The organism is Rhodanobacter sp. UC4443_H10 (assembly GCF_052978325.1).
On sequence record NZ_CM129668.1, the window covers coordinates 2,209,697 to 2,325,039 of the forward strand.

At 69.1% G+C, this 115,343-nt stretch carries 90 protein-coding genes (2 of these 90 running past the window's edge); 44 read left to right on the plus strand and 46 right to left on the minus strand.

Annotation, left to right across the window (positions count from 1 at the left end; all coding sequences use genetic code 11):
• On the minus strand, nucleotides 1–295 hold the 5' portion of the coding sequence (locus tag ACVCMB_RS10265; protein ID WP_447106851.1) for a hypothetical protein. The gene continues 278 nt to the left of window position 1, outside the view; the window shows 295 of its 573 coding nt (coding positions 1–295); the start codon lies at nucleotides 293–295; its stop codon lies beyond the left edge, outside the window.
• Between the two features lie 34 nt (nucleotides 296–329).
• Nucleotides 330–1,058: an SURF1 family protein gene (locus ACVCMB_RS10270; protein ID WP_447106852.1), complete on the minus strand. Its 729-nt coding sequence runs from the start codon at nucleotides 1,056–1,058 to the stop codon at nucleotides 330–332.
• 59 nt (nucleotides 1,059–1,117) lie between these two features.
• Here ACVCMB_RS10270 and ACVCMB_RS10275 point away from each other — a divergent pair, with 59 nt between their 5' ends.
• The gene (locus ACVCMB_RS10275; RefSeq protein ID WP_395120350.1) at nucleotides 1,118–1,333 is read left to right on the plus strand and encodes a twin transmembrane helix small protein; all 216 of its coding nucleotides are present in this window, start codon (nucleotides 1,118–1,120) and stop codon (nucleotides 1,331–1,333) included.
• Nucleotides 1,334–1,382: 49 nt separating this feature from the next.
• On the opposite strand, the gene ACVCMB_RS10280 is transcribed toward ACVCMB_RS10275, so the two are convergent.
• A complete protein-coding gene (locus ACVCMB_RS10280; RefSeq protein ID WP_395120351.1) occupies nucleotides 1,383–2,405 on the minus strand; it encodes an NAD-dependent epimerase in 1,023 nt (340 codons plus the stop codon).
• A 64-nt stretch (nucleotides 2,406–2,469) separates the two neighbouring features.
• Nucleotides 2,470–3,747 carry a Vi polysaccharide biosynthesis UDP-N-acetylglucosamine C-6 dehydrogenase TviB gene (gene tviB / locus ACVCMB_RS10285; protein WP_395120352.1) on the minus strand — a complete coding sequence of 426 codons (1,278 nt, stop codon included), beginning with the start codon at nucleotides 3,745–3,747 and terminating at the stop codon, nucleotides 2,470–2,472.
• Nucleotides 3,748–3,900: 153 nt separating this feature from the next.
• On the opposite strand from tviB, the gene ACVCMB_RS10290 reads away from it, so the two are divergent.
• From ACVCMB_RS10290 to ACVCMB_RS10325, 8 genes are all read left to right on the plus strand, one after another.
• Entirely contained in the window at nucleotides 3,901–4,521 is a 621-nt protein-coding gene (locus ACVCMB_RS10290; RefSeq protein WP_395120353.1) for an XrtA/PEP-CTERM system exopolysaccharide export protein, read from the plus strand.
• A gap of 33 nt (nucleotides 4,522–4,554) precedes the next feature.
• Nucleotides 4,555–6,108: an XrtA system polysaccharide chain length determinant gene (locus tag ACVCMB_RS10295; RefSeq protein ID WP_395120354.1), complete on the plus strand. Its 1,554-nt coding sequence runs from the start codon at nucleotides 4,555–4,557 to the stop codon at nucleotides 6,106–6,108.
• Complete coding sequence (locus tag ACVCMB_RS10300) at nucleotides 6,105–6,896, plus strand: polysaccharide biosynthesis protein (protein WP_395120355.1); 792 nt, start codon at nucleotides 6,105–6,107, stop codon at nucleotides 6,894–6,896. The genes ACVCMB_RS10295 and ACVCMB_RS10300 overlap by 4 nt, the downstream gene beginning before the upstream one ends.
• 150 nt (nucleotides 6,897–7,046) lie before the next feature.
• Nucleotides 7,047–8,363 (plus strand): hypothetical protein, encoded by a 1,317-nt coding sequence (locus ACVCMB_RS10305; RefSeq protein WP_395120356.1) that lies wholly within the window; start codon nucleotides 7,047–7,049, stop codon nucleotides 8,361–8,363.
• 96 nt (nucleotides 8,364–8,459) lie between these two features.
• Entirely contained in the window at nucleotides 8,460–9,143 is a 684-nt protein-coding gene (locus ACVCMB_RS10310; protein WP_395120358.1) for a serine aminopeptidase domain-containing protein, read from the plus strand.
• Nucleotides 9,140–9,970, plus strand: a complete 831-nt coding sequence (locus ACVCMB_RS10315) for an alpha/beta fold hydrolase (RefSeq protein ID WP_447106853.1) — start codon at nucleotides 9,140–9,142, stop codon at nucleotides 9,968–9,970. The genes ACVCMB_RS10310 and ACVCMB_RS10315 overlap by 4 nt, the downstream gene beginning before the upstream one ends.
• Nucleotides 9,967–10,959 (plus strand): UDP-glucose 4-epimerase GalE, encoded by a 993-nt coding sequence (galE, locus tag ACVCMB_RS10320; RefSeq protein ID WP_395120360.1) that lies wholly within the window; start codon nucleotides 9,967–9,969, stop codon nucleotides 10,957–10,959. Before ACVCMB_RS10315 ends, galE begins: the two co-directional genes overlap by 4 nt.
• On the plus strand, nucleotides 10,956–12,656 hold the full coding sequence (locus ACVCMB_RS10325; protein ID WP_447106854.1) for a hypothetical protein: 1,701 nt from the start codon (nucleotides 10,956–10,958) through the stop codon (nucleotides 12,654–12,656). The genes galE and ACVCMB_RS10325 overlap by 4 nt, the downstream gene beginning before the upstream one ends.
• A gap of 10 nt (nucleotides 12,657–12,666) precedes the next feature.
• On the opposite strand, the gene ACVCMB_RS10330 is transcribed toward ACVCMB_RS10325, so the two are convergent.
• From ACVCMB_RS10330 to ACVCMB_RS10360, 7 genes are all read right to left on the minus strand, one after another.
• A complete protein-coding gene (locus ACVCMB_RS10330; protein WP_395120362.1) occupies nucleotides 12,667–13,476 on the minus strand; it encodes a glycosyltransferase family 2 protein in 810 nt (269 codons plus the stop codon).
• The gene (locus tag ACVCMB_RS10335; protein WP_447106855.1) at nucleotides 13,473–14,468 is read right to left on the minus strand and encodes a polysaccharide deacetylase family protein; all 996 of its coding nucleotides are present in this window, start codon (nucleotides 14,466–14,468) and stop codon (nucleotides 13,473–13,475) included. The genes ACVCMB_RS10330 and ACVCMB_RS10335 overlap by 4 nt, the downstream gene beginning before the upstream one ends.
• Nucleotides 14,469–14,483: 15 nt before the next feature.
• The gene (locus ACVCMB_RS10340; protein WP_447106856.1) at nucleotides 14,484–15,593 is read right to left on the minus strand and encodes a GNAT family N-acetyltransferase; all 1,110 of its coding nucleotides are present in this window, start codon (nucleotides 15,591–15,593) and stop codon (nucleotides 14,484–14,486) included.
• A 77-nt stretch (nucleotides 15,594–15,670) separates the two neighbouring features.
• Nucleotides 15,671–16,735 carry a glycosyltransferase family 2 protein gene (locus tag ACVCMB_RS10345; RefSeq protein WP_447106857.1) on the minus strand — a complete coding sequence of 355 codons (1,065 nt, stop codon included), beginning with the start codon at nucleotides 16,733–16,735 and terminating at the stop codon, nucleotides 15,671–15,673.
• Nucleotides 16,736–16,995: 260 nt separating this feature from the next.
• Nucleotides 16,996–17,928 (minus strand): class I SAM-dependent methyltransferase, encoded by a 933-nt coding sequence (locus ACVCMB_RS10350; RefSeq protein WP_447106858.1) that lies wholly within the window; start codon nucleotides 17,926–17,928, stop codon nucleotides 16,996–16,998.
• Between the two features lie 70 nt (nucleotides 17,929–17,998).
• Nucleotides 17,999–19,165, minus strand: coding sequence for a hypothetical protein (locus tag ACVCMB_RS10355; RefSeq protein WP_447106859.1), 1,167 nt, complete (start codon nucleotides 19,163–19,165; stop codon nucleotides 17,999–18,001).
• The gene (locus ACVCMB_RS10360) at nucleotides 19,162–19,836 is read right to left on the minus strand and encodes a polysaccharide deacetylase family protein (RefSeq protein WP_447106860.1); all 675 of its coding nucleotides are present in this window, start codon (nucleotides 19,834–19,836) and stop codon (nucleotides 19,162–19,164) included. The genes ACVCMB_RS10355 and ACVCMB_RS10360 overlap by 4 nt, the downstream gene beginning before the upstream one ends.
• 247 nt (nucleotides 19,837–20,083) lie before the next feature.
• Between ACVCMB_RS10360 and ACVCMB_RS10365 the strand changes: the two genes are divergently transcribed.
• Complete coding sequence (locus ACVCMB_RS10365; RefSeq protein WP_447101501.1) at nucleotides 20,084–21,247, plus strand: glycosyltransferase; 1,164 nt, start codon at nucleotides 20,084–20,086, stop codon at nucleotides 21,245–21,247.
• Between the two features lie 25 nt (nucleotides 21,248–21,272).
• The gene (locus tag ACVCMB_RS10370) at nucleotides 21,273–23,378 is read left to right on the plus strand and encodes an NAD-dependent epimerase/dehydratase family protein (protein ID WP_395120371.1); all 2,106 of its coding nucleotides are present in this window, start codon (nucleotides 21,273–21,275) and stop codon (nucleotides 23,376–23,378) included.
• Between the two features lie 17 nt (nucleotides 23,379–23,395).
• Here the strand turns inward: ACVCMB_RS10370 and ACVCMB_RS10375 are convergent, their stop codons facing one another.
• The 10 genes from ACVCMB_RS10375 to ACVCMB_RS10420 form a co-directional block, all read right to left on the minus strand.
• On the minus strand, nucleotides 23,396–24,544 hold the full coding sequence (locus ACVCMB_RS10375) for a glycosyltransferase (protein ID WP_395120372.1): 1,149 nt from the start codon (nucleotides 24,542–24,544) through the stop codon (nucleotides 23,396–23,398).
• Nucleotides 24,541–25,662, minus strand: coding sequence for a glycosyltransferase (locus ACVCMB_RS10380; RefSeq protein WP_447106861.1), 1,122 nt, complete (start codon nucleotides 25,660–25,662; stop codon nucleotides 24,541–24,543). The genes ACVCMB_RS10375 and ACVCMB_RS10380 overlap by 4 nt, the downstream gene beginning before the upstream one ends.
• Nucleotides 25,659–27,029, minus strand: coding sequence for a phenylacetate--CoA ligase family protein (locus ACVCMB_RS10385; RefSeq protein WP_447106862.1), 1,371 nt, complete (start codon nucleotides 27,027–27,029; stop codon nucleotides 25,659–25,661). Before ACVCMB_RS10385 ends, ACVCMB_RS10380 begins: the two co-directional genes overlap by 4 nt.
• A complete protein-coding gene (locus ACVCMB_RS10390) occupies nucleotides 27,026–28,576 on the minus strand; it encodes an oligosaccharide flippase family protein (RefSeq protein ID WP_447097929.1) in 1,551 nt (516 codons plus the stop codon). Before ACVCMB_RS10390 ends, ACVCMB_RS10385 begins: the two co-directional genes overlap by 4 nt.
• Entirely contained in the window at nucleotides 28,573–29,835 is a 1,263-nt protein-coding gene (locus ACVCMB_RS10395; protein WP_447106863.1) for an O-antigen ligase family protein, read from the minus strand. Before ACVCMB_RS10395 ends, ACVCMB_RS10390 begins: the two co-directional genes overlap by 4 nt.
• 216 nt (nucleotides 29,836–30,051) lie before the next feature.
• Nucleotides 30,052–36,537: an amino acid adenylation domain-containing protein gene (locus ACVCMB_RS10400; RefSeq protein ID WP_447106864.1), complete on the minus strand. Its 6,486-nt coding sequence runs from the start codon at nucleotides 36,535–36,537 to the stop codon at nucleotides 30,052–30,054.
• 5 nt (nucleotides 36,538–36,542) lie between these two features.
• A complete protein-coding gene (locus tag ACVCMB_RS10405) occupies nucleotides 36,543–43,784 on the minus strand; it encodes a hybrid non-ribosomal peptide synthetase/type I polyketide synthase (RefSeq protein WP_447106865.1) in 7,242 nt (2,413 codons plus the stop codon).
• Nucleotides 43,785–44,046: 262 nt separating this feature from the next.
• Entirely contained in the window at nucleotides 44,047–44,829 is a 783-nt protein-coding gene (locus ACVCMB_RS10410; protein ID WP_447097925.1) for a hypothetical protein, read from the minus strand.
• A gap of 44 nt (nucleotides 44,830–44,873) precedes the next feature.
• On the minus strand, nucleotides 44,874–45,797 hold the full coding sequence (locus ACVCMB_RS10415; RefSeq protein WP_395120380.1) for a cupin-like domain-containing protein: 924 nt from the start codon (nucleotides 45,795–45,797) through the stop codon (nucleotides 44,874–44,876).
• A gap of 83 nt (nucleotides 45,798–45,880) precedes the next feature.
• Nucleotides 45,881–46,720: a TIGR04325 family methyltransferase gene (locus tag ACVCMB_RS10420; protein WP_395120381.1), complete on the minus strand. Its 840-nt coding sequence runs from the start codon at nucleotides 46,718–46,720 to the stop codon at nucleotides 45,881–45,883.
• Nucleotides 46,721–46,841: 121 nt separating this feature from the next.
• Between ACVCMB_RS10420 and ACVCMB_RS10425 the strand changes: the two genes are divergently transcribed.
• Nucleotides 46,842–47,534, plus strand: coding sequence for a J domain-containing protein (locus ACVCMB_RS10425; protein ID WP_395120382.1), 693 nt, complete (start codon nucleotides 46,842–46,844; stop codon nucleotides 47,532–47,534).
• Nucleotides 47,535–47,627: 93 nt separating this feature from the next.
• Here ACVCMB_RS10425 and ACVCMB_RS10430 read toward each other — a convergent pair whose 3' ends face one another.
• The 7 genes from ACVCMB_RS10430 to ACVCMB_RS10460 all read right to left on the minus strand — a co-directional run bounded on the left by ACVCMB_RS10430 (nucleotide 47,628) and on the right by ACVCMB_RS10460 (nucleotide 56,739).
• Nucleotides 47,628–50,603, minus strand: a complete 2,976-nt coding sequence (locus tag ACVCMB_RS10430; RefSeq protein ID WP_447106867.1) for a hypothetical protein — start codon at nucleotides 50,601–50,603, stop codon at nucleotides 47,628–47,630.
• A gap of 221 nt (nucleotides 50,604–50,824) precedes the next feature.
• Nucleotides 50,825–52,225: a TIGR03013 family XrtA/PEP-CTERM system glycosyltransferase gene (locus tag ACVCMB_RS10435; protein ID WP_447097920.1), complete on the minus strand. Its 1,401-nt coding sequence runs from the start codon at nucleotides 52,223–52,225 to the stop codon at nucleotides 50,825–50,827.
• A 306-nt stretch (nucleotides 52,226–52,531) separates the two neighbouring features.
• The gene (locus ACVCMB_RS10440) at nucleotides 52,532–53,419 is read right to left on the minus strand and encodes a cytochrome c oxidase subunit 3 (protein WP_395120385.1); all 888 of its coding nucleotides are present in this window, start codon (nucleotides 53,417–53,419) and stop codon (nucleotides 52,532–52,534) included.
• A 110-nt stretch (nucleotides 53,420–53,529) separates the two neighbouring features.
• A complete protein-coding gene (locus ACVCMB_RS10445) occupies nucleotides 53,530–53,661 on the minus strand; it encodes a hypothetical protein (protein ID WP_395120386.1) in 132 nt (43 codons plus the stop codon).
• A 20-nt stretch (nucleotides 53,662–53,681) separates the two neighbouring features.
• On the minus strand, nucleotides 53,682–55,298 hold the full coding sequence (ctaD, locus tag ACVCMB_RS10450) for a cytochrome c oxidase subunit I (protein ID WP_395121266.1): 1,617 nt from the start codon (nucleotides 55,296–55,298) through the stop codon (nucleotides 53,682–53,684).
• Between the two features lie 62 nt (nucleotides 55,299–55,360).
• The gene (gene coxB, locus ACVCMB_RS10455; protein WP_395120387.1) at nucleotides 55,361–56,284 is read right to left on the minus strand and encodes a cytochrome c oxidase subunit II; all 924 of its coding nucleotides are present in this window, start codon (nucleotides 56,282–56,284) and stop codon (nucleotides 55,361–55,363) included.
• Nucleotides 56,285–56,298: 14 nt separating this feature from the next.
• Nucleotides 56,299–56,739, minus strand: coding sequence for a DUF2244 domain-containing protein (locus ACVCMB_RS10460; protein ID WP_395121268.1), 441 nt, complete (start codon nucleotides 56,737–56,739; stop codon nucleotides 56,299–56,301).
• 295 nt (nucleotides 56,740–57,034) lie between these two features.
• Between ACVCMB_RS10460 and putA the strand changes: the two genes are divergently transcribed.
• The 7 genes from putA (at nucleotide 57,035) to ACVCMB_RS10495 (ending at nucleotide 69,154) form a co-directional block, all read left to right on the plus strand.
• Entirely contained in the window at nucleotides 57,035–60,190 is a 3,156-nt protein-coding gene (gene putA, locus ACVCMB_RS10465; protein ID WP_447097918.1) for a bifunctional proline dehydrogenase/L-glutamate gamma-semialdehyde dehydrogenase PutA, read from the plus strand.
• 150 nt (nucleotides 60,191–60,340) lie between these two features.
• Nucleotides 60,341–61,219 carry a restriction endonuclease gene (locus ACVCMB_RS10470; protein WP_395120389.1) on the plus strand — a complete coding sequence of 293 codons (879 nt, stop codon included), beginning with the start codon at nucleotides 60,341–60,343 and terminating at the stop codon, nucleotides 61,217–61,219.
• Nucleotides 61,220–61,434: 215 nt separating this feature from the next.
• On the plus strand, nucleotides 61,435–62,526 hold the full coding sequence (locus ACVCMB_RS10475; protein WP_447106868.1) for an AraC family transcriptional regulator: 1,092 nt from the start codon (nucleotides 61,435–61,437) through the stop codon (nucleotides 62,524–62,526).
• A gap of 115 nt (nucleotides 62,527–62,641) precedes the next feature.
• Nucleotides 62,642–63,877 carry a parallel beta-helix domain-containing protein gene (locus ACVCMB_RS10480; protein ID WP_447106869.1) on the plus strand — a complete coding sequence of 412 codons (1,236 nt, stop codon included), beginning with the start codon at nucleotides 62,642–62,644 and terminating at the stop codon, nucleotides 63,875–63,877.
• A 42-nt stretch (nucleotides 63,878–63,919) separates the two neighbouring features.
• Nucleotides 63,920–65,122, plus strand: coding sequence for an SO2930 family diheme c-type cytochrome (locus ACVCMB_RS10485; protein WP_447106870.1), 1,203 nt, complete (start codon nucleotides 63,920–63,922; stop codon nucleotides 65,120–65,122).
• Between the two features lie 61 nt (nucleotides 65,123–65,183).
• Nucleotides 65,184–67,679, plus strand: a complete 2,496-nt coding sequence (locus tag ACVCMB_RS10490) for a TonB-dependent receptor (protein WP_447106871.1) — start codon at nucleotides 65,184–65,186, stop codon at nucleotides 67,677–67,679.
• 59 nt (nucleotides 67,680–67,738) lie between these two features.
• The gene (locus ACVCMB_RS10495; RefSeq protein WP_447106872.1) at nucleotides 67,739–69,154 is read left to right on the plus strand and encodes a coniferyl aldehyde dehydrogenase; all 1,416 of its coding nucleotides are present in this window, start codon (nucleotides 67,739–67,741) and stop codon (nucleotides 69,152–69,154) included.
• A 71-nt stretch (nucleotides 69,155–69,225) separates the two neighbouring features.
• Here the strand turns inward: ACVCMB_RS10495 and ACVCMB_RS10500 are convergent, their stop codons facing one another.
• Nucleotides 69,226–70,722, minus strand: a complete 1,497-nt coding sequence (locus ACVCMB_RS10500) for an OmpP1/FadL family transporter (RefSeq protein WP_395120395.1) — start codon at nucleotides 70,720–70,722, stop codon at nucleotides 69,226–69,228.
• Between the two features lie 243 nt (nucleotides 70,723–70,965).
• Here ACVCMB_RS10500 and ACVCMB_RS10505 point away from each other — a divergent pair, with 243 nt between their 5' ends.
• A complete protein-coding gene (locus tag ACVCMB_RS10505; protein ID WP_447097911.1) occupies nucleotides 70,966–71,259 on the plus strand; it encodes a YcgL domain-containing protein in 294 nt (97 codons plus the stop codon).
• 71 nt (nucleotides 71,260–71,330) lie between these two features.
• Nucleotides 71,331–74,765 carry an ankyrin repeat domain-containing protein gene (locus tag ACVCMB_RS10510; RefSeq protein ID WP_447106873.1) on the plus strand — a complete coding sequence of 1,145 codons (3,435 nt, stop codon included), beginning with the start codon at nucleotides 71,331–71,333 and terminating at the stop codon, nucleotides 74,763–74,765.
• A 13-nt stretch (nucleotides 74,766–74,778) separates the two neighbouring features.
• On the opposite strand, the gene ACVCMB_RS10515 is transcribed toward ACVCMB_RS10510, so the two are convergent.
• The 4 genes from ACVCMB_RS10515 to bioD all read right to left on the minus strand — a co-directional run bounded on the left by ACVCMB_RS10515 (nucleotide 74,779) and on the right by bioD (nucleotide 80,185).
• On the minus strand, nucleotides 74,779–76,605 hold the full coding sequence (locus ACVCMB_RS10515) for a monovalent cation:proton antiporter-2 (CPA2) family protein (protein WP_395120398.1): 1,827 nt from the start codon (nucleotides 76,603–76,605) through the stop codon (nucleotides 74,779–74,781).
• A gap of 139 nt (nucleotides 76,606–76,744) precedes the next feature.
• Nucleotides 76,745–78,955: a peptidyl-dipeptidase Dcp gene (gene dcp / locus ACVCMB_RS10520; protein WP_447106874.1), complete on the minus strand. Its 2,211-nt coding sequence runs from the start codon at nucleotides 78,953–78,955 to the stop codon at nucleotides 76,745–76,747.
• 126 nt (nucleotides 78,956–79,081) lie between these two features.
• The gene (locus tag ACVCMB_RS10525; protein WP_395120400.1) at nucleotides 79,082–79,429 is read right to left on the minus strand and encodes a hypothetical protein; all 348 of its coding nucleotides are present in this window, start codon (nucleotides 79,427–79,429) and stop codon (nucleotides 79,082–79,084) included.
• A 63-nt stretch (nucleotides 79,430–79,492) separates the two neighbouring features.
• Nucleotides 79,493–80,185: a dethiobiotin synthase gene (gene bioD, locus ACVCMB_RS10530; protein WP_447106875.1), complete on the minus strand. Its 693-nt coding sequence runs from the start codon at nucleotides 80,183–80,185 to the stop codon at nucleotides 79,493–79,495.
• A 56-nt stretch (nucleotides 80,186–80,241) separates the two neighbouring features.
• Between bioD and ACVCMB_RS10535 the strand changes: the two genes are divergently transcribed.
• The 3 genes from ACVCMB_RS10535 (at nucleotide 80,242) to ACVCMB_RS10545 (ending at nucleotide 84,102) form a co-directional block, all read left to right on the plus strand.
• Nucleotides 80,242–80,733, plus strand: coding sequence for a GAF domain-containing protein (locus ACVCMB_RS10535; protein WP_395120402.1), 492 nt, complete (start codon nucleotides 80,242–80,244; stop codon nucleotides 80,731–80,733).
• 181 nt (nucleotides 80,734–80,914) lie between these two features.
• Nucleotides 80,915–81,388 (plus strand): prepilin-type N-terminal cleavage/methylation domain-containing protein, encoded by a 474-nt coding sequence (locus ACVCMB_RS10540; protein WP_447106876.1) that lies wholly within the window; start codon nucleotides 80,915–80,917, stop codon nucleotides 81,386–81,388.
• An 8-nt stretch (nucleotides 81,389–81,396) separates the two neighbouring features.
• Nucleotides 81,397–84,102 (plus strand): putative bifunctional diguanylate cyclase/phosphodiesterase, encoded by a 2,706-nt coding sequence (locus ACVCMB_RS10545; RefSeq protein WP_447106877.1) that lies wholly within the window; start codon nucleotides 81,397–81,399, stop codon nucleotides 84,100–84,102.
• Nucleotides 84,103–84,137: 35 nt separating this feature from the next.
• Here ACVCMB_RS10545 and yihA read toward each other — a convergent pair whose 3' ends face one another.
• Entirely contained in the window at nucleotides 84,138–84,788 is a 651-nt protein-coding gene (yihA, locus tag ACVCMB_RS10550) for a ribosome biogenesis GTP-binding protein YihA/YsxC (RefSeq protein ID WP_447101480.1), read from the minus strand.
• A 112-nt stretch (nucleotides 84,789–84,900) separates the two neighbouring features.
• Between yihA and ACVCMB_RS10555 the strand changes: the two genes are divergently transcribed.
• From ACVCMB_RS10555 to ACVCMB_RS10575, 5 genes are all read left to right on the plus strand, one after another.
• Nucleotides 84,901–85,659 (plus strand): c-type cytochrome, encoded by a 759-nt coding sequence (locus ACVCMB_RS10555; protein WP_395120406.1) that lies wholly within the window; start codon nucleotides 84,901–84,903, stop codon nucleotides 85,657–85,659.
• Nucleotides 85,660–85,703: 44 nt separating this feature from the next.
• Entirely contained in the window at nucleotides 85,704–86,588 is an 885-nt protein-coding gene (locus ACVCMB_RS10560) for a thiol:disulfide interchange protein DsbA/DsbL (protein ID WP_447106878.1), read from the plus strand.
• Between the two features lie 33 nt (nucleotides 86,589–86,621).
• Entirely contained in the window at nucleotides 86,622–87,272 is a 651-nt protein-coding gene (locus ACVCMB_RS10565) for a thiol:disulfide interchange protein DsbA/DsbL (RefSeq protein ID WP_395120408.1), read from the plus strand.
• A gap of 139 nt (nucleotides 87,273–87,411) precedes the next feature.
• Nucleotides 87,412–88,224: an endonuclease/exonuclease/phosphatase family protein gene (locus tag ACVCMB_RS10570; RefSeq protein ID WP_447106879.1), complete on the plus strand. Its 813-nt coding sequence runs from the start codon at nucleotides 87,412–87,414 to the stop codon at nucleotides 88,222–88,224.
• Entirely contained in the window at nucleotides 88,221–88,637 is a 417-nt protein-coding gene (locus ACVCMB_RS10575) for a hypothetical protein (protein ID WP_395120410.1), read from the plus strand. The genes ACVCMB_RS10570 and ACVCMB_RS10575 overlap by 4 nt, the downstream gene beginning before the upstream one ends.
• Here the strand turns inward: ACVCMB_RS10575 and ACVCMB_RS10580 are convergent.
• Nucleotides 88,539–90,146, minus strand: coding sequence for a glycoside hydrolase family 17 protein (locus ACVCMB_RS10580; RefSeq protein WP_447106880.1), 1,608 nt, complete (start codon nucleotides 90,144–90,146; stop codon nucleotides 88,539–88,541). The genes ACVCMB_RS10575 and ACVCMB_RS10580 overlap by 99 nt on opposite strands.
• A 128-nt stretch (nucleotides 90,147–90,274) precedes the next feature.
• Between ACVCMB_RS10580 and ACVCMB_RS10585 the strand changes: the two genes are divergently transcribed.
• Nucleotides 90,275–92,311: a transglycosylase SLT domain-containing protein gene (locus ACVCMB_RS10585; RefSeq protein ID WP_447106881.1), complete on the plus strand. Its 2,037-nt coding sequence runs from the start codon at nucleotides 90,275–90,277 to the stop codon at nucleotides 92,309–92,311.
• Between the two features lie 16 nt (nucleotides 92,312–92,327).
• Here the strand turns inward: ACVCMB_RS10585 and ACVCMB_RS10590 are convergent, their stop codons facing one another.
• The 3 genes from ACVCMB_RS10590 to hemB form a co-directional block, all read right to left on the minus strand.
• Nucleotides 92,328–93,899: a sulfotransferase gene (locus tag ACVCMB_RS10590; protein ID WP_447106882.1), complete on the minus strand. Its 1,572-nt coding sequence runs from the start codon at nucleotides 93,897–93,899 to the stop codon at nucleotides 92,328–92,330.
• 202 nt (nucleotides 93,900–94,101) lie between these two features.
• Nucleotides 94,102–94,737: a hypothetical protein gene (locus ACVCMB_RS10595; protein WP_395120415.1), complete on the minus strand. Its 636-nt coding sequence runs from the start codon at nucleotides 94,735–94,737 to the stop codon at nucleotides 94,102–94,104.
• Between the two features lie 81 nt (nucleotides 94,738–94,818).
• Nucleotides 94,819–95,808, minus strand: coding sequence for a porphobilinogen synthase (gene hemB, locus ACVCMB_RS10600; protein WP_447106883.1), 990 nt, complete (start codon nucleotides 95,806–95,808; stop codon nucleotides 94,819–94,821).
• Nucleotides 95,809–95,966: 158 nt separating this feature from the next.
• Here hemB and glk point away from each other — a divergent pair, with 158 nt between their 5' ends.
• From glk to ACVCMB_RS10615, 3 genes are all read left to right on the plus strand, one after another.
• A complete protein-coding gene (gene glk / locus ACVCMB_RS10605; RefSeq protein WP_395120417.1) occupies nucleotides 95,967–97,004 on the plus strand; it encodes a glucokinase in 1,038 nt (345 codons plus the stop codon).
• Nucleotides 96,991–97,674, plus strand: a complete 684-nt coding sequence (locus ACVCMB_RS10610) for an HAD family hydrolase (RefSeq protein WP_395120418.1) — start codon at nucleotides 96,991–96,993, stop codon at nucleotides 97,672–97,674. Before glk ends, ACVCMB_RS10610 begins: the two co-directional genes overlap by 14 nt.
• 109 nt (nucleotides 97,675–97,783) lie before the next feature.
• On the plus strand, nucleotides 97,784–98,101 hold the full coding sequence (locus ACVCMB_RS10615; RefSeq protein WP_395120419.1) for a hypothetical protein: 318 nt from the start codon (nucleotides 97,784–97,786) through the stop codon (nucleotides 98,099–98,101).
• Between the two features lie 225 nt (nucleotides 98,102–98,326).
• Here ACVCMB_RS10615 and ACVCMB_RS10620 read toward each other — a convergent pair whose 3' ends face one another.
• From ACVCMB_RS10620 to secB, 4 genes are all read right to left on the minus strand, one after another.
• On the minus strand, nucleotides 98,327–98,893 hold the full coding sequence (locus ACVCMB_RS10620) for a hypothetical protein (protein WP_447097894.1): 567 nt from the start codon (nucleotides 98,891–98,893) through the stop codon (nucleotides 98,327–98,329).
• A 49-nt stretch (nucleotides 98,894–98,942) separates the two neighbouring features.
• On the minus strand, nucleotides 98,943–101,969 hold the full coding sequence (locus ACVCMB_RS10625) for a DEAD/DEAH box helicase (protein WP_447097893.1): 3,027 nt from the start codon (nucleotides 101,967–101,969) through the stop codon (nucleotides 98,943–98,945).
• Between the two features lie 94 nt (nucleotides 101,970–102,063).
• Nucleotides 102,064–103,089: an NAD(P)H-dependent glycerol-3-phosphate dehydrogenase gene (locus ACVCMB_RS10630; protein WP_395120424.1), complete on the minus strand. Its 1,026-nt coding sequence runs from the start codon at nucleotides 103,087–103,089 to the stop codon at nucleotides 102,064–102,066.
• Between the two features lie 9 nt (nucleotides 103,090–103,098).
• On the minus strand, nucleotides 103,099–103,602 hold the full coding sequence (gene secB / locus ACVCMB_RS10635; RefSeq protein ID WP_395120425.1) for a protein-export chaperone SecB: 504 nt from the start codon (nucleotides 103,600–103,602) through the stop codon (nucleotides 103,099–103,101).
• Between the two features lie 312 nt (nucleotides 103,603–103,914).
• Here secB and rpmB point away from each other — a divergent pair, with 312 nt between their 5' ends.
• The 4 genes from rpmB (at nucleotide 103,915) to ACVCMB_RS10655 (ending at nucleotide 105,458) form a co-directional block, all read left to right on the plus strand.
• Nucleotides 103,915–104,151, plus strand: a complete 237-nt coding sequence (gene rpmB, locus ACVCMB_RS10640) for a 50S ribosomal protein L28 (protein WP_136258932.1) — start codon at nucleotides 103,915–103,917, stop codon at nucleotides 104,149–104,151.
• 10 nt (nucleotides 104,152–104,161) lie between these two features.
• Nucleotides 104,162–104,329 (plus strand): 50S ribosomal protein L33, encoded by a 168-nt coding sequence (gene rpmG / locus ACVCMB_RS10645; RefSeq protein ID WP_136258933.1) that lies wholly within the window; start codon nucleotides 104,162–104,164, stop codon nucleotides 104,327–104,329.
• A 177-nt stretch (nucleotides 104,330–104,506) separates the two neighbouring features.
• On the plus strand, nucleotides 104,507–105,055 hold the full coding sequence (locus ACVCMB_RS10650) for a DUF4166 domain-containing protein (RefSeq protein ID WP_395120426.1): 549 nt from the start codon (nucleotides 104,507–104,509) through the stop codon (nucleotides 105,053–105,055).
• Complete coding sequence (locus tag ACVCMB_RS10655; protein WP_395120428.1) at nucleotides 105,045–105,458, plus strand: thiol-disulfide oxidoreductase DCC family protein; 414 nt, start codon at nucleotides 105,045–105,047, stop codon at nucleotides 105,456–105,458. Before ACVCMB_RS10650 ends, ACVCMB_RS10655 begins: the two co-directional genes overlap by 11 nt.
• Here the strand turns inward: ACVCMB_RS10655 and ACVCMB_RS10660 are convergent.
• Nucleotides 105,451–106,560 carry a saccharopine dehydrogenase family protein gene (locus ACVCMB_RS10660; RefSeq protein ID WP_447106884.1) on the minus strand — a complete coding sequence of 370 codons (1,110 nt, stop codon included), beginning with the start codon at nucleotides 106,558–106,560 and terminating at the stop codon, nucleotides 105,451–105,453. The two genes, ACVCMB_RS10655 and ACVCMB_RS10660, sit on opposite strands and share 8 nt — an antisense overlap.
• 82 nt (nucleotides 106,561–106,642) lie before the next feature.
• Complete coding sequence (locus ACVCMB_RS10665) at nucleotides 106,643–107,836, minus strand: DesA family fatty acid desaturase (protein WP_395120431.1); 1,194 nt, start codon at nucleotides 107,834–107,836, stop codon at nucleotides 106,643–106,645.
• Between the two features lie 186 nt (nucleotides 107,837–108,022).
• Here ACVCMB_RS10665 and ACVCMB_RS10670 point away from each other — a divergent pair, with 186 nt between their 5' ends.
• The 6 genes from ACVCMB_RS10670 (at nucleotide 108,023) to ACVCMB_RS10695 (ending at nucleotide 113,051) form a co-directional block, all read left to right on the plus strand.
• A complete protein-coding gene (locus ACVCMB_RS10670; protein ID WP_447106885.1) occupies nucleotides 108,023–108,781 on the plus strand; it encodes an ABC transporter ATP-binding protein in 759 nt (252 codons plus the stop codon).
• On the plus strand, nucleotides 108,778–109,533 hold the full coding sequence (locus ACVCMB_RS10675; RefSeq protein ID WP_447106886.1) for an ABC transporter permease: 756 nt from the start codon (nucleotides 108,778–108,780) through the stop codon (nucleotides 109,531–109,533). The genes ACVCMB_RS10670 and ACVCMB_RS10675 overlap by 4 nt, the downstream gene beginning before the upstream one ends.
• Nucleotides 109,533–110,888 carry a GldG family protein gene (locus ACVCMB_RS10680; protein ID WP_447106887.1) on the plus strand — a complete coding sequence of 452 codons (1,356 nt, stop codon included), beginning with the start codon at nucleotides 109,533–109,535 and terminating at the stop codon, nucleotides 110,886–110,888. The genes ACVCMB_RS10675 and ACVCMB_RS10680 overlap by 1 nt, the downstream gene beginning before the upstream one ends.
• Complete coding sequence (locus tag ACVCMB_RS10685; protein WP_447106888.1) at nucleotides 110,889–111,389, plus strand: hypothetical protein; 501 nt, start codon at nucleotides 110,889–110,891, stop codon at nucleotides 111,387–111,389.
• A 13-nt stretch (nucleotides 111,390–111,402) separates the two neighbouring features.
• Entirely contained in the window at nucleotides 111,403–112,230 is an 828-nt protein-coding gene (mutM, locus tag ACVCMB_RS10690) for a bifunctional DNA-formamidopyrimidine glycosylase/DNA-(apurinic or apyrimidinic site) lyase (protein ID WP_447106889.1), read from the plus strand.
• A 221-nt stretch (nucleotides 112,231–112,451) separates the two neighbouring features.
• Nucleotides 112,452–113,051 (plus strand): nitroreductase family protein, encoded by a 600-nt coding sequence (locus ACVCMB_RS10695; RefSeq protein WP_447097884.1) that lies wholly within the window; start codon nucleotides 112,452–112,454, stop codon nucleotides 113,049–113,051.
• Between the two features lie 130 nt (nucleotides 113,052–113,181).
• Here the strand turns inward: ACVCMB_RS10695 and ACVCMB_RS10700 are convergent, their stop codons facing one another.
• Nucleotides 113,182–113,946, minus strand: a complete 765-nt coding sequence (locus ACVCMB_RS10700; RefSeq protein WP_395120440.1) for a hypothetical protein — start codon at nucleotides 113,944–113,946, stop codon at nucleotides 113,182–113,184.
• Between the two features lie 23 nt (nucleotides 113,947–113,969).
• Nucleotides 113,970–114,602: a thymidine kinase gene (locus tag ACVCMB_RS10705; RefSeq protein WP_447097883.1), complete on the minus strand. Its 633-nt coding sequence runs from the start codon at nucleotides 114,600–114,602 to the stop codon at nucleotides 113,970–113,972.
• A gap of 311 nt (nucleotides 114,603–114,913) precedes the next feature.
• On the opposite strand from ACVCMB_RS10705, the gene ACVCMB_RS10710 reads away from it, so the two are divergent.
• On the plus strand, nucleotides 114,914–115,343 hold the 5' portion of the coding sequence (locus tag ACVCMB_RS10710) for a toll/interleukin-1 receptor domain-containing protein (protein ID WP_447106890.1). The gene runs 716 nt beyond the window's last position; only the first 430 of its 1,146 coding nucleotides appear in the window; the start codon lies at nucleotides 114,914–114,916; its stop codon lies off the right edge, out of view.

Below are 115,343 nucleotides of genomic sequence, written 5' to 3' on the forward strand. Positions count from 1 at the left end.
CGGTGAGCGCAGCCAGGCATTGCGTGGCGCAGCCCGGGCCGGCCAGCGCCACCAGGGTCATCCGCGGCTCGCTGTCGCGCCAGGCATAGTCACCGCCGTCGGCCAGCACCACGCGCAGGTGCTCGTCGAGGAAATTGCGCTGTGGCACGATCGGCTGGCCGTTGCCCTTGGTACCCGGCTGCCAGCCGGCAAAGGTGAGCACGCCGGCGGCGATCATCGGCGCCAGGAACACCAGCGCGATCAGCAGCAGGTGGATGCGGCTCTTGCGCGTGCGTTGGGGATCAGCAGTGTTCATCGTGGACAGTCATCACAAGGCATCGGTGGGGTCATCATCGCCCGCGCGGAGGGCGCTTGCGGTGCAGCACCAGCAGGATCACCACCGCGGCGACGGCGAAGGCGAACCACTGGAACGCGTAGGCGCGATGTCGCGCCGGCGGCATCGAGAGGTCGAGCGTGTGCTGGCGCACGTAGATCGAGGAGGCGTCCGCATCCAGCGCCAGCACGCGCGGATACAGCGGCCGGCCGAGATCGGCGGCGACCTGGCCCATCGCCAGGTAGATGCTCTGCTTCGGCCAATGGGTCTGTCGCGCCAGCGCGTTGCCGCCCATTTCGAAGCCGGTCGGGGGCGGCGGCACGTACAGGCCGTGCAACTCGGCCGGCGTGACCGGCAGCGGCGGCAGTTGCGGCGCCTTGCCGTTGCCGTTGCCGGGCAGGAAGCCCAGGTCGACCAGCAGCAGTGGTGCGTGCCCGGCCAGCTCGAACGGCGCGAACACTTCCACGCCGCCGCGCTCGTCATGCTTGGGGTTGTCCAGCAGATAGAGCCGGTCGGCAAGGTAACGGCCGTGCACCTGCACGCGCGGAAAGCTGCCCGCCGGCGGCGTGGCGGCCACCATGGCGAAGTCCTGCGATGGCGCGGTTTCCGCTGCGGCATAGCGCCGCAGCAGCGATTCCTTGAAGTCGGCGCGATGCAGTTGCCACACGCCCAGGCGCAGGAACAGCAAGGCGCCGGCCGCCGTCAGCAGCAACGCCCACCACGACGGACGGCGAAAGCCGTTCACGCGGTGCGGCTGCCGCGGGTGGCTATACTGCCGCTGTCGAAATCGCTCGGACCGATCACGTGGAAACCATCTACAAAGTCGCGCTGGTGGTGGTACTGCTGGTGGTGATCTTCAATCTCGGCCAGGCGCTGTTCTTCATGATGAAGGACAAGGACGACGACCGACGAACGGTTTGGGCGCTGACCCGCCGCATCGGCCTGTCGCTGGTGCTGATCGGCATGGTCGTGCTGGGCATCTGGATGGGCTGGCTGCACCCGCACGGCGTCAGCCCGTAATTGTAGCGGTTGTGCCGCCCCGGCGTTGCCGCGGCGCGCGCCACGTCGATCAGGCTTGCCCGCCGACCCGGTAATAGTCGCGATACCAGCGCACGAAATTCGCCACGCCCTCCTCCACGCCCACCCGCGGCCGGTAGCCGACCGAGGCGATCAGGTCGGAGATGTCGGCCTCGGTGTCCGGCACGTCGCCGGCCTGCAGCGGCAGCATCTCCATCTGCGCCTTGCGACCCAGGCACTGTTCGAGCACCTCGATGTAGCGCAGCAGCTCCACCGGCTGCTCGTTGCCGATGTTGTAGATGCGGTACGGCGCCACCCCGCTGCTGGCCGGGTCGGGTGCGTTGCCGTCCCAGCCGCGGTCCTTGCCGGGGATCTTGTCCAGCGTGCGCACGACGCCCTCGACGATGTCGTCGACGTAGGTGAAGCTGCGCTTGTGGTGGCCGTGGTTGAACACCTTGATCGGCTCGCCCGCCAGGATCGCGCGGGTGAACAGGAACAACGCCATGTCCGGCCGGCCCCACGGCCCGTAGACGGTGAAGAAGCGCAGCCCCGTGCACGGCAGGCCGTACAGGTGCGCGTAGCTGTGCGCCATCATCTCGTTGGCCTTCTTCGAGGCCGCGTACAGCGTCAGCGGATGCTCGGTCGACTGGTGCTCGGAGAACGGCATGCTGGTGTCGGCGCCATACACCGAACTGGTCGAGGCATAGACCAGGTGCTCGACGTCGTGATGGCGGCAGCCCTCGATGACGTGCAGGAAGCCGGTGACGTTGGTCGACACGTAGATGTGCGGGTTCTGCGCCGCGTAGCGCACGCCGGCCTGCGCGGCCAGGTTGATCACCCGCTGGGGCCGGTGCCGCGCGAACACCGCCTCGATCGCCGCGCGATCGGCAAGGTCGACGGGTTCGTGGCGGTAGCCCGGGCGATCGGCAAAGCGCGCCAGCCGCGCCTTCTTCAGCTCCACGTCGTAGTAGTCGCTGAGGTTGTCGATGCCGATCACCTCGTCGCCGCGCTCGAGCAGGTGCATGGCGACGTGGGAACCGATGAAGCCGGCGGTGCCGGTGACGAGGACTTTCATGCGGAAGCAGCCTGCGGCGGTGAAAACCCGCCCATGATACGCAGTCGCAAGGCGCAGCGCAGGTCTACAACCGGCCGTCGACCTCGGCGCGCGGCAGCACGTACTTGACGTCGTACAGCACGCTGGACGGCTTGCCGAACGCACGGATGCCGGCGCTGCCCAGCGCGGCGAACTGTCGATGGCCCACCGCCACGATGATCGCGTCGTAGGCGCCCGCGGCGGGAGCGTCGACCAGCTCCAGGCCGTATTCGTGCCTGGCCTCCGCCGCGTCGACCCATGGATCGAACACGTCCACCTCGGTGTTGTAGCCGCGCAGCGCGTGCACGATGTCCACCACGCGGGTGTTGCGCAGGTCCGGGCAGTTCTCCTTGAACGCCAGCCCCAGCACCAGGATGCGCGCGTGCACCGGATTGATGCTCTTGCGCACCATCAGCCGCACCACCTGGCCGGCGATGTACTCGCCCATGCTGTCGTTGGTGCGCCGGCCGGCCAGGATCACGTCCGGGTGATGGCCCACTTCCTGCGCCTTGTGGGTGAGGTAATACGGATCGACGCTGATGCAGTGGCCGCCGACCAGACCCGGCCGGAACGGCAGGAAGTTCCACTTGGTGCCGGCCGCCTCGAGCACTTCCAGTGTGTCGATGCCCAGCGTGTTGAACAGCTTGGCGAGGTCGTTGACCAGCGCGATGTTGAGGTCGCGCTGGGTGTTCTCGATCACCTTGGCGGCCTCGGCCACCTTGATGCAGCTGGCCTGGTGAGTGCCGGCGGTGATGATCGAGCCGTACAGCCGGTTGACGAAGTCGGCTACCTCGGGGGTGGAGCCGGAGGTGACCTTGAGGATGCTGGTGACCCGGTGCTGCTTGTCGCCCGGGTTGATCCGCTCCGGGCTGTAGCCGGCGAAGAAGTCGCGGTTGAAGACCAGCCCCGAGACGCGCTCCAGGATCGGGATGCAGACCTCCTCGGTGCAGCCGGGGTAGACGGTGGATTCGTACACCACGATGTCGCCACGCTCCAGCACCTGACCCAGGCTTTCGCTGGCCTTGACCAGCGGGGTCAGGTCGGGGCGCTTGGCCGCGTCGATCGGGGTGGGCACGGTGACGATGTAGACGTTGCACCCGCGGATGCCCTCCAGCTCGGCGCTGAAGCGCAGGCGGGTGGCCGCCGCCAGCTCGGCCGCATCGACCTCCAGCGTGTGGTCGTGGCCGGCGCGCAGCTCGTCCACCCGTGCGGCGCGGATGTCGAATCCGACCGTGTCGTAGCGCCGGCCGAACTCCACCGCCAACGGCAGGCCGACATAGCCCAGCCCGACGATGGCGACCCTGGTGTTTTCCAGCTGCTGCATAGGTAACTGTCCCGTGATTTCCTTGATGGGGCGCGGCGCGAAGCGGGCCGACGGCCGGTCCGGCGCAGTCCGCGCGCCGTGTCCGCATATCCGGTTGTCGACGTTCCTGCCGTGATATTCTGCACATTCTGAAAGACAATCAGGAGGATTGCCATGAAATCGTTGTGCCAACTGCTCATGCTCGGCCTGTTGCTCGTGCTTGCCGGCTGTGCCACCGGTCCCGGCTCGACGCAGGCACCTTCGGTGAACCCCGAAGCCCAGGCGGTCGCCGTCTACCATATCGGTGTGGACGATCAATTGCAGGTGTCGGTGTGGCACAACCCCGACCTGAGCGTCAGCGTACCCGTGCGCCCGGACGGCATGATCACGGTGCCGCTGATCGGCGACGTGCAGGCCGGCGGCCGCACGCCCGAACAGGTCGCCGCGGAGATCAAGGAAAAGCTCCAGGCCTACGTGCGCGACCCGCAGGTGGCGGTGATCCTCACCTCGCTGCGCAGCCATGAATACCTTTCGCGCGTGCGCGTGACCGGCGCGGTGCGCACGCCGGTGTCGATCCCCTACCGCCAGGGCATGACCGTGCTCGACGCGGTGCTCGCCGCCGGCGGCACCACCGAATTCGCCGCGCCCGACCGCACCGAGCTGTACCGCAAATCGGGCGACGCCACGCAGTCGTACGCGATCCGGCTGGACAGCATCCTGCAGAAGGGCAACCTGACGACCAACTACCCGGTGCAGCCGGGTGACGTCATCACCGTGCCGCAGCGGGCGTTCTGAGCTGCCGGCACAGGCACGCGAGTCGACCCGTCCATGAACGAAGAACCCAATCCCCTGCTGGCACTGCTCCCGGTGCTGTGGACCGAGGCCAAGCGACGACGCGTGTCGCTGGCGGTCATCTTTGCCTCGATCGCGATGCTGGCGCTGATCGCCGGCATCAACTGGCCACAGCGCTACGACGCCTCGGTCACCATCCTGGCGCAGAAGAGCAGCATCATCACGCCGCTGATGGAAGGCGCCGCCGCCGCCACCGGCAACACCAACCGCGCCGGCATCGCCAAGGCGGTGATCTTCAGTCGCAAGGTCATGGACCAGGTGCTGGTGGCCGGCGGCTGGATGGCGCACAAACCCTCCCCGGTCGACCAGGACAAGCTGATCCAGGAGATCAAGGCGCGCACCCTGGTCACGATCTCGCGCGACAACCTGATCACCATCAGCTACCACGACAGCGACGCGCGGCGCGCCTTCGACGTGACGCGCACGTTCGGCCAGCTGTTCATCAGCGAAAGCGTGGCCTCGAAGATGAAGGAGAGCCGCGACGCCTTCGACTTCATCGACAGCCAGGTCGAGGCCTACCGCAAGAAGCTGACCGACGCGGAGAACAAGCTCAAGGACTACCGCAACGCCAACGCCGACGCGCGCCCGGGCAGCGAGGCCGACACCAACGCCAGCATCAGCCAGTTGCGCAACCAGATCGAGACGGCGCAGATGGACCTGATGGAGAAGCGCTCGCAGGCCGGCTCGCTGGAGCGCCAGCTCTCCGGCGAGTCGGAGGTCAACGCGGTGCAGACCTCCAACGGCATCTACGAAAGCCAGCTCGCCGAACTGCAGTCGAAACTGGACAAGCTGCGCCTGACCTACACCGACGAATATCCCGACGTGGTGCGTACCCGCCACCAGATCGAGGACCTGCGCCGCCTGCTGGCCAGCGCCGACCAGCAATCGGCCAAGGCGCCGCGCGCGATCGGCGACACCGGCACCAACGGCAGCGCCGTGCAGTTCAACCCGCTCTACCAGCAGATGCGCAGCCAGCTCGCCACCTTGCGCTCGGACATCGCCGCCACCACCGCGCGGCTGGGCGCGGCGCAGGCGCGGCTCGACTCCGAGCTTGACCGCAGCAAGCGCATCGCCAACTCCGAGGCGGTCACCGCCGAGCTGACCCGCGACTACACGGTCAACCGCGACGTCTACCAGGACCTGCTCAAGCGCCGCGAAAGCGCGCGGGTGTCGATGAACCTCGACTCCGACCAGGATGGCGCCTCGTTCGTGGTGCAGAACCCCGCGGTGATGCCGCTGGTGCCCTCGGGACTGCGCTTCATGCACTTCGGCATCGCCGGCATCCTCGCCGGCCTGGCGGTCCCGTTCGGCGTGCTGTTCGGCTTCGCCCGCTTCGATCCGCGCGTGCGCTCGGCGGAGCAACTGGAACAGGCGACCGGCCTGCCGGTACTGGCGACCGTTCCATTTTACCCGACACCGGGCGACCATCAGCGCGAGCGGCGGCGCAACCTGGCGCTGGTGGCGATCGTGCTGTGCGTGGTGCTGGCCTATGCGCTGCTGTTCTGGTTGAAGCTGAAGGGACTGGCATGAACGCTCGGGACGATGACAAGTCGGTAATCAACCTGCTCTCGCGCGAGCCCGAGGCCCGCGAACGGGCCGCGGCCGCCGGCGACGAGGCCAAGGCTGCACCGGGCCATTCGATCGCGCTGATGTCGGAAACCGGTGCACTGGTGCCGCGGCAGCTGGAGGAGCGCCGGCTGATCCACCGCGACGAGTCGGTGCGAACGCAGTCCGATGCCTTCCGCGAGATCCGCACGCGCCTGCTGTGGCTCGGCGGCGAGCGCAACTTCGTGACCATGGTGGTGCCGGTCAGCCCCAAGTCGGGCGGCAGCTTCGTGGCGCGCAACCTGGCTCTCGCGTTCGCCTTCGACGAAGCCAAGACCAGCCTGCTGATCGACTGCAACCTGCGCTACCCGACCCAGCACGAGGCGCTGGGGGTGGCGCGCGGCAGCGAGGGCCTGATCAACTTCCTCGAACAGCCGTCGATCGGCATCAAGTCGATCATCTACGCGACCGGCATCCCGCGCCTGCGCCTGATCCCGGCCGGTTCCACGCGCGAGAACAGCGGCGAGTATTTCTCCTCGTTCCGCATGCGCGCGGTGGTCGATTCGCTGCGTTGCCGCTACCCGGACCGCTACCTGTTCCTGGACGGGCCGGCGATCAAGGGCTCGCCCGACGCGCGCATCCTCTCCGAGCTGGCCGACCAGGTGGTGGTGGTGGCCGGCTACGGCCGCGACACGCCGGCGGCGATCAGCCAGGCGGTGGCCAGTTTCGATGCGAACAAGGTGGCCGGAGTGGTGTTCAACCACGCACCGTGAGGCCGTCCGGCGGGGCGTTGCGACACTCCGCCCCACCGCACGGTTCCGCGCGGATCTGCCAGACTCGCAGCGCCAGGGGCAAGCCATCGGATGCGGTTTCCGCAGGTTCAGGGCTCGACGATCATGGACAAGACAAGGGGGCACGCACACATGTCGACATATCGCACCCGCAATTGCGTACTGGGGTCGATGCTGGTCATTGCCTCGACCGGCGCATCGGCGGCGCAGTTCGACTACGGCTGGCGCGTCGGCGTGGGCCACAGCGACAACATCGGCCTGACCGAAACCGACCCGATCAGCCAGAACATGCTGATCCCGGGCTTCGACTTCAGCTATCAGCAGGAAGGCTCCACCTTCCAGGCCGACGTGGTCGGCAACCTGGAGTACCGCGACTACCTGGCGCACGCCTTCGATAATCAGACGCTGGCCCAGCTCGCCGGCCAGGCGAACTGGACGGTGCTGCCCGAGCGACTGGATTTCACCGTGCGCGACGTGGCCAGCGTGCAGCCGCTGTCGACCTTCTCCAGCAATGCGCCAGACAACCAGCAGCAGACCAACGTGCTGACGCTGGGCCCGACCCTGCGTTTCCGGCTCAACCCGACCGTGCGCGGCCAGGCCGAACTGCGCTACATCGACAGCCGCGCGTCCAAGACCAACGAGTTCGATTCCTCGCGCGGCCTGCTGGCCTTGCGCCTGTTCAAGGATCTCAGCCCCACCGCATCGCTGTCGGCCAACGCGGAAACCGAGCGGGTGACCTTCGACCACGCCGACGCCGGTCCGGCCTACAACCGCACCCAGCTGTTCGTCAGCTCGGTCAGCCGCCTCAGCCAGCTCGACGTCAATGCCTCGCTGGGCTGGTCACGGCTCTCGTTCGACCAGGCGCAGTCGATCAACACGCCGCTGGCGCGGCTGAGCGTGGCCTGGCGCATGACCCCCAACAGCACCCTGCTGCTGCGCGGTGCGCGCCAGTACGGCGACGCGGCGGAAGACCTGATCAACCAGCTCGACCAGAACCCCGGCGAATCGGCGCTGGCCCCGCCGGCACCGTCGAACATCAACACCGGTGCCACCGTGATCAGCTCGCAGGTCTATACCGAACGGCGCTACGAGGTGGTCTACACCTATGTCGGCACGCGCTGGAACCTGCGCATCGCGCCGCTGTACCGCAACTTCGATTACGTCAACGACCCCACCGACAGCCAGCGCGGCCGCGGCGGCACCCTCGGCCTCGACTACCGGCTGCACCCGCGCACCACGCTGTCGCTGTTCGGCAACACCGAGTCGATGGAATACAACACGATGGCGCGCACCGACCGCACCACCAACTTCGGCCTGATCCTTGCCACCCAGCGCACCGAGCACTGGAGCTGGAACGCGTCGTTCACCCGTCGGCTGCGTCACAGCGACACCGTCGGCGCCAGCTACCATGCCAACGAGATCTATCTCGGCGTGGCCTACCGGAGGTGACGGATGCGGGTCGAACCGGCACAACCGTGCCAATTCGGTAGCGGGGAGAGTCTGTTCGGTCTCTATCATCCGGTCGCCGGGCCGGCGCGCACGGCCATGCTGCTGTGCCCGCCGCTGGGCCAGGACATGATTCGCAGCCATCGCGTGTACCGCCAGCTCGCCGATGCGCTGGCGCTGCAAGGCGTCGCCGCGCTGCGCTTCGACTATTTCGGCACCGGCGACTCGGCCGGCGCCAGCGACGCCTGCGACTGGACCCGCTGCGTGGCCGACACGGTTGCCGCGGCGGCTGAACTGCGTGCACGCTCCGGCTGCAGCCGGGTGATCGGCTTCGGCGCGCGACTGGGCGGCGCCATCGCGCTGGAAGCGGCCGCGGCCGGCCGCCTGGCGGAACTCCTGCTGTGGGACCCGCTGCTGGACGGCCACGAATCCGTGACCCGGCTGGACGCGGCGCAGGAGGCCCTGCGCGCGGACCCGATGCGCTTCCCCGCGCCGCGCAGCCGCGAGGACGCGGCCGATCAATGGCTGGGCTTTCCGGTCGGCGCCGACCTGCGCCGGCAGCTCGACGGCTGGCGCGCGACGCCGGCGACGATTCCCGTGCGCGTGTTCGCATCGCAGCCCGCCGCCACGCAAGCGGACTGGCCCGCGCAGCTCGGCGCCGGCAGCGCGGTCGTCGCGCTGTCGTCCACGGCCAGCTGGGACGTGCTGGATCGGCTGGAGCACGCCATCCTCGCCCCCGACCTGATCCGCGCCGTCGGCGACCACCTGCGAGCGGCGGCATGAGCACGGAACGCGCCTTCCGCTTCGGCCGCGCGCAGCACCTGGTCGGCGTGGCCGGGCTGCCCGATGCGGCGACACCTGCCGCGCCGGTCGGCGTGATCGTGCTGAATGCCGGCATGGTGCATCGGGTCGGGCCGTTCCGGCTGCACGTGGAACTCACCCGGCGGCTGAACGCCGACGGCTATCCCACCCTGCGCTTCGACCTTTCCTCGCTCGGCGACAGCAGCGCCGCCGACGAAGCGGGCTCGCAAGCGCAGCAGGTGAAGGCGGACGTCGCCGACGCGATGAGCCTGCTCGCCAGTCACGCCGGCTGCAGCCGCTTCGTGCTGCTCGGCCTGTGTTCCGGCGCGCAGAACGCGCACGGCGTGGCGCTCGACGAGCCGCGCGTGGCCGGCGCCGTCTTCCTCGATGGCTACGCCTACCGCACGCTGGGCTTTCGCCTGCGCCACTACCTGCCGCGGCTGTGGAGCGGCTCGCGCTGGCAACGCTTCATCAGCCGCAGCCTGCAGGCGCGCGCCAGCCAGGGCGACGACGTCTTCGCGGTACGCTTCCCGCCGCGCGAACAGGTGCAACGGGAACTGGCCACCATGCTCGACCGCGGTCTCAAACTGCACTTCATCTACAGCGGGGGGGTGACCCGCTACTTCAACCATCCGCGCCAGTTCCGCGAGTGCTTCGGGCGCCTGGCCGACCGCCCGCAGATCAGCGCGCGCCTGTTCGCCGGCAGCGACCACACCTACGCCCTGCAGGTGGATCGCCAGCGCCTTCTGGACGACATCGCGACGTGGTTGCGGGACAATTTTCCGATTTCCGGCGGGAGCAATCCATGAGCACGATCCTGGTCACCGGCGGCGCCGGCTACATCGGCAGCCACGTGGTGCAGCAGCTGAGCGAACGCGGCGAGCGGGTGGTGGTGCTGGACAACCTCGTCAGCGGCTTCGCCGACGCCGTGCGCGGCGCCGAGCTGGTGGTGGGCAACGTGGGCGATCAGCCGCTGGTGTCACGCGTGCTGGCCGAGCACAAGGTGGATGCGGTGATGCATTTCGCCGCGCACACGGTAGTGCCCGAATCGGTGCGCGACCCGCTGAAGTACTACGGCAACAACACCTGCAACACGCGCAACCTGCTCGCCTGCTGCGTCGAGGCCGGCGTGGACCGTTTCATCTTTTCCTCGACCGCGGCGGTGTACGGCACGCCGGCCAGCGGCGTGGCCGACGAGGACACGCCGCTGCAGCCGATCAATCCGTACGGCAGCTCCAAGCTGATGTCCGAGATGATGCTGCGCGACCTGGGCACCGCCGGCGCGATGCGCTACGTGATCCTGCGCTACTTCAACGTCGCCGGCTGCGACCCGCTCGGCCGCATCGGGCAATCCACGCCCAACGCCACCCTGCTGCTCAAGGTTGCCTGCGAGCATGCGGTGGGCAAGCGCCCGGGCCTGGCCATCTTCGGCACCGACTACGACACTCCCGACGGCACCGGCATCCGCGACTACATCCATGTCGAGGACCTGGCCGCGGCGCACCTGCGCGCGCTCGACCACCTGCGCACGGCCGGCGAGTCGCTGACGCTGAACTGCGGCTACGGCCACGGCTACAGCGTGCGCGAGGTGATCGAGACGGTGCGCCGGGTCAGCGGCGCGACGCTGCAGGTGACCGAGCAACCGCGCCGCGCGGGCGATCCGCCGATGCTGATCGCCCGCGCCGACCGCCTGCGCCAGCGCCTGGGCTGGGCGCCGCGCCACGACGACCTGGAGTTCATCGTGCGCACCGCGCTCGCGTGGGAACGCCAGCTGGCGGCACGGGACGCGGCCCGGTGACACGCGCAGCGCGCGGCTTCGTCCGGCGGCTGGGCGCACTGTTCGCCGGCCTCGGCCTGCTGCTCGCGACCGCGCACGCGCAAGGCGCCAGCGCGCCGCCACCGATCGCCCGGCTGGCGCCGACCGGCATCGGCGCGCAGTGGCAGACGATCACCCTGCATCGCCACGGCGCCGTCGGCGATCGGGTGGCGGTGACTGTCGGCATCCCGTTCCCGCCCGGCATGCTGGACGACGCGCGGCGGGTGCGCATCGAGGACGCGCGCGGCCAGCCCGTGCCGGCGCATGTCGAGGCCACGTTGCGCTGGCATTTCGACGGCGGCGGCATCCGCGCCGTGCGCGCGCAGTTCCACGCCACGCTGGCCGGCGACAGCGCGCAGCTGCGTTTCGCCCTCGCGCCGGTCGGCGCCACCGCGACCGTCGCGCCGGGCTGGGCCTACGCCGACGAGCTGGTGGACGGTGCCGACGGCGTGCGCGTGCCGGGCGTGCTGGCCACGCTCAGCCCGCAATGGATGACTGCTTCCCTGATCGCCGGCCCGCAAGTGCCGGCGGTACCCCCCGGCGCCTACGACCGCTACTTCGAAACCCAGTTCGCCTGGGCGCGCAAACTTCCGCGCAGCGACGGCTCGGCGTGGCTGTTCGATCGCCCCACCGCGCTGTTCCAGCAGTACGTGCGCACCGGCCGCGTCGATTACCTCGCCGCCGCGGTCCAGAGCTACCACTTCTACATGGCGCACATCCGCCGCTTCGGCGCACCGGGCTGGCCGCTGTGCGGCGGCGGTTTCAAGCTGGGCGAGGTGAACCCCTGCGACCCGAAGTACGTCTACATCCAGCCGACCCTGCTCGCGCTCGGCCTCACCGGCGACGACAGCCAGGACGACACGGCACTGATCGAACGCATGGTGGGAGCGTGGGATACCGGCGGCTGGACCATTCCCGCCGGCCCCTACACCGGGCTCACCCAGAAGTTCTTCACCGAACGGCAGGCCGGGTTGGGCCTGCTGCAGATCGTCAGCGCGTGGGAACTCACCGGCAAGCGCGAATACCTGCAAGACATCGGCGATCGCGTGGGCTGGCTGTACCAGCACCAGCAGCACAATCCCGACGGCCTGGGCAATGACGGCTCCTGGCGCAGCAGCTGGGACATGCACGAAGGCAACCCGTACGACGCGGCCACCGACGTGCCGGGCAGCTCGCCGTGGATGACGCAGAACATCATCGACGGCCTGTGGCATGCCTGGCTGGCCACCGGGGACGCGCGCATCCCGCCGATGATCACCGCGTTCGGCCGCTACCTCGAGCGCTACGGCTGGATCGACGCCAAAACCGTGGCCACGGTCGGCAAGGACTGGCGCGACCCGTGCAGCGGACCCGGTGGCCAGATCAGCTGGTACTGGTCGTCGGCCCACGTCGACCGGGCCAGGCTGGTCGCCATCGAGAACTCCGACGGCTGGTACAGCGATTCGCACAACGTGGAGCTGACCCTGCCGGTGGCCGCCGCCCGCTATTTCAGCACCGACCCGCAGCTGCAGCATGCGCTGGACCGGCGCATGCATGCGCTGGCGTCGTCGTACGCCGTTGCCTGCGCGCGCAACGCCAGCACCGCGCGACGCTTCAACTGGAACCACCGCGGCACCGGCGTGGTGCAGTGGCTGATGCGCCAAGACGCGGGCAGCGGCGCCGCCCCGGCGCGCCCCTGACGCGCGTCGGTCAGGGCGATCGGCGCGGTCGCCTGCGCTTGGCGAAGGCGTGCCACACGTAGCGCAGCATGCACAGCGAGGCGCGCAGCAAGCCGAGCTTCTCGACCTGGCGATAGATCGTCCACTGCCAGCGCGCCGCGCGCAGCTTGTTGGCCGACAGCGACGACTCGCGCACCAGATACCAGGCCAGCGGTTCGGCGCTGTCCGCGCGCACCGCCGCGCCGGCGCGGCGAACCTGCTCCAGCCAGAACGCATAGTCCTCGTGGCCGATCCGGCGGAACGGCACGTCGCCCAGCTCGCGCGCGTACAGGCCGGTGAGGTTGCCGATGAAATTGCTGGCCAGCATGTCGCGATGCTCCAGCCGCGCGGGCGGGTCCACCCGGCTGAGCACCCGGCCGTCTTCCGCCACCCGCCAGTACGCCGCGTAGCTGATGCGCTCGCCGCTGGCGCGCAGGCTGGCCAGTTGCCGCTCCAGCTTGGCCGGGTGCCACCAGTCGTCGGCGTCCAGGAAGGCGACATAGTTGCCGCGGGCGACAGCCAGCGCGGCGTTGCGTGCAGCGGCCACGCCGCCGTTCGCCGGCTGGCGCTGCACGCGCACGCGCGCGTCGGCCTGCGCAAAGCCCTGCAGGATCGCCAGCGAATCGTCGTGCGAACCATCGTCCACCGCGACCAGCTCCAGGTTGCGATGGCTCTGCGCCAGCACCGACTCCACCGCCCGCGGCAACCACGCCGCGGCGTTGTACACCGGCATCACCACGCTGACCAGATCGCCGCCCAGCGCGGGCGTCGGGACAGCGGTCGTCGTCGGCGCGGCCGTCACGCGAACAGCTGCGGCAAGGTCACGAGGGAGCGGAACCAGTCGGTGTCCAGCTCCGTCTCCACCGCCACGCGAGGGATGTCGTAGGCGTCCCAGCGATCGTAGCGGGCGTGCCCGCCGTAGTAGCTGAAGGCATGCTCCACGCCCGCTTCGCGCAGGCAGTCGCGGGTGATCTGGTCGAACGCGCCCCGGTTGCCGACGGGATAGCTGAAGCAGCGCATCGGCGCACCCAGTTCCTCGGCGAGCCGGCGCGCGCAACCCTGGATCTCGTCGCGCTGACCCTGCGCCGACATGCGCGACAACACCGGGTGATGCACCGTGTGCCCGCCGATGGTCATGCCCGCTGCCTGCATCTCGCGCAGCATGTCCCAGTCCATCCACAGCGCATCACCGGCGCGGGCATCGGCACGGCCGGTGCCCGCGGCCTCCGCCACCGCATCGAGGTACGCGGGCGTGTCCTGCGCCGGCATTTCCTTGTACCTGCGCAGCAGCCGACGCACGGCGGCTTCGCGCTGCGGCTCGTCGAAGCGGATTGGCGCGTCCAACCAAGCCGGCAACTGCAATGCTTCGCGCCGGCTGGTGCGCACCATCCAGGCAATCTCGTCCCACCACGGCAGGCTCGGCGCGTCGATGAAACCGGTGGCGACGAAGAAGGTGGCGCTCACGCCTTCGCCGCGCAGGATCGGCAACGCCGTCTGGTAATTGTCGCGATAGCCGTCGTCGAAGGTGATCATCGCGTAGCGGCCGCGCTTGGCCGCGAGTACCCGCGGCAGGTCGGCCGGATCGATGATCTCCAGTTCCGTCCTGCAGAAGCGGATCTGCTCGGCGAACGCCTCCGCGCTGGCGCTCCACAGGCCGCGATCGAACGGCGTACCCAGCGCATCGCCGATGCGGTGATAGTTGAGCACGAGCACGCCGGACCAGCGCACGGTCCGGTGCAGCAACCGGCGCAAACCGCTGCGGCAGAGCAGGTGTGACGCGATGGCCTTTTTCATTGAAGCACCCCGCGGTCAGCCCGGCGAAACCAGCTTGATGAACCGGCGGATTGCGCGCATGCACAGCTGACGCAGGCGGTCGAGCAGTGCCCGCGCCGTATGCCGGCGGCACGTCGCGCAAAACAGCTGGCGTTGTTCGGTGGCCAGCGATTTCTTGTACGTGCTGACGCCCCGCAGGAAATCGTAGTGGGCGATGCCGCGCTGTGCCAGCTGCCGCATCAGCAGCAGGTTCGCCGCAGTACCCGAACTGCGGACCACGCCGGGATCCAGCGGCGCCACGCCGAACTGGTACAGGTCGAACTTGCGCCCGGTCACGAAACCGTAGAGCACGGCAAAGGTCCCGCCCTGGTGCGAGAACCGCGCCAGCACCACGCGCCCGCTTGCCGTCCACCGCCTCACCAGGCCGCGATGGAACCCGGTGAAACGTGGCGCCGAGAAGCAACCCGGTTCACCGGCCGCCACCCAGCGCTCCTGGTGGATGCGCACAAGATCGTCGAAATGACTGTCGGCCGTGGCGGCATCGGCCAGCTCCGCCACGATGCCGGCACGTTCGGCGTCGCGCAGGTACTGGCGGGCGTGCTTGCGCGTCTTGGACGACAGGCTGCCCAGATAAGCCTCGAAGCCGTCGCCAAGCCATGCGATCGGGCAGGCCCCGCGCGACGACAATTGCAGGCGGGCATGGCGAGGGAAGGCGCTGCGCCAGCGCAACAGCGCCGCATGTTCGGAGAGATCGAGCAGCTCCAGGGTATCCCAGGCCATGGCGTCGATCGCCCGCCACGCGGCTTGCGCGCAGGCCTTGTCCTCGCCGGGCAGGTGCAACAGGTCCAGATAGTCGGCGCAGACCTCCTCGAACTCCTCTTCCCCGGTGGAGAGGAAGCGCAGGCAGCGCACGCCGAGTCGGCCGCCGCGACCCACGTCGAGGTACAGCGGCAGCGCGCCGACCAGGCGCGACTCCCGCCACAACGTGATGATGCGCAGACCGCCTTGGCCATACACGGGGCCGTAGACGTCCCACCAATGGCGCAACCAGGCAAAGTCCAGCGGGGTGGAGGCCGTGGGGCTGGCCCGGTGCAGTGCATCCCAGTCAGCGCGGATCGCGTCCCACGCGGCGACGTCCCCGATCACGCGCAAGCTCGGTGCTGACTCCGGCAAACCGTTTGTCCGCGAGGGCGCGCCCGTGCCTGGCGGCGCCTGGCTCACCGTCATGGCGACGCCACCGTGCGCTGGCGCAGATGCCGGCGGTGGGCCTGGAGCCAGTGGCGCAGCGCGGCCGGCAGGTAGCAGCCCATGAACAGCTCCCATGCCCGCTTCTGCAGCCACCGGTGGCGGATGCTGGCGAACAGGTGGGCGCGTGCCGCCGCCATGTCGTTGGCCTCGAAATGCAGCTCGCCGATCCATTCGTGGGCATCGGCCAGCGCGCCGTCGATCATCCGACGCGGCAGGTGGATCTCGTCGCGCGCGGTTTCGATCAGCGGAGCGATCGTGCGCAGGAAGTTGGTGGCGGTGTGGATGCGGTATTCCGCCCGGGTCAGCCGGTCGGGCATGCCACGCTGGTACTGGATGGTGGGCAGGTCGACGAAGCCCACCGGGCCATGGCGGCAGGTGCGCAGGTGGAAATCGAAGTCTTCGCCGGAATAGCGCAGGGTCTCGTCGAAGGCCACCACCTTTTCCAGCCGCTCGCGGCGGATCAGCACGGTGGAGGTATGCACCAGATTGCCCATGATCATCTGCGAGAAGATCATCCCGATGCGCAGCGGCGCGGCACCGACCACCGCCTCCATCGACGGCGCGAACGAGCGCAGCGGCACGCCGCGCTGGAACAGCCGATCATCGGGAAACAGCGCGTAGGTGCTGTACATGGTGCGGATGTACGCGCGGTTGAACACGCGCCCGTTCGGATCGATCGCCTCCATGTCGGTCCACACCATGCCCAGCTCGGGGAACTGCTGCATGCAGCGCAGCTGCAGCTCGATCTTCCAGGGTTGCCAGAAATCGTCCGAATCGAGCAGCGCCACGAACTCGCCGCGAGCCAGCCGCAGGCCATGGTTGCGCGCTGCCGCGACGCCGGCATTGGGCTGGGTGATGTAATGCAGGCGAGGCTCGTCGCCGTAGCGCTGCCGGACGAGTTCGGCCGTCTCGTCGGTGGAGCCGTCGTCGACGAGCAGGATCTCCAGCTCGGCGTGCGTCTGCGCAAGCACGCTGTCCAGCGTGCGCGCCAGGCAATAGGCACGATTGAACGTGGGGATGACTACGCTGACCAGTGCCATGGGTACCCGACCACTCCTGCATCCAGTGACAACACGAAGCCTCGACTCGCCTGCCACCATCCCTGCTGCGCCGGTCGCCCCCTGTCGCGCGTACCGTCGGCCGATCCCTCCCGGCCGCCGCGGGGCATCGAACCCCCGCAGGCGCTCGGGCAACGCCCGGAAACAGGGTCATTGTATGCGTTTTCCAGAGCACCGGGCATCGCTTTTCACGCTTCATCCGGGCTCGCGGCCGGCACCGGCCGGACACTCCCGGACCCGGTTCAGGCAACCGGTTTGCGTGCGATGAAGTCGATCGAGGTGACGCACAGGCGCTCGGCCGGGATCGACGCGAATTGCGGGGCGATCCTCAGCTCTGCCAGCTCGCGCAGGCGCCGGGCCGGCGGCGAGGTCACCCGGGCCACGATGGCGAAACCGGCCGCCTCGGCGAACTCGACGAAGACGTCGGCGCGCAGCCGGTTCTGGTACAAAAACGCGTTGTTCCAGCGCCGCCACTGCGCATCGGTGTATTGCAGGTAATTGAGTTGGGTGATGCGGGAGTCGACATAGGCGTAGTGATCGCCGCAGTTGACCGAGTGGAACATGATCCCGCCGGGGCGCAGGATGCGCATCGCCTCGCGGAAGATCCCGCCGATGGCCTCCGGCGTCACGTGCTCCAGCACGCTGTTGGAGAACACGCAATCGATATGGTCCCGGGGCAGATCGGTACGGGCGGCATCGGCCGGTGCGCGGTAATCGACCACGCCGGCGGTCGCCGCGGCCAGGTCGGCACATCGCTCCAGTGCGGCGGCCAACTGCTGCTGGCGCTGACGCACCTCGGCCTCGGGCAGGCCGGCGACCTCGGCGATCAGGGCGACATGCCGCTCCAGCCCGCACGCGCAGGCGCGCAGCAGATCGCGGCGCAGGTGCCGGGTGAGGTCGACGGTGACCACGCGCTGCGCGCCGGCCAGGAAGCAGCACAGCGGAAAGGTGGGATACCAGCCGCTGCCGATCTCGAACAGCCGCGCGCCCGCCATCGGCACGCCGACTTCGCGCAACTGGTTGGCCATCAGCCGCCAGTCGTCGATCTTGATGTCGAACTCGCGATCGAAGTCGCGCAGCCCGCCGAACCGCCGCTGCAGCTGGTAGTGGATCGCGTCGCCGCCCGGCATCACGCCGAGCACCTTCTGCAGCATTCCCTTCGTGCGCCAGTCCATCTGTTTCCTCCTTCGAGGACGGAGAAGATGCCGGGACCACGCCGCGGTGATCCGCGCGAGCGCGGCGCCGCTACGCCCCGGCAAGCCGGTGCGGTGGCGGCGGCAGCAGGAAATCGCGGAACGCATGCGGGTCGCCGCGATGCCCGGCCTCGGCAGCCTTGATGATGTTGTAGGTCTCGCGCGCCGTCACGTAGTGCAGCACGTAGCGCTTGCCGTCGTTGTAGGCGCGCTCCAGGTGCTGGTGCATGCGCTGCGCGGCTTCGCCGAGCAGGGTGTCCATGTCGCGCTCCTGGGTGCCGTGCGTGTGGACCTTGACGAACACCCACTCCGGCCGCCCCTCGACGTGGATGCCGGTTTTCACCCACGCGTCGACCCGCTCGGGCGTGGGCGGGCAGCCGCGGCGCACGTCCGCGTTCTCGATCCGCGGCAGCACGCCGAACTTGCGCTCGCGCCAGTTCAGCCCCAGCGGCCCCTGCACGATCATCAGGTCGCCGCTGGGCGTGCCGCCCACGCGCACCGGCACGCCGCTGTCGTGCGACTTGGGCCGCAGCGGGTCGTCGGTGGCGTAGTAGATCGCGTTGCTGGTTTTCGTCTGCGTGTCGCTGGGCGCCGACGGCAGGGTGAAGTCGGCGTAGCAGCCGAGTTCGCGCAGCAGGATCAGCTCGTTGTTGATGCCGCACCAGCGGCCGTCGGCGCGCGAATTGTCCAGGCTCCAGTTGCCGTGGATGAAGCCGAAGCGCAGCTGGCCGGTGGCCGGATCGCGCGGCAACGCGCCGTGGCGCTCGTGCAGCAGGTTGTTGAAGCGCTCGATGGTCTGGCGGAAGTTGGCCTCGTTGTCGTTGTCGTGGTGCAGGTGGATCTCGATCTCGCCGTAGCCCTCCGCGCAGAGCGCGGCGATCTTGTCCAGGTGTTCTTCCAGGTATTCCTCTTCCGGATAGAAGAACGTGTGCTGCGGCATCCGCCCGTCGGCGTCGCGGTGCATCGCGGCGAGGGCGCGGTAGTCACGGCACCAGCGGTCGACGCGCGCGCGCTGGGTGGCCAGGTCGACCTTGCCCCAGGCCGGCTCGAAATGGTCGACGAAGCAGAACATCACGTGGATCGGCCCGTCGACCGCCGGCGGACGCCGGCGGCGCAGGTAGCCGACCAGCCAGTACTGCATGTTGCGCGCGCGGATCGCCACGGTGACGGCGATGGCGCACAGCGCCAGCAAACCCGCGATCAGCCAGGCGACGATCATGCGTGTACTCCTTCAGCCGTTGCGCCCAGGTCGGCGCCGGTGGGCAGCGGGCGGAGCTCGAAACCCTCGGAACGCCACTGCGGCAGCAGCGTCTCCAGCATGCGGATGCAGCAGTCGCTGTCGTCGTGCATCAGCAGCACGTCGCCCGGCCGCGGCGGCTGCGCGCGCATCGCCGCCACCAGTTCTGCCGGCGGCCGGCGCTGGTAGTCGAGGCTGTCGTAGGACCAGTACAGCAGGCGTCGCCGCTCGCGCGCGAGGCGCAGCGTGAGCGCCAGCGAGAACGCGCCGCTGGGCGGGCGTACGCCGTGGTGGCGCACGCCATCGAACGCCTGCAGCACCCGGTCGGTGCGGTCGATCTCGTCCATCATCCCGGCCAGCGACAGCCGGTTGAAATCCGGATGGCTCCAGGAGTGGTTGCCCAGCCGGTGCCCCTCGTCCAGCATGCGCCGTACCAGCTGCGGGTGGCGCTCGGCCTTGCTGCCGATCAGGAAGAACGTGGCGCGCACCTGGTGCTGCCGCAGCAGGTCGAGCAGGGCCGGCGTGTATTGCGGGTCGGGGCCGTCATCGAAGCTGAGGTACAGCTCGCGGGCGCCGCCGGGAGGCATGGCGGTGAGTACCACCGCAGCGGGCAGGCAACGCAGCAACCGCATGCGCTTCAACCAGCCGATCATGGCGACCATCCGTCGCTGCCGCGCACGCTGTGCCGGCACCGGCAGAAATCCTTGCTTGCAGGCATAATCCACCCTTGTCGTCGATGGCGTGCGCAGGGGCTGCTGCCGCCATCCGAATCCGACGCACAGGATATCTTCATTCGGCACCAAGCCGGGCGATTTTCGCATGTCCGCCGTCCTTCGGGCGGCCGCGCGGGGATCACGGCGCCGGCCCACACACCCACGTTTGCGATCCGCGGAGAGACGCGTGCTGCAGGGATATGGCCTGATCTACTTCGGCAACGACTGGTACGCGGAAAACCGTACCAGCAGCCATCACGTGGCCGAACGCCTGGCCCATGCCGCACCGCTGCTGTACGTCGACTCGCCCGGCATGCGCGCGCCGCAGGCCAGCGGGCGCGACCTGCGCCGCGCCTGGCGCAAGCTGCGCGCGGCCCTGCGCGCGCCGGTGCCGGTGCGCCCCAACCTGTGGCATTGCACCGTGCCGCAATTGCCGTTTCGGCGGGTGCCGGGGGTCGACTGGCTGAACCGCGTCTTCGGCCGCTGGGCGGTGCGCCGCGCCATGCGCGTGCTGGGCGACGTCACGCCGATCTCCTGGTTCGCGGTGCCGCACCCGGGTTTCCTGGCGCAGCAGCTGGGCGAGCGCCTGTGCGTGTACTACTGCATCGACGACTACGCGGCGCACCCGGGCGTGGACAGCGAGCTGATCGCCGCACGCGACCTGGATCTGACCCGCCGTGCCGACCTCGTCTTCGTCGCCCCGCCGGCGCTGCTGGAGGCCAAGCGCGCCATCAACCCAGCCACCCGCTTCTCGCCCCATGGCGTCGACACGGCCCTGTTCGGCCAGGCGCGCGACCCCGCCACGGCGGTGCCGGCCGCGGCGCGGGAGCTCGTCCACCCGGTGGTGGGCTATTTCGGCTCCCTTCACGAATGGATCGACCTGGAACTGATCGAATGGCTGGCGCGCGAGCGCCCGCAGTGGAGCTTCCTGCTGGTCGGCCACGCCGCCGTGGACGTGTCGCGCCTGCGCGCGCTGGACAACGTGCGGCTGGTCGGCGCTCAGCCGTACCGCGAGCTGCCGCGCTGGGCCAAGGCATTCGACGTGGCGATCATCCCGTACCGGCACAACCGCCAGGTCGCGAACGCCAATCCGCTGAAGGTGCGCGAGTACCTGGCCACCGGCAAGCCGGTGGTCAGCGTGAGCCAGCCGGAGATCGACAAGTTCGCGCGCTGGGTCGAGATCGCGGCGGACCGGGACGGCTTCCTGCACGGTCTGGATCGGGCGCTGCGGGACGACACGCCGGCGGCAGCCGACGCGCGCGTGGCCGCGGTGGCCGGACAAACGTGGGACAACCGCGTGGACGAGGTGTTGCGCGAAGTATCATCGGCGCTTGCACGCAAGCAGGCATGAATCAGTGGAAACAACAGGGGACAGGATGAACGCGGGAATCGAAGGGAAGCTGCGCATCGCCATCGTGGGTGCCGGCTACGTGGCGCGCCACCACATCGCCGCGCTGCGCCGGCTCGAGTTCGTCGAGATCGTGGGCATCTGCGACATCGACACCAAGGCCGCGCAGGCGCTGGCCACCAGCTTCGGGATCGAGTTCGTCACCGGCGACTTCACCCGGCTCGCCGAACGCCACCCGCATGCGGTGTACGTGCTCACGCCGCCGTCCAGCCACGCGCCGCTGACCCTGCAGGCGCTGGACATGGGCTGCCACGTGTTCGTGGAGAAGCCGATGGCCGACTCCGTCGCCGAGTGCGATGCGATGATCGCCAAGGCGCGCGACAAGGGCCTGTTGCTGTCGGTCGACCATTCCGACCATTTCGATCCGGTGGTGATGCAGGCGCAGGCCTGGGTCAAGGCCGGGCGCATCGGCGAGGTGCTGAGCTTCGACGTGCTGCGCAGCTCGGACTATCCGCCGTACGCGGGCGGCCCGCTGCCGGGCATGGTCAAGCAGGGCTCGTATCCGTTCCGCGACCTCGGCGTGCACGGCCTGTACGTGCTCGAATCCTTCCTCGGCCCGATCGGCGAGCTGGACGTGCGCTATCGCTCCAGCGGCCGCAGCACCAACCTGAAGTTCGACGAATGGGATGCCCGCGCACAATGCGCGGACGGCGTCGGCCGGCTGCTGCTGTCGTGGAACATCCGCCCGATGCAGAACCGCATCATCGTGCAGGGCACGCGCGGCATCATCGAGGCCGACCGTTTCCTGCAGATCTGCCGGATCAAGCGCGTGCTGCCCGGCCCGAAGTTCATCGGCATCGTGCTCACCGCCTTCACCAACGCCCTGCGCGACGTGGTGCGCGTGCCGTGGAACGTGCTGCGCTTCGCCACCGGCCGGCTGCGCCCCTCGCCCGGCATCCAGCACGGCGCGCAGGCATTTGCGCAGGCGCTGCATGAGGGCACCACGCCGCCGATCAGCGCGGAGGAAGGCCGCCGCCATGTCGCGCTGATGGAAACGGTGTGCGCGCAGGCGGATCGCGAACGGCGCGACGAACTGGCCGCGCGCATCGTGCCGCTGGCGCCGGTCGACGCGCTGGTGACGGGCGCCGCCGGTTTCCTCGGCCGCGCGCTGGTCGCCGCGCTGCGTGCACGCGGGCAATCGGTGCGCGTGCTGGTGCGCCGGGCCGACCCGGCCGCCGAGAGCGCCGGCATCCAGGTGGTGGTGGGCGATCTGGGCGATCCGGCGATCGTCGACCATGCCGTGCAGGGCGCGCGCGTGGTCTACCACGTCGGCGCGGCGATGCGCGGCGGCCCCGGCGACTTCGAGGCGGGCACCGTGTGGGGCACCCGCAATGTGGTCGACGCCTGCGCCAGGCATGCGGCGGAGCGGCTGGTCTACGTCAGCTCGCTCAGCGTGCTCGACCACGCCGGCCGCGATCCGGCGGTGGCCGTCACCGAAAACTCGGCGTTCGAGCCCTGGCCCGACCGCCGCGGCGCCTATACCCAGACCAAGCTCACCGCCGAAGGAATCGTCAGCGACGCGATCCGCGAGCGCGCGCTGCCGGCGGTGATCGTGCGCCCGGGCCAGATCGTGGGGCCGGGGGCCGAGCGCGTGACCCCGAACGGCACGCTGGCGCTGGCCGGGCGCTGGATCGCGGTCGGCCCGGCGCAGCAGACTCTGCCGCTGGTCTACGTCGACGATGTCGTCGACGCGCTGCTGCTGGCCGCGCACGCACCCGCCGCGACGGGCCGGATCTTCAACGTGGTCGACCCGCAGATCGTCACCCAGGGCGATTACCTGGCCAGGGTGAAGGGCAAGCTGGGCGACGAGCTGAAGCTGCTGCGCGTGCCCACCGGCGTGTTCATGGCGTTGGCTGCCGGCGTGGAACTGCTCGGCAAGCTGCTTCACCGCAGCGTGCCGCTGACCCGCTACCGGGTCCGCTCGCTGCGCCCGCTGGCCAACTTCGACATCAGTGCGGCACGCAGCGGACTGGGCTGGGAACCGCGCATCGGCTTGCAGAAGGGTTTCGAGCGGATGTTCGCGACGAACGCGCAAACAGGCAACGCGCCAGCGACAAAAGCCGACGACGCCTGACCGGCCCGCCCCGCGGGTCACGGGTGACCGGCAGCGACCTCGCACAACACCCGCTCCAGCCGGTCGACGTTGTCGTCCCAGCGAAAGCCCCGCGCGTGTTCGACGATGCGCTCGCCCTGCCATGCCCGGCCGGTGGCTTCCAGCAAGGCGGCGGACAACGCTGCCGGATCACGCACCGGCACCAGCATGCCGGCAAACTCCGGCAGCACTTCGGGGATGCCGCCGACCCGGCTGGCCACCACCGGGATACCGCAGGACATCGCCTCCAGCACCACGTTCGGCACCCCTTCGTTGTGGCTGGGCAGGCACAACAGGTCGGCGGCGCGGAACCAGTCGCCCAGTTGCGCATGCGGCACGGCACCGACCAGGCTGACGCGTTCGGCGCAGCCCAGGGCGGCGGCCCGCGCGAGCAGTTCGTCGCGGCAGGCGCCGGCGCCGGCGTAGACCAGGGCCGCCTGCGGCCGCTGCGCCAGCACGGCGGGAAACGCCTCCAGCAAGTCCAGACAACCCTTCGTCGATTTCAGATTGCCGACGTAGAGCAGCAACGGCTGCTCGGCGCCCAGGCCCAGGCGTTGTCGCGCCGCCTCGCGCGAACCGGGCGAGAACCGCTGCGCATCGACGCCGTTGTAGATCGTGTGCACCCGCGTCGGGTCGGCGCCCAGCGCCACCGCCTTGTCGGCCAGTGCCTGGCTCACCGCCACCACTGCGCCCGCACGGCGCAACGCCGCGCCGATCTGCGGCCGGCGCAACGCACCCTCGGCCATCACGTTCAGGTCGCTGCCGTGCACCTTGACCACGTAGGGGATGTTCAGCCGGCGCGCCAGCCAGCCAGAGGCCACCGCATCGGGATAGGCCCAGCTGGCCAGGATCGCGTCGTATTTTTCCGCGCGCAGGCGCCGGCCGTGCTGCAGCCACAGCGAAGCGAACCAGCACCCGGCATGCAGCGAGCGCAGTCCCGGCGGAAACACGAAAGTGAAGTGGTCACGACGCAGGCCGGGCACGTCGACCGTGCCGCGCACGCCGCCCAGCCGCTCGCGAAAATCCACCGCGGTCAGCACGTGCACCTCGTGGCGCTGGCCCAGGCGCTCGAACTGCTGCCGGTTGAACGCGCCGCGCAGCGGGTCCCACGGCGTGGGAAACAGGTTGGTGGTGATCAGCAGTTTCATGCGCCGGCCGGCTCCCGCTCGCCGCGATAGAGCGATTCGTAGCGCGCGGCCATGCGCTCCAGCGAGCCTTCCGCCTCGACCCACGCGCGCCCGCGCGCGCCGAGTTCCTGCGCGGTCGCGGGCGCCTCCAGCAGCGCGATCATCGCCGCGGCCAGCGCATCCGCGTCGGCGGCCGGCACCAGCTTGCCATTCACGCCCTCGCGCACAATCTCGCCGTTGCCGCCCACCGCGGTGGCGACGATGGGCAGGGCGCTGGCGCAGGCTTCCAGCAATGCCATCGAATAACCCTCGCTGAGCGAGGACAGCGCGAACAGGTCGAGCCCGGGGAGCAGTTCGCGCACGTCGCTGCGATCGCCGAGAAAGCGCACGCTCCCGCCCGGCATCGTCGCAGCGGCAAGCTGCTCCAGCTCGGCGCGCAGTTCGCCGTCGCCGATCAGCAGCAGCACGACATCGGCCACGCGCTGGCGCACCACGGCGAAGGCGCGGATCAGGTTGGCCTGATCCTTGGTCCAGTTGAGCCGGCCCACGCTGCCGATCAGCCGCGCCTGCGGCGGCAGCGCCAGTCTCTCGCGCAGGCGCGCACGATGGTCGGGAGAAGCGGACAGAAACTGATCCACGCGGATGCCGTTCGGCACCACGCAGGCCTTGCCCGGCGGCACGATGCCGCGGCGCACGGCGTCGTCGCGCGCGGCCGCGCACACCAGCGCCACCGCATCGGTGCGCGCCAGCGCGCGTCGATACAGGCCCTCGCGCCGGCGCGAGTTGCGGTTGGCGCCCATGCCGTGGCGCGTGTTGACGACACGGCCGATGCCCAGCCCGGTGCTGGCCCAGACCGCGTGGTAGTGCGCCACCGCGTTGTGGGTGTGCAGCACTTCGGTGGCGGGTGTCGCCAGGGCGCGGCGCAGGCGCAGCAGGGCGCGCAGATCCGGCCCGCGGCGCTTGCCGCAGGCGTGCACGGGAATGCCCTGGGCGTCCAGCTCGTGCGCCAGCGCGCCGGCTTCGAACAGGCAGACCACGCGGCAGCGGTGACCCTGCCGCTGCTGCATGGTCACCAGGTCGATGACCATGCGTTCCAGGCCGCCGCGGTTGAGGTTCTCGACGACGTGGACGATGTTCATGCCGCGGGCGTGGCCGGCAGTTCGGAGATGCACACGCGCCACTTGCCGCTGGGCGTGAGCGGGATGTCGTCGACGAAATGGACGTTCAATTGCAGGCTGTCGCCGACCACCTTGGCCAGCTCGCGGCGGATGTAGGCGAGCGAGGCTTCGTCGAAGCCGGGACCACGCACCAGCGACAGTTCGAGCTGGTCGAGCCGGCGCTGCACCACCTGGAAGCGCACCAGCCCCGGCACGTCCTTGAGCATGTGCGGGAAGAACTCGCCGGGCAGCAGGTGGCCGGCCGGGGTGCGGATCGCGTCGAGCAGGCGGCCATCCACGCGCTGCAGCAGCGGCAAGCCGCGACCGCAACTGCAGACGTGGTCGCTCGCGGTGGCGACGTCTCCGTTGAGGTAGCGCACGAACGGCATGCCGTAGTTGAACAGGTCGGTGATCACCACCTCGCCCGGTTCGGTGACGGGCGCACCGGGGTGCCGCTGCAACTCCACCACCAGGTGATCGGCGTTGACGTGCAGGCCTTCGCGACGCTCGCATTCGGAGGCTATCAGCATGAACTCGCGGCAGCCGTAGGTGTTGTACGCCGGGCAGCCGAATGCACGCTCGATGATCTCGCGCTGGAACTCGTGCAGCGACTCCGCGGCGCCGATGATGCTCCGCGGCGCGGCCACGCGGCGACCGGTGTCGAGCAGCCATTGCGCCAGCCGCACCAGCGGGCCGACGTAGCCGACGATGACCTGCGGGCGGTAGTCGTCGATCGCGTCGGCGTAGCCGGCCATGTTGGCCTCGGTCATGCCGAAGCTGTTGAGCACGCGCCGGGCGAACGCCGCGTTGTACACGCGGTCCTTGAACTGCTGGAGCCGGTGCGGCGTGCCCACGGCCCCGCCCCACACGAACAAGGTGCGCCGGCCCATGCGCGAGCCGGCCCAGTCGTAGCCGCGCCACATCACTGCGGTGCGCCGCTCGTAGCTCTCGCGGGTGTAGCCGAAACGCAGCGGGTCACCAGTGGAGCCGCCGGTGGCCTTGGTCAGCACGCGGTCGTGCCAGCCCTCGGCCTGCAACGCATCGAAGTGCTGGCGGATGTCGGCCTTGGTCAGCACCGGCAGCTGCGCGTAGTCATCCAGGTTGCGGATGTCGGCGACGGCGATGCCGGCCTCGCGCCAGCGCTGCCGGTAATACGGAACCTTCTGCTCGCAGTGCTCCAGCAACCGCTTCAGGCGTTGCCACTGCAGCGCGGCGATCTGCTCCGGCGCCAGCCACTGGTCGCGCTGGTAGTCGGCCAGGTAGGCCAGCGTGTGCCGCCGTCGCAGGCCGCTCTCCCACAGCGGGTAGAGCACGCGGGAAAACGCCTTCTCGTACCACGATGTCTTCATGGATCCCCCCAGGCGCGCGCACCGGCCCACGCCAGCAGACGGCCGAGCGGACGCGGTCGACCGGCGGCGTAGCGCTGGTGCAGGCTCTGCAATTGGGCAATGTCGGCGCGACTCCAGCACTGCAACAACAGGGTCAGCAGCGCGTAGGACGCGGTCAGCACGAACGCGCCCAGCAGCAGGGTCGGGATCGGCCCCAGCTGCGCCGCGTGGACCAGCGAGGCGAGCCCGGCGGCCAGCGCCGCCGCCAGCACGATGCGCAGCAGCCGCAGCCACTCCAGCTGCACGCCGCTGATGCGGATGCCGATGGTCAGGTAGGAGGCGGCGATGACGAACAACAGGATCACGATGGCCGCCACCGAACCGTACAGACCGAACCGCGCGATCAGCACGTAATCAAGCAGCATCTTCAGCACGCCAAGAATGATGGTGAGGATCAGCACCACGTTCTGCCGATCCGCACTGACCAGCAGGCTGGTGGCGCCCTGGGTCACCGTGCCCATGGCGCAGGCGAACAGGCACCAGCCGAACACCGGCGCCGCGGCGGCATAGGTCGCGCCGTACAGCAGGCCGATCACCGCGCCGGCGAAGGTGCCGCCGAAGGCCACCACCGGCGCCGCCAGCAGGGCGAGATAGCTGGTCACGGCGACGAAGCGCCGGCCGCCGGCCTCGCGCCCCTGGCTCTGCGCCTTGGCCATCATCGGCAGCAGTACCGCCCCGAACACGCCCGGCACCAGCAGCATGATCCCGGTCGCCAGCTGGTAGGCGACCTTGAAATAGCCCGCCGAAGCGGCGCTGTCGAACAGGTTGAGGAACAGGATCTCCACGTCGCTGGCGATCAGGAAGCCCAGGATGATGGTGACCGAGACGATGCGCAGGTGCCGGCGCACCCGCTGCTGCAACACCTCGGGCACCGCCCCCGCGCCGGCATGCCGCGCCAGCAGGCGCCGCGCCTGGTGGCGCGAGGTGAGCAGGAACACCGCGCCGGAGATCAGGTAGACCACCAGGAACCAGAAGATCGACGCCCCCATCAGCATCGCCGCCGCCACCATCAGCAGGTTCAGCGGCGCGGAGATCAGGCTGACCTTGGCGGTGGCGTCGAACGCCTCGAAACCCTTGGCGACGGCGATGTTGAACATGTACGGCGCGCGCAACGCCACGGCGGCGGCAAGCATGACGAACTCGGTCACGCGCAGGTCGGCGGCGAAACGTGCGCCGAACAGCAGGTACAGCGCCAGCGCCAGCGCCATCACCGCGAGCAGGTGCCACATCTGCATGCGACGCAGGTAACGCACCACCGGCACGATCAGCTCGTGCTGGTCGGCGCCGCGCAGCTCGGCGACGAACTTGATCACGCCGGTGGTGATGCCCGAGTTGGTCGCCACCACGCCGATCGCGGCAAACCAGATGAACAGGCCGTAGATGCCGTAATGCTGCGGTCCCAGCTGGCGCGCGATCAGGATCGCCGCCAGCATCCCCAGCGAGTACTCGACGTAGATGCCGATCGAGGAAAACAGGGTGTTGCGCAAGGCGCCGCTGCGAATGCTCATGAGCCGATCAGCAAGATGGTGGTGATGACGTACAACGCCACGATGGTGGCCACCGACACGGCCAGCCAGCGCATCCAGTGATCGGTCAGGCGCAGCAGCGGCACGCCCGGCCAGCGCTGGCGCGCGCCCATGTAATGGCCCACCACCAGCGCGACCAGCAGGTACATCACCACGGTGTAGCTGCGGCTGAGGAAGAACGCCGCGGAGAACAGCCCGTACAGCGACAACAGCAGGGTGAACGCGATCGCCCGCTCGCCCTGCCACGTGCCGGCCTGCGCCGACTCGACGGCCGCTTCGGGCTGGTGGCGCATCACGGTCATCATCATCCAGAAGCCGTAGGTGGTGAATGCCAGCCACAGGGTGTAGCCCAGAAACCCGGTTTCGGCCAGCACCAGTACCCAGGAGTTGTGCGCGGTGAGCTGATTGTAGTCGGTGAAGTTGCCGGGGCCGACGCCGAGCAGCGGGTTGGAGAAGAACATGTGCATGCCCTCGTACCAGGCATCCACCCGGCCAAACGCCGATGACTCGTCCGGGTCCAGCTCCTGCATGCGCGAGGACAGCAGGCGCATCACCAGCAAACCCAGCACGCCGAGCACGCCGGCGGTGAACATGCCGCGGCGTCGCCACACGAAGATGCCGCCGACCACCAGCACCGCCAGCATGGCGCCGCGCGAATTGGTCAGGTAGATGCCGTACAGCAGCAGGCCCGCGGCGGCCAGCCACCAGATCCGGCGCAGGAACCCGCCCCCGCTGCTGAGGAAGAACGCCATCGGCAGCGTGGCGGCAAACAGCAGGCCCACGTCGTTGGGGTCGTTGAAGATGCCCACGTAGCGCACGCGCCCGTCCTCACCCAGCGGTACGCCGGTCCAGCCCATGCCGGTGTTCGCCTGCACGATGCTGTGCTGGGCCAGCACGCAGGCGCACAGCACGAACACCGTCATCGCGATGGTCACCCGGCGCTGCGTGGTGCAGGCGGAGGCGAAGACGAAGAACGCGATCACGATGGGGCCGAAACTCTCCAGCAGCGCAAGCGCGCCGCCGAACCAGTGGTTGGCGACCATCGACACCATGCCTACCAGCAGGAACACCGGCAACAACAGGAACTGCGGCGCGTCGAAATTCTTGCCGGCACGGATCATCCACGCCGCGAAAGCCAGCAGCAGCACCACCGGCAACAGCGGAATGCCCTCCAGCGCGGGCAGGAAATCCTGTGGCCGGACGATGGTGAGCGCGAGGTAGAGAAGGCTTAATGTGAACATGCGGCGTGATCAGGATCGAGCGCGTGACTCGGGGTGAAGAAACGACTGAGCCAGGCCATCACGATCGGTGCCGCGCCCCATGGACGGATGCACGCGTGCATTCGCTCGCCAACCCGCCCCGCACCGTCGGCGGGGCTGACACGATGGTAGCAGTCGCCGCGGGCGACAGGCTGGCACGGTGCACGTTCCGCGCACGCGCCTCGTCGAGCCCGCACCTCAGCCCCCTCCGAGGCGCTTGCGCAGACGCGACCACAGGGAACCTTCCGCCGGTCGCGGCGAACCCGCGCCGGCTTCGGGCAGCTCGACGGCCAGCGATGCCAGCGTGCCGGTGACCACGTTCAGCAGGCGCAGGCTCACGCCGGTCTCCTTGCGCACCCGGCTGGCGAACTCCACCGCCAGCATCGAGTGCCCGCCGAGGTCGAGGAAGTTGTCGTTGCGGCGAATCTCCTCGACGCCGATCAGCTCGCGCCAGAGGCCGGCGAGATACAGTTCGCGCGCATCGCTCATCGCGTCGGTCGCGGGCCCGGCCTGCCGGACGGGACGCTGCTGCGCCACGACCGCCGCGGCGACGGGCTCGGGCAGTTGCTTGCGATCGATCTTGCCGTTGGGCGTCTTCGGCAGCTGCGCCAGGATCTCGATGTGCTGCGGCAGCATGTAGCCGGGCAGGCGCTGGCGCAGGTGCTCGCGCAGCTCGCGGGCACCCGCCTCGACGTCGCCGTCCATCACCACGTACAGCACCATGCGCAGGTCGTTGTCGCCGAAGCGGCGCACCCCCGCCACGGATTCGTGCACCGCCGGGTGGCTGTCGGCGGCGGCCTCGATGTCGCCCAGCTCGATGCGGAAACCGCGAAGCTTGACCTGGTGGTCGACGCGCCCGTGGAAATGCAGCACGCCATGGCGCCAGGCACCCAGGTCGCCGCTGCGATACATGCGTGCGGTGCCGCCGACGAAGGGATCGTCGACGAAGCGCTCGGCGGTCAGCTCCGGCTGGAACAGATAGCCGGCGGCCACGCCATCGCCGCCGATCCAGATCTCGCCGATGACGCCCGGCGGCAATGGCCTACCCTGCGCGTCCAGCACGTAGATCCGCGTGTTGGCGATCGGCTTGCCCAGCGGGGCCGTATCGAGATCCGGGCGGATTCGCGCCAGGCTGGACCAGATCGTGGTCTCGGTGGGGCCGTACAGATTCCAGAGCTCGCGGCAGCGCCCCGCCATGTTGCGCGCCAGTGCCGACGGCAGCGCTTCGCCGCCGACGAACAGGCGCAGCTGATCCAGCGCGCGATCCCGCCCGGCATCCTGCAGCAGGCGCAGCACCGAGGGGGTCACCTGCAGCACGTTGCAGCCGCTGCGCTCGATCAGGTCCCACATCCGGTTCGGATCGTGCTGCTCCTCGTCGGTGGCGATCACCACGCGCCCGCCCACGGTCAGCGGCAGGTACAGCTCCAGCCCGGCAATGTCGAACGACAGCGTGGTGGCCGCGCACACGGTGTCGTCCCGGGTGAAACCCGGCTCGCGCGCCATGGCCAGCAGGAAGTTGACCAGGTTGCGGTGAAGCACGGCGACACCCTTGGGCTTGCCGGTGGAGCCGGAGGTGTACAGCACGTAGGCGGTGTCGTCGCCGTGCACCGGCGGCAAGTTGCCCTCGCCCGCCGGCTGCGCGGCCAGTGCGTCGACGTCGAGCAGTTCGCGACCTTCGGCGACCGCCGCCGGCAGCAGTGCCGCGTCGGTGACCAGCACATGGCGCAGCTGCGCATGCTCGGCCATGTAGTGCAGGCGATCCGGCGGGAAGGTGGGGTCCAGCGGCACGTAGGCGGCGCCACTGCGCAACACGCCGAGCACCGCCACCAGCATCGACAGGCTGCGCGGCACGCAGATGCCCACGCGGTCGCCGCGACCGAGGCCGTGACGACCCAGCGCCAGCGCGAGGTTGCGGCTGGCCTGGTCGAGCCACGCATAGTCGACGCGCTCGCCACCGCACTCGGCAGCGATGCGTTGCGGCGCGGCGCGCATCTGCGCCTCGATCAGCGCGGGCAGGCCCAGCGTGCGGTCGTAGTCCAGCGCGGTGGCGTTCCAGCCCGCGAGCACTTGCGTTCGTTCCGCCGCGTCCATCAGCTCGATGTCGCCCAGCGCGCGCTGCGGCGAGGCCACCGCCTGCGCCAGGATCTGCCGCAGGTAATCGATCCAGCGCGCCACGCTGGCGGCGTCGAAGATGTCGGTGTTGTAGGTGAGGCCGCCGGAAAGTCCCTGCGCGTGCTCGATGAACCACAGCCCGACGTCGTCAGCCGCGCCGTGCTGGAACACCGGGATGTTCTGGTGTTCCAGCTCGCCCCAGCGGCCCGGGCGCAGGCGCACGTCCTGGAACGAGAACATCGCCTGGCTCAGCGGCGGGCGGCTGTCGTCGCGGCGCAGGTCGAGGTCGATCACCAGTTGCTCGAACGGCACGTCGGCGCAGGCAAACGCATCGAGCACCACGCCACGCACCGCCTGCAGCGCGTCCAGGAACGAGGCGCCGTCTTCCAGCTGCACGCGCAGCGGCAGCGCGTTGACGAAGAAGCCCATCACCCGTTCCAGCTCGGGCGTGTCGCGACCGCGCACGGGCGTGTTCACGATCACCTCGCCCTGCCCGCTGAGCCGATGCAGCAGCACGCACCAGGCGGTCAGCAACACCATGAACAGCGTGCCCTGGCCCTGCTGGCCGAGCTGGCGCATGCCCGCCGCCTGGTCCGCCGGCAGATGGATCCACTCGGTGGCACCGGCGCCGCTCATGCGCGGCGGACGCGGGCGATCGACCGGCAACGCCAGCGGCTCCAGCGTGCCGGCCAGGCGCTTGCGCCAATGCGCCAGCTGGCGCTTCAGCTCGTCGCCACGCATCCATTGCGCATGCCACGCGGCGAAATCGGCGTACTCGACCGCCAGCGGCGGCAATGCAGGTTCCCGGCCGGCGGCACGCGCGGCGTACAGCGCCGACATCTCCTCGTACAACAGGTCGAACGACCAGCCATCCCAGATCACGTGATGCGGCATGAAGAAGAACACGTGTTCGTCCGCAGCGAGCCGGAACAGCCGCACCCGGAACAGCGGCGGCGTGCCCAGGTCGAACGGCTCGGCGATCAGCTCCTCCAGCCGCCGGGCCAGCACGGCCTCGCGCCCGGCCGCATCCACGCCGGAAAGATCCTCCAGCGGCAACGCGATCTCGAGCCCGGCATGGATGCGCTGGACCGCGGTCTTGTCGTCCAGCTCGATCGCCGTGCGCAAGGTCGGCTGGCGCCGCACCATGTCGCGCAGCGCCTGTTCGAAGGCCGCCACGTTCATCGGCCCGCGCAGGCGATGCGCGGACGGCGCGTGGTAGACCACCTGGCCGGGATTGAGCTGCTCCAGGTACCAGACGCGCTGCTGCATCAGCGAGAGCGGCGCGGTGCCGCGATCGGCGAGCCGCGGGATCGCCGGCGGCGCCGGGCGGGCCTGGGCCGGATCGGTGTCCAGCGCGCGGATCGCCGCCGCCATCGCGGCCACGCTGGGGGCGTCGAACGCGGCGCGCAACGACAGGGTCAACCCCAGTTCGCGATTGAGCCGGGCGATCCAGCGCGAGGCCAGCAGCGAATGGCCGCCCAGGTCGAAGAAGTTGTCGTCCACGCCCGGCGCGTCCACGCCGAGCGTCGCGGCCATCGCTGCGGCCACGCGCTGTTCGAGTTCATCGCGTGGCGCCTGCTGTTCGCGTGCTCCGCTGCCCGCCGCCGTGTCGGGTGCCGGCAATCGCGTGCGATCGACCTTGCCGTTGGGCGACAGCGGGATTGCCGGCAGCATCACGTAGTGCGCCGGCACCATGTACTCGGGCAGGCTCGCGCGCAGGTGCGCGGACAGCGCCGCCGGATCGGCGCTGGCGCCAGCCGCGCCGGCGATGTACGCAACCAGGCGCATGTCGCCGGGGCGATCCTCGCGCGCCAGCACCACCGCCTGCGCCACCGCCGGGTGCGTGGCGAGGCGGTGTTCGATCTCGCCCAGCTCGATGCGGAAACCGCGCAGCTTCACCTGGAAATCGTTGCGGCCGAGGTATTCGATGTTGCCGTCCGCACGCCAGCGACCGAGGTCGCCGGTCTTGTACATGCGTGCGTCGGCGTCGTGGGCGAACGGATCGGGCAGGAAGCGTTCGGCGGTCAGCGTCTCGCGGTTGAGGTAGCCGCGACCGACCTGCACGCCGCCGATGAAGATCTCGCCGGCCACGCCCACCGGCACCGGCTGGCCATAGCCATCGAGGATGTAGATGCGCGTGTTGGCCACCGGGCGGCCGATCGGAATGTTCGATGCGTCGTCGCCGGCCACGCACGCCCACGCGGTGACATCCACCGCCGCCTCGGTCGGGCCGTACAGGTTGTGCAGGCCCGCGCCGGGCAACTGGCGGAAAAACGCCGCGGCCAGTACCGCCGGCAGCGCCTCGCCGCTGCAGATCACCTGCTTGAGGCTGGCGCACGCCGCGGTATCGCCGTGGTCGAGGAAGGCGTGCAGCATCGAAGGCACGAAATGGATCGTGCTGACCTGCTCGCGCCGGATGGTGTCGGCCAGGTAGGCCGGATCGCGATGGCCGCCGGCACGCGCCATCACCAGCCGCGCACCGCTCATCAGCGGCAGGAAGAACTCCCACACCGAGACGTCGAAACTGCACGGCGTCTTCTGCAGCAACACGTCGCGGGCATCGACGGCGAACATCTCCTGCATCCAGCGCAGCCGGTTGACCACGCCGCGATGCTCGTTCATCGCGCCCTTCGGCAGGCCGGTGGAGCCGGAGGTGTAGATCACGTAGGCGAGGTGGCGGTCATGCAGGCCGTTTGCCGCCGCGAGCGGGTTGGACGCCTCGCACGCGGCCCATGCCGGCGCGGCCTGGTCCAGCGCCAACGGCGGCACGGCCGGCGCCAGCGGCGCCAACCGCGACACCAGCGCCTGCTGGGTCAGCAGCATTGCCGGCGCGCAGTCCTGCAGCATCCAGGCCAGGCGCTCGGGTGGATATTCCGGGTCGAGCGGCACGTACGCCGCGCCGGCCTTCAATATGGCCAGCAGGCCGATCACCAGCTCCAGCGAGCGCTCGGCGCAGATCGCCACGCGCTGGTCGGGGCGCACGCCGGACGCGCGCAGGTGGTGGGCGAGCCGATTGGCCCGCTCGTTCAACCCGGCGTAGCTCAGCGTTGCGCCTTCATGGCTGACGGCAATCGCCTGCGGCGTGCGCGCCACCTGCGCCTCGATCAGTTCATGGATGCACTGCCCGGCCGGATAGTCGACGTGGGTGGCATTGAACTTCTCCAGCACCTTGCGCTGCTCGATGTCGGCCAGCAGCGGCAGCCGACCGAACGCCGTGTCGTCGTCGGCGGCCATCGCCTGCAGCAGGGTCTGGTAGTGCCCCAGCCACTGGCGGATCGTGGCGCCGTCGAACAACTCGCGGTTGTACTGGCATTCCAGGCGCAGCTCGCCATGGCTTTGCACCGCGTTGATCGCCAGCTCGAAGTTCTCGTAGCGGCGCGGATTGCTGGCGAATTCCAGCTGCAGGCCGGGGAACGCCGAGTCCTCGTGGTCCAGCGCCTGGTCGATGTTGAACATCACGCTGACCAGCGGCAGGCGCGAAGGGTCGCGGCCGATGCGCAGCTTGCGCAGCAGGCTGCCGAAGGTGAGGCGCTGGTGTTCCAGCGCGTCGAGCAAGGTGGTTTGCGCCTGCTCGATGGCCAGCGCGGCGGGCCGGTCCAGGTCCGGCTCGAACAGCAGCGGCAAGGTGTTGACGCAGTGGCCGACCAGGGCGTCGTGGCCGTCGATCGCCTGCCCGGCGGTGGGGATGCCGATCACCACCCGCGACTGGTGTGCCAGCCGGATCAGCAAGGCCGCGAAACTGCCCAGCAAGGTGGCGAACAGGCTGGCGCCCTGGCGCGCGCCGAGGCGGCGGATCGCCGCGACCAGTTCCGCATCCAGCGTCCAGTCCTCGCGAGCGGAGCCGAAGCTGCGGCGGGCCGGGCGCGGGCGATCGGTGGGCAGGTCGAGCACCGGGATCTCGCCGGTGAAGCGCGCCAGCCAGTACTGCTCGTCCTGCGCGTATGCAGCATCCGGCTGGCAGGCCTGGGCCAGCGCGTAGTCGGCGAACGCTTCGGCCGGCGGCAGCGCCTCCACCGCGTGGCCGAGCCGCTGCGCGTACAGCGTGCCCAGCTCGCGCACCAGCACCCACCACGACCAGCCGTCGCAGACGATGTGATGGGCGGTGAGGATGAGCACGTGCTCGTCGTGCGCCAGGCGGAGCAACTCGCCGCGCAGCAGGTGGTCGCGGCCCAGCGCGAACGGGGTTTCCACCACCGCGGCGCGACGCTCGGCCACGGCCTGCTCGCGCCGCGCCGGATCGGCGGCCGACAGGTCGAGCAACGGCAGCTCGAAGCTCACCTGCTCGCGTATGCACAGGGCTTCGCCATCCGGGCCGAAGCTGGCGCGCAGCGCATCGTGCCGATCCAGCAGCGACTGCAACGCCGCGTGCAGCGCGGCCGCATCGAGCACGCCGCGCAAGTGCAGCGAGACCGATTCGTTGTAGGCCAGCGAAGCCTCGGCGCCGAGCTGGTCGGCCAGCCAGATTTCGCGCTGCGGCTCGGTGCTGGGCGCCACGCGCGACAGCGTGCCGTCGGCGAAGGGGTCGTAGTCGACGGCGAGCGCCGCGTCCCTGGCTGGGGTTCCGATGCTCATCGCGATCAACTTGCCTTGGTGTAGCTGCCCGGTTGCCCGGGAACCTGCACGAACCACGCCGGACGCCCGTCCGGTTCGCGGCCGATGCGCGCACCGGGCAGCGGCGGCTGGCGCGCGTCCATCACGGTGCGGGCGGTGGCGGTGCGCCGCGGCAGGAAGTCGGCCTCCTGCAGTTCGATCACCGAATCCTTCCAGGCCTGCGTGATCTGCCGGAAATCCGCCTCGCTGTGCGCGGAGGTGAAGAAGCAGGGGAAGTTGTCCAGGATGTGCACGCCGCGGCTGCGCATCATCGCGAACAGCAGATCCTGCAAGGGATGATCTTCCAGGAACTGGGTCTTCCAGAACGACGCGAAGTGCTTGACCGCGACCGGCGCACCGACTTCGTCGCAGAACGCGTTGAGCTCGGCGGCCATCGCCGTGGTGCGCGCGTTGAGCCGCTCCTGCAGGCCGGCGCCCTGCTCCTTGATGTGTTCGAGCACCGCCTGCGCCGCCGCCAGCGCCAGCGGGTGGCGCACGAAGGTGCCGGCGAAATAGGTCACGCCCACGGTCGGCACCGAGTCGTCGCCGAACTGCCAGCTGCCGCCGTCGAGCGCATCCATGAACTCGCGCTTGCCGGCGATCACGCCGATCGGATAACCGCCACCGACCACCTTGCCGTAGGTGGCGAGGTCCGCCTGGATGCCGAACAGCGCCTGGGTGCCGCCGGGATGGGCGCGGAAGCCGGTGACGATCTCGTCGAAGATGCACAGCGTGCCGGACGCGGCGGTGATCTTGCGCACCTCGCGCAGGAAATCGACCGGCTGGAAGTCGGGCCGCCGGCTCTGCACCGGCTCGATCAGCACGGCGGCCAGCTCGTGCGCGCGCGCGCGGATGATCTCCAGCGATTCCGGCGTGCCGTAGTCCAGCACGATCACGTTCTCCGCCGTGTTGCGCATGATCCCGGGCGCGGCCGGCACCGCACGCAGCTTCTTCGTGCCGCGCACGATCACCTCGTCGATGATGCCGTGGTAGGAGCCGCTGAACAGCACCACGGTGCTGCGCCCGGTGACCGTGCGCGCGACCCGCAGCGCACCCAGTACGGCTTCCGAACCGGTGTTGCACAGGGCGGCGCGGTCGTGTCCGGTGACCTCGCACACCAGTCGCGCCACGTCGCCGGCGAGCGGATGCTGCGGGCCGATCTCGTAGCCGAGGTCGAGCTGGCGGCGGATGGCCTCCAGCACGAAATCCGGCTGCCAGCCGAACAGGCTCATGCCGAAGCCGTTCAGCGCATCCACGTATTCGTTGCCGTCCAGGTCCCACAGGCGCGAGCCCTTGGAGCGCTCGACCACCAGCGGGTAGACGATCTCCTTGGTCAGCGGGCGGAAGCCGTTCACCACGCGCGGGTCGGCCATGTGCGGGCGCTGCGCCTCGGTGTACTGCTTGGACTTGCGCGACCGCGCGACGTAGCGCTCGATGAAACGATCGAGCCGCTCGCGCTGGTGGCGGGACAGTTCCAGCTGGCCGTTGTCGATGCGCGCGATCGCGCCGAACGCCTTCTTGACGTCGTAGCGGGTGTGCGCCAGCGCCGCTTCCTCGTCGCGATCCGCGCTGGTCGACACGGGTGCTGCCGCCGGTGGCGTCGCCACGCTGGCCGGTGGTGCTGCTTGCTGTGCGGGCGCGACGGGTGCGGCGGCGCTCGCCGTTCCCCCGAGCAAGGCCAGCTGCTGTGCCATCAGTTGCATCTGCTGGTCGATCACGTGACGCACGTAGTCGTTGCCGCCCGCTCCCGCCGTCGGCAGCGCCGGCACGGCAAGCGTTGGCGCGGCGAGCGTCGGCGCAGCCACGGGGGCGGCGACCGGCGCGGCAACTGGCGCCGCCGTCGGCGCGTCCGGCGGCATCTGCTCGTCCAGCAACGCCGCCAGCCGGTCCAGGCTGGCGTGGTCGACCATCAACTGGCGGAACGTCACCTTGACCGGGAACACGCGCGACAGGTGCAGCGCGACTTGGGTCAGCATCAGGCTGTCCAGCCCGAGCTCGATGAAGTTGCTGGTGCTGTCGGCGTCGTCCAGTTCGATCCCGGTGATGTCCTCGAACACCGCCTTGAGCTGGTTCACCAGCCGGGGGCGGCGATCGGCGGGCATGGCGACTTGCGGCATGGGGGCCTCCTCGGCCGCGGGCGCGGCGGCGACGGGTGTCGGTTCAGCGAACGATGGCGCGGGCGCCGTGGCGGGTGCGGCATCCAGCCAGCAGCGCTGGCGTTCGAACGGATAGGTGGGCAGGCGCACGCGGCGGCGGCGCGCGCGATGGTCGAGTCGTGCCGGATCAAGCGCCACGCCGCGGCACCAGAGTTGGCCCGCGGCCTGCAGCAGCGCCGTGCGCTCCGCGTCCGCCGCATCGGCCAGGCTGGGCACGGCGACGATGCGCTCGCGCGCGGTACCGAGTTGCTGTCGGGCGAGCGTGGTCAGCGTGTGGCGCGGCCCCACTTCCAGCAGCACGCGCGATGGCGCGTCGAGCACCCGCGCCAGCGCGGCGGAGAAGCGCACCGGAACGCGCAGGTGCTGCGTCCAGTAATCGATCGAGCCGGCCTGCGCGGGGTCGAGCCAGTCGCCCAGCGCGGTCGACACCAGGGGCAGCTGCGGGCGGCCCAGTTCGACGGCGGCAAGCGCCTCGCGGAACGGTGCCAGCACCGGCTCCATCATCGCCGAATGGAAGGCGTGCGAGGTCTGCAGCAGGCGCGCGGCGATGCCGTCCGCCTCGAGCGCCGCCCGGAAAGCCTCGACCGTCTCGGCCGACCCGGCCACCACGCAGGCGCCAGGCGCGTTCTCCGCTGCCAGCGCCAGATCCGCCGGCAGGCGTGCCTGCAATGCATCCAGCGGCAGCCGCACCGACAGCATCGCGCCCGGCGGCTGCGCCTGCATCAGCTCGCCGCGCCGCGCCACCAGCGCGATCGCGTCGCGCAGGCTGAACACGCCGGCCAGCGTGGCTGCCACGAACTCGCCCACGCTGTGGCCGATCATCGCTGCCGGCACGAGGCCCAGGCTCATCCACCACTGCGCCAGCGCGTATTCGATGGCGAACGTCGCCGGCTGCATCACCGCCGTGGGCAGCAGCACGGCCGGATCGTCGGCGAACACGCACGCGGCGAGGTCGAAACCGCCCTGCTTGCGCAAGGCGCTGGCGCAAGCGTCGAATGCGTCGCGGAATACCGGCTCGCTGGCATGCAGCGCGCGACCCATGCCGGCGTACTGGGCGCCCTGGCCCGGGAACAGGAAGACCACGTCGCTCGCCCGCGCCGGCGTGCTGCGCGTCGCCGCCGCGGCGATTTCCGCGCTGGCCAGCTGCGCGCTGGCGCTGGTGGCGGACTCGGTGACCACGGCCAGCCGATGGGCGAAGGCCTTGCGTCCGACCGCCAGCGTCCACGCCACGTCGGCAAGCTCGACTTCCGGAGAGTCCGCCAGGTGCGTCCCCAGCCGCGTGGTCGCCGTACCCAGTGCAGTGGCCGTGCGCGCCGACAGCAAAAGCAGTTGCGGCCCGGCGGTCGCCTCGCTCGGCGCCGGTGCGGGTGCTTCCTCCAGCACCACGTGCGCATTGGTGCCGCCCACGCCGAACGAGCTCACGCCCGCGCGGCGCGGTACGCCGGGCGCGCTGGTCCAGTCGTGCAGGCGATCGTTGACCACGAACGGCGAGCGGGCGAAGTCGATCGCCGGGTTGGCCGCGGCGTAATGCAGGCTCGGCGGAATCCGCCGCTCGGCCAGCGCCAGCGCAGTCTTGATCACGCCGGTCGCACCGGCGGCGATCACCAGGTGGCCGACGTTGCTCTTGACCGAACCGAGGCGGCAGAAGCCGGTATCCGACGTGTCGCGCCGGAACGCCTTGACCAGGCCCTCCACCTCGATCGGATCGCCGATCGGCGTGGCCGTGCCGTGCGCTTCCACGTAGGAGATGCTGCGCGCGTCGACGCCGGCGTTGCGCTGCGCCATCGCGACCACCGCGGCCTGGCCCTCGCTGCTGGGCGCCATGAAGCTGGCCTTGGTGCCGCCGTCGTTGTTGATCGCGCCACCGCGGATCACCGCGATGACCGGGTCGCCATCGGCCTGCGCGTCGGCCAGCCGCTTCAACAGCACCACCGCCGCACCGTCGCTGAACACCGTGCCCCGCGCCGCGGCGTCGAAGCTTCGCGTGTGGCCGTCCGGCGACAGCATCGCGCCGTCCTGGAACAGGTAGCCGCTGCGCGGCGGACAGGTGATCGAGGCACCGCCGGCCAGCGCCATCTCGCACTGGCCGCTGCGCAGGCTCTCCATCGCCTGGCAGATCGCCACCAGCGAGGTGGAACAGGCGGTGTGCACGCTCACCGCGGGACCGGTGAGGTCCAGCTTGTGTGCCACCCGCGGCGCGATGAAATCCTTCTCGTTGTCCAGCATCACCTGGAACGCGCCGAGCTTCCCGACCTGGTCGGGATGCGCGCTGACGTGGTGCTGGAAATAGGTCGCGTTGTACATGCCGGCGAACACGCCGACCGGGCCGTCCTGCGCGCCGGGCGCATGGCCGGCGCGTTCCAGGCACTCCCAGCACAGCTCCAGGAACAGCCGCTGCTGCGGGTCCATCAACTCCGCCTCGCGCGGGCTGATGCCGAAGAACGCGGCGTCGAACAGCTCCACGCCGTCGATCACGCCGCGCGCGGGCACGTAGGCCGGATCGTCGCGCAGGCTCGCCGGGATCGACGGGTCGAGCTCGCCCGGCGCGAAGCGGGTGATCGACTCGCGTCCCTCGCACAGGTTCTGCCAGAAGCTCTCGATGTCCGCGGCGCCGGGGAAGCGGCCGCTCATGCCGATGATCGCGATCGGCTCGGCACCGGCTTGCACGCCGGCGGCACGCGGGCGGGCGAGGCGCGCCGGTTCGATGCCGTCGGCGCCGGCGTGATCGCGGTGGCGGGCCAGCGCCAGCGGCGTGGGATCGCGGAAGAAGGTCAGCACGTCCAGCGCGGCATCGCCGTCGCGGCGCAAGCGATCGATCAGCCGCACCGCCAGCAGCGAGCTGCCGCCCAGCTCGAAGAAGTTGTCGTGGCGGCCCACCTTGTCCAGCGCGAGGCTGGTGGCGAAGGCGGCGCACAGGCGCGTCTCGGCCTCGCCCACCGGGGCTTCGTAGGTCGTGGCCAGTTCCGGCCGTGCGCTGCCCGGCGCCGGCAACGCGGCGCGGTCGAGCTTGCCGTTGGTGGTGACCGGCAGCGCGTCCAGCACCACCCACGCGGCCGGCAGCATGAACTCCGGCAGTTCGGCAGCCAGGCCGCGGCGCAGCGCCGGCTGGTCGGGGCGGGTGGCGGCGGGGACCACGTAGGCGACCAGGCGCTTGCCCAGCGGCGGGTCATCGCGCAGCACGACGGCGCAGGCGCGCACGCCGGGCTGGCGCAGCAGCGCTGCCTCGATCTCGCCGGTCTCGATGCGGTAGCCGCGGATCTTGACCTGGCCGTCGCGCCGGCCGACGAACTCCAGCACGCCGTCGTCGCGCCAGCGCACCAGGTCGCCGGTGCGATACAGGCGGCCATCGGCGGCGCCGAACGGATCGGCCACGAAACGCTCGGCGGTCAGCTGCGCCCGTCCGAGGTAACCGCGCGCCACGCCGTCGCCGCCCACGTGCAGCTCGCCGACCACGCCCGTCGGCACCAGCTCGCCGGCGCGATTGAGCACGTACACGCGGGTGTCGGCGATCGGCCGGCCGATCGGCACCGAGCGCGCGTCGGCCGGCAGGTCCCGCGGGATCGGCCAGGTGCAGGTGAACGTGGTGCACTCGGTCGGGCCGTAGCCGTTGATGATCTCCACGCCGGGCAAGGCCGCCAGCGCGCGGCGCACATGGTCGACCGACAGTGCCTCGCCACCGATCAGCAGCTGGCGCAATCCCTCCAGCCGACGCGGCGCCTCGTCGACCACGGCGTTGAACAGCGACGAGGTCAGCCACGCCGTGCCGACCCCTTCGCCGGCAATGGTTGCGGCCAGGCCGGCAGCGGTGGGGATCGTTTCGGGATGGACCACCACGCGACCGCCGTTCAGCAGCGCGCCCCAGATTTCCAGGGTCGACGCATCGAAGCCCAGCGGTGCGGCGTGCAACATGCGCGTGTCGGCATCCAGCCGCACGTAATCCACGCCGCACACCAGCCGGATGATCGAACGATGGGCGATCGCCACGCCCTTGGGCGTGCCGGTCGAGCCGGAGGTGTACATCACGTAGGCGAGCGCATCGCCGTCGACCACGGGCAGCGGCGCGTCGTGCGGCACGGGTGCGGACTCGACGACATCCAGCGCAAGGCACGCCACTCCATCGGGCAACGGCAGCGTAGCCGCGACCGATGCGACCAGCACCATCCGCGCACCCGCATCGGCCAGCGCAAACGCCAACCGCTCCGGCGGGTGGCTGCGATCGAGCGGCAGGTAGGCCGCGCCGGCCTTGAGCACGCCGAGGATTGCCACCAGCGCCCCCGCCGAACGCTCCAGCGCGACGCCGAGGATGTCGCCCGGCACGACGCCGGCATCGAGCAGATGCCGGGCCAAGGCGCTGGACCGCTCATCGAGTCGGGCATAGCTCAGGGCGTGCCCGCCCTCGACCACCGCCGGTGCATCCGCATGCGCGCCGGCGGTGCGGGAGAACAGCGCGGGCACGCTGTCGCCGCGGTGTCGCGGCACCGCGGTGTCATTCCACTGCACCAGCAAGCGCTGGCGTTCGGCCGGGGCGAGGAGATCCGGCTCGGCGTCAGCTTCGTCGAGCAGGCCCGCCCAGGCGCGCTGCACGCAACCGGCCAGCAGCTCCACGCTCGCTGCCGTCAGCGGGCTGCGCCAGCGCAGTTCGAGGGCGATCGCGTCGCCGAAATCGAGGCGCCAGGTGGAGAGCGCAGCGGCGGCGTCCGGCAACGCTGCCTCCTGCAGCACCATCCACGCCACCGTGACCGGAGCAGCCGACCCGCGCGCTGCGGACAGCACGCCCTCCAGCCATGCCTTGCGCGGCGCGTCGCGGGGCACCGGCACGGTCAGCTGGCGGGTGCATCCGGCCTGGTGCAGCGTTGCCACGGCGGACTCGGCGCCGGTCAGCTGCGCCTCGACCCGCGCCAACGCGGCCAGCAGGGTCAGCGCCGCGCGCTCGGGATCGGCCGCGTGCAGCGCCGCCACGCAAGTCGCCAATGCGCCGTCGAGCGGCACGCGACGGCTTTGCCAGGTTTCGTCATCGGCAGGCGCGATGCCCGGCAGCACGTCCAGCAACGACATGCCGTCGTCAATTGACACTGGATTGGATGCCGCGCCCACCACCCCTCCTGGTCGGGCGGCGATGACCGCCACGACACGCGCCGATCTCCCTCGGGCAGGATGCGCGCGATTCGCGAGGCACCGCGGATCGGCCGGCATCTGCCCAGCGAAGCCGCCTGGGAGCACCCGCTCATCGCGTCGTCTGCCAAACCAGCCTCTGGACGACAAGATTAGCGCAGAACCGCGTCGAACTGTGCAATGGGACACGCCATTCAGACTGACTGCGTGCTACGCGGATGGACTATGGCGCGGCGGACTGGAACGCGAACAGCCACAGGATCGCCCGCTGGCGCGGGCTGCCGCTCCAGCTCACCCGGTAAGTACCGGCACGGTCGACCTGGCGGTATGCCACCGCGCACTGCACGCCGCTTATCGGCGGCAGTTGCAGATAACTGTCGATCACGGTGAAACCGTTGTCCGGCACGGCGCTCATCCGGCGCACGTTGCCGTCACCCCACCACACCGCGATCAACGTGGCCGGCCCGGTCGTGGTGACCTCGCCGCTGGTCACGCTGAAGCGGTCGGCCGGATCGGAGAGCATGCCCTCCACCGTGCGCTTGAGCTTGCCCGCGATGCGCTGGACCAGGTTGGGCGCGGGGTAATTCTGGGCGAAATCCTGCAGCACGCCGGCATGGCGGATTTCCACGAAGGGGATGGTGATCTCGCGCTCCGGCTCACCCGGCTTGTCGATGCTGACCGTATGGTGCCGGCCGCCCGGGCCGGCCAGCGACACGTAGGCCTTCACGTCGAAACGGCCCTGGTAGCCGTCGTAGACGGCGGTCGGACCCACCTGGGTCCAGTGCCGCCCATAGCTGTCGGTCGGCGCCGCCGCGTTGCTGGCGAAGCCGCCATTGAGCACCAGCAACGCACTGCCCGCCGGCGCGGTGTCGAGCGGCGCGGTCACGGCGGGACTGCGGCCGCGATGATCGGCCTGCGCCAGCAAGGTGTGGGCGCCGAGCGTAGGCGGCGCGGGAGGAGCTGGCCGGTCGACGCCGGCTGCGGTCAGCGGAATGCAGGCCAGCATGAGCACGCGCCAGGCCCGGCGACCGCCGCGTCGCCGGCCGGACATCACGAGTCGCCAACCTTGGCGTACGGTGCGGCGTCCGAATCGACGGACGCGCCGGCCAGTCGCCGCGCCAGCCGCTTGCTGCCGATGTAGAGCCCGCCGGCCGCCAGCGTGGCGGCGTCGAACAACGGGAAGCGATCCACCGCCGGCGGCACCCAGCCCAGCCGGCGCAGCATGTCGTGGGTGCGATGCAGGAGGGAGTTGCGCCGGGTCGCGCGGGTGTAATAGGTGAAGCTCATGGTGATCGACGGGCCATCGCCGTTCTCGACCATGTGCGGACTGGTCGAGGGCATGTAGGCGCCCATCCCGGGTTCCAGCTCGAACACCTGCGCACGCTCGCGATACTCCTCGCGCCACTGCAGCAGCTCCCGCGAATGGGTGCGATGGAAGCGGTCGCGCGCATGCTCGCTGACCACCTGCGTGTCGCGATGGTCCCACACGTAGATCCGCTTGCGGCCGTGCACCTGCAGGATGAAGTTGTGTTCCTTGTCCATGTGGAACGGCGTCACCGCCCGCGGCGAGGTGAGGAAGATCCAGCCGGCGCGATAGCACATGCCCGGGTCGACCGCCTCCACCTGCGGCCGGACCGAGTCGAGTACCTCGTCGACGACGGCGCGGTACTGCGGATCGGATTGCACGTTGAGCAGCGAAGTCCACGCCGCGGCATGCTCGATGTCGCTCAGCGTCGCCTCGACACCCTTGGCGTTGGGATGCAACCGGGGTGCTTCGTTGAACGACGTGCCCGCAGTGGCATCGCCGCTGTGCGAGCGCACGCGGCCACGCGCTTCCAGCCGCTTGCCCAGCTCGACCAGGGCCGGCAACTGCAGCGCGGGGTGCGTCGCCAGATGATGCCGCACGCCCTGTATCCGCCAGGGATCGAACTGATCCCAGGCGACTTCCAGCCACTTGGACGATGGACCCGACATGCCCCCTCCCGCGACCCGCCGGCCGCAAGCTGCGCCACGGAATCGAAGCGGCAGTGTGCCCCGCGCCCCGGCGCCCCGCAAGCTCAGTCGCGACGGAAGCAGAAGCCGTGGTAGCGGTCGACCGAGCAGGCCGGCTCGAACGGAATGCGCATGTGGCGCTCGGTCGTCGACCAGTGGTCGACCACGCGATAACCGGCCGCCGCGAACTCCTCGATGAAGGCGCCCAGCGCGGTCACCCTGTACGGGCAGTTGGCGATGCCGACCCGGCGCCGGGTGACACGCTGCAGGGTCACGAAGCTGCGCTCGGGGTGCAGCGGCGTCACGTTGACCAATACGTGGCGCGGCGGCGCGCGCAATGGTTGCAGCAACTGCGGCAGCGAGTAGTCGAGGTACTGCAGCACGCCGCTGCAGAGCAGCACGTCGCAACCGTCGGCGTCCTGCGGAGAGTCGGTGAAGCCGAGCTTGCCGGCGCCATCCTCGCGCTCGGCCAGCGCGCGCCCGGCCGCGACCACGGCGGGCACGTCGTGCACCAGCCAGCGCAGGTCATCGGGATACGGCAGGTGGTGGCGGAAACCGAAATAGCTGGTGCCCACGTTGCCGCCCAGGTCGAACAATTTCCGCGCGTCGCCGGCAAACAGTCGCGAGAGCCAGAACAGCACCGGGTAATCCACGATCTGCACACGCTCCAGCCGGTCGGCGTAGAGCTCGCCCGACTGCGGCTGGTCGTAGCTGGTCGGCAACGATGCCGGTGCCCCGGCACGCGCCGCCTCGACACTGGCAAACACGCCGCCGTAGGCATTGCCGGGCAACACGTCGCGGGCAAACAGGTGGCGATAGACCGGCCGCGCGAGCAGACGCACCCCCGGCAATTCCGCCACGCCCAACGCCACACCCCGCAAGCTTGCAGTCAGGCCCCTGGCCATCGTCGCCTCCCGCCGTTTTCGGTGCGTCACGCTAGCACGAGGCAGCGAGGGTGCGCCGCGGCCGCGGCGTCCAGCAGGTATAGTTCCGCACGGCAGCCGGTGCACGGATGGTGCGCGGCACATGGCCCGGCTTGCGGCATTCAAGGGGAAGCACGACGTGGCGCGCGAGACCGATTTTCTCGACCTCTACCGCTTGCTCGGTCTCGAACCGGGTTGTGGCCTGGACGAATTCAAGCACGCGTACCGGCGCCGGGTGTCGGTGCTGCACCCGGACCGTCGCGACGAGGATTCGCGCGGCGTCGCCGCGCAGCGGCTGCAGCAGCTCACCGCGATGTACGGCATGGCGATGGAGTTCCACCGCACGCATGGCCGCCTGCCCGGCGCCGCGGGCGTGCGGCCGTCCCAGCCGCCGAGGGGCGAAGCCGGGTCGGCCGCGGCGACGCAGCGGGTACTCGCGACACGGCGGCGTTCCCGCCGCTGGTTGTTGCTGCCGGCCGCTGCCATTGCGGCGTGGTGGCTGTGGCCGGGCGAACCGCCCGCGCCGCCCGCGGCCCCGCCCGCCGAAACCGTGCAGCCGCCGACGCATCGCGCCACGGCGACAGCGCCGGCGGAACGGCCGGCGTGGGGCCTGGGCATGGATGCCGCCAGCGTGCGCAGCATCGAAGGCGAACCCACGCTGATGGCCAGCGACCAGCGCTGGGAGTACGGCCCATCATGGGTGCGCTTCGAGAACGGCAAGGTGGTCGACTGGTACAGCTCACCGCTGTACCCGCTGCATGTGGCCGCGCACAGCAGCCCGCCGCAGGGCCAGTGAACGCGCAACACGCCGCACTCGCCCTGATCGACCGCGACCACCGCCCGGAGGTGCGTCTGCCGCGACCGGTGCGAACGCCGGTCGCGGTCCGGCTCAACCGCCGGGCTTGTACGGTGCCGGAAAGCCGGGAACCGGCAGCGCGCTGATCGGCACCGGGACGTAAACCGGCGTCGGCGGTGGCGGCGGGTTGCCCTGCACCGTGCCGTCGGTCGTCACGTAGAAGCTGAGTACACCCTTGTGGCTGCTCATGGTGGTGCCGCCCACGCTGATGTTGACGTTGCGCAACCCGGCGTTAGCCGAGGTGGTCACCGTGTAGCCGGTGTCCGGGAGCAGGTCGGTGACCACGTGGTAGGCCGACAACGGCTGCACTCCGTAGACGAGGTTGCCGCTGAGCGCGGTGCCGGGGGCGCCGCTGCTGCTCACCACCACGGCGTTGCCGTCGCTGGCGAGCAGTTCCACCCCGACGATGCCGCCCTGGCTCACCGTCACCGGGCTGGTCGTGGCGACCTTGGCGGCGGTGCCGGACAGGTCGAACACGGTCAGCCATCGCTGGCTGGCGCTGGTGTCGGGCGGGCGCACCTGCACCTGCCACGCCTTGATCGGGTTGTCGCCCGGATACATGCCGACCGTCGTGGTCTTGTTGCCGGTCGGCAGCACGGTGGTCATCGCGCCCACGTACTGGCCGTTGTAGCTGACGTCGAAGCGGTGCTGTCCCGCCGGCGCGCTGCCCGCGGCCGGGTTGGCCGGGAAATGCCAGGCCAGGTACTGGTCGTAGCCAGTGCTGCCTTCGGTGGTGCGGTCGTAGACGACGAAACGGTTCGGACGCAGGTAGACGACTTGCCGCGACCATGCCGACACCGCCGGCCCGGCGGAGAAGGTGCGGTACATGTCCTCCAGGTGGGTAGCCAGCATGTAGACGTAGCCGTTGCCGTCCTCGTACGCCGACACCGCGGTGCGCACGCCATCGTCCTCGGTGGTATTGGCCTCCTGGCCGAAACGCTGCGCCACCGAGCTGCCGCTCATGCTGCGCACGTAGAAGATGTTGTACAGCTGCCGGTTGCCGCTGTACTGGGTACCGTCGAGGTCGCCGTAGTTGTCGTTGAAGATCTTCGTCTCGTCGGCGTTGCCGCCAGGCTCGTGCACCAGCCAGCCGCCGGCATTGACCAGCAGCGGCGAGCCGCCGCGCACCAGCGCGAGACTGCCCTGGTCGAAGAACTCGTGCCCGGCGGCGGGGTTGTTGGTGTAGGGGCCGGCGCGGAACGACATCCAGCTGGCGGCGGTGGTCCAGTCCGAGCGTGCCGCGACGGCGTTCATGCCCGGCGCGAAATAGGACAGCGGCAAGGTGCTCAGCGCCGCCTTCGGCGCATTCGGATCGATCGCCAGGAACTGCAGCCAGGCCGGCGCATCACTGTATCCGCCGGTGGCCTGGTCGACCGCCGCGAGGTACTGGTTGAACACCGCGACCTTGGGCGATTGCCAGTAGCTCAACGCACCGATGATCTGCTGGAACATGCCGACCGGGGTCGTGCCCGGCGGCGGCGAGGAGGGATCGCCGTTGGAGTGGTTGTCGTCACGGTCGTCGAAGTAGACCAGCGACGGCCAGGTGAAATGCATCGAGTAGTCGGCACTGTCCACCGGGAAGGTATACGGCGCGCTGGCATGCAGCAGGTCCTGCCCGGTGGCGGTCTTCACTTCGCGCGCGGGCAAGCTCATGTTGAGGATGCTCAGCGGCGCGTAGTTGCCGTAACCCTCCGGCCAGCCGCCACCGAGCATGTGCAGGCGATAGTACGGCTGCACTCGCGCGCCGAACTGGTTGCCCAGCCAGTCGGTCCACTGCGCCGGCGCGCTGGGATTTTCGCCGTAGGTGGCCAGCGAGATCACCGCCTTGGCGTGGAAGTAACCGGCGTAGTAGTTGCCGATGGGATTGCCATCGTAGGCAAACGAAGCACACCCGCCGGACTTTTCCCACGCGGCGATCCACGCGTTCGCGGTGGTGTAGATCTGCGTGCGCTGGGACGCGGTCAGCAGGTCGTAGACCCAGTCATAGCCCAGGCCGTAACCCACGCCGTAGAAGCGGATGCCGTAACCGCTGTCGGTGCACGGGTCCCAGCCGTTGCTGCCCGGGTAGGGCATCGACATCTTCATCAGGATGTCGACCGCCTTGGCGCCGTAGGGTGCCGCGGCCGCCGCATTGCTGGACTTCAGCACCTGGTAGCACATGCCTTCGGCCAGCAGCGCCGGAAGATAGGATTCGCCCTGGTAGCCCGAGCCGAGGTTCGGCTTGTCGGGGTACTGGTTGCCGGTGGGATACGCCACCGTGCCGCCGATGTAGGAATCGCAGGTGGCTTTCAGCGCCGTCCATTGCGGCGTGTTCGCCGCCGCGCGCTGGCGCAGCGCGGTCAGCGTGGAGGAGTCCAGAAGCAGCCGTGGATGCGCCGCCAGCGTCACGGCTTGCGGTCGCACCGGCACGGCGCTGAACGCAGCCGCCCGCGGCGCGCCCTGCACCGCGGAGGAATCGCGGCCGATCGACCCGGTCAGCCCGGCTGGCACGCCGACCGCATGCCTTGCAGCGGTGCTGCGGGAGGAGGCACCGGTGGCCGCCACCAGCGGCTGCACACCGACAACGCCACCGACAACGCGGGGAACCGGACGCGGCGTCGCTTCGGTCGTGGTCGCGCGGGCGCGCGGCGCGTTCGCCGGCGGCGCCACCGCGGCAGCATCGACCCGGGTCGCGCGTCGGCTCGTCGCCGCCGCGATGGTGGGGGAGACCTTGGCGTCAGCGGCATTTCCGAGCTTCTCCGCGGCAAGCGGCGAAGGCCTGGCGGGGGCCGCCGGCAGCCTGGCTGGCGCCGGCGCGGCGGCCATCGGACGGTAGGTCAGCGGTCGCGGTTCGTCATCGCGCGCCAGCAGCAGCGATACCGCAGTGAACAGCAGCATCAGCATCACGCCGCCACCGAGCAGTGCGGTACGCGTGCGTTGCGCGCGCAATGATGACGGAGCGGGCATCTCGCCGCTGCCCCGGGTCGGTACTGCAGGCCTGTTCGGCGCAATCTGATCGGTGCGGGACATGGGGGGAATCCATAGGTAGGCCGATGCCAACGACCCAGCCTCGCCAAGCCGGCGGCTTGAGCTGGGTAGCTGATTATCCTGAATGCCCCGTGCCCGGAAAGCGTATCACTACACAATGCGGCGTCATAGCTGGCCCGGCAGCCATGACGCGCCAACCACGCCGCAGGTCCGGAAGACGGGTTCAAGCTTGCCGGGCCGGCCGGCCCGGAGGGAACCGCCAATCAGCGTGCGCCGCGGCGGAACAGCACCACTTCGACCGTCTGGAACAGGATCAGCAGGTCGAACAGCAGGTTGTGGTTCTTGACGTAGTACAGATCGTACTTGAGCTTTTCCTCGGCATCGGCCTCGGACGCGCCATACGGATAACGCAGCTGCGCCCAGCCGGCCAGACCGGGCTTGAGGCAATGACGCAGATCGTAGTAGCGGATCTTCTGGCCAAGGTCGATCACGAATTGCGGCCGCTCGGGCCGCGGGCCGATGAAGCTCATCTCGCCCTTGAGCACGTTCCACAACTGTGGCAGCTCGTCCAGGCGCACCTTGCGCGTGAAGCGGCCCACCCGGGTCACCCGGTCGTCGTCCTTGTTCGCCCAGCGCGCGATGCCGTCCAGCTCCGCGTCGGTGCGCATGCTGCGGAACTTGATCAGCTGGAACGTCTTGCCGCGCGCGCCGACGCGCTCCTGCCGGTAGAGAATGGGCTGGCCGGCACCGGACTCGATGCGGATGGCCAGCGCCACCAGCAGCATCAGCGGCCAGGTCAGCAGCAGCACTAGCGTGGCGATCAGCAGATCCGAGCAGCGCTTGCTGAAGCGGCGCAGCGGAGTGGCATCGAAGCCGCCGGAGAACACCAGCCAGGAGGGATCGGTCAGCGACAGCTGCACGCGGCCGGACTCGCGTTCGAAGAAGGTCGCCAGGTCGGTCACGTCGATGCCGTTCTGACGGCACTCCAGCAGGTCGCGCATGGGCAACCCGCCGCGCCGGTCGTCCACGCCGACCACGATCTCGTCCACCTGGCGATGCAGCGCCCAGTCCACCAGCGAACCCTCGGGGCGCACCAGGGACATCGCGCCGACCTGCACCTCCTCGCCCTCGCGCGGCACGAAACCGAGCACGTTGAAGCCGATCCGGTCGGCGTGGCGGCGCATGCGCGTCTGGATCTGCGAGGCACGCTTGCCCGCACCCAGGATCAGCACCCGGCGCTGGAACACCACCGCGTCCACCAGGCGCAGGAACACCAGCCGGAAGCCCATCATCAGGGCGAAGGACAGCAGCAGCGCGATGGTCAGCACGCCGCGGCCGACATAGGCCTGCGGCAGCAGGTAATACATGATGAAGACGCCCACGCCACCGAGCACGAAACCCACGCTCTGGCGCGCCAGCACGCCGAACCAGCTCGTTCGCATGTGCGACTGGTAGTGACCCAGGGCGACCATCGCCAGCAGCATGATCACGGCGAACGCCAGCGAGCGCTCGGGCATGTGGTGGGAGAACTGGGCCAGATCGGCAGGCCGATTGAAATAACGCAGGTACATGGCCGCGTTGAGCGAAAAGCCCAGCAGCACCATGTCCACAGCCGCCAGCAGCAAGAGCCAGCGGTTGGCTTTACGACGCAGAAAGCGAAACATCTCCATCCCCCCAACCCTTGCCACTCCAACCAGCATGGCGAACCGACGGCGCCGCTTGGCGCTCGTCCCCGCCTGGCGGCGGGCCTGCACCTATACACTAAACTTGTACCGGATACAACCACATCCGTCACAAATTGATGGCTGACCGGCTACGGTTCGGCAGGTTCGGCAGGCAGACAGCACGGCATGCCGGCGGCCACCGCAGGGGGCACACCACGCCAGGCTCCATACCCGCCCACATTCCGGCGCCCGGAAACGAACCGGCCCGCCAGTGGCGGGCCGGTGCATGCGAGTGCGGACCGACGCTCAGAGGATGTAGACGAACATGAACAAGCCCAGCCACACCACGTCGACGAAGTGCCAGTACCAGGCCACCGCCTCGAAGCCGAAGTGATGGTCCTTGCTGAAGTGGCCCTTCAGCACGCGCAGCCAGATCACCGCCAGCATGATCGTGCCCAGGGTCACGTGCAGGCCATGGAAGCCGGTCAGCATGAAGAAGGTCGAGCCGTAGACGCCGCTGCCCAGGGTGAGGTTGAGCTCGTGGTAGGCCTCGATGTACTCGTGCGCCTGGAAGTACAGGAAGGTGGCGCCCAGCAGCACGGTCAGGCCCAGGAACAGCAGAATCCGGCCGCGATGCCCGGCGCGCAGGGCGTGGTGGGCGATCGTCACGGTGACGCTGGAGGTCAGCAGGATCAGCGTGTTCAGCAACGGCAGCCCCCACGCAGGCACCGTTTCGAACGCCCCGCCGATCTTCGCCGGACCATTGCCGCCGTTGGCACCCCAGGCCGCGGTGTAGTCGCTCCACAGGAACTGGTGGGTCAATACGCCATGGCCTTCGCCACCGAGCCACGGCACCGAGAACATGCGGATGTAGAACAGCGCACCGAAGAACGCACCGAAGAACATCACCTCGGAGAAGATGAACCACATCATCCCCATGCGGAACGAGGTATCGACCTGGTGGTTGTAGTCGCCGGCCAGCGATTCGCGGATGACCGAACGGAACCAGCCGAAGAACATCCCCAGCACGCCGATCACGCCGAGGACGAACACCGATTTGCCGAAACCGGTCGCACCCGGCTCGGCGTTGAGCCAGTGCCCGGCACCGAACATGAAGATGAACATGACGACCGCGGCGACGATCGGCCAGTAGCTCTTGGCCGGTACAAAGTAAACGTCGTGTTGCTGACCCATGCTGAGACCCCGTGGATTTCTCTTGATGACTCTGCCCCGCCATGCCGCTCGGGGACCTGCCTGCCGGTCGTGCCGACCCGGGTAATTGAAGTGGAAAGGTGCTGGCGCGGTTATTTCATCAGCAGGATCTGCAGGAACGCCAGCAGATAGAAGCCGATCACCACCGCGACCAGGATCTTCACCGTGCGGCGCACGCCGCGGCGCTGGTCCGCGGCGTGGATGTCGTCAACCGGCTGTGTCATTTCCACGGCTTCCCCGCCGATCAGGCGTGCACGTTGCCGTGCGCCAGCTCTTCGTCATGGATCACCGGCGGCACCGAGAAGGTATGGTGCGGCGCCGGCGAAGGCACGGTCCATTCCAGTCCCTTGGCGCCTTCCCACACGCGGTCGGTGGCCTTCTTCCTGGAGAAGAACACGCAGTGGATCACCACGCCGAGGAAGATCAGCTGCGAGGCACCGAACAGGAAGCCACCGATCGAGCTGACCATGTTGAAGTTGGCGAACGCCACGTTGTAATCGGGGATGCGCCGCGGCATGCCGGCCAGGCCGAGGAAGTGCTGCGGGAAGAACAGCACGTTCACGAACACCACGCTGCACCAGAAGTGCACCTTGCCCCAGAACTCGCTGTACATGTTGCCGGCCCACTTCGGCAGCCAGTAGTAGGCCGCCGCAATGATCGCGAACAATGCGCCGGTCACCAGCACGTAGTGGAAATGCGCCACCACGAAATAGGTGTCCTGGTACTGGAAGTCGGCCGGCACCAGGGCCAGCATCAGGCCGGAGAAGCCGCCGATGGTGAACAGGATGATGAACGCGATGGCGAACAGCATCGGGGTCTCGAAGGTCATCGAGCCGCCCCACATGGTGGCCACCCAGTTGAACACCTTCACGCCGGTAGGCACCGCGATCAGCATGGTGGCGTACATGAAGAACAGGTCCGCGCCCAGCGGCAGGCCCACCGCGAACATGTGGTGCGCCCACACGATGAACGACAGGAACGCGATGCAGGCGAGCGCGAACACCATCGCCTTGTAGCCGAAGATCGGCTTGCGCGCGAAGGTGGGCACGATCTCCGAGATGATCCCGAACGCCGGCAGGATCATGATGTAGACCTCGGGGTGGCCGAAGAACCAGAACACGTGCTGGTACAGCACGGGGTCGCCGCCGCCGCCCGGATTGAAGAAGCTGGTGCCGAAGTACTTGTCGGTCAGCAGCATGGTCACCGCGCCGGCCAGCACCGGCATCACGGCGATCAGCAGGAACGCGGTGATCAGCCAGCTCCACACGAACACCGGCATCTTCAGCAGGTCCATGCCCGGCGCGCGCATGTTGAGGATGGTGGCGATGATGTTGATCGCGCCCATGATCGAGCTGATGCCCATCAGATGGATGGCGAACACCACGTAGGCCAGCGAATCGCTCTGCAGCGACAGCGGCGGATACATCGTCCAGCCGCCGGCCGGCGCGCCGCCCGGCGAGAACAGCGTGGACAGCATCAGCAGGAAGGCGAACGGAAGAATCCAGAACGACAGGTTGTTCATGCGCGGCAGCGCCATGTCCGGCGCGCCCACCATCAGCGGGATCATCCAGTTACCCAGGCCCACGAACGCCGGCATGATCGCGCCGAAGATCATGATCAGGCCGTGCATGGTGGTCAGCTCGTTGAAGAAGTACGGCTGCACCAGCTGCAGGCCGGGCTTGAACAACTCGGCGCGGATGGTCATCGCGAAACTGCCGCCGATGAAGAACATCGTCAGCGCGAAGATCAGGTACAGCGTACCGATGTCCTTGTGATTGGTGGACATGCACCAGCGTTGGAAGAAACTCTTCGGCGCGCCGTGGTGATCATCGTGCTGATCATGGGTGGCTGCGTAGGACATGGCCATGCACCTCTAACCTGTAATGGAATGCGACTGCAACGAAAACGCGGATGGGGTCGGGCTCAGCCCGGCGGAGTGGTCGCCGCGGCAGTGGCCGCCGTGCCCGCGTCAATCGGCGCGGGGGGCGGCAGGGACTTGCCGGAAGCGGCTTCCTGCTCGGCCAGCCACTTGGCGAAGTCCGCCTTCGACTTGGCCACCACCACGATCGGCATGAAGCCGTGGTCCTGGCCGCACAGCTCGGCGCACTGGCCGCGGTACGTGCCCGGCTCCTTGATGTTGGTCCAGGCCGCGTTGACAATGCCGGGGATCGCGTCGAGCTTCCAGCCCAGCGCCGGCACCCACCACGAATGGATCACGTCGCCGCCGGTGATGATGAAGCGGATCTTGGTGTCGACCGGCACCACCAGCGGCTTATCGACGTTGAGCAGGTAGGTCTGCTCGTCGCCCACCTTGACCGCATACGGGTCCATGCCCGAATCGAGCTGGCGGGTGTCGTCGCTCTGCTTGTCCAGCCTGGACATGAAGCCGACCTTGTCGATCGGCTTGCCCATGTAGCTGACGTAGTCGTAGCGCCACTTCCACTGGTAGCCGGTGACCTTCACCGTCATCTGCGAGCCGGTGGTATCGGCCCAGCTGGTGAGGCCGCCGGTGGCGAGGTAGGCCAGGGTGATCAGGATCAGCACCGGAATCGTGGTCCAGACCACTTCCAGCACGGTGTTGTGCGCCCACTTCTCGGCCACCGCGCCGCGCGATTTGCGGAAGCGGAACATCGCGACGAACATGGCGCCGAACACCAGCACGCCGATCACCACGCAAACCCACAGCGAGATGTTGTTCAGATCGTAGGGGACGTGCGACCAGGTGCTCGCGCCGCGCTCCATGTTCAGCTGCCATGGATGCGGATTCGCCTGCACGGCACCGCCGAACGTCGCAAGGGCAAGGCCCGCCGTCGCCATGATTGATCGCCTGATCCCGCCAGATGTCATGTCTTGCACCTTTGTCATTGCTGTTTGCGCCACGTTCCGGTCGAGCCGGCCAGCAGCACCCTGAGTCGCTTCGCCAGCTCGACGCGTTCCGTTGCCGCCAGAAACGCGCCGATCTCCAGATCGCGGCCGTGCGATGTCAACACCAGGCGTCCATTGCCGGTATCCAGCCGCACGCGCACCCAGCAAGACTGGAAGCGAGTGCAACGCCGGCCCGGCAGCGACTGCACCTCCAGCGACGATTCGTCGAGAGTGATGCGCTCGCAGCGGTCGCCGGCCCGCCAGGCCACGCTCAACGCGATGGCCATGGCGGCGGATTCCACCAGGGCAAACAGCGGAGCAAACACGTTCCCCTGCCACGCCCCCAGTTCTGCCGTTGTCAGCGCCAATGCCACCAGAACCACGATCAGTCGACGCAGGCCGCGGCGGCTGAGCGAGCGATTGGGCTTGAGCCACATCGTCACGCAGGGCAAGCCGGCGCTGGCTGGTCGAAGCACGATCATGGAGATCCGGCGTGCCTGGAACTGCCGGAATGATAGGCCGCGGCGGCGCAGTGGGCAAGAATGTCGCACCCGATTGACTTCGATCAACGCGACCCGTCACCTCGACAGGCACCGCAAGCCATTCGCGCCCGTGCGGCAGATCACCCTGCCCGAGGCGGATTTTCGCGCGTGGCGGCGCGTCCCCACGGCCGGGCACGAAGCGTACAATTGCGGGTTTATTCCATCCCCCACGACCGGCACCGACACGACCGTGACCTCACCCATCCTGAGTCCCGAGCTGCCCGCTCGAACCACACCCGCGCGCGCGCGCATCACTGCTGCCTGGCTGCGCGACGAGACCGAAGCGGTGAACGACCTGCTCGACCAGGCTGCGCTGCCGGCGGAGGAACGCGAACAGGTAGTCGATCGCGCTGCCGCGCTGGTCACCCGCGTGCGTGCGCGGGCGAAGGACCAGAGCGTGGTCGAGTCCTTCATGCGCCAGTACGACCTGTCCAGCGAGGAAGGCATCCTGCTGATGTGCGTGGCCGAGGCGCTGCTGCGCATCCCGGACAAGACCACCACCGACAAGCTGATCCGCGACAAGCTCGGCGACGCCAACTGGCGCAAGCATCTGGGCCGCAGCGAATCGCTGCTGGTCAACGCCTCCACCTGGGGCCTGCTGCTCACCGGCCGGCTGGTCAACCTGGCCGATGGCAGCGGCGACGATTTCAACGGCGCACTGCGCCGGCTGGTCGCCCGCGTGGGCGACCCCGCGATCCGCGCGGCGGTGCGCCAGGCCATGCGCATCATGGGCCACCAGTTCGTGATGGGCCGCGATATCGAGGAAGCGCTCGACCGCAGCCTGAAGAAGGAGAACGCGGTGTTCCGCTACTCCTTCGACATGCTGGGCGAGTCGGCGTTGACCGCAGACACCGCCGAGCGCTACCAGCAGGATTACCGCAACGCGATCGCCGCGCTGGGCGCGCGCGGCCCGTATGCAAACCACACCGACGCGCCGTCGATCTCGGTGAAATTGTCGGCGCTGTTCCCGCGCTACGAAGTGGCCCAGCGCGCACGGGCGCACCAGGCGCTCACCGAAAAGCTGCTGGAGCTGTCACAGCTGGCGATGAAGCACGGCATCGCGCTGTCGGTCGACGCCGAGGAGGCCGACCGGCTGGAGCTGTCGCTGGACGTGATCGGCGATGTCTTCGCGCACCCCTCGCTGGAAGGCTGGAACGGCCTGGGCATCGTGGTGCAGGCGTACGCCAAGCGCACGCCGTTCGTGATCGACTGGCTGGTGGAGACAGCACTGGCCAGCGGCCGGCGCTGGTACGTGCGGCTGGTCAAGGGTGCCTACTGGGACGCCGAGATCAAGAAGGCGCAGGAGCAGGGCCTGGGCGGCTACCCGGTGTTCACCCGCAAGCCGAATACCGACGTCTCCTATCTGGCCTGCGCGCGGCGCCTGTTCAACGCGGGCGGCAACCTGATCTATCCGCAGTTCGCCACCCACAACGCGCACACCATCGCCGCCGTGCACCACATCGCGCAGGGCCGGCCGTTCGAGTTCCAGCGCCTGCACGGCATGGGCAGCGACCTGTATGCCGAGGTGATCGGCAAGCAGAGCTTCAACGTGCCCTGCCGCGTGTATGCGCCGGTCGGCTCGCACGAGGACCTGCTGCCCTACCTGGTGCGCCGCCTGCTCGAGAACGGCGCCAACACCAGCTTCGTCAACCGCGTGGTGGACGAGGACGTGCCCGCGCGCGAGCTGGTGGCCGACCCCTGCGAGACGGTGCGCGCGTTCGATCACATCCCGCACCCGCGCATCCCGCTGCCGGCCAATCTCTACGGTGAACTTCGGAAGAATTCCATGGGCGTCAACTTTGCCAACGACAACGAACTGAACGACCTCGCCGCCGCGGTCAACGCGCAGCAGGGCCCGTGGGCCGCCGGCCCGTTGGTGCCCGGCGCCAGCAGCCAGGGCCCCACGGTGCAGGTCACCGATCCGTCCGACCGCCGCCGCATCATCGGCAGCTACCTCAGCGCCGACCAGGCCACCGTCGATCGGGCGATGGCCAACGCGGCGGCTGCGCAGGACCGCTGGAACAACCTGCCGGTGGCCAATCGCGCCGCCATGCTCGAATTCGCCGCCGACCAGCTGGAGGCGCGCCGCGCCGAGTTCATCGCGCTGTGCGTGCGCGAGGCAGGCAAGAGCCTGCCCGACGCGATCGCCGAAGTGCGCGAGGCGGCCGACTTCCTGCGCTACTACGCCACCATGGCGCGCCGCCTGTTCGCCGAACCCGAGCAACTGCCCGGCCCCACCGGCGAGACCAACCAGTTGTACCTGGGCGGTCGCGGCGTGTTCGTGGGCATCAGCCCGTGGAACTTCCCGCTGGCGATCTTCATCGGCCAGGTCAGCGCCGCACTGGCGGCGGGCAACACGGTGATCGCCAAGCCGGCCGAACAGACCAGCCTGATCGGCCATCTCGCCACGCAGCTGCTGCACGAGGCCGGCGTGCCGAAGGAGGTGCTGCAGTTCGTCCCGGGTGACGGCCCCACGGTGGGCGCCGCGCTCACCCGCGACCCGCGCGTGGCCGGCGTGGTGTTCACCGGCGCCACCGAAACCGCGTGGGCGATCAACCGCGCGCTGGCGGCGCGCGACGCGCAGATCGCCGTGCTGGTGGCCGAGACCGGCGGCCAGAACGCGATGATCGCCGACTCCTCCGCGCTGCCCGAGCAGATCGTCAAGGACGTGATCGCCTCGGCCTTCCAGTCCGCCGGCCAGCGCTGCTCGGCGGCACGCGTGCTGTACATCCAGGAAGACATCGCCGACAAGGTGATCGACATGCTCGCCGGCGCGATGGCCGAGCTGAAGGTGGGCGACCCGGGCCTGCTGTCGACCGACGTCGGCCCGGTCATCGATGAGGATGCCAGGGCGATCCTGGTGGCCCACGCCGAACGCATGGACAAGGAGGCGAAGAAGATCGCCGAAGCGCCGATGGACCCGGCCGCCACCGCGCACGGCACCTTCTTCGCGCCGCGCGCGTACGAGATTCCCTCGCTGTCGGTGCTCAAGCGCGAGGTGTTCGGCCCGGTGCTGCACCTGATCCGCTTCAAGGCCAGCGAACTGAAGAACGTCGTCGACGAGATCAACAGCACCGGCTACGGCCTCACCCTCGGCGTGCACAGCCGGATCGACGCCACCGTGCACTACATCAGCCAGCACGCCCGCGTCGGCAACTGCTACGTCAACCGCAACCAGATCGGCGCGGTGGTCGGCGTGCAGCCGTTCGGTGGCGAAGGCCTGTCCGGCACCGGTCCCAAGGCCGGCGGTCCGCACTACCTGCTGCGCTTCGCCGGCGAACGCACGCTGACCATCAACACCACGGCATCGGGCGGCAACGCCTCGCTGCTGACGATCGGGGAATAGGGATTCGGGATTCGAAAGAGCCCGGCATCCGGCTCCCTCTCCCCCAAGCCCCGCTTGGGGGAGAGGGTTGGGGTGAGGGGGGAAGCTCTTCGCCATTGCCACGCAAACGATGTAGCGAGTACGTTTCATGCCATTGCATGGAGTGTACGCATGACGAAACAAAGGAAAGGACAGGCCGAAGTCACCCGCTGGATGGGGCCACTCCTCGACTGTCTGCGTGCGCTTGGCGGTTCTGCCAAACCACAGGAAGTATCCCGGTGGATCGCGCGGGAACTGCGGCTGCCGACCGAAGTCACTGAAGCCACCCTCAAGTCGGGCGCAAATCGCTTTCATAACCAAGTGCAATGGGCCCGCCAGTACTTGGTATGGGAAGGCTTGCTAGATGACAGCAGACGCGGCATCTGGACCCTCAGCCCGCTTGGCTGGAAGACCCATCTTGATGAAGACGCCCAGCGGGCCATCTTTCTCAACCGGGTAAAGATCCAACAAGTCGAACGCAAGCAAACGATGACACCGGGGGCGCATCTCGAACCCGACTTGGTCGACACGGAACTACCCGGGGAATCGCAAGACCTCGATCTACTTGGCATTCTCAAATCCCTGCCGCCCTACGGCTTTGAACTGATCTGCGGCCGCCTGTTGCGCGAGCATGGGTTCGAGGAAGTCGAGATCACCCAGCGTTCGCGCGACGGCGGCATCGACGGCTATGGTCTGTTGCGCCTCAGCCCGTTCGTCAGCCTACGCGTGGCATTCCAAGCCAAGCGCTACAAGGACACTGTCGCGCGCAGTGCCGTGGGCGAGTTTCGCAATGCCTTGCTCGGTCGGGCCGAGAAGGGAGTTTTCATCACCACCGGGCGCTTCACTCCGGACGCCGAGGCAGAGGCCACACGCGACGGCGTGGTGCCGATCGAACTGATCGATGGCGAACAACTGGTCGACCTGTTCCAGGACAAACTGATCGGCGTGAAGCCGAAGATGGTTTACGAGATCGACCACGCGTTCTTCGACGAATTTCGCCGCGAAGGCTAGCCCTCTCACCCCAGCCCTCTCCCCCAGCGATGAAACTGTCGGGGGAGAAGGAGCAAAGCTTTCGTTACCGACCACGTCGTTCGAGAGAACGAGGGGCACGGCACTTTCTCGAATCATGGCTCCTTGTGCACCGCGCAAGCTGGTGTAGGTCCCGCCATGTTAGAAAGCCCGGACTGCAGGCCGTCGCGGCCTGCCTGCGTCGGAGCATCGGCACCATGGCACGACCCGCCGGCATGATCGGCCTGCATTCCTCCGCGGCGACGGCAGCGGCGACGGACGATCCGCGCTACACCGCCGCGGAGTTCCCGACCAACAAGCTGTTGTACCTGACCCAGCTCGCCGATGCCTGCGGCATCGACTGCCGCGGCTGGTTCGCCGGTCTGGCGCTCAGCCGCACGCAGCTGGCGGACCCTGCGCTGCGCGTGTCGTATCGCCAGGCTTCCGGTTTCGTGCGGCGGGCGCTGGCGGCACTGCGCGCGGCGGGGGTGGCGGACGCCGGCCTGCGCATCGGCCGCGAAGGCACCGTCGGCGGCTTCGGCCTGCTCGGGTTGGCGATGATGACCTCGCGCACCTTCGGCGAGGCGATGCAGGCGGGCATCGCGCACCACAAGATCTGCGGCTGCCTGCTCGACCTCTCGTTCGAGGCGGTGGACGAGCGCACCGTGGCGATGGTGGCCCTGCCGCTGTTCGAGGACAGCGAACTGCTGCCGTTCTTCTGCGAAGAGCTGTTTGCAAGTTCGACCCTGATCGCGCGCGAGCTGGTCGGCCCGGAGCTGCGTCCGCAGCGGCTGGAGCTGGCCTATCCGCGACCGGCCTACGCCGACGAATACGATGCCCTGTTCGGCTGCGAGTCGCGCTTCGACGCACCGCGTTGCCGGCTGCTGATCGACGTGCAGTGGCTGCCCCATCCGCTGCCCGGCTACAACCCGCTGACCGCGAAGCAGGCGCTGGCGTTGTGCGCGCAGCAACGCACGCCTGACGGTGGCGAGCCGCATCAGGAGATCGTCGCCGCGGTGGAGCGCCTGCTGCGCAGCCGCCTGGCGCAGCAACCCAGGCTCGACGAAGTCGCGCGCACATTGAACCTGAGCGAGCGCTCGCTGCGCCGCAAGCTGGCCGAGAGCGGGCGGATCTTCCGCGAGATCCATGATCGCGTGCGCGCCGAGCGCGCGCTGCAGCTGCTGCAGGCGGGCGCGTTGAGCGTGGCCGACGTCGGCAGCGCAGTGGGCTTCAGCGACCCGCGTGAATTCCGGCGCGCGTTCAAGCGCTGGACGGGCATGCCGCCGCAGGAGGCGCGGCGCCCGCGCTGATCAATCCGGCCGCTTTCCCCCCCATCGGCTGGCCGCTTTGCCCTCCCCACGGGCGGCGGAATGGGCGAGAGTCGGAGTCATCGCGACGCCGGCACTTCCACGGGGGAATCCAACCATGCGCACACTGCTCATCACCATTGCACTGGCCGCGACGCTGGCCGGTTGCGGCAAGCACGAGGCGCCGTCGCAAACCGCCGCCGACAACGGTTTCGAGGCCAAGCTGCAGGAGCAACTGCTGGACGCCAAGCCCGGCAGCGTGATCGAGATCCCCGCCGGCCACTACCACCTCAAGCGCGGGCTGAGCCTCCGCACCGACGGCGTCACCATCCGCGGCGCCGGCATGGACAAGACCGTGCTCTCGTTCAAGGGCCAGGTGGTCGGCCCCGAGGGCCTGCTGGTCAATGCCAGCGATTTCACCATCGAGAACCTGGCGATCGAGGACACCAAGGGTGATGCGCTGAAGATCAACCAGGGCAGCAACATCACCATCCACGGCGTGCGCGTGGAGTGGACCGACGGCCCGAAGACCACCAACGGCGCCTACGGCCTGTACCCGGTGAAGACGCAGAACGTGCTGATCGAGGACTCGGTGGTGATCGGCGCCTCCGATGCCGGCATCTACGTCGGCCAGTCGGACAACATCATCGTGCGCAACAACCGCGCCGAACACAACGTGGCCGGCATCGAGGTGGAGAACTCCACCCGCGCCGACGTCTACGGCAACACCACCACGCAGAACACCGGCGGCATCCTGGTGTTCAACATGCCCAACCTGTCCAAGGAAGGCCACAGCACGCGGGTGTTCAGGAACAAGGTGATCGCCAACAACCTGGACAACTTCGCCGCCAAGGGCGCGGCGGTGGCCAGCGTGCCGGCGGGTTCGGGCGTGGTGATCAACTCCAACGACAAGGTGGAGATCTTCGACAACGACATCGCCGACAACCGGACCGCCAACATCATCATCGCCAGTTACTTCTCCACCAACTACTACAACACCCGCGGCGTGGCGGCGAACTACAACCCGTACCCGAAGGCGATCTACGTGCACGACAACCGCCTCAAGGGCGGTGGCGATTCACCGGACGGGCTCAAGCTGAAGGCGCTGAAGACCGCGATGTACGGCCTCGGCGGCAACTTCCCCGACGTGTTGTGGGATGGCTACGTCGACACGAAGAACCTGGTAGACGGCCTGCCGCCGGCGAACGACCGCATCTGCATCCAGGGCGTCAACGGCGTGATCAACGCCGACGGCCCGCACGACTACAAGAACCCCAGCAAGGACATGAAGCCGTACGAATGCACGCTGCCCAGCCTGCCCCCGGTGACCTTGAATCCCGAGCCGAAGGTCTGAGGAATGTTCCGGGTATTTTCGGTCTCCGCAGGAGCGCGCCCTGTGCGTGATGCTCTCCGCCACGCCACCCGAAGGCATCGCGCACAAGGTGCGCTCCTGCAGGGTTTCGCGCTGCTGCTGCTCGCGTTGCTGCTGGCCGGCTGCCAGCGCGGCATGCAGCCAGTGGCGTTCCATGCCGAAGGCCGCCCGGCCAGGCTCAGCGACTGGCACGTGGTCGAGGTGCATGACGGCAAGCTGCAGCTCAACGACGGCGTGGTGCCGTACGACCTCAACACGCCGCTGTTCACCGACTATGCGCACAAGCTGCGCACGATCTGGATGCCCAGGGGCGTGAGCGGCAAGTACCAGCCGGTGGACACGCTCGACTTTCCGGTCGGCACGGTGTTCAGCAAGACTTTCTATTACCCGCGCACCGCCGACGGCAAGTTCAGCGAAGTGGCGCGCACCGCGGATTACTCGCGCGACTTCGCCGGCCAGGGCCTGGACATGGCCAACGTGCGACTGATCGAGACGCGCATCCTGGTGCATCGCCAGAACGGCTGGGAAGCAATCCCCTACGTGTGGAACGACGCGCAGACCGAAGCCACGCTGGCGCGCACCGGCGCGGTGCTGCCGCTGACCCTGGTCGCCGCCAGCGCGCAGGACGGCATCCCGGCACGCGAGGATTTCAACTACGTGGTGCCCGACGAAAGCCAGTGCGCCAGCTGCCACGCGCAGGACTGGATCGATCGCAAGGTGCATCCGATCGGCCCCAAGGCGCGGCACATCAACAAGAACTACCCGTATGCCGACGGCGAGCACAACCAGCTCGAACATCTGGTCAAGGTCGGCTATCTCACCGGCGTGCCGGCGCTGGCCACGGTGCCGCGCGACGTCGATGCCAGCTATCCGAAGGCGCCGCTGGATGCGCGCGCCCGCGCCTGGCTGGACATCAACTGCGGGCATTGCCACAACCCGAACGGCGCGGCCAACACCACCGGCCTGTCGCTGATCCACGGCACCCCGGAGAACCACGAGCTGGGCATCTGCAAGCCGCCCACCGCGGCCGGCCAGGGTACCGGCAACCATTTCTTCGACATCGTGCCGGGCCAGCCGGACGCTTCGATCATCCCGTACCGGCTGGCCTCGACCAAGCCCGGCACGATGATGCCGGAGATCGGCCGCAGCACGGCCGACCACGAAGCCATCGCGCTGATCAAGGCGTGGATCGCGGCCATGCCCGGTACCTGCACTGTGCTGCACTGAGCCGACAAACGACCGCCGCGACGCATCGGTCGCGGCCATTCCATGCAACGGGGAGCACGGCATGAACCTTCGTCAACGTCCACTTTCGACCGCGCTGCGCGGCTTGCTGTTCGGCGGCACGGCACTGCTGCTGTGCGCGCCGCTGGCGGCGCAGACGAACACGAGCGCCGACGGCACCGCACCTGCCTCCGCCACGACCACCGCGGCGAACGCGGACCGGCCCACCGAGCTTGGCGCCATCACCGTCACCGCGCAGAGCCGCAGCCAGCAGATGCAGTCGGTGCCGATCGCGCTGCAGATCGTCACCGCCCGGCAGATCGACACGCTCGCGGCCACCGACCTCAGCAAGATGAGCCTGTTCGTGCCGGGCCTGGTAGTCAGCGCCAACCAGCCGACCCAGCCCAACTACCAGTTGCGCGGCATCAGCACCGACGACTTCGGCGTGGGCACCGAGTCGGCGGTCGGCGTCTACATCGATGGTGTCTATGCCGCGCGTTCCGGCGGCGCCCTGCTGGCGTTCAACGACATCCAGCGCATCGAGGTGCTGAAGGGCCCGCAAGGCACCCTGTTCGGCCGCAATGCCGCCGCCGGCGCCATCTCGATCGTCACCAACGAACCCAGCGACAAGCTGGAAGGCAAGGCGCGCGTGCGCCTGGGCAACTACGGCAAGCGCTACGGCGACTTCCTGCTGAACCTGCCGCTCAACGCGGACATGGCGCTGCGCTTCAGCCTGTTCGACAACCAGAGCGACGGCTGGGCCCGCGACGCGGCCACCGGCAAGCGCTACGGCCAGGACAACGATCGCGGCGCGCGCGGCGTCTACCGCTGGAACATCACGCCGAACACCCGCGTGCTGTGGTCGTGGGATCACGAGGAGCTCAGGCAGCCGCCGCAGCCCGCCTTCGGCCTGATCCCGTCGTCGGCGTGGTCGGTGCGGCCGGACCCGAACGCGGGCGTGCTGAGCCCGCCGTATCCGGCCAACCCGGCGCAGTACCTCAACCCGCTGCACGCGCCGCTCTACAACGACGCGGTGGGCGCGGCCGAAACCCGCCGATTCGACGGCTCCACCCTGATCGTCGACCACAGCTTCGGCTGGGGCAGCCTGACCTCGACCACCGCGTGGCGCAATTTCGACACCCTGAACCTGGGCGACTACGACGGCACCAACCAGCGCACCACCTACCTCGACACGGCCAACATCGAGCACAACAACAGCTGGTACCAGGAGTTCAAGTTCGCCGGCAGCACCGACCTGATCGACTGGGTGGCCGGCACCAGCTGGTACAGCGAACAGGCGCGCCAGACCAGTCGTACCGACGTGTTCACTGACAGCATCGACACGCTGGCATTGAACGTGGGCGGCGCCAGCTACGCCGATACCTTCGCCGGTTTCGATTCGCTGCTGAAACTGTTCGGCCTGCCTTACACCGTGCTCGGCGCACCCTGGCGCGAGCAGGTCGAAAACCAGGGCCGCTTCAAGGCATACGCCTTGTACGGCGACGTGATCTGGCACCTGGGCGACAAGCTCAACCTCACCACCGGCCTGCGTTACACCCGCGACCAGAAGCGGTTCTCGTGGTTCAACCCGCAGCGCAGCGCGCCGGAACTGGACCAGACCATCGACGCGCTCGACGCGATGGGCCTGCTCGCGCTGGCCGGCGTCAACCCCGACGTGTTCCGGCAGAACCTGATCTTCAACCCCGCCAGCGGCGCGCCGGTGGGCGTGCTGGTGCAAGGCAGGAACACCTGGAACGACCTCAGCCCGCGCGTGGTGCTGGACTACACGTTGAGCCCGGACGTGATGGTGTACGGCTCGGTCACCAAGGGCTACAAGGCCGGCGGCTACAACAGCGTGCAGGTCGGCTCGCACTTCGCGCCGGAGAAGGTCATCAACTACGAGGCCGGCGTCAAGACGCTGTTCCCCGGGCCCAACCTCCTGCTCAACGCCAGCGCCTACTACTACCGCTACGACAACCGGCAGTCGCTCACGCTGGATCCCAACAGCACCGGTTCCGGCGTGCCGCGCTACCTGGTGGCGAGCACCGACCAGCAGGCCCACGGCGTCGAAGTGGAGCTGCAATGGCAGCCAGACACGGCGTTCCGGCTGGGCGTGAACGGCGCATACATCGACGCCACCTACCGCAACGCCACCGCGCCCTCCGGCGCCAGCCTGGACGGCCAGCCCACCGGCGAGCCGAAATATTCGTTCGCCGCACAGCTGGCCTACACCTGGCACGACGTGGCGCACGGCGCGCTGCAATTCGACCTCAGCCACGCCTATCGCGGCCCGTCCCGCTGCAACAACGACTCGCAGTTGCAGGGCACCTGCCAGATCAGCCCCAATTTCCGGGTCGGCTCGGCACGCCAGATCACCGACGTGCGACTGGACTGGAGCGCCGCCGGCGAGCAGTGGGGCGTGGCGCTCTACGGCACCAACGTGTTCGACAAGCGCTACGTCACGGGAGTGAACAACATCACCACCAGCGTGTTCGGCACGCCGTTCGCCGGCGTCACGCCGCCGCGGATGTGGGGCGTCGAACTGCGTGCGCGCTTCTGACCCGGCAGGCGGCGCCCGCCGTTTGCGTGCATGCTGCAGGACCCGTACCGAGTAATGCCATGACCACCGACCAGGTTTCCACGCTCACCGACAGCCTGCGCCTGCTGCGCGCCGCGCAACGGGCGCAACCGATGCCCGAGTGGACCGTGCGCGCCGCCCGGCTGCGCGCGCTGCAGGCGCTGCTGCGCGAGAACCGCGAGCGCATGGTCGAGGCCATCCATGCCGATTTCGGCTGTCGCCCGCGCGAAGAGACCGAGCTGCTGGAGTTCTTCCCCAGCCTCTCGGCGATCCGCCATGCGCTGGCCCACGGCCGGCGCTGGATGAAGCCGCGCCGGCGCCTGGCCGACTGGCTGTTCCTGCCGGCGCGCACCGAGTTGCGGCCGCAGCCGCGCGGCGTGGTCGGCATCATCGTGCCGTGGAACTATCCGCTGTACCTGGCGGTCGGCCCGCTGGTCGACGCGCTGGTCGCCGGCAACCGCGCGATGGTGAAGATGAGCGAGTTCACGCCGCGCTTCTCGGCACTGTTCGCCGAGCAGGTGACGAAGTATTTCCAGCCCGACGAAGTGCGGGTGGTGACCGGCGACGCGGACGTGGCGCAGGCGTTCTCGGCGCTGCCGTTCGACCACCTGCTGTTCACCGGCTCCACCGCGGTCGGTCACCACGTGATGCGCGCGGCCGCGGCCAATCTCACCCCGGTGACGCTGGAGCTGGGCGGCAAGTCGCCGGCCATCGTCGGCCCCGGCGCGCGGCTGGACCACGCGGTGGAACGCATCATGGTCGGCAAGCTGCTCAACGCCGGGCAGACCTGCATCGCGCCGGACTACGTGCTGCTGCCGCGCGCGCGCATGGCGGACTTCATCGCGCTGGCCGGCCAGGCGGTGGCGCGGATGTATCCGCAGCTGCAGCAGAACGCGCAGTACGCCAGCATCGTCTCCGATCGCCAGTATCAGCGCCTCACGGCGCTGCGCGACGATGCACAGACCGCCGGCGCGCGCGTACACGCGCTGGGCGAAGCCGCGGAAGATCCGGCGCGCCGGTTGCTGCCACCGCAGCTGCTGACCGAGGTCGACGACGGCATGGCGGTGATGCGCGAGGAGATCTTCGGCCCGCTGCTGCCGCTGCTGCCGTACGACACGCTGGACGAGGCCATCGCGCACGTCGCCGCCCGTGCGCATCCGCTGGCGCTGTACCTGTTCGAGGACGACCCGGCGCGCATCGACCGCGTGCTGGCGCGCACCCACGCCGGCGGCGTCAGCGTCAACGACACCCTGTACCACATCGCCCAGCACCGCCTGCCGTTCGGCGGCATCGGCGCCTCGGGCATGGGCGGCTATCACGGCGAGGCGGGTTTCCGCACGTTCTCGCACTTCAAGCCGGTGTTCCGCCAGGCGCGCTGGAACGGCGCCGGCCTGCTCAACCCGCCATACGGCAAGCGCTTCCGGCGCCTGCTCGACCTGCTGCTGCGTCGCGGCTGATTTCTTTCACGCATGAAAAAACTCCCCGCCGAAGCGGGGAGTTTTCTTGTGCGGTTATCGCAGGTCCGGCATCAGAACTTGTACATCGCCGAGAAGCTCAGCAGGTTGCCGTAGTCGTCGAAGTTGCCGGTCAGCGTGTCGCCCGTGCTGTTGGTGTTGGAGACGTGCGCGTTGTTGACGAAGATGTGCGCATACGAGGCGTTGATCTCGAAGTTCTCGCTGGCCTTGTAGCCGATGCCGACGGTGGCCATCTTGCGGGTCGAGTCGGGCACGCGCGGGCTGCGGGTCTTCTCGTAGGTCGGGCTGCTGTCGACCGCGACGCCGCCGCGCAGGGTCAGCTTGTCGTTGAGGTACCAGTCGCCGCCGATCGAGGCGTAGACGGTATTGCGCCAGTTGTACGGCTCCGAGGTCTGCGGCTGCGAGTTGCCGTAGTTCACGGTCAGGTTCTTGAACACGTCCCACTTGGTGTAGGCCACGTCGACGCCGACGCCGAACTTCTCGGCCTGATGCCAGTAGCTCGCGCTGGCCACGGCCGGCGTGGTGAAGTCGGCAGTGCCGGTGGTGTGCGAGAACGGCGGGATCGAGCTGGCCAGCGCCGGGTTGGCCAGCAGCAGGTCGTAGCCCGGCGTGGTGGTGAAGTTGCCGGTACCCTGCAGGCGATGGCTGATCTTGGCGCGGTAGTTCAGCGCCAGCTTGTCGTTCGGGGTCAGCTTCCAGAAGCCGCCCAGCTGCCAGCCGTAGCCCCAGTCGTCGCCCTTGATGCGGGCGTAGCCGTCCACGCCCGGAGGCGTGACCGCCGCCACGCCGGCCGCGGCAGCCTGGCCCTGCTGCACGGCCGCCTGGATCATCGCCGCACCCTGCGCCGGCGAAATCTGGCCCGCGGCGATGGCCGCCTGGATCTGCGCGACGCCGGCGGCGGTCTGCGCGCCGATGCCCTGCTGGATGCCCAGGCCCACGGCGTTGAAGTTGACCGCGCTGGTCAGCTCGGCGCTGGTCTTCTGCGCGATGAAGCTGGCGCCCAGGCTGAAGTTGTCGGTGACGTCGAACGATGCCGACAGCGTGGCGTCCAGCGACTGGAACTTGGACTTGATGCCGTGGTAACGGCCGACCCAGTCCTTGTCGTACTCGGTCTGGAAGCCGAACGGCACCGAGAAGCCGCCGCCCACGTGCACGCGGTCGCTGACCTGGGTGGCGAAGAACAACGCCGGCACCGGCAAGGTGGTGCCGGCATCGCCGCCATTGCCGCCGCTGATCGGGCGACCCAGCACGTCATGCGCGCTGCCGTCGAACTTGGCGCTGAAGTTGATGGCGGTGACGTCGGCCTGCAGGTAGGTGCCCTTCAGCTCGGACATCGCGGCCGGGTTGTTGACCACCACCGAGACATCACCGCCGGCGGTAGCGGAACCCGCAAAGGCGCGGCCCAGGCCCTTGGCGCTGTTCTCCTTGAGCTGGAATGCACTGGCATCCGCGTTCACCGGCGCAACCAGGGCGCCCACGATCGCAATGCTCAGCGCGGCGAGCGCCAGTGGACGGGCAGCGCCCGTGAGGGTACGGAAAGACGTGTGCATCGCTGGCTCCTGCATGATATTGGGTCAACTCGGTTAAGTCGGGCAGACGGACAGGAAAATTCATACGTACGTTTGAACTTCCTGCGCTGGACTTTGCCCTCTCGGACAAGGCGTTGCAAGTGCGCTCGCAACAAATTACTAACAAGTGAACTCCGCCCGGCAAACAAACCCGCCCGCCGATCCGCCGGCCGGCGCTGCTACTCTCGCCTCCCCGGCGCTTGCTCCCGCCCCCACGGTGCTGCCATGCAATGCTTCGTCTACGCCAGCCTGTCCAAGGCTGACACTTACCTGTGGCTGGCCGAACGCGACGCGTTCGACGTACTACCCGAGCCGCTGACGCTGATGTTGGGTGAACTGCGCTTCGTGATGGAGGTGCAGCTGACGCTCCAACGCAAACTGCCGGTGGAGGACACTGGCCAAGTGCTGGAGCACCTGCGCACGCAAGGCTGGCATCTGCAATTGCCGCCGCAGGAAACGCTGGCCGCCGCCAACCACCCCGCCTACACGCACTCGCCGCGGGATGATCGGGACGAGTGAATCGCGCATCATGGCGTTCGCGTTAACGCCTGGTTACCGCCTGCACGGTCCACGATTTCTATACTGCCGCCATGACCCAGACCAAATCCCGCCGTCGCCCTCCCTTCCTGCATGCGCTGGCCTGGTTCATTCCCGGCTTGCTGGCCGTGGCACTGGCCAGCTTGACCACCCATCCGCTGACCCTGATCCCGCTGCTGCTGGCCAACGCGCTGACCATGGCGGCCATTTGCCACGCGATCGGTTTCGATCCGGAACCGAGCTTCGCGCGCACCGTGCTGCGCCGCGGCGCCGCGCACCTGGTGATGTTTACCGGCTACACCGTGCTGGTATTCGTGCTGGTGGCCTGGCCGATGCTGCAACTGAGCCACAGCCCCAGCCTCAGCGCCGCCCTGCTGCTGGCCGCCGCGCTGGTGCTGGCGCTGGTCTCGCTGTGGCGACTGTGGCCGGCGTTCGGGCTGGTGTTCGTGTGGGACGACGCCTACCCGCCGCAACGCGACGGTTCATGGATCTTCACCGCCACCCTGCGCAGCATGGCGTTCGGTCGGCACCTGTCGCGCGAGGAGCGCTTCTTCACCCACTTCGTGCCGGCCGCGCTGTGCCTGCTCGCGCTGGCCTTCAGTGCGATCGCGCTGACCGGGCTGGTCGGCATGCTGCCGGAGGAAATGCGCCTGGCGGCGCTGGCGATCTATGCGCTGGTGATCTTGCCGCTGGCCTGCCTGGTGATCGCCAACCGCACCCTGCGCGCGTTGCTGTGCGAACGCCACCCGCCGCGCCGACGCGCCGACGCGAATCCGCTGACCGCTGAATTGCCGCGGCCGGTGCTGAGCGAACCGGAGCGCATCGCCGGCACACCCGAACAGGCGGCCGCCTTGCTCGCCGCCGCCCGCGCCGGCGACATCGAACGCGCGCTGGCGCTGCTGGAAGTGGGTGCTGCCTGCGACACTGTGCCGCCGCCCGGTGATCGCGACCAGCGCCCGGTGCTGATGCTGGCGGCGCTGCTGCCCGACACGCGGCTGCTGCGCGCGCTGATCGCCAGCGGCGCCGACGTCAATCGCGCCAGCGGCGGGCTCACCCCGCTGCTGGCGGCCACCCGCGACAGCTGGCACGGCCGCGCCGAAGCGGTGCTGATGCTGCTGGCCAACGGCGCCAGCCCGCTGGCCACCGATGCCGACGGCAACACCCCGCTGCACGGCGCCGTGCTCAGCGCCGACGCCGGCGTGGCGGCGATGCTGCTCGACGCAGCCGCGCCGATCGACGCGCTCAACCAGGCCGGCCTGAGCCCGCTGGCCACCGCCTGCCGTGCCGCCAACTGGCCGCTGGCGAAATTCCTGCTCGACCGCGGCGCCAAGCCGGCCCCGGCCGGCGGCGAACCGGCGCTGGTCGCCGCCGCCACCATCGCCGACGACGACCCCACCGGCGTTGCCCTGTTGCTCAAGCACCGCGCCGCCGTCAACGCACTCGACGCGCGCCAGCGGCACGCCTTGCTCGGCGCTGCCGCCGAAGGCCACGAGCGCATCGCCCGCGCACTGTGCGATGCCGGCGCCGACGTCAGGCTGGCCGACGAGCACGGCGTTACCGCGCTGATGGAAGCCGCGCGCGCCGGCGCCAGCGGCATCGTGCAGCGGCTGGCCGAGGCCAAGGCCAACGTGCTGGCCCGCGACCAGCACGGTCGCGACGCGCTGATCCTGGCCTGCCAGTCGCCGCATGCCGACGTCGCCACCGTCCGCGCCCTGCTCGAACTGGGTGCCGATGCCAAGGCCGCCGGCGGCGACGGCCGCAGCGCACTCGACCACGCCAGCGCCGCCGGGCGCTGGGATCTGGTCGCGCTGCTGGACCCGGACACCGCGCTGCCCGCCAACCTCAGCCACGATCTGCTGGACGAAGGCGCCGACACGCCGCAACACCTGCTCGACGCGCTGCGCTTCGGCCACTGGGCCACCGTCTCCGCCTTCGGCGAGCGGGTGCGCTCCTGGCCGCAAGCCGAACTGGCCCGGCTCTATCTGGAACTGGCCACGCCCGGGCTGGGCGCGGCGCGGCGCTGGCTGCTGGACCACGGCCTCGCCGCCGAGGCCCGGCTGGAGGCACCGCGCATCGACGAGCCCGACACCGGCGAAGCGCCTACCCAGGCACCGCTGGGACGGCGCCTGTTCGACGCCCTGCTCGAACGCCTGCCCGATGCCACCGAAGCGGTCGATGATCTGATGCAGGCCGGCGCCAGCCCCGCCGGTTGCGGCCTGCTGGCCGCGGCCCTGGTGGAGCTCGAGGGCGCAGCCCAGGCCGCCGCGCTGCCGCTTGGCCTGCTCGAGCGCGGCGCCGACCCGTTCGGCACGGACGCGAACCAGCGCACGCCGCTGCACCTGGCCACCCGCTACGCGCACGGCGACCTGTTGCAGGCACTGCTGGCGCGCGGCTGCGATCCCAACGCCCGCGACGGGGAGCAGCGCACGCCGCTGTTCGCCGCGCTGGAACATGGCGCCGCCGCGCTGCCGCTGGTGCGCAGCCTGATCGCCCACGGCGCCGACCCGGAAGCGGCCGACACCCACGGCGAGACGCCGCTGGGGCTCGCGCTGGAGCATCCCGCGCTGGAGCGCTGGCTGGACTGGCGCGACTGGCCGCTGCCGCAGCGACCGCTGCGCGGCACCGACCTGCCTGCCGCCGCCGCGGTCGGTGCGCTGGCCGCGGTGCAGCGCCTGCTGGAACTGGGCTTCGCCGTCGACACCCGCGACGAGCAGGGCGCCACCGCGCTGCTGCGTGCCTGCGGTGCCGGTCATCGTGACGTGGCCGCCTGCCTGCTCGACGCCGGTGCCGATCCCAGCCTTCCCGCGCACAGCGGCGTCACCGCCCTGGTCGCCGCGGTCAGCGCACGGCGCGAAGCGCTGGTGGCCCTGCTGCTGCAGCGCGAGGTGGCCGTCGACCAGCGCCTGCCGAACGACGCCACCGCGCTGATGGTGGCCGCCGCGCTGGGCTACCCGGACATCGCCGAACAACTGCTGGCCGCCGGCGCCGACGTCAAGGCGGTGGACAGCTCCGGCCGCAACGCATTGCACGCCGCCGCCCAGTTCGGCTTTGAACACAACGACAGCCTGCGCACCCGCCGCCTGTTCGACGGCCTGCTCAAGCACGGCGCCGAGATCAATCACGCCGATCGCGAAGGCAAGACGCCGCTGTTGCTGCTGCTGGGCGCGCAACTGCCGCCGGGCAGCGACGGCGACGCCACCCACCTGGGCGCGCTGGTACCGCCGCTGCTCGATGCCGGCGCGCACGTCGCGCATGCCGACCAGCGCGGCGTCACCGCGCTGCATGCCTGCGCCATGCACGCGCTGCTCGCCCCGGCCCGCGTGCTGCTCTCGCGTGGCGCCGACCGCCAGGCCACCGACGCCTTCGGCCGCACTGCCGCGGAAGTGGCTCGCCAACTCGGCTTCGTCGACATTGCCCACGAACTGAGCGCGCGCAGCAACCAGGCAATCCCCAGCGTGCGGCAGACGCTGCGGCAACCGGCGGAGTAGCCGCCGGCCGCGTCTATTCGGGACTGTCCGGCGTCACCGGCCCCTTCTCGCGCTGGCGCTCGGCAGTGCGCTCCGCGTCGGCCTCGAACAGCCGCTGCAGGTCGACCAGTGCATCGCGGGTGCTCTGCATCAGCTTGGTCTCGTCGTCGTAGACCAGCGCCTGCTTCTGCAGCAGGTCCTCGTCGTAGCGGCGGAAGCGCTCGACACGATCGACCGCCAGCTCGTGCGACAGGCCCAGTGCCTCCAGCGTCTTGCGGGTCATCTTGAGGCTGGAATGGAAGGTCTCGCGCACCGGATCGTCCACGCCCAGGTCGAGCAGGCGAAACACGTGCTGGCGGTTGCGCGCGCGAGCGACGATCTTCAGGTGCGGATACTGCCGCTTGACCAGGCGCGCGGTGCGCAGGTTCGCCTCCGGGTCGTCGGTGGCCAGCACGAAGACTTCCGCGGTGGCCGCGTGCGCCGCGCGCAGCAGTTCCGGCCGCGCCGGGTCGCCGAAGAACAGATTGATGCTGCCGAAACGGCGCGAGAAATCCACCTGGTCGGCGGAGTGCTCCAGCGCCACGAACGGAATGCCCTGCGCACGCAGCACGCGGGCGATGATCTGGCCGACGCGGCCGAAGCCGGCGATGATCACCCGCGGCGGCGCCGTATCGATGGTGTCGAACTCGCGCGACGGCTGGCGCGGGCGCAGGTCCAGCGCCTTCGCCGCCAACACCACCAGCAGCGGTGTCAGCGCCATGCTCAGGGCGATCACCAGCATCAGCAGGTCGCGTTGCGCGACGCTGAGCAGGCGTTGCTCGGTGGCCAGCCGCAACACCACGAAGGCGAACTCGCCGCCGGCGGCCAGCAGCACCAGCAGGCGCAGCGTGTCCGAGCGATTGAGCCCGCACAGCCAGCGTCCCAGCGGCCACAGCAAGACACTCTTCAGCGCCAGCAGCAGCGCCAGCAGGGTCAGCACCAGGCCGGGGCTATGCCACAGCAGCGACAGATCCATCGACATGCCGACGCTGATGAAGAACAGCCCCAGCAGCAATCCCTTGAACGGCTCGATGTTCGATTCCATCTCGTGCCGGTATTCGGAATCGGCCAGCAGCACGCCAGCCAGAAATGCGCCCAGGGTGGCCGACAGGCCCGCCAGTTCCATCAGCCATGCCACGCCCATCACCACCAGCAAGGCGGTGGCGGTGGACACCTCGACCGAGTCGGCCTTGGCCACGAAACGGAACACCGCGCGCAACAGGTAGCGGCCGCCGACCACCACCCCGACGATCACCCCGATCGTGCGCAGCACGCCGAGCAGGTCCACATGCGAAGCCGAGGACGCCGCCAGCAGCGGCAAGGCGGCGATCAGCGGAATCGCCACCAGGTCCTGGAACAACAGCACGGCGAACACGTGCCGCCCGTAGGCCGAACCCGCCTCCTTGCGCTCGGCGAGGATCTGCAGGCCGAACGCGGTGGACGACAGCGCCAGGCTGCCGCCAACGACAAAAGCCGCCTTGCCGTTGAGGCCGAACAGCCAGTACGCGACCAGGCCGATCGCCAGGCCACTGGCCAGCACCTGCGCGATGCCGGTGCCGAACACCGAGCGCCGCATCACCCACAGCCGCTGCGGCGACAGCTCCAATCCGATCACGAACAGCATCAGCACCACGCCGAACTCGGCGATGTTCGCCACGCCCGAGGTGTCGTGGATCAGCCCCAGCAGCTGCGGCCCGATCGCCACGCCGGCCAGCAGATAGCCGAGCACCGCGCCGAGGCGAAAGCGCTTGGTCAGCGGCACCGCGATCACCGTGGCGAGCAGGAACACCAGGGCCGTCTGCAGCAGATGATGGCTGTCCAAGCGTCGGCAACTCCGGTCGGGGATGTCCCGATTATTCCACGCCGCCATCTTCGCGCCGCATCGGCAACGGCGAATTGCATTCCGGAAAAGCGACAGGCCCGCCGAAGCGGGCCTGTCGGATGGCGTCGAGGCGCGTCGACTACTTCTTCGGCGCGTCCTTCAGGCCGCGGTTTTCCAGCATCGGCTCGATGCTCGGGTCCTGGCCGCGCCAGTCCCTGTACATCTTGGCCAGGTCCTCGGTGTTGCCGCGCGAGAGCACCATCTTGCGGAAGCGGTCGCCGTTGGCGCGGGTAAGGCCGCCGTTGTCCTTGAACCCGATGAAGGCGTCGTCGGCCAGCATCTGCGTCCACAGGTAGGCGTAGTAGCCGGCGGCGTAGCCGTTGCCCCAGATGTGCTGGAAGTAGCTGGAGCGGTAGCGCGGCGGCACGTAGCCCAGGTCCACGCCGTCCTTCTTCAGCGCGGCAGCCTCGAACTTGTCCGCGTCCTGCACCGGTGCGTCGGCGCCCAGCATGTGCCAGTTCATGTCGAGCATCGCCGCGGCGACCAGCTCGGTCATGTTGTAACCCATGTTGAACTTGCCGGCCTTCTTCATCTTGTCGACCAGCGCCTGCGGCATCGGCGCGCCGGTCTTGTAGTTCTTGGCGTAGTTGGCGAACACCTTGGGGTTGGTCGCCCAGTGCTCGTTGAACTGCGACGGGAACTCGACGAAGTCGCGCGCGGTGTTGGTGCCGGACAGAGTGGGGTATTGCTCGTCGGCGAGCATGCCGTGCAACGCGTGGCCGAACTCGTGGAACATGGTGATCACGTCATCGAACGACAGCAGCGCCGGCTGGCCCGCGGCCGGCTTGGTGAAGTTGGCGACGTTGTAGATCACCGGCTTGGTGTCCATCAGCTTCGACTGGCCGACGAAGTTGTCCATCCAGGCGCCGCCGCCCTTGTTGTCGCGCTTGAAGTAGTCGCAGTAGAACAGCGCCATCGACTTGCCGTCGGCGTCGAACACCTCGAACACGCGCACGTCCGGCTGGTACACCGGAATGTCCTTGCGCTCCTTGAAAGTCAGCCCGTAGAGCTGGTTGGCGGCGTAGAACACGCCGTTCTTGAGCACGTTGTCCAGCTCGAAGTAAGGCTTGATCTGGTTTTCGTCGAGGTCGTACTTCGCCTTGCGCACCTGCTCGGCGTAGTGGTTCCAGTCCCACGGCTGCAGCTTGAAGCCGGGCTGCCCGGCGGCCTTCTGGTCCTGGTCGATCTGCGCCTGGATGTCGGCGGCCTCGCGCGTGGCACGCGCCACCGCAGCCGGCGCCAGCTTCTGCATGAAGCCCATCGCGGTGGCCGGTGTCTTGGCCATCTGGTCCTCCAGCTTCCACGCGGCGTAGTTCGGATAGCCGAGCAATGCGGCCTCCTGCGCGCGCAATTGCGCCAGCCGCTCGATCGTCTTGCGGGTGTCGTTGGCGTCGTTCTGCTCGGCGCGGTTCCACGACGCCTCGAACAGCTGCTGGCGGGTGGCACGGTCGGTCAGATCCTGCAGCTCGGGCTGCTGGGTGGTGTTCTGCAGCGGCAATACGTACTTGCCGTCCTGCTTGCGATCCGCCGCGGCGCGACTGGCGGCGGCGATTTCCGCATCGCTCAGGCCGGCCAGCTTGCTCTTGTCGCCGATCACCGGCGCGGCGTCCTTGGTGGCCGCCAGCAGCTTGTTGGTGAACGCGGTGCTGAGGCTGGACTCCTCCTTGTTCATCGCCTTCAGCTTGGTCTTGTCGGCGTCGGACAGCTTGGCGCCGGCATGCACGAAGTTGTCGTAGACCACCTGGACCAGGCGCGCGGATTCCGGATCGAGCTTCAGCGTGTCGCGCTGGTCGTGGACCGCCGCGATGCGCTTGAACAACTTGTCGTTGAGATAGATCGCGTCCTGGTGGGCGGCCAGCCTGGGCGCCTCTTCCTCCTGCACTTTCTGCAGGGTCGGGTTGGTATTCGCCGCGGTGACGCCGTTGAAGACCGCCATCACGCGATCGAGCATCACGCCGGTTTTCTCCAGCGCCACGTAGGTGTTCTCGAACGTGGCCGGCTCGGGGTTGTCGGCGATCTTCTGCACCTCGGCCAGTTGCCGCTTCATGCCCTCCTCGATCGCCGGCTGGTAGTCGGCGTCGGTGATCTTGTCGAACGGCGGCGCCTGGAACGGCAGCGTGCTGGCCTGGAAGAACGGGTTGCTGGTCATGGCATCGGCCGGGGCGGTGGCGGAAGCGCTCGCTGTCGACGTGGGCGCAGGCGCGGGCGTGGCATCGGCGCCACCCGGCGATTGCGAGCAGGCGGCGAGGGCGATCGTGGTGGCAATCACGAGCAGGCGGAGTCGAAGCATCAGGTTCCCCAACGTTGGGCGTCCGCGGCGGGACGGGATGGAAATGCAGTCCCCGACTTTACCCATACGGCCGCCGCTTTCCAAACGTTCGCAGGAAACTGCGGACCGCGGATCAGCGAAGCGCCATCACGCCACGCGCAGGTCGCGCAGCTGCCAGCCGCCGCCGATCAGCAGGAACAGCCGATGGCGCAGCACGCTCATCGGCAGGTCGGTGGTCAGCTCCACGTCGGTGCGCAGGTCGGCGACTTTCGCCGTCACCTCGGCGGCCGGATCGGTGTTGCCGAGGCTGGCGTCCACCGCATCCGGATCGGGCTGCGCCGCGCGCCAGCGCTGGAACAGCTCATCGCTGCGCAAGGCGTGCTGCAGCGCGCCGGCGAAATCATTCGGGCCGGCACCGGCGTAGCTGAAACGCGGGTCCTCGCCGCGGGCGTGGCCGAGGTCGGCGATCGAGAGGTAGTAGCGGTTGCGGGGCATGGCCATTCCGGAAACGGGTCTGCGGCCATTCAAGCACGCACGCCGGTACCCCGGACGTGAAGGTCAGCCGAGCGCCGCCACGGCGGCGTGCAAGCGTCCGGCCGCCTGCGCCGGCGGCATGCCGTGCGGCAGCACGCCCAGGCACGGCGCCGGCAGCAGCTCGCCCAGCGTGGCCAGGTTCTCGGCTTGCGCTTCCATCGCCGGGTCGATGTGGTTGCCGATCCAGCCGATCAGGCGGCAGCCGTCGGCGACGATCGCGCGCGCGCTGAGCTGGGCGTGGTTGAGGCAGCCCAGGCGCAGGCCGACCACCAGGATCACCGGCAACTGCCATTGCCTGGCGATGTCCGAGGCGAACAGCTTGGGCGCCAGCGGCACCAGCCAGCCGCCGACGCCTTCGACCACCACGCGCTGGTGTTCGCTGCGCAGTTGTTCGAAGGCGGCGCGCATCGGCGCCAGCGTGACCTGCCGGTGCCCGCGCGCGGCCGCCAGATGCGGCGACAGCGGATCGCGCAACGCCACCGGGTTGATCCGCTCGTAGGCCAGCGCGGGATCGCTGCCTGCCGCCTGCAGGGCCAGCGCGTCGTCGTTGCGAAGGCCATCGGGCGTCGCCGCGCAACCGCTGGCCACCGGTTTCATGCCGCAACTGCGGTGACCGGCATCGCGCAGGGCGTGCAGCAAGGTGCAGGAAGCATGGGTCTTGCCGATGCCGGTGTCGGTGCCGGCGATGAATACCGCGGCGTGGCGGGAGTCTGTCATCGGGATGTCCGTGGCGAGGGCGCGCATAATACGCCTTTGCCGCCGGATGACTTCGCATGTTCGAGCTCGAGACCCCCACCTTCGCCAGCAAGCAGGAGCACTATGAGCACCTGGTGCAGCAGGCGCGCGGCCTGCTGCAGGGCGAGCCGGACCTGATCGCCAACGCGGCCAATTTCAGCGCGCTGGTCTACCACGGCCTGCCGCAATTGAACTGGGCCGGGTTCTACCTGTTCGACGGCACCGAGCTGGTGGTCGGCCCGTTCCAGGGCAAGCCGGCATGCATCCGCATCGCGCTCGGCCGTGGCGTCTGCGGCACCGCCGCGAGCGAGCGCCAGACCCAGCTGGTGCGCGACGTCAGCACGCACCCCAACCACATCTACTGCGACTCGGCCTCGCAATCGGAGATCGTGGTGCCGCTGGTTCGCCGCGATGGTTCGCTGCTCGGCGTGTGGGACGTCGACAGCCCGGTGACCGATCGCTTCGACGAGGACGACCGCGCCGGCATGGAAGCGCTGTGCGCGGTGTTCATGGATGTCGTCACGCCCTGATCGGTTCGCGATGACCCGGCGCGCGTGACCGCCCGCCGGGCGTGGTCGCGCGCCGCTTGCCCGCCCGTCGTCATGGCGCTCAAGCGCAATCCCCCCGTGCCGCTAACGATGAGGGGCCCGGCGATTTGCCGAATCCCGGCGTTGCCGCTCGGTGCGCCTCGCGAACACTCCACCCGTAGCCATGAACAAGAGACTGCCCACGCCAAGCGCCGGGTTCACGCTGGTCGAGATGATGATTGCAGTCATCATCATGGGGCTGCTCGTCGCCATGGCGCTGCCGGTCTATGCGCGGTACAGCAACCGCATCAAGGTCAATCAGGTCACGGCCTTCATGACCGCCACCTCGCTGGCGCTGGAGACTTACCACGCCCAGCTCGGAACCTATCCCGCCACGCTGGCCGAGATCGGCATCAGCGAGCCGGCGCTCGATCCGTGGGGCAACCCGTACCGGTATCTGCCGATCGACATCGACCCGCCGCCCAACAAGGGTCAGGTCCGCCGCGACAAGAACATGAACCCGATCAACACCGACTTCGACCTGTACAGCACCGGGCCGGACGGTCGCACGCAGACCCAGTTGATGGGGCGCTTCGCGCGCGACGACATCGTGCGCGCGGGCAACGGCAGCTACATCGGCACGGCCCAGGATTTCTAGGCGCGACGATGCGCATTTACCTGCCCGGCAAGGTCAGTCGACGCCTCACCCTGCAGTTTCTCCTGGCCGCACTGATCCCCATGAGCGGCATGGCCTGGTACGTCTACCACGAGGTCAGCGCGCTGCTGCTGGACTCGGCGTACCAGCAACTTCGGGCCGACAGCAAATCGTTCGGCATGAGCCTGATCGAGCTGCTCAACGCCCGCGCGAGCGACCTTCGAAAGCTTCCCGCCGAGCACATCGGCGACGCATCGGCGGCAGCGAAACTCGGTTTCAGCGCGACCTCGCTGCAGCCCTCGCGCGACTTGACGGCGCCACAGCAGGCCCGCCTGGCGCGCGGCAAGAGCATCCTGCGACTGGCCGCCGGCCACCCGGTGCAATTGCTGGTTCCGTCCGCGTCCCGCAGCCAAGTCCTGGTGGGCGAGATCGCGACCGCTCCGCTGTGGCGCAACGACTCCGCACCCGAGCGCTACTGCATCCTCGATGCCGACTACGTAGCCATGTTCTGCACGCCCGGCCTCGCCCCGCTGGACCGGCACATGCTGGAGTCGGCGCTCGGCAACGGCACCGGCGGCACCGTGCCATGGCATGCCTCGGGCGAGGACCTGCTGGTGGGGCTGTGGCGGCTCAAGTTTCTGCCCGCGCTCGACAGCCCGGGCTTCGTCGTCATGCAGGCCACCTCGCGAGCCGACGCGCTGCGCCGGCTGGAGGATTTCCGCCATCTGTTTCCGATCATCGTGCTGCTGGCGCTGGCCGTCGCCGCGGCGCTCGCCATGCGCCAGATCCGCCACCAGATGAAGCCGCTCGACCAGCTGACCGGACTCACCCGCCGCCTCGCGGCCGGCGACCTGACGGCGCGCCTGCAACTGGCCGGCAACGACGAGTTCGCCGAACTGGGGCGCACGTTCAACGACATGGCGATGAACCTGGAATCGCGGTTCCACATGCTCGCCCTGCTGAGCGACCTCGACCGCGCCATCATCAGCGCCTCGCGCATGGAGCATGTCGCCAGCGAGGTGCTCGGCCACATCCGCAAGGCCATCCCCAGCGACGGCGCCGGCCTGCTGGTGCGAGACGGCGAGGCGGGTTACTACCTGCTGACGCATGACCCCGCGCACGCGGGCGTTTGCCTGCGCACGGCAACCGTCAGGTTCGGGCTCGACGCGCTGAGCCACGCGCAACCGGCATGCATCCTGTCACCAGCGCATCTGCCGGAGGAGTTCCTGCGACGGCTCGGCTCTGCGCTGCCCGCGCACCTGCTTGCGTTCCCGGTCCGCCATGACGACCACCTGCATCAGGTGCTGCTGCTGGCATACCTGGGCTTGCCCGAGCAGATCGACACCGCCGTCCGGGGTGGCCGGGCACTTGCCGACCGCATCGGCATCGCGCTGTCCAGCCTGGCGCAGGAGGAAAGACTCCATCACCAGGCCCATTACGATGCACTGACCGACCTGCCGAACCGGGTGCTGCTGCGCGAGCGCTGCGAACAGGCCATCGAGCGGGCGCAACGCGAGCAGACCGCCGCCGCGCTGATCCTGATCGACCTGGACAACTTCAAGCAGGTCAACGACACGCTCGGCCACGCCAGTGGTGACCAGCTCCTGCTCCAGTGTGCGACGAGCCTCCAGCAGCAGTTGCATCCGGACGACGTGCTGGCCCGCCTGGGCGGCGACGAGTTCGTCGTGCTGGTGCAGGATCTGGTGCGCGGCGAGGAACACGCGACGCTCGACCGCCGGCTGCGTGACTTGCGCGCCGCCCTGGCCGAACCGATCACCGTGAGCGAACACCAGATCAACACGCCCGCCAGCATGGGGATCGCGTTGTACCCGGCGAACGCCAGCCAGTTCGATGAACTGCTGCAGATGGCGGACGCCGCCATGTACAAGTCCAAGCGCGGACAGCCGGGCGGCTTCCAGTTTTACTCGAGCGAGTTCACCCGCACCTCGAAAATCCATTTCGACCTGACCCAGGAACTGCGCAAGGCGGTCGAGAGAAGCGAACTGGTGCTGCACTACCAACCGAAGATCGACGCCCGCACGCGCCGGGTCGTCGGCGCCGAAGCGCTGGTCCGCTGGCTGTCGCCCACGCGCGGCCTGGTCCTGCCGGCCACCTTCGTGCACCTGCTCGATGAAATGGGCCTGGGCGCATGGCTGGGCGAGTGGGTGCTCGATCGGGCCTGCGCGCAGATGCGGCAATGGCAGGACGACAACCTGGCGGCGATCCCGGTCTCGATCAACATGTCGCCGGTGCAATTCGAACGGACGTCCGTCGTGGAGCGGGTGCAGGCCGCCCTGGGGCGCTACCGGCTCGACGTCGACCGGCTGGAGATCGAGATACTGGAGGCGACCGCCGTCAACGACTCGCACAAGGTGCGGGAATCCCTCGTGGCATTGCGCGCCGCGGGCATCGGTGTCGCGCTCGACGATTTCGGCACCGGCTACTCCTCACTGGTCTACCTGACCCGCATCCCGGCCAACGTGCTCAAACTCGACCAGGCCTTCATCCGCGGGCTTTCCGGCGATCCGCGCCAGCAGGAAATCGTCAGGCACATCATCGCGCTGGCCAAGACGCTGGCTTACAGCGTGGTGGCGGAAGGCGTCGAGGAAGAAACCCAGCTCGCGCTGCTCGTCGCCATGGGCTGCGACTACATCCAGGGCTACCTGATCGGTCGCCCGCTGCCACCGGACGAATTCGCCGAGCGCTGGCTGCGCTGACGGCGGCCCCTGCGGGAGCGCCGGCGCGCCGCAGGTCAGGTCGCCGCGCGCGGCTGTCGCAGCAGGTTCGCCACCGCCTCGCGCGCTTCGTCCACGCCGGTGCCGGCGGAGGAGGAAAACACCTGCGCGCTGGCGTGCAGCCCCTCGGCGGCAAATTGCTTGCGCAGGGCGGCCAGCGCCTGCGTGCCGGCACCCCGCGAGAGCTTGTCGGCCTTGGTCAGCAGCACGTGGCAGGGCAGGCCGGTGTCGGCGCAGAACTGCAGCATCAGGCGGTCGAACTCCTTCAGCGGATGGCGGATGTCGACGATCAGCACCAGGCCGCGCAGGCTGCGGCGACGGTGCAGGTAGGCGTCGATCTCCTGCTTCCAGTGTTCGCGCATGTCCAGCGGCACCTTGGCGTAGCCGTAGCCGGGCAGGTCGACCAGGCGCCGGTCGGCGCCGGCTTCCACCGGCGCCGCGGCGGCCTCGCGCGGCGACGGCAGGCTGAAGGCGACCATCTGCTGGGTGCGCCCGGGCGTCTTGGACGTGCGCGCCAGACCCTTGTGATTGGTCAGCGCATTGAGCGCGCTGGACTTGCCGGCGTTGGAGCGGCCGGCGAACGCCACCTCGGCGCCCTCGTCGGCGGGCAACTGGCTGAGGCGGTGCGCGGCGAGCATGAACTGCGCGCCCTGGAGGGGATTCGGCATGGGAGCGGTTTGACCAAGGTAGGATGGCACGGGATAATTCTGCGGTTTCTGCCCACCGCTTCGTTCCGGTGCGCCGTCGGCAGTGTTCGCAAGTCTCTCGGGAGTCAAGTGTATGAGTTTTCGCTCCGCTGGTTTTCGGCCCGCCGCGTTCGGGTCCGCCCTGGCTCTCGCGCTGGCGCTCTCCACTACGGCCGTGATGGCCCAGGAGGCGCCGGCTCCCGCCGCCGCCGCGAGCGCCGCGGCGCCGGCAGCAGCGCCGGCCAGCGTGGCCGAAGCGGCGGTCAAGCCGGGCGACGCCGCCGCCGGCCAGGCCAAGGCCGCGGTCTGCGGCGCCTGCCACGGCATGGACGGCAACTCCGCCGATGCGCAGTACCCCAAACTGGCCGGGCAGAGCGAGCAGTACATCGTGCGCCAGCTGACCGATTTCAAATCCGGCCAGCGCCAGAACCCGATCATGCTGGGCATGGCCACGCCGCTGTCGGTGCAGGACATGCACGACCTCGGCGCCTATTTCGCCAGCCAGAGCTCGCGCCCCGGCGTGGCCGACCAGGCGCTGGTCGAGCAGGGTGAAACGTTGTTCCGCCAGGGTGACAGCACGCGCGGCATCCCGGCCTGCATGGCCTGCCACAGCATCGACGGCCGCGGCAACCCCGGCGCGATGTATCCGCAGCTGGCCGGCCAGCATGCGCAGTACGTGGAGGCCACGCTGAAGGCATGGCACGACGGCGCCAGCTGGGGCACCGATACCCGCTCGCAGATCATGCCCGCGATCGCCGCCAAGCTGGACGCCAGGGACATCGCCGCGCTGGCCAGCTACATCGAAGGCCTGCACCCCGCCGAGAGCAAGCCTGCGGCGGCCGCCACGCCCTGACCGCCCGCGCGGCGCGTCTCCCGTTTCACCGATTCGAGGTGGTCATGTTCAAGCGTCTTCCGATCCTGTGCGCCGCCCTGCTCGCGCTTGCCGCCTGCAGCCATGACAAGGGCGAACCGGCCGCCACGCCGGCCCCCGCCAGCACGGCAGCCGCGACCTCGGTGACGCCGGCCGCCCCGGCCAGCACGCCGGCGCCCGCCAGCACGGCAGCCGCCGCCACGGCCACGCCCGCCGGCGACGACAACAGCGCGCCCGCGCCCGCCGAAAGCACCGCGACCGCCGCCGCCCCGGCCGTGCCTTTCGTCGACAACGGCAAGTGGGTCGAGGGCAAGAACTACTTCCTGATCGACCCGCCGCAGCCGACCAGCCACCCCGGCAAGGTCGAGGTGACCGAGGTGTTCTCCTTCGGCTGTCCGGCCTGCAACGCGTTCCACACCACCGCCGACCAGATCCGCAAGAGCCTGCCCGCCGGCGCGGTGATGAATTACCTGCCCGCGGCGTTCCGCCCGGACGAGAACTGGGTGGTCTACCAGCGCGCGTACTACGCCGCGCAGGCGCTGGGCCTGGCCGAGAAGAGCTACGACGCGATGTTCGACGGCACGTTCAAGACCGGCGAAATTTCCACCTACGACCTCAAGGGCAGCGGGCTGAAGCCGAAGGAGGCCTGGCCCACGATCGAGGACATCGCGCAGTTCTACGCGCAGAAATTCGGTGCGGACCCGAAGGAATTCGTCGCCGTCGCCAACTCGTTCTCGGTCAACACCAAGATGAAGCGCGCCGACGACCTGATCAAGGCGTACGGCATCGACGGCACGCCTTCGATGGTCGTCAACGGCAAGTACCGCTACGGACCGAGCACGGCCGGCGGCTATGCGCAGACGATCGAGCTGACCCAGTGGCTGGTCGCCAAGGAACAGGCCGGCAAGTAGGCCGCCGGCGCCATCCGCGTGGAGAACGACCCGATGTTCAAGCGATACGCCCGCCTGCCCGTCCTGGCCTTGCTCGCCAGCCTGCTGCTGGCCAGCGCCTGCACCGCGCAGCCCAGCGACCCGGCGCCGTACACGGAAGGCACCGATTACGTCACCCTGCCCGCCCCGCACCAGCGCTACGGCAGCGAGGGCAAGGTCGAGCTGGTCGAGGTGTTCTCCTACGGCTGCATCCACTGCGCGGAGTTCGCGCCGGATGCCGAGAAGCTGCGCAAGGAGCTGCCGGCCGGGGTCGAGTTCAAGCTGCTGCCGGCGCCGTTCAACCAGCAATGGGTGCCGTTCGCGCGGGCCTATTACGCGGCCAAGCAGCTGGGCGTGGTCGAGCGCACCCACCTGCAGCTGTTCGTGGCCAAGTTCGGCGAGCATTACCCGATCAACTCGATGGACGAGCTGGCCGATTTCTACGCCCGCGAAGGGGTCAACCGCGACGAGTTCATGCGCATCGCGATGGCGCCGGAAACCACCGAGAAGATGAAGCGCGACCTCGACCTGCTGCGCACCTGGCAAGTCGACGGCACGCCGACCCTGGTGGTCGACGGCAAGTACGTCGTTGCCACGGTGCGCTCGCACGAGCACATGCTGGCGGTGGCGCTGTGGCTGGCCAAGCGCGAACTGGCCGGCAAGTAGCTCCCGCCAGGCGGCCCTGCGCGGCGGCGGATCGCGCCGCCATCGTCGCGTTCACGCGGCGGCGCGCATGCTGCAGCTCAGGCGGGTGGCCAGGCCGGCTGCTGAAGGCATCCGCTCCCCTCTTCTGCCGCGTGCTGCCATGAACCGTGCCGCCACCCCTGCCACCGCACCTGCCGAGCGTCGCCTGCGCCTGCTCAGCTGCAACATCCTGGCCGGCGCCAGCGTGGCGCATTACCGCGACTACCTGACCCGCAGCCTCAACGCGGTGCTGCCCGGGCGCAGCAAGATGGACAACCTCGACCGCTTGGCCGAGGTGCTGGCCGGCTTCGACGTGATCGGCCTGCAGGAAGCCGACGCCGGCAGCCTGCGCTCGGGCTTCCTCAACCAGACCCGTTACCTCGCCGAGACCTCCGGCCTGCCGTTCTGGAGCCACCAGCCCAACCGGCCGGTGGCGCGGCTGGCGCATTCGGCCAACGGCCTGATCAGCCGGCTCGAACCGACCTCGGTGATGGACTACCCGCTGCCCAGCCGCATCCCCGGCCGCGGCGCGCTGCTGGCGCAGTTCGGCGAAGGCGAGGACGCGCTGGCGGTGATGATTGCCCATCTTTCGCTGAGCGCCCCGGCGCGCGCACGCCAGCTCGGTTTCATCGCCGAGCTGCTGCAGGATTTCCGCCACGCCGTGCTGATGGGCGACCTCAACACCGAACCGGGCAGCGCGGAGATGCGCCAGCTGTTCAACAAAAGCAGCCTGCAGCCACCGGCGCAGCCCACGCCCACCTTTCCCAGCTGGAAGCCGCGGCGGGCGCTGGACCACATCCTCACCTCCGAGGCGATCCAGCTGGAGAAAACCTGGACGCTGCCGCAGGCGTTCTCCGACCACCTGCCGGTGGCCGCGGAAATCCGCCTGCCCGCCGGCGTCGGCGGCCGCAGCGCGAAGCGGAAGCACCGATGACCTCGCTGCCGTGGCGCGCGGCGGCATGGTGGCTGGCGCTGCTGGCAGTGGGCCTGGGCGCCACCGCGCTGCGCTTCGGGCTGATCGAATCCAGCGCGATCGGGCAGCTCTGCGGCAGCGGCCACGGCCCCGCGTGGTGCACGCTGCGCACGTGGCTGGTGCTCGGCTTCCTGCATCACGTCTACGGCACGCTCGCGCTCATCGCGCTGCTGCCGGCGTGGTTGTTGCGGCGCCTGTCGCTGGCCTGGCTGGCCGCGGCGCTGGGCGTGTTCGCCATGCAGTTGTACGGCGCCGAGGCCGGCGCGCTGGCCTTGCTACTGGGCAGCCTGCGCCTGCTGCGCCTGCAGGCGGACGCCCGCGCGCCACGCATGCCAGACCGGCCAGGCAAGCAGCAGGTTCAGCACCAGCCATGACCACGCGGTCGGGTTGAGCCCGGCCTCCTGCGCGACCACGACCACGCCCAGCAGCGGCAGGCACGCGGCAAGGAAGCGCTGTTCCAGCGTGGGCCGCGCCCGCTCGCTCGCGCGGGACAGCCACCCCGCCAGCGCATGACCCACGCACGGCAGCGCGAACAGGCCCAGCGGAAAATCGCGATAGCGCCCGTCGAACACCAGCAGCAGGCCGTAATACGCCAGCGCGAACAGCCACAGCGTGCGCCAGCCGCCGGGGCCACCCGGCCGCGGCGTGCCGGCCAGTCGCCAGGCAATCCAGCGCGCCAGCCGCAGCGCGGTGAACACGGCCAGCACGCAGGCGGCCAGCGAGATCGTCCACTCCCACGGGTTGCGGCAGGCAAACCACATCTGCCGGCACTGCCAGGCGACGGCGCCGCCGCTGGCCACACCGGCCAGGCCCAGCGCCAGCCGTTCGCGCCAGCCGTTCCGGCGACGTCGCCATGCGCCGGCCAGCGCGAAGATCACGCCACCGAGCGCCGCGGCCAGCCAGCCCAGCCACCAGCGCGCCATCTCGACCACCGGCCCGGTCATCGCGAATTTCGGCTGCGCCTGCGCGTCGAAAATGCCCCAGTAGCCGCCCACCGTGCCTTCCTGCGTGCGCTTCCACGGCTGGTCGAACGCCTCGATCACGTTGTACGGCAGGCCGGTTTCCTCCGCGTAGCGCAGGAAGTCGCGCAGGTAGCGCGCCTCGTCCACCACGCTGGCGCTGGCCGCCTGGCGCGGGCGACCGGCACTGGGCCAGCCGGTCTCGCCGATCATCACGCGCCGCCCCGGAAACGCCGCGCCCACCTTCGCGTACACCGCCGCCACGTGCTGCACCGCCCGCTCCGGCGGCACCGGCTGATCTTCCCAGTACGGCAGGATGTGGATGGTGAGGTAATCCACGGAGGCAGCCAGCTCGGGATGGCGCAACCAGAACTCCCACACGTCGGCATAGGTCACCGGCTCGGGCACCGCCTCGCGCACACGCGCCAAATCGGCCGCCAGCTGCGCCGACGACAGCTCGCCGCGCAGCAGCACCTCGTTGCCGACGATCACCGCACGCACCACGTCCGGGTAGGCGCGCGCCGTGGCGATGCCGAGGCGGATCTGTTCGGCATTGGCCTCGGGATCATGTCCCAGCCAGATGCCCAGCAGCACCTTCATGCCATAGCGCCGGGCGATCCGCGGTACCGCGCTGAGGCCCTGCCCCTGCGAGTAGGTGCGCACGCAATCGAAGCGCTGCGACAGCGCGCGCAAGTCCGCGTCGACGCGCTCGGCGCTGACGAAGGCCGAGGCATCCAGCGGCGACTCGCCCGCCAGCCGGAACGGTGCATACGACACGCAGGCGATGCGCGAGGTGGGCGCATCGGGCAACGCCACCGGCCGGCCGATCGCCCACCAGCCGTACAGCGATGCCAGGGCTGCCAGCAGCAAGGCCAGCCACGCCAGAGGCTCCCGACGGACAACAGGCGCAGCTTCGGATGACATGCGGCAAACCGTGGATGGCGACGAATCAGCGTGCCAGCTTAGCAGGGCGCGCCATGTGTTCACCCGGTCCACACAAGCGGCCGCGGGCGTTCCACTACACTGCGGGCAGATCGAATCGCGGAGTACGCATGCCTGCTTTCACCTCTCCCCGGCTGGCACGCGCGGGCGGCCTGCTGCTGGCCGGTGCCTGCCTGTTCATCGGCCTTGCGCAGGCCGCCGAGCCGACGCCGGCGCAACGCGCCACGTTCAAGCAGGCCTATGCGGCGGCCCAGCAGGGCGACGACTGGCGCGCCCTCGCCGGCACGCTGCACGACTACCCGCTGTATCCCTACCTGCAGGCGGCGGCGCTGGAGCACGACATCCGCACCGTCGACCGCGCCACCGTCGAGGCCTACCTCGCGCAGTATCCGGACTGGCTGCCCGCCGCCGACCTGCGCCGCAGCTTCCTGCGCGAGCTGGCGCGGCGGCAGGATTGGAGCGGTTTTCTCGCCCTGTACCAGGCGGGCCTTGGCGACACGTTGAGCTGCGACGCGCTGCAGGCCAGGCTCGCGCAAGGTGCCACGCTGGATTTCGATCGCGATCTCGCCGCGCTGTGGTCGCAGCCGAACCTGCCCGACGCCTGCGACCCGGTGCTCGATGCCGCGCAGCGCCAGGGCCTGCTCACCGCCGCAAGGTTGTGGACGCGCATCGACCGCGCCGCCGACGCCGGGCAGGCCGGCACCATCGCCAGCCTGGCGAGCTGGTTGCCCGCCGCCCAGCAGGCCGACGCGCAGCAGCTGGCGCTGGCCTTGCGCGACCCGGCCGCGGCGCTGGCCAAGGCCCTGCAGTGGAGCGACACGCCGCGCGCGCGGCAGGCCGCGACGCTGGCGCTGGTGCGACAGGCGCGGCGCGACGTGGGCCGCGCCGACGACGCGTGGCGGCAGTTGCAGCCGCGTTTGACGTTCGACACCGCGCAGCGCAACGACATCCTGCGCGCGCTGGCGCTGTTCCACGCCACCGACTTCGACGACGACGCGCTCGCCCGTCTCGTCGCGCTGCCCGCCGCCGCGCAGGACGACAGCACCCGCGAATGGCGCGCGCGAGTGGCGCTGGCGCGGATGAACTGGCCGGCCGTGTTGGCGGCGATCGCGGCGATGCCGCCGTCGTTGCAGCAGGGCGATGAATGGCGGTACTTCCGCGCCCGTGCGCTCGCCGCCACCGGCGACGCCGCAGCCGCGCAACGGCAATACGCCGCGCTGGCCGGACAGGCCACCTACTTCGGCTTCCTCGCCGCCGACCGCCTGCATCAGGACTACGCCATCTGTCCGCTGAGCCTGGCCGACGATCCGCAGCGCGAGCAGCAGTTGCTGGCCCGCCCCGCCCTGCAGCGCGCGTTCGAATTGTTCGCGGTGGACCTGCCGCGACTGGCCCGGCGCGAATGGAACCGCGCGCTGCAAGGCACCGACGCGGCCACCCAGCGCCTCGCCGCCGACCTGGCCAACCGGCGTGGCTGGTACGACCGCGCGGTGTTCACGCTCAGCAGCGGCGACGCGCTGCGCCTGTACGACCTGCGTTTCCCGCTGGCCAGCCAGGACGGCCTGGTGCCGCAGGCCGAGCAGGCCGGCATCTATCCGGCGTGGGCGTACGCGATCCTGCGCGCCGAGAGCGCGTGGATGAGCGACGCGCGTTCCGGCGCCGACGCCCGCGGCCTGATGCAGCTGCTGCCGGCCACGGGCGCGCTGGTGGCGCGTGCCGCCGGCCTGCCATGGGACGGCGCTGCCAGCCTGTACGACCCGGTGGTGAACATCGCGCTGGGCACGCGCTACCTGGCGCAGATGGCGCAGCGTTTCGACGGCTCGACCTGGCTCGCCAGCGCGGCCTACAACGCCGGGCCGAACCGCGTCGACGTGTGGCTGGCCGAACGCGGCACGCTGGCGCCGGACCTGTTCGTCGCCACCATCCCGTACAAGGAAACCCGCGAATACGTGGCCCGCGTGATGGCCTTCAGCGTGATCTACGACTGGCGCCTCAACAAGGCGGTGGTGCCACTGGCGCGGCGCATGGGCGCGATCGGCCAGCCGCTCGCAACCCCGGGCCCGGGCACCCCGCGTCGCGTGGTGCAGTGCCCGGCGGAGGCGCCGGCCGGCAGCGCTTCGACGTCGGCGCCGGTGTCGAGCACACGCTGATCGCCGCCCTCGCCATTCACGCGTCGGCGGTGCGCATCCCCAGCAACGCGCGCAACCGCTTCAGCTCCACGCCGTAGGCGACGCAGCGCTCGCTGTCCCGGCGCATCAACGCGTCCACGCTGCCGGCATGGCGCTCGCCGCCGCCATGCACGTCCACGCAGGCTGGCGCGAACGGCAACGCGCAGAACGCCAGCAGGCGACGTACCTGCAACGCCGGTTCGGCACGCCATGCCTCGTAGTGGTGTTCGAGAAAGCGGCCGGGAAACAGCTGCCGCCAGTGCCGGCACAACGCGTCGTAATCGCTCCAGTAGCCGGTGACGTGGTCGAGGTCGTAGCTGAACTCGTGACGGTCGAGGAACAACTGCCGGTAGCACGCGAAACAGGTTTCCAGCGCGCGGCGGCGGCTGTCGACCACGCGCGCGCCCGGCAGCATCGCGAGGATCGCCCCGACCAGCCGCCAGTTGCCCGGCGTGCGGTCGACCAGGCAGGCCTTGCGTCCGCGTGCCGCTTCGGCGCGGGCGAGGTAATCCCGGCCCAGTCGCTGCCAGTCCGCCGGCGTGGCCTGCGCCATCCACTGCACGCGCGGCTGCTGCCGGCGTTGCGTTTCGGCCTTGAGCACCTCTTCGACCGCATCCGATTCGTCGACCACCGCCACCGCCGGATGCGCGGCCAGCACCTGCGCGGTCAGCAGCGACCCGGCCTGCGGCATGCCGACCACGAACACCATGCCCTCGCCCAGCCGCGCGTCGATGGCGTCCGTCCGCCGCGTCTCGAACACCCGGCGCATCGCCTGCGCCTGCGCGCGGGACTTGGCCGGCTTCCAGGCCAGCGCGCGGTACATCTGCGCATTGGCCTTGCGCAGCGCGCGAAATGCGCCGGCGTAGTCGCCCTGGTCCTCCAGCGCGCGGGTCAACGCAAAACCCAGGCACACCCGCGCGCGCTGACTGGCCAGCGGCGAACGCAGCAGTTGTTCCAGATGCGCGACGTCGGCCGCGCCGAACGACGCCGTCTCCAGATCGGCGAGGCCGACCCAGGCATCGGCCAGGTCCGGCTGCAGGCGCAGCACCGCACGATAACTGTCGCCGGCCGGACCCAACGCACCCAGGCTCGCCTGCGCCTGCGCCAGCAGCATCCGCGCCGGCACGTGGCCGGGCTCGGCATCCAGCGCGCGATGCAAGGCGGTGATCGCCCCGGCCGGACGCTGCTGCAGCATGTACATCTTGCCGAGGTTGAACCACGCCGGCGCAAAGTCCGGCGCCTTGGCACAGCATCGCTCCAGGCCAGCCATTGCCGTCGCAGGCTCGCCAGCGGCGAACAGCGCCGTGGCCAGGTTCATGCGCACCAGCGAGTCGTCCGGCAGCAACGCCCGCGCCCGCTGCAGGAAAGCCACCGCCGTCACGTAATCGCCGCGCACGTGCCGCACCAGCCCCTGCATGCGCAAGGCCTCGGCACAATCGGGCAGCATCGCCAGCACGCCATCGAGCGCCGCCTCGGCAGCCGGCAGGTCGTGCGCATCCAGCGCTGCGGAAGCACGCGCGAGCAACGCCCGCGCCGCCGCCGGCAAGCCGGCGGCACGGTCGCTCGTCAACGGATGATCCTGCAACGCCCCCATCCTCGTTCGCCCCTGTGGCCGCTGTGCAGCCCCATCGGCCAGCTTACGCGAGCGCAGGCACCGCATCAAAGAGCGAACGCAACCCTGCTGTCGCGAGCGACCGAAAGTCCATGTTCCGACGCCCCCTGACATGCCGGAAATCGAAAGCAGCTCGCCATGGCCGCTTTTGCCTCAACGGTCATCCACCAACCATCAGGCAGGGCAGCCTTCGCAGGTCACCCGAGCGATCCAGCAACAGGCATTGCATACGCGTTCGTCTGAACAAGCCATCACGAGACACATAGTGGATCGAGAAAACCAGATCGCCGTCGGTTGTCCAACGCGCATCATTCGGGCCACCGCGGAGGGAATACTTCCGCGTGGCGACAACTTCGCCATCGCGGTGCTGCTCCACGCGAAAAATGGCACCGGCACCGCTCCCCAGATGGTTCAATCCGGTGAGCACGATCAGCCCGAACGGCATCTTCACGATGCCGCGCACGTTTCCCTTGAGTACCGGATGCACCGTACCGCCCGCATCGCGAAACACGAGTTCTCCGCCCCACTCGCCGCGATCCGCTCCAAGCAGTTGGCCGCCAAACGCGGCAAGGACATAGTCAGGCTCCTGGAGAAAGCGATCGGTATGCGTACCCGTCTCGTCGATCCCGGTTGTCTCCACCAGATAACCAGGAACAGACGCGGCACCCGCCGGGGCAGGTGCCACCGCCGCATGCGTGTTCGCCGGCCCGCGTATATGGACGGTTACGCGCCCCCAGACCGCGAGCGCCGTGCACAAGCAGAACACGGCAATCAACAGCACCGCCAGAGAGGCCATCAGGTATTTTCCGCGACCCGTCATGGCAAACCCGATTCGTCGTTTCCGGAGACGTTCCTCAGCGGAGGAAAGGCAAGCCCGCTACTCGCGCAACCACCGCGCCGCATCCACAGCGTAATAGGTGAGGATCGCATCCGCACCGGCGCGCTTGAACGCGGTCAGCGATTCGAGCACCACCGCCTTTTCGTCCAGCCAGCCGTTCTGCGCGGCGGCCTTGAGCATCGCGTATTCGCCGCTGACCTGGTAGACGAAGGTGGGTGCGCCGAAGGCGTCCTTCACCCGGCGCAGCACGTCGAGGTACGGCAGGCCCGGTTTCACCATCACCATGTCGGCGCCTTCGAGCAGGTCCAGCTCGACCTCGCGCAGGGCCTCGTCGCTGTTGCCCACGTCCATCTGGTAGGTGTGCTTGTTGCCCTTGCCGAGGTTGGCCGAGGAACCGACCGCATCGCGGAACGGGCCGTAGAACGCGGAGGCATATTTCGCCGAGTAGGCGAGGATGCGGGTGTGGATGTGGCCGGCCGCTTCCAGCGCATCGCGGATGGCGCCGACGCGGCCGTCCATCATGTCCGACGGCGCCACGATATCCATGCCCGCCGCGGCCTGCGCCAGCGACATCTTCACCAGCGCCTCGACGGTGGGCTCGTTCATCACGTAACCGTGCTCGTCGATCAGGCCGTCCTGGCCGTGGGTGGTGTACGGGTCGAGCGCGACGTCGCCGATCAGGCCAAGCTCGGGATGCTTCGCCTTCAGCGCGCGGGTGGCGCGGTGCATCAGATTGTCGGGGTTCCACGCCTCGGCGGCGTCGAGCGATTTCACCCCGGCGCCGGGCGAGGGGAACAGGGCCAGCGCGGGAATGCCCAGGCGCACGCATTCGCCGGCCAGCTTCAGCAGTTCGTCGATCGAGAGCCGATCCACGCCGGGCATCGACGGCACCGCTTCGCGCCGACCCTCACCCTCGATCACGAAGGCGACCATGATCAGGTCGCCCGGCAGCAAGGTGTGCTCGCGCATCAGCGCGCGGGAGAAGGCGTCGCGGCGCATGCGGCGCATGCGGGTGGCGGGAAAGCTCATGGCGGTACTCGCAAGTCGGCAGCCCTCTATTTTACGCCTTTGCCCCGCACGCAGCCGCGGCCCGCCGGCATCGCCATTCCGGCGCGTACGGATGCAAAACGCTGGACTACGCGGCACAACGGCGGCACGCTTGCTGTTCCGTTTCCGCAGGAAGCTACATGAGCCCGTCCCGCAGCGTACCCACCCTGCTCGTCGATCTGGGTGGCACCAACGTCCGCTTCGGCGTGGCCGACACCTCGCGCGAGCGCCCGCTGCTGGCCGACAGCATCCGGCGCTATCGGGTTGCCGAGCACGATTCGCTGGTGGCCACCGCCCGGCAGTACCTCGACGAAACGGGGCTGACGGTGAAGCGCGCCATCGTCGCCGCGGCCGGACGCATCGTCGACGGCGAGACGGTGAAGGTCACCAACAATCCGTGGGCGATCTCGGCTCACCAGACCGCCGAGGCGCTGGGCCTGGAGCATGTGCACCTGGTCAACGACTTCGCCGCGCAGAGCATGGCGGTGACGCTGCTGCACGGCGACGACCTGGTCGACGTGGGCACGGTGCCGCGGCCGGTGGTCGGTGCCGAGGACGAACAGACTTTTGCCATCGTCGGCCCCGGTACCGGCCTGGGCGTGGGCGGCCTGCTGGTGCGCGGCGGTCACTGCAGCGTGCTGCAGACCGAAGGCGGCCACGCCGGCTTCGCCGCGCACACGCCGGAGGACATCGCGATCCTCGACTACCTCAACCACAAGTACGGTCGCGTTTCCAACGAGCGGCTGATCTGCGGCCAGGGACTGGTGAACCTGTACGACGCGATCTGCCACATGGTCGGCGCACAACCGGCCGACCTGAAGCCCGAAGACATCACCGCCCGGGCCAAGGCCGACAGCTGCCCGCTGTGCACGCGCACGGTGGAAACCTTCGCCGGCATCTTCGGCAGCGTGGCCGGCGACCTGGTGCTCACGCTCGGCGCGTGGGACGGCGTCTACCTCACCGGCGGACTGATCCCGGTGCTGCTGCCGTGGCTGGAACGCGGGCGCTTCCGCGAACGCTTCGAAGCCAAGGGCCGCTTCCGCGACATCATGGAAAAAGTGCCGACCCAGGCGATCATGAACCCGGAACCGGGGCTGCTCGGCGGCGCCGCGCTGGCCGTGCTGGACTCGGGCCGGCCATTGCTGCCGCGGCGCGAGAGCAGCCATGCCACGGCGTGACGGCGCCTTCCTGTTCGATCTGGACGGCACCCTGATCGACAGCGTCTACCAGCACGTGCTGGCGTGGAAGCAGGCGCTGGACGCCGAGGGGCTGGACATTTCGGTGTGGCGGATCCATCGCAAGATCGGCATGAGCGGCGGCCTGTTCGCCAACATGCTGTTGCGCGAGACGACTTTGCCGATCACTGCCGAGCGACTGGATCGCATGCGCGAGCATCATGCCGAGGCGTTCAACCGCATGCATGCGCAAGGCGCGGTGCGGCCGCTGCCCGGCGCGCGCGAATTGCTCGACTACCTCGGCGCGCAGGACATCCCGTGGGCAATCGCCACCAGCGGGCGGATGGAAACGGCCCGGCACAACCTGGAGGCGCTCGGCATCGATCCGTCGAAGGTGCCGGTGGTCACGCGCGACCAGGTGCGCCATGCCAAGCCCGACCCGGATTTGTTCATGGAAGCGGCCGAGCGGCTCGGCGTGGACATCCGCCAATCGCTGGTGATCGGCGACAGCGTGTGGGACATGCTTGCCGCGCAACGCGCCCGCACGCTGGGCGTGGGCGTGCTCTCCGGCGGCTACGGCCAGGCCGAGCTGCAGCAGTCCGGTGCATTCCGCGTGTACGAGGACCCCGCCGACCTGCTGCGCCACATCGACGAAGTGGCGGCGCGCGATTGAGCCGGCCGCGCTTCACTGAACCGGCGCGGCGCGCATCATGAAAAGTTAATCACCGGCAACAAGTCGGGCGCTAGGCTGAACCGGCCTCGCCCTCTTCCGGAGCCGTCCCATGCGTCGCCTCATCGCCAGCCTCCCGCTCGCCCTGCTGCTCGCCGCCTGCTCGCCCGCGCCCACGCCGCCAGCCCCTGGCGAAGCGCAGACGGCGCCCGCCAACCCCGCCCTGGGCTCGCCGGAATGGCTGGCCTGGGTCGACCAGTCGCTCGCCATCAGCGACAAGGGCCACGGCCCCGACCCCGGTTCCCCCGAGTGGAACCAGGCCGTGCAGCGCAAACTGGGCGAGGAAGCCCCGCAATCCACCCCGGGCTCGCCGCAATGGCAGCAGTCGGTCGACGCGCTGCTGCGCACGCGGCTGCCGCCGGGGTCGTGAATACAGAGGCGCGCAGCGAGTTGCAGGCCACCGAGGCCAGCGGCGATGCGGGCGCAATCGCCAAAGCCAAGAACCTGCTGATGGGGCGCGCCCGGTCGAAGGGACGATGGATACCAGATGACGCGCTGTGGGCATGCTTCCAGACGAACAAGGAAGCGCTCAACCCTCGCCGACACCCGGCCCCGACACGTTGCCGTCGGCGAATACCGACGAGCGCGGCGGGTTTCAGCCGCGCAGGCGATCCATCGTCACGTTGCCGGTGCTGCCCGCCTTGCGCGTGAAGCGAAACCGGAACGCCAGCCTGATCGGCACGAATTCGACCTTGATCACCGGACCGTCGCAACCCGGCGCCTGCGCAGCGTCGTATCCCTGCGGGTAGGTGCATCGCCGGGATCGGGCGAAGCGCCACGACGACGTCGCCTGCCTGGCGCTGCGCATCAATTCGGCGGCAACGTCGCCGATCCTCGCCGGGCAACCGGGCAGGCCCGTCAGTGGTGCGCTGGCATAAACGAGGCCGTCTCGATCAATCGACACCTCCAGGCAGACGACCACCTCACCGCGTGGCGCGTCCGCCGTCGCGGGGTAATTGGGCAACTGCAGCGGCGCCAGGGGCTCGCCGATGACGAAGCCCTGGTTTTCGGACATGGCATAACTTTCGGCGTTGGCCGGGATGAAGGTTTCCACGCTGGAACCGCGAACCTCACCGACATCCTGATGGGCGCAGCCAGCGAGCCACGACGCCAAGATGATGAAGAACGCACTGCGCCACGTGCGGAGGGTCCGATGTTTCACGATTTCTTCCTTGTCATGACGTTGACTGGCGGGGCGTTCCGGACGCTGGCTACGAAACCGACTCCGGCGCCAGCAGCGCATCCAGGTCAGCTTCGTCGAAGCGCAGTTTCTCGCGGCTGCCGCCGCCTTCGAGCACGGCGTCGGCAAGCTCGGCCTTGCGCAGTTTCAGTTCCTCGATGCGCTCTTCCACCGTGCCGCTGGTGATCAGGCGGAACACGAACACCGGCTTGTCCTGGCCGATGCGGTGCGCGCGGTCGCTGGCCTGCGCCTCGGCGGCGGGGTTCCACCACGGGTCGTAGTGGATCACGGTATCGGCGGCGGTGAGGTTCAGGCCCACGCCGCCGGCCTTCAGCGAGAGCAGGAACAGCGGCACCTCGCCGTCCTGGAAGCGCTGCACCGGCTCGGCGCGGTCGCGGGTGTCGCCGGTGAGGGTGACGTAGCGGATGCGCCGGCGGTCGAGCTCGGCGGCGATCAGTTTCAGCATGCCGGTGAACTGCGAGAACAGCAGCACCTTGCGGCCCTCGTCCAGCAGCGCGGGCAGCATGTCCATCAACAGCTCGAACTTGGCCGATTCGCGCACGCCGCGCGCCGCCTCGAGTTTCACCAGGCGCGGGTCGCAACACACCTGGCGCAGCTTGAGCAGCGCATCGAGCACCACGATGCCCGAATGCGCGATGCCGCGCTGGGCGATCACCTCGCGCAGCTCCTCGGTCAGCGACAGGCGCAGGCCTTCATACAGTTCGCGCTGGCGGCCTTCCAGCACCACGCGGCGGGTGATCTCGGTTTTCGGCGGCAGTTCCTTCGCCACCTGCGCCTTGGTCCGGCGCAGGATGAAGGGCGCCAGGCGCAGGTTCAGGCGTTGCTGGCACTCCTCGTCGCGTTGCTTCTCGATCGGCACGCGGTAGTGGCGGCGGAACGCGCCTTCGTCGCCGAGCAGGCCGGGCACGGCCAGGTCGATCTGCGACCAGAGTTCGCCCAGGTGATTTTCCAGCGGGGTGCCGGTGAGACACAGGTAGCGTGGCGTGCGCAGGCTGAGCAGCGCGCGGCGTGCCTGCGTGCGCGGGTTCTTCACCTGCTGGGCCTCGTCCAGCACGATCAGCGCGAACGGCTGCTGGCGCAGCGCGGCGACATCGCGCGGCAGCAGGGCGTAGCTGGTCAGCACGATGTCCTGCGCGCCGAGCTGGTCGAATTCTTCCGCGCGCTGCGGGCCATGCAAGGTCAGCACCTTGAGCATCGGCGCGAAGCGGGCGATCTCCGACTGCCAATTGGGAATCAGGCTGGTGGGCACCACGATCAGCGCGGGCTGGGTCAGCGCCCCGCCGTGCTTGAGCGACAGCAGATGGGTGATCAACTGCAAGGTCTTGCCCAAGCCCATGTCGTCGGCCAGCACGCCGCCGACGCCGGCCTCGGCCAGCGCGTTCAACCAGCGCAGGCCTTCGCGCTGGTAGGGCCGCAGTTCGGCGGCAAGCCCTTCGGGCACGGCATCGCTGGCGCGCGCGGCGGCGTCACGCAGGCGTGCGGCGAAACCGAGCAGCGGCTCGGCTGCCTGCAACGTGCCGCCAGCGGGCATGGCGGCGGCCAGTTCCTCCAGTCGGCCGGCCTGCACGCGCGGCAGGTGCAGTGACTTGCGCGGCTTCTCCAGGTATTCGGCCAACGGCGCCAGCAGGCCGCGCAGTTCGCGCAGGCGCACCGGTACGCGCCGGCGCGCATCGACCGGGGCGTACCACACCGCGTCGTCGGGCTCATTCGCCGCCGGGCTGAGGGTCAACTGGTGCTCGGCCAGCGCTTGCGCCACGGCGGGCAAAAGGTTGTGGCGCTGGCCATCGACCTCGATGCCGATCTCCAGGTCGAAGGCGTGGTCGTCGACGTCCTCGGCCGCCTGGCCGTACCAGCGAACCGGCCCTTCGAGCACCTCGAACGGGAAGCTGGGCGCGTACTCGACGAGGAAATTTTCTTCCTCAAGCTTGGGGCGCAACGCCAGCCAGCGCGCCGGCGTGTTGACCTCCAGTGCGCCGGCATAACCGGCGCCGGGGAACAGCCAGGCGTCTTCGGGCAGGGTTTCGGCCACGTCCCACGGCAGCCCCTCGGTATCCACGCCAGGGGTGAGCCCGACGCGTTCGAGCTGCTCCATCGCGGTGAGTTCCTCGGCACGGCGGCGGGTGATCTCGACCAGTTGGCCATTGCGCACGCGGCGCACCAGCGGCTCGCCGCCGCGGCCGGGCAAACGCTCGCCGGCATAATCGAAGGCCAGCCGCGCATAGCCCAGCGGCGGCGTGCCGGCCGCCAGCCGCGCGTGGCGGGTCAGCGCATGCAGGATCAGCACCGGCTTGGGCGCCAGCTGCGAGCGCTTGAGATCGCCGAACACCTGCGGCAGCGGTACCCGCGTGGCCAGCCGGCTGTTCGGCAGCTTGCTGCGCAGGCGGCGGCCATGCTCGTGTTTCAGCGGCGGCAGCTCCAGCCACTGGGTTTCCTCGGCCGGCGCATCGAACAGGCCCAGGGTCGCGCGCTCGGCGTCCAGGTACCACAGCGCGTCGACGCGCAGCAGGCGCTGGCTGTTGGGCAGCAGCGGCAGCAGGCGCTGGCTGCCGTCGGCCTCCATCTGCCAGTGCCAATTGAGCGGGTGCGACTTGCCGCGCGACAGGCGCAGGCCGGCCAGGCCGCCGAGAAAGCACGGCGCGGTATCGAGCACCTCGGCCAGCAGGCTGTCGCCGACGTGGCCGCCAAGGCGGGCATAGCTGCGGCTCTTGCGCACGCTCAGCGGCAGGCCCAGCACGCTGGCGGCCAGGCGCTGCTCGTGCGGCTGCAGCGGGGTCTGCACCAGGTGGCGGCTGTCCAGCGGCACCGGGCGGCTGTAACGACCGTGCTCGACCACGCTGAGCAGTACCGGCGCCACGTCGACGCGGGCGAACGCCGCGCCCTCCTCGGGCACCACTTCGACGAAGAAGCCGAGTACGCCACCGTCCTCGCTCGCCGCGGGTTTGGGCGCAGCCAGCAGCCGCCGCCAGGCCGGCGGCAAGGTGTCGTCGTCGCCAGCGGGGGGGCCGGCGACGCGCTGCTTCTCGTCCGATTGCGGCATCCGCATGCGTTCCGTAGCAACGACCAAATGCTTGAGCTTAGCAGCGCGAGTGCCGGATGCGGCGACGGCCGCGGCGCCCGCCGCCGGTCCTGCGTCAGTCGTTGCCGAACAGCCCGTGCGGATATTCCGGCTTCTGCTCGCGCGCCATCAGTGCCTTGAGCCCTTCGGCCGGGGTGACCTCGCCGTGCAACACGGCGCGCACGCCGGCGCTGATCGGCAGGTCCAGGCCATGCTTGGCGGCCAGCCGCGCCACTTCGTCGGCGGTGAGGATGCTCTCCACCACCTGGCCGATGCGGCGCACCGCTTCGTCGATCGCCACGCCCTGGCCCAACGCCAGGCCGAGCCGGCGATTGCGCGAGAGGTCGCCGGTGCAGGTCAGCACCAGGTCGCCGAGGCCGGACAGGCCGATCAGCGTTTCCGGCCGTGCGCCCAGCGCCACGCCCAGGCGCAGCATCTCGTTCATGCCGCGGGTGATCAGGCCGGCGCGGGCGTTGAGGCCCAGGTTCATGCCGTCGGCGATCCCGGTGGCGACGGCCAGCACGTTCTTCATCGCGCCGCCGAGCTCGGCGCCGAGCACGTCGCCGCCGGAGTACGCGCGCAGGTTGGGCGCATGCAGCAGGCCGGCGAGTTGTTGCGCGAAGGCATCGTCGTCCGAATGCACGGTGACCGCGCTGGGCAGACCGGTGGCCACCTCCCTGGCGAAGGACGGCCCGGTGATGACCGCCGCCGGCCGGCCCGGCAACTTTTCCGCCACCAGTTCGTGCAGGAAACGCCCGGTACCGGGTTCGAAGCCCTTGGTCGCCCAGGCGATCGCGGTGCCCGCGTCGAGCAGCGGCGCGAGTGCGTCGAGCATCGCGGCGAACGCATGGCTGGGCACCACGATCAGCACGATATCGGCGCCGCGCACGGCCGCGCCGAGATCCGCCTCGTAACCCAACGCCTCCGGCATAGTGACGCCTGGCAGGTAGCGCGCATTGCTGCGTTGCTGCGCCATCTGCGCCAGCGCGTCGGCATCGCGGCCCCATAGCCGGGTGGGTACGCCGTTGCGGGCGCCGAGCGCGGCCAGAGCCGTGCCCCAGGAGCCCGCGCCGAGCACGGTCAGCTTCGGCTTGTCAGGCATGCCCGAAGCTCAGCTGTTGAGCATCACCGGGGCTTCGTCGCCACCGGCACCACGGCGCAACTGTTCGGCGAACAGCGCGTCGAAATTGATCGGCTGCAACAGGAACGGCGGGAAGCCGCCTTCGAGCACCATCGAGGAAATCACCTGGCGCGCATACGGGAACAGCAGGTTCGGGCAATAGCTGCCCAGGATGCCGGCCTTGTCGGTGTCGCCGAAACCGGCGATGCCGAACACGCCCGCCTGCTCCACTTCCGCCAGGTACGCCGTGCGCTGGCCGACCGTGCAGGTCAGGGTCAGACTGAGCACCACTTCATACAGGTCGTTGCCCAGATCGCTGGCCTTCTGGCCCAGGTTCAGCTGCACCTGCGGCTGCGCGTTCTCGTCGATCTCCTGGAAGATCTGCGGCGCGTTGGGCGCCTCGAAGGAAACGTCCTTCACGTAGATCTTCTGCATCACCAGCTGCGGCTGGCTGGCCTGGCCGTTGGCCTGGTCGTTGTTGATCTCTTGTGCCATCGGGTGGTCCTCTCAAAGACGGGCGGTCAAGCAAAGAGGCTGATTGTTCCATACATCCCCGTCTGGCGCACCCATCCGCACCCTTGAACGCGCGTCCGAGGATTGCGCCCAACCGCTTGTTTCTGCGACAATGCGCGGCTCGCCTCATGTCGGCCCGGTTCTCCGGGTGGTCCGCCACGCAATGCGGACCCACGCGACCGGGCCATGCAACATCTCCGGCATTGCGTGGCGCTCCGCGTCGCTGGGCCGATGCCGCCCTGGCCAACGGGTGGCAATCACGGCTTCAACCGAAGCCATTCTTGGGAGGTCGTCATGGCCCGTGTATGTCAAGTCACCGGAAAGGGTGTGCAGAGCGGCAACAATGTCTCGCACGCCAACAACAAGACCCGCCGCCGCTGGTTGCCCAACCTGCATGAGCGTCGCTTCTGGGTCCCCAGCGAAAGCCGCTGGATCAAGCTGCGCGTTTCCAACCACGCCCTGCGCACGATCGACAAGAATGGCATCGAGGCCGTGATTGCCGACATGCGTGCCCGCGGCGAAAAGGTCTGAGGAGCACACCATGGCCAACAAATCGCAAGACAAGATCCGCCTGATTTCTTCGGCCGGCACCGGCCACTTCTACACCACGCAGAAGAACAAGAAGAACACCCCGGAAAAGTTCGAGTTCAAGAAGTACGATCCGGTCGTGCGCAAGCACGTGATCTACAAGGAAGGCAAGATCAAGTGAGATACTCAAAACCCGCCCTCGTGGCGGGTTTTTCTTTGCCCGCACACCCACGCGAGCGATTTCACCGCAACACCCGGCGAAAGCAGCAACGATGCACGCCTCGACCGCATCCCGCGTGACGTTTCTCTCACGCCCGAACGCTTGCCCGCCCCGCCCCCACCCCGCATCATCCTTCCGATGACCTCCGCCCTGTTCCCTGCCCTGCTCGGTGACGAGGCCTGGCATGCACTGCCACCCGCGGTCCGGGCGATGCACGGCGCCGCGGCAAGGCTCGAAGCCAGCGGCATCGCCGACGTCACCGGTGACGACCACCTCCCGGCACGCTGCCTGCGCCGTCTGCTCGGCCTGCCCGCGCCCGGTCCGCAGCAAGCGCTGGCGCTGACCATCAAGCGTTGTGGCACGCGCGAGACTTGGACCCGTCGCTTCACCGGCCGCAAGATGCAATCCGTGCTCGATCGACGCACGGGCTCGCCGCTGCTGTACGAACGGCTGGGACCGGCCCGGCTGGGTTTCGCGCTGTGCCGCGACGGTGACGCGATCGATTGGCAACTGCGCAGCCTGCACGTGCTGGGAATGCCGGTGCCGCGCGTCCTGCGTGGCCGGGTGCTCTCGCGCAGCGGCATGCGCGATGGCCGCTACCACTTTCTCGTCGACGTGCACCTGCCGCTGCTGGGCCGCCTGATCGCCTACGACGGCTGGCTGGAACCACTGCCCGATGGCGCATGAACACGCCCCGCCGGTGATCGTGTTCGACGGCGTCTGCCTGTTGTGCAGCCGCTGGGTACGTTTCCTGCTGAAGCATGACCACACCGCACGCTACCACTTCGCCGCGATGCAGTCCGAAAGCGGACGCGAGCTGCTGCTGGCGCACGGGCTGGACCCGCAATCGCCGCTGTCGTTCCTGCTGGTGCAGGACGGCCGCGGCTACACCGACAGCGACGCGATCGCCCGCGTGTTGCGTGGCTTGGACCGCCGCCGCTGGCACTGGCTGAGCCGCGCCGTGCTGATGGTGCCGCGCGGGTTGCGCGACCCGGCCTACCGTTTCGTGGCCCGCCACCGCTACCGCATATTCGGACACAGCCGCCAATGCTTCGTGCCCACGCCGGAGCAGCGCGCGCGCTTCATGTAAGTTCTTCCACACCTGTCCCGATCGCGAAACCGGTCAGCGCCGACAGCGCCTCGTCCAGCGTGAACAAGCCCATGCATGGCATCGCCCCGCGCGCGCGCAACGCGCCATCGGCCAGCTTGCGCGCCAGCACCACCGCGGGCGTGGCGGGAATTTGCGGACCATCGCCGGCACCGGCGCCGAGCGACCAGCGCAGGCCGAGCGGTTGGCCTTGGCCGTCACGACCATGCAGCTCCACCACCATCCCGCCCACGTCGCTGCCGGCGTCGATGAAGCGCTCGCTGAGCCGACGCAGGCGGGGCGCGTGCCGGGCCAGGTCGCCGAGCAAACCCAATCGCACCAGCCAGGCCGCAGCCAGGGTACCGAAGTGCAGGCGCTTCAGCTCCAGACCGGCGCGGAACACGACCTCGCGCACGCCGCGATAGCGCGCCGGGAACAGCTCCAGGTCGGGCACGTCGCACACGCCGACCCAGCGCCGGCCGAACGGGAAGCGCTGGCGCCGGGTCGACATCCAGCCATGCCCGTGCTGCCAGCGCGCATCGCGCCACAGCCGCACCGGCCGGCCGCAATAGCCGAGGATCGCCGCCACCGTCGCGTCGCCGCGCGGCGTTCGGTTGCCGGGGCTGATCGCGTGTTCGACGCTCTCCAGCACGGCAAAACGCGGCTGCAGCGCATCGACCACCGCACTGCTCAACGCCGGCAGTGTGGAGGCACCGCTGACCAGCAGCCGACCCGCGGCCTTCGCACGCGCATCGAGGTGGCCGATGCCGGCGACGAAATCGCGGCCATCGGCCAGGTCGACGTAGTCGCTGCCGCACGCCAGGCAGGCCTCGGCTACCCGATAGTCCTGGCGCTGGAACGGGCCGGCCGCATGGATCACCAGTTGCGGTTGCGCCGAGGCCATGGCCGCGGGCAAGGCGGGCGAAGCCGCATCGAGCGTCGCCACGTCGATCGACGGATCGCCCAGGCGCTCGCGCAACTGCTGCAGTGTGCCCGCACGCCGGCCGGCGAGGGTCAGCGCGAAGCGTCCGTCATGCGCCAATTCGCGGGCGATCCGCGAGCCGAACACGCCGCTGGCGCCGATCAGCAACACCCGCAGAGCCATGCATCCCCCCTCGTCGCCGGCGCCTCAAAAACAAAACCCGCCAACAGGCGGGTCTTGCCGAAACATGCCGTATCGAAAGCGCTCAGGCCGTGGCGACCGTGTAGCCCTTGAGCCGCTGGGCAAACTCCTGCAGCGCGCGGATGCCGCTTTCCTCGGCCTCGTGAATCCACTGCTGCAGGCCCTTCAACGCCTGCTCGGCGCCGCGCTGCTCCATCAGCGCCGCGAGTCGGCCGCGGAACTCGACCACGGTCTTCAGCGTGGGGCGCTTGGCCAGCATCGCCTGCATGCGGTCGCGGCCCTCGCTGTCGAGCCAGCGGCCGCCGTCGGCCATGGCCAGCCGCATCCGGCGCGGGATCGCCCTGATGTTCTCGCCGGCGTGCTGCGCCTCGTCGCGCAGAGTCGGCACGATCACGCCGCGGTAATAGTCGGTCATCGCCTGGAAGCGATGGGTGAGCACCGCCTTGAGCGTGTCGGCGTCGGGCAGGCGCACGTTCGGGCGCACGTCCAGCGAGGGCGCCACGCGCAACACCTTGGCCAGGCCCACGGCACGCAGGCCGCAGATCGCCGCCCAGCCGATATCGAACTCCCACTTGCGCAGCGCGAACTTGGCCGAGCTGGGGAAGGCGTGGTGGTTGTTGTGCAGCTCTTCACCGCCGATCCAGAAACCCCACGGAATCAGGTTGCGCGCGGTGTCGGCGCTCTCGAAGTTGCGGTAGCCGGCCCAGTGGCCGATGCCGTTGACGAAGCCGGCGGCCCAGAACGGGATCCAGACCATCTGCAGCGCCCACAGCGCCGCGCCGATCACGCCGAACAAGGCCACGCTGATGAACAACATCAGGGTCGGGCCCCAGTAGGGATGCGCGCCATAGAGCTTGTGCTCGATCCAGTCGTCGGGCGTGCCGCGGCCGTACTGCGCCATGTCCTGCTTGTTCTCGCAGGCGTCGCGGTAGAGCGACACGCCATCCCAGAACACCTTGCGGATGCCGTAGATCATCGGGCTGTGCGGGTCCTCCGCAGTCTCCACCTTGGCGTGGTGCTTGCGATGCACCGCCACCCATTCGCGGGTGACCATGCCGGTGGTGAGCCAGCCCCAGAAACGGAAGAAGTGCGCCAGCACGGGGTGGAAATCCACGCCGCGATGGGTCTGGCTGCGATGCAGGTACAGCGTCACCGTGAAGATGGTGAGCTGGGTCACCACCAGCATGTAGATGGCGATCTGGCCCCAGCTCGCGTTGGCGAGGCCGTGGTTGAGGAAATCGAGTACCGCGTCAAGCATGAAAGTTACCGAATGGGGATGGAACGGGGGACGGGGTGGAGTCTAATTCGGGGAATGCCATACCCACCAGCATGGCCGGGGCATGATGGTAACAGCCTGTCAAGAGGCGGAAGTGAAACCGGCGTTGGTTGGCAGCGCGCACGATCGCCTGTTGTCTAACCATGGGGGCGCCGTGACAATCAGGCAATGACCACGATCATCCCCCCCGAACCGCCGCCCGCCCTCCAGCTGGATCACGTCGCACGCCGCCGCGCCGGTCGCGTTGCCGTGCGCGATCTCAGCCTGAGCCTGCCGCGCGGCCAGGTGCTGGGCCTGCTCGGCGTCAACGGCGCCGGCAAATCGACCACCTTGTCGATGATCGCCGGGGCGCTGCGCCCGGACCGCGGCGTCATCAAGCTGAACGGCGAGGACTTCCTGGAACACCCGGAGCTGGCTCGCACATGCATCGGCTGGCTGCCCGAACGCGCGCCGCTGTGGCCGGAACTGACCGTGATCGAACACCTGGACGCGCACTCCCGCATCCGCGGTCTGAATGGCGCCGCCCTGCGCGCGGCCCGCAGCGCGATCATCGAGCGCCTGGAACTGCAACCGCTGGCGCGGCGCCTGGCCGGTGTGCTGTCGCAGGGCCAGCGCCAGCGGCTGGGGCTGGCCTGCGCGCTGGTGCACCGCCCAGCGCTGCTGGTGCTGGACGAACCGGCGAACGCACTCGACCCGGTGCAGGTGGCCGCGCTGCGCAGCCTCATCCTCGAACAGGCCGCCGCCGGCACCGCGGTGATCCTGTCCACGCATGTGCTGGCCGAAGTCACCGCGGTGTGCGATCGCGTGGCGATCCTGCACGAGGGCGCGTTGCAGCACGAAGGCACGGTCGAGGCCGGCGATCATGCGGCGCTGGAACGGCGCTTCTTCGAGATCGCGATGAACCCGCGCCCGGTGCAGGCCGCATGAGCACGTGGGCGGTGACTCGCCTGGAATGGCGTCGCCTGCTGGTGCGTCCGCTGGGCTGGCTACTCGCGGCGCTGACCCTGGCCTGGCTGAGCTGGAACTTCACCGTACTGCTGGGCAGTTTCCTGGCCGGCCAGGTTCAGCGCGCCGCCCTGCCCGACGGCCCCGGCTTCACCGATCTGGTGGCGGTGCCGCTGCTGGGGCAACTCGCGCAACTCGCGTTCCTGGTGGTGCCGCTGCTGACCATGTCGGCGATCGCCGGTGAACGCCGCAACGGCACGCTGCCGCTGCTGTTTGCCGCCGGCGTGCCGGCGTCGCGCATCGTGCTTGGCAAGTACCTTGCGCTGCTCGGCTGGTTGCTGCCGTGGTTGGCGCTGACCCTGGCCATGCCGCTGACGCTGGCACACGCCACCGATCTGGACTGGGGCAAACTCGCCGCCGCCGCCCTCGGCCTGGCCCTGATGCTGGCCGCGCTGGCGGCGCTGGGGCTGGCCTGTTCCAGTTTCGCCAGCCACCCGGCCATCGCCGCGGCCGCCGCGCTGATCCTGGGACTGGCGCTGTGGAGCGTGAACCTGGGCGCGCAGATGGCCGGCATCGACGGCGGCGCGATCAACTGGCTGGCGATGAGCACGCACGTGCAACCGCTGCTGCGCGGCCTGGTCTCCAGCGCCGACATCCTGTGGTTCGCGCTGCTGATCAGCCTCTCGCTGGCGCTGGCCGCGCGCCACCTCTCCACCGAGCGGGAGCGCGGCTGATGCGCAGCGTATTCAGACGTCTGGACGGCTGGTTGTTTGCGCTGCTGTTGCTGCTGGGCTGCGCCGCGATCGGTTATCTCGGCACGCGCCACGTCTACGTGGCCGACTGGACCGCGAACGGTCGCATCAGCCTGTCGCCGGAAAGCCGCGCGGTGCTGGCGAAACTCGACGGGCCGGTGGACATCGTCAGCTACGCCAGCCCGCAGGGCGACCTGCGCCAGACCATCGCCGGCTTCCTGCAGCGCTACCAGATGGTGAAGCGCGACATCAGCCTGCGCTTCGTCGACCCGCAACTGGACCCGGCCCGGATGCGCGAGCTGGGGATCACCGTCGACGGCGCGCTGATCCTGCATTACCGAGGCCACGAGCAACGCCTGGACGAGTTGTCCGAGCGCAGCCTGACCAACGCGCTGGAGCGGCTGCAGCGCGGCAACGACCGCATCGTCGCCTTCGTCACCGGCGACGACGAGCGGCGCGCCGACGGCCAGGCGAATGCCGACATGGGCACCTTCATGGCGCAGCTGGAAAGCCGCGGCATGCGCGCGGTGCCGCTCAACTTCTCGCAGGTCAACGCGGTGCCCGAACACACCGACCTGGTGGTGCTGGCCAGCCCCACGGTATCGCTCGCGCCGGGCGCGGTGCAGGCCCTGGTCGACTACGTGCAGGCCGGCGGCAACCTGCTGTGGCTCACCGAGCCGGCCAATGACGAACTCGGCCTCAAGCCGCTGGCCGACGTGCTGGGCGTGCGCGTCCTGCCAGGCGTGCTGGTCGACGGTTCCGGTTCGGCACTGGGCCTGCACGATCCGCGAATGCTCGCGCTGGGCAGCTACCCGCCGCAGGCGATCACGCGCGGCTTCCAGCTCGCCACGCTGTTCCCGCAGGTGTCGGCGCTGGCCGAGGTGGCGCGCACGGGCTGGGCGACGCACGCCTTCCTGCGTTCCAGTCCGCAGAGCTGGACCGAGTTCCAGCCGATCGACAACACGAAAAACTCCGACATCCGCTTCGACGCCGATGCAGGCGAGCTGAAAGGCCCGCTGGATTTCGGTTTCGCGTTGAGCCGGCTGTCGCCCAGCCCGGACAAGAGCGAACAGCGCGCGGTGGTGATCGGCGATGGGGATTTCCTCTCCAACACCTATCTCGGCAACGGCGGCAACCGCGCGCTGGGCGAGCGGGTGTTCAACTGGCTGCTGGGCGACGACAAGCTGGTCGACGTGCCGCCGCGCGGCGCGCCGGACCGTCTGCTGGAAATCTCGCAGGGCGAGTTGAACGTGCTGAGCTTCGGCTTCCTGTTCGGCCTGCCGCTGCTGCTGCTGGTGATCGGCGGCGTCATCGTGTGGCGCCGGCGGCGGCGCTGAATGATGAAGCGCGCCGCCCGGCAACGATGGTTGCTGCTCGCCGCCGTGGCCATGCTGCTCGGACTGGCGCTGTGGCAATGGCAATACGACGCGAGCCGCGCGAACGGTGAGCTGACCACGCTCGATCCGTCCGTGATCAGCCACATCAGCCTCGCCCTGCCCGGCGCCGCCACGTTGCATTACGAGAAGCGTGGCGACGGCCACTGGTGGCGTACCGACGGCACGGCGCGCCGGGTGGCCGACGACGATCGCCTGCGCGACCTGGCCGACATCGCCGCCGCACGCGCGCTGAGCTGGCGTCCGTTGGCCGATTTCGAGCTGGCGAAGATCGGCCTGGCGCCGCCGCATGCAGTGCTGACTCTGGACGGCCAGACATTGGCCTTCGGCATCAATGCGGTGACCGGGCCGCAACGCTACGTGCGCGTCGGCGAGCGCGTGGCGCTGGTGTCCGCGCGCTACATGCCGCGCTCGCCGGAAATCCGCACCACCGAACTGCACTGAGCGTCGAACTGTCGTGCCCGAACTGCCGGAAGTCGAAACCACCCGCCGCGGCATCGCGCCGTACCTGATCGGCCGTCGCGTCAGCGGCGTGCTTCTGCGCCGTCCCGATCTGCGCTGGCCGATCCCGCCCGAGATCGGCGAGCTGCTGCCCGGCCAGCGCATCGACGCGGTGGAACGCCGCGCGAAATACCTGTTGCTGCACACCGCCGCCGGCAGCGCGCTGCTGCATCTGGGCATGAGCGGCGTGCTGCGTGTGCTGCCGCCGGACGCGCCGGTGGGCAAGCACGATCATGTCGACATCGCACTGGAACGCAGCGCCGCGCAGGCATCGCGCATCCTGCGCTTCACCGACCCTCGCCGCTTCGGCTGCCTGCTGTGGCAACCGCCGGGCACCACGCACGAGCTGCTGGCCCACCTCGGTCCCGAACCGCTGACCGACGCCTTCGACGGCGAGCTGTTGTGGCGCCGCTCGCGCGGACGCACGGCGGCGGTCAAGCTGTTCCTGATGGACAACGCCGTCGTCGTCGGGGTGGGCAACATCTACGCCAGCGAGGCGCTGTTCCGCGCCGGCATCGATCCGCGCCGCGCCGCCGGCGGCGTGTCGCGGGCGCGCTACGAACGACTGGCCGCCGAAGTGAAGCATCTGCTGGCATGGGCGATCGAGCGCGGCGGCACCACCTTGCGCGACTTCCTCAACCCCGACGGCGCACCGGGCTATTTCTTCCGCGAGCTGATGGTCTACGGCCGCGCCGGCGAACCTTGCCGGGTCTGCGGCAGCGCCATCCGGCAGGCCGTGCTGGGCCAGCGCTCCACCTTCTGGTGCCCGCGCTGCCAGCGCTGAAGGCGCGGGCAAAGCGGCACGCCCCCGATTTTCCGCTACGGCCCACGATGGCAAGCATCGTCATTGTTTCCTTTTGGAAACAGAGTTGTCACGATTTGCCGGCTACCCAACCTGGGTTCAGCTTCTAAGATGGCCACCTGTAGCGCAGGAACCGTGAAAGTCGCTGGACTTCCACTGTTTCCCAAAAGCGTATATATCCCACGTCTTTCGGAGGAACCTCCATGAACAGCACCATCATCGAATCGCTCAAGAAGCGCCGCACCCAGTACGCGCTGGGTCGCAACGTGGCGCTGGACAAGGACGCCCTCACCAGCCTGGTAAAGGACGCGATCAAGCACACGCCGTCGTCGTTCAACTCGCAAAGTTCGCGCGCGGTGATCCTGTTCGGCGAGCAGAGCGAGCAGTTCTGGGAGCTGACCAAGCAGGAGCTGAAGAAGATCGTGCCGGCCGAGGCGTTCGCCAACACCGCCGCCAAGCTGGACAGCTTCGCCGCCGGCATCGGCACCGTGCTGTTCTATGAGGACCAGTCGGTGGTGAAAGGCCTGCAGGAACAGTTCGCCTTGTACGCGGACAACTTCCCGGTGTGGTCCGAACAGAGCAGCGGCATGGCCCAGTTCGCCGTGTGGCTGGCGCTGACCGAGGCCGGCGTGGGCGCTAGCCTGCAGCACTACAACCCGGTCACGGATGAGGCGACCCGCCAGGAATGGAACGTGCCGGCGACGTGGAAGCTGCGCGCGCAGATGCCGTTCGGTTCGCACGAAGGCGGCTTCGGCGAGAAGGCGTTCATGGACGACGCGCAGCGCTTCATCACGGTGGGCTGAGCCCGTCCGCGCGATCCCGCGCGTACTGCGACGATGCGAGGTCGGCACCCAGGTGCCGGCCTCGCCGTTTGTGCGCCCCTGCAACCAGTCCGCGCCCGGCCACGAGACGGGCTGACCGGCACGCGGCCGGTCAGGCCCAGCGAAACTCGACCCAGCTGTTGTTGAAGGGCGGCTCATCCATGCCGCCGCCGAGTCTCGCGACCATGCCGGCGGGGATGCCCTCGCCCTGGAGCGCCTGGCCATCGGCGAAATGCGCGCCCAGCGCCTGCAATTCGGCCATCTGTTCGCACAACGCGCCGGCGCGATCGACGGCGGCGTCGGGCACGTCGCGGATGCTGATGTCGGGGCGACCGAATTTGCGCATGCCGCGCGTTCGTATCCACGAGCGTCCCGGCGCGGTGTCGCCGTCGCACAGGATCAGCAGGTGGTTCCGGATCGGCGCGCCATCACGGATCAGGTAGTGGCGGCGCCAGGCATCGGCGTCGAGCAGGCTGAGTATCTGCGGATCGAGCACCGCCACGCCGCCGATGTCGAGCATGCCCGCCAGCACGCCCAGGGTGTCACGCAGGTAGCCGGTGGCCGGGCTGTCCGCCAGCGCGCCGCGCACCACCATCACCTCCGGTGCATCGAACGCGCGCTGGAACGCCTGCGGCGCATCGGCCTTGTACATGCGCCCCATCGCCCCCTTCAGCGGGTAGCCGTCCCAGCCGCGCAGATCGGCGTGGCGATGATTGGTCGCGGCGAGGCCCGCCGGCAGGCCGGGGCTGCCGTAATCCTGCGAGGGCACGCGCACGGCCTCGAATTTCCCGAACACGTAGAACTGCAGCACGATCGTTTCTTCGCTCGGCTGCCAGTGCGGGCGTTGCCAGGCGGGAATGGGGAACTGGTGGCTCATGGTCATCCTTGCGATGGCGGGGTTCAGCGCTCGTCGTCCAGCGGCAGCACCGTCTGTTGCAGCTCGATGCGACCGCGGCCTTCGCTGATCTTCTTGAACTCGGCGCGACTCACCGAGACATAGCGCTCGTTGCCGCCGATCTCGACCTGCGGACCCTCGGTGACGGCACGGCCGTGCTCGTCCACGCGCACCACCATGGTGGCCTTGCGCCCGGTGTGGCAGATCGTCTTGATCTCCTGCAGCTCGTCGGCCCAGGCCAGCAGGTGGCGGCTACCCTCGAACAACTCGCCGCGGAAGTCCGTGCGCAGACCATAGGCCAGCACGGGAATATGGAGTCGATCGACGACATCGCTGATCTGCCATACCTGCGCCTTGCCGAGAAACTGCGCCTCGTCGACGAACACGCAATGCAGCGGTCCGCGTGCGGCGATGTCGGCCTCGACCAGGGCGAACAGATCCTCGTCGCCGGCGAAGCGTCGCGCATTCGCCTTCAGCCCGATGCGCGAAGCGACCACGCCCTCGCCGAAGCGGTTGTCCAGCGCCGGCGTGAGGATCAGCGTGCGCATGCCGCGTTCGTGATAGTTGTACGCGCTCTGCAGCAGCGTGGTGGTCTTGCCGGCGTTCATCGCCGAATAATAGAAATAGAGCTTGGCCACATGATTTTCCGTAAGTTATTGATTTTAATTTTTATTTTTGAATTTCTTGGCTGCAGGGAAACTAACTACCCCCATTCTTACCCCCAATATTTTCGATGGGAGGAAGAAACTGAGGCCGGTTAACAGGTAGAGGCAGTACAGCATTCTGCCAGCCCACCCTGACCGAACCTACACCTGCACACGCCACCAAGCCCAATCATCAGAACCAATCGTCCATGATCTCTTTGGCCTGTTATAGATATCTGGACCCTGCGATGATGAACTTCCCACGCCGTTCTAAAGCGTCGTGCACGTAGCCAAGCGGAGGAATGATGGCGCTTTACGAGGTAGCAGTGTTGGGGGTGCCAACTCCAGCTCAGTTGCAGACTCTCAATCAGGGGATCAGTGACGCGGCAGCAGCTTTTCGACTGGACCTCGTCAACGACATTCGCATCTATGTGCAACCTGCACAATTTCACCCTGCGCAACGCACTGCCGCTGTGGCGGTCTACTATGGCGATCCCACGGGAGGCACCCAATCGCTCAAAGGAGTTGTAGATCTTGGCAACGTGAGCGTGATCCCCGTAGCGAGCACGGAAATGCAGGTCTCACACGAAATCCCTGCAGAATTGCGGTGCTTGAACTGTTGCCTGGTCGACCGAGACGGTCTGGAGCGGGTGACATCGACGGTTCTCGAATGCCTAGGCCTTCTTCGCCGACAACGGAGAGTGTTCCTAAGCTATCGGCGCACGGAAGCACGGG

Coding starts and splice junctions, on each gene's coding strand:
- ACVCMB_RS10280 (WP_395120351.1), bottom strand. CDS start 2,405: ATGAAAGTCCTCGTCACCGGCACCGCCGGCTTCATCGGTTCCCACGTC.
- tviB (WP_395120352.1), bottom strand. CDS start 3,747: ATGCAGCAGCTGGAAAACACCAGGGTCGCCATCGTCGGGCTGGGCTAT.
- ACVCMB_RS10290 (WP_395120353.1), top strand. CDS start 3,901: ATGAAATCGTTGTGCCAACTGCTCATGCTCGGCCTGTTGCTCGTGCTT.
- ACVCMB_RS10295 (WP_395120354.1), top strand. CDS start 4,555: ATGAACGAAGAACCCAATCCCCTGCTGGCACTGCTCCCGGTGCTGTGG.
- ACVCMB_RS10300 (WP_395120355.1), top strand. CDS start 6,105: ATGAACGCTCGGGACGATGACAAGTCGGTAATCAACCTGCTCTCGCGC.
- ACVCMB_RS10305 (WP_395120356.1), top strand. CDS start 7,047: ATGTCGACATATCGCACCCGCAATTGCGTACTGGGGTCGATGCTGGTC.
- ACVCMB_RS10310 (WP_395120358.1), top strand. CDS start 8,460: ATGCTGCTGTGCCCGCCGCTGGGCCAGGACATGATTCGCAGCCATCGC.
- ACVCMB_RS10315 (WP_447106853.1), top strand. CDS start 9,140: ATGAGCACGGAACGCGCCTTCCGCTTCGGCCGCGCGCAGCACCTGGTC.
- galE (WP_395120360.1), top strand. CDS start 9,967: ATGAGCACGATCCTGGTCACCGGCGGCGCCGGCTACATCGGCAGCCAC.
- ACVCMB_RS10335 (WP_447106855.1), bottom strand. CDS start 14,468: ATGAAAAAGGCCATCGCGTCACACCTGCTCTGCCGCAGCGGTTTGCGC.
- ACVCMB_RS10345 (WP_447106857.1), bottom strand. CDS start 16,735: ATGGCACTGGTCAGCGTAGTCATCCCCACGTTCAATCGTGCCTATTGC.
- ACVCMB_RS10350 (WP_447106858.1), bottom strand. CDS start 17,928: ATGGACTGGCGCACGAAGGGAATGCTGCAGAAGGTGCTCGGCGTGATG.
- ACVCMB_RS10355 (WP_447106859.1), bottom strand. CDS start 19,165: ATGATCGTCGCCTGGCTGATCGCGGGTTTGCTGGCGCTGTGCGCCATC.
- ACVCMB_RS10360 (WP_447106860.1), bottom strand. CDS start 19,836: ATGATCGGCTGGTTGAAGCGCATGCGGTTGCTGCGTTGCCTGCCCGCT.
- ACVCMB_RS10370 (WP_395120371.1), top strand. CDS start 21,273: ATGAACGCGGGAATCGAAGGGAAGCTGCGCATCGCCATCGTGGGTGCC.
- ACVCMB_RS10375 (WP_395120372.1), bottom strand. CDS start 24,544: ATGAAACTGCTGATCACCACCAACCTGTTTCCCACGCCGTGGGACCCG.
- ACVCMB_RS10380 (WP_447106861.1), bottom strand. CDS start 25,662: ATGAACATCGTCCACGTCGTCGAGAACCTCAACCGCGGCGGCCTGGAA.
- ACVCMB_RS10385 (WP_447106862.1), bottom strand. CDS start 27,029: ATGAAGACATCGTGGTACGAGAAGGCGTTTTCCCGCGTGCTCTACCCG.
- ACVCMB_RS10390 (WP_447097929.1), bottom strand. CDS start 28,576: ATGAGCATTCGCAGCGGCGCCTTGCGCAACACCCTGTTTTCCTCGATC.
- ACVCMB_RS10395 (WP_447106863.1), bottom strand. CDS start 29,835: ATGTTCACATTAAGCCTTCTCTACCTCGCGCTCACCATCGTCCGGCCA.
- ACVCMB_RS10400 (WP_447106864.1), bottom strand. CDS start 36,537: ATGAGCATCGGAACCCCAGCCAGGGACGCGGCGCTCGCCGTCGACTAC.
- ACVCMB_RS10410 (WP_447097925.1), bottom strand. CDS start 44,829: ATGCTGGCCTGCATTCCGCTGACCGCAGCCGGCGTCGACCGGCCAGCT.
- ACVCMB_RS10415 (WP_395120380.1), bottom strand. CDS start 45,797: ATGTCGGGTCCATCGTCCAAGTGGCTGGAAGTCGCCTGGGATCAGTTC.
- ACVCMB_RS10420 (WP_395120381.1), bottom strand. CDS start 46,720: ATGGCCAGGGGCCTGACTGCAAGCTTGCGGGGTGTGGCGTTGGGCGTG.
- ACVCMB_RS10425 (WP_395120382.1), top strand. CDS start 46,842: ATGGCCCGGCTTGCGGCATTCAAGGGGAAGCACGACGTGGCGCGCGAG.
- ACVCMB_RS10430 (WP_447106867.1), bottom strand. CDS start 50,603: ATGTCCCGCACCGATCAGATTGCGCCGAACAGGCCTGCAGTACCGACC.
- ACVCMB_RS10435 (WP_447097920.1), bottom strand. CDS start 52,225: ATGTTTCGCTTTCTGCGTCGTAAAGCCAACCGCTGGCTCTTGCTGCTG.
- ACVCMB_RS10440 (WP_395120385.1), bottom strand. CDS start 53,419: ATGGGTCAGCAACACGACGTTTACTTTGTACCGGCCAAGAGCTACTGG.
- ACVCMB_RS10445 (WP_395120386.1), bottom strand. CDS start 53,661: ATGACACAGCCGGTTGACGACATCCACGCCGCGGACCAGCGCCGCGGC.
- ctaD (WP_395121266.1), bottom strand. CDS start 55,298: ATGTCCTACGCAGCCACCCATGATCAGCACGATGATCACCACGGCGCG.
- coxB (WP_395120387.1), bottom strand. CDS start 56,284: ATGACATCTGGCGGGATCAGGCGATCAATCATGGCGACGGCGGGCCTT.
- ACVCMB_RS10460 (WP_395121268.1), bottom strand. CDS start 56,739: ATGTGGCTCAAGCCCAATCGCTCGCTCAGCCGCCGCGGCCTGCGTCGA.
- ACVCMB_RS10470 (WP_395120389.1), top strand. CDS start 60,341: ATGACGAAACAAAGGAAAGGACAGGCCGAAGTCACCCGCTGGATGGGG.
- ACVCMB_RS10475 (WP_447106868.1), top strand. CDS start 61,435: ATGGCACGACCCGCCGGCATGATCGGCCTGCATTCCTCCGCGGCGACG.
- ACVCMB_RS10480 (WP_447106869.1), top strand. CDS start 62,642: ATGCGCACACTGCTCATCACCATTGCACTGGCCGCGACGCTGGCCGGT.
- ACVCMB_RS10490 (WP_447106871.1), top strand. CDS start 65,184: ATGAACCTTCGTCAACGTCCACTTTCGACCGCGCTGCGCGGCTTGCTG.
- ACVCMB_RS10495 (WP_447106872.1), top strand. CDS start 67,739: ATGACCACCGACCAGGTTTCCACGCTCACCGACAGCCTGCGCCTGCTG.
- ACVCMB_RS10500 (WP_395120395.1), bottom strand. CDS start 70,722: ATGCACACGTCTTTCCGTACCCTCACGGGCGCTGCCCGTCCACTGGCG.
- ACVCMB_RS10505 (WP_447097911.1), top strand. CDS start 70,966: ATGCAATGCTTCGTCTACGCCAGCCTGTCCAAGGCTGACACTTACCTG.
- ACVCMB_RS10510 (WP_447106873.1), top strand. CDS start 71,331: ATGACCCAGACCAAATCCCGCCGTCGCCCTCCCTTCCTGCATGCGCTG.
- dcp (WP_447106874.1), bottom strand. CDS start 78,955: ATGCTTCGACTCCGCCTGCTCGTGATTGCCACCACGATCGCCCTCGCC.
- ACVCMB_RS10525 (WP_395120400.1), bottom strand. CDS start 79,429: ATGCCCCGCAACCGCTACTACCTCTCGATCGCCGACCTCGGCCACGCC.
- bioD (WP_447106875.1), bottom strand. CDS start 80,185: ATGACAGACTCCCGCCACGCCGCGGTATTCATCGCCGGCACCGACACC.
- ACVCMB_RS10535 (WP_395120402.1), top strand. CDS start 80,242: ATGTTCGAGCTCGAGACCCCCACCTTCGCCAGCAAGCAGGAGCACTAT.
- ACVCMB_RS10540 (WP_447106876.1), top strand. CDS start 80,915: ATGAACAAGAGACTGCCCACGCCAAGCGCCGGGTTCACGCTGGTCGAG.
- ACVCMB_RS10545 (WP_447106877.1), top strand. CDS start 81,397: ATGCGCATTTACCTGCCCGGCAAGGTCAGTCGACGCCTCACCCTGCAG.
- yihA (WP_447101480.1), bottom strand. CDS start 84,788: ATGCCGAATCCCCTCCAGGGCGCGCAGTTCATGCTCGCCGCGCACCGC.
- ACVCMB_RS10555 (WP_395120406.1), top strand. CDS start 84,901: ATGAGTTTTCGCTCCGCTGGTTTTCGGCCCGCCGCGTTCGGGTCCGCC.
- ACVCMB_RS10560 (WP_447106878.1), top strand. CDS start 85,704: ATGTTCAAGCGTCTTCCGATCCTGTGCGCCGCCCTGCTCGCGCTTGCC.
- ACVCMB_RS10565 (WP_395120408.1), top strand. CDS start 86,622: ATGTTCAAGCGATACGCCCGCCTGCCCGTCCTGGCCTTGCTCGCCAGC.
- ACVCMB_RS10570 (WP_447106879.1), top strand. CDS start 87,412: ATGAACCGTGCCGCCACCCCTGCCACCGCACCTGCCGAGCGTCGCCTG.
- ACVCMB_RS10575 (WP_395120410.1), top strand. CDS start 88,221: ATGACCTCGCTGCCGTGGCGCGCGGCGGCATGGTGGCTGGCGCTGCTG.
- ACVCMB_RS10580 (WP_447106880.1), bottom strand. CDS start 90,146: ATGTCATCCGAAGCTGCGCCTGTTGTCCGTCGGGAGCCTCTGGCGTGG.
- ACVCMB_RS10585 (WP_447106881.1), top strand. CDS start 90,275: ATGCCTGCTTTCACCTCTCCCCGGCTGGCACGCGCGGGCGGCCTGCTG.
- ACVCMB_RS10595 (WP_395120415.1), bottom strand. CDS start 94,737: ATGGCCTCTCTGGCGGTGCTGTTGATTGCCGTGTTCTGCTTGTGCACG.
- hemB (WP_447106883.1), bottom strand. CDS start 95,808: ATGAGCTTTCCCGCCACCCGCATGCGCCGCATGCGCCGCGACGCCTTC.
- glk (WP_395120417.1), top strand. CDS start 95,967: ATGAGCCCGTCCCGCAGCGTACCCACCCTGCTCGTCGATCTGGGTGGC.
- ACVCMB_RS10610 (WP_395120418.1), top strand. CDS start 96,991: ATGCCACGGCGTGACGGCGCCTTCCTGTTCGATCTGGACGGCACCCTG.
- ACVCMB_RS10615 (WP_395120419.1), top strand. CDS start 97,784: ATGCGTCGCCTCATCGCCAGCCTCCCGCTCGCCCTGCTGCTCGCCGCC.
- ACVCMB_RS10625 (WP_447097893.1), bottom strand. CDS start 101,969: ATGCCGCAATCGGACGAGAAGCAGCGCGTCGCCGGCCCCCCCGCTGGC.
- ACVCMB_RS10630 (WP_395120424.1), bottom strand. CDS start 103,089: ATGCCTGACAAGCCGAAGCTGACCGTGCTCGGCGCGGGCTCCTGGGGC.
- secB (WP_395120425.1), bottom strand. CDS start 103,602: ATGGCACAAGAGATCAACAACGACCAGGCCAACGGCCAGGCCAGCCAG.
- rpmB (WP_136258932.1), top strand. CDS start 103,915: ATGGCCCGTGTATGTCAAGTCACCGGAAAGGGTGTGCAGAGCGGCAAC.
- rpmG (WP_136258933.1), top strand. CDS start 104,162: ATGGCCAACAAATCGCAAGACAAGATCCGCCTGATTTCTTCGGCCGGC.
- ACVCMB_RS10650 (WP_395120426.1), top strand. CDS start 104,507: ATGACCTCCGCCCTGTTCCCTGCCCTGCTCGGTGACGAGGCCTGGCAT.
- ACVCMB_RS10655 (WP_395120428.1), top strand. CDS start 105,045: ATGGCGCATGAACACGCCCCGCCGGTGATCGTGTTCGACGGCGTCTGC.
- ACVCMB_RS10660 (WP_447106884.1), bottom strand. CDS start 106,560: ATGGCTCTGCGGGTGTTGCTGATCGGCGCCAGCGGCGTGTTCGGCTCG.
- ACVCMB_RS10665 (WP_395120431.1), bottom strand. CDS start 107,836: ATGCTTGACGCGGTACTCGATTTCCTCAACCACGGCCTCGCCAACGCG.
- ACVCMB_RS10670 (WP_447106885.1), top strand. CDS start 108,023: ATGACCACGATCATCCCCCCCGAACCGCCGCCCGCCCTCCAGCTGGAT.
- ACVCMB_RS10675 (WP_447106886.1), top strand. CDS start 108,778: ATGAGCACGTGGGCGGTGACTCGCCTGGAATGGCGTCGCCTGCTGGTG.
- ACVCMB_RS10680 (WP_447106887.1), top strand. CDS start 109,533: ATGCGCAGCGTATTCAGACGTCTGGACGGCTGGTTGTTTGCGCTGCTG.
- ACVCMB_RS10685 (WP_447106888.1), top strand. CDS start 110,889: ATGATGAAGCGCGCCGCCCGGCAACGATGGTTGCTGCTCGCCGCCGTG.
- ACVCMB_RS10695 (WP_447097884.1), top strand. CDS start 112,452: ATGAACAGCACCATCATCGAATCGCTCAAGAAGCGCCGCACCCAGTAC.
- ACVCMB_RS10700 (WP_395120440.1), bottom strand. CDS start 113,946: ATGAGCCACCAGTTCCCCATTCCCGCCTGGCAACGCCCGCACTGGCAG.